At 70.7% G+C, this 115,343-nt stretch carries 104 protein-coding genes, 1 tRNA gene and 1 pseudogene (2 of these 106 cut by a window edge); 49 read left to right on the forward strand and 57 right to left on the reverse strand.

The genetic code is table 11. From position 1 onward, the window contains the following. From ftsE to MMF94_RS04385, 3 genes are all read right to left on the reverse strand, one after another. Positions 1-508 carry the 5' portion of a cell division ATP-binding protein FtsE gene (gene ftsE, locus MMF94_RS04375; protein ID WP_241034928.1) on the reverse strand. The gene continues 182 nt to the left of window position 1, outside the view, so only the first 508 of its 690 coding nucleotides appear in the window; it begins with the start codon at positions 506-508; the stop codon falls past the left edge of the window. Between the two features lie 180 nt (positions 509-688). After that, the gene (gene prfB, locus MMF94_RS04380) at positions 689-1,795 is read right to left on the reverse strand and encodes a peptide chain release factor 2 (protein ID WP_241034929.1); all 1,107 of its coding nucleotides are present in this window, start codon (positions 1,793-1,795) and stop codon (positions 689-691) included. Between the two features lie 25 nt (positions 1,796-1,820). Beyond that, entirely contained in the window at positions 1,821-2,336 is a 516-nt protein-coding gene (locus tag MMF94_RS04385) for a PadR family transcriptional regulator (protein WP_241034930.1), read from the reverse strand. Between the two features lie 257 nt (positions 2,337-2,593). Here MMF94_RS04385 and MMF94_RS04390 point away from each other — a divergent pair, with 257 nt between their 5' ends. From MMF94_RS04390 to MMF94_RS04415, 6 genes are all read left to right on the forward strand, one after another. Further along, positions 2,594-4,081, forward strand: a complete 1,488-nt coding sequence (locus MMF94_RS04390; RefSeq protein WP_241034931.1) for a xylulokinase — start codon at positions 2,594-2,596, stop codon at positions 4,079-4,081. Between the two features lie 254 nt (positions 4,082-4,335). Beyond that, positions 4,336-5,313: an ABC transporter permease gene (locus MMF94_RS04395; RefSeq protein WP_241034932.1), complete on the forward strand. Its 978-nt coding sequence runs from the start codon at positions 4,336-4,338 to the stop codon at positions 5,311-5,313. A 16-nt stretch (positions 5,314-5,329) separates the two neighbouring features. Beyond that, positions 5,330-6,301 carry an ABC transporter permease gene (locus MMF94_RS04400; RefSeq protein ID WP_241034933.1) on the forward strand — a complete coding sequence of 324 codons (972 nt, stop codon included), beginning with the start codon at positions 5,330-5,332 and terminating at the stop codon, positions 6,299-6,301. Then, entirely contained in the window at positions 6,301-8,478 is a 2,178-nt protein-coding gene (locus MMF94_RS04405) for an ABC transporter ATP-binding protein (RefSeq protein WP_241034934.1), read from the forward strand. Before MMF94_RS04400 ends, MMF94_RS04405 begins: the two co-directional genes overlap by 1 nt. A gap of 97 nt (positions 8,479-8,575) precedes the next feature. Next, positions 8,576-10,273: an ABC transporter family substrate-binding protein gene (locus tag MMF94_RS04410; RefSeq protein WP_241034935.1), complete on the forward strand. Its 1,698-nt coding sequence runs from the start codon at positions 8,576-8,578 to the stop codon at positions 10,271-10,273. A gap of 45 nt (positions 10,274-10,318) precedes the next feature. Further along, complete coding sequence (locus MMF94_RS04415) at positions 10,319-11,281, forward strand: hypothetical protein (RefSeq protein ID WP_241034936.1); 963 nt, start codon at positions 10,319-10,321, stop codon at positions 11,279-11,281. Between the two features lie 6 nt (positions 11,282-11,287). Here the strand turns inward: MMF94_RS04415 and MMF94_RS04420 are convergent, their stop codons facing one another. Further along, on the reverse strand, positions 11,288-11,842 hold the full coding sequence (locus tag MMF94_RS04420) for a DUF2087 domain-containing protein (protein ID WP_241034937.1): 555 nt from the start codon (positions 11,840-11,842) through the stop codon (positions 11,288-11,290). Positions 11,843-12,089: 247 nt separating this feature from the next. On the opposite strand from MMF94_RS04420, the gene MMF94_RS04425 reads away from it, so the two are divergent. From MMF94_RS04425 to MMF94_RS04440, 4 genes are read left to right on the forward strand one after another with little or no spacing between them, the layout of a single operon-like run. Beyond that, positions 12,090-13,079, forward strand: a complete 990-nt coding sequence (locus MMF94_RS04425; RefSeq protein WP_241034938.1) for an ABC transporter permease — start codon at positions 12,090-12,092, stop codon at positions 13,077-13,079. Continuing rightward, complete coding sequence (locus MMF94_RS04430) at positions 13,076-14,020, forward strand: ABC transporter permease (RefSeq protein ID WP_241034939.1); 945 nt, start codon at positions 13,076-13,078, stop codon at positions 14,018-14,020. Before MMF94_RS04425 ends, MMF94_RS04430 begins: the two co-directional genes overlap by 4 nt. Then, positions 14,017-16,089, forward strand: coding sequence for an ABC transporter ATP-binding protein (locus tag MMF94_RS04435; RefSeq protein WP_241034940.1), 2,073 nt, complete (start codon positions 14,017-14,019; stop codon positions 16,087-16,089). The genes MMF94_RS04430 and MMF94_RS04435 overlap by 4 nt, the downstream gene beginning before the upstream one ends. Before the next feature lie 36 nt (positions 16,090-16,125). Next, on the forward strand, positions 16,126-17,802 hold the full coding sequence (locus MMF94_RS04440; protein ID WP_241034941.1) for an ABC transporter family substrate-binding protein: 1,677 nt from the start codon (positions 16,126-16,128) through the stop codon (positions 17,800-17,802). A 43-nt stretch (positions 17,803-17,845) separates the two neighbouring features. On the opposite strand, the gene MMF94_RS04445 is transcribed toward MMF94_RS04440, so the two are convergent. Further along, entirely contained in the window at positions 17,846-19,171 is a 1,326-nt protein-coding gene (locus MMF94_RS04445; protein ID WP_241034942.1) for an RNA-guided endonuclease InsQ/TnpB family protein, read from the reverse strand. Here MMF94_RS04445 and tnpA point away from each other — a divergent pair. Next, the gene (tnpA, locus tag MMF94_RS04450; protein WP_241034943.1) at positions 19,064-19,480 is read left to right on the forward strand and encodes an IS200/IS605 family transposase; all 417 of its coding nucleotides are present in this window, start codon (positions 19,064-19,066) and stop codon (positions 19,478-19,480) included. The genes MMF94_RS04445 and tnpA overlap by 108 nt on opposite strands. A gap of 135 nt (positions 19,481-19,615) precedes the next feature. Here tnpA and MMF94_RS04455 read toward each other — a convergent pair whose 3' ends face one another. Beyond that, complete coding sequence (locus MMF94_RS04455) at positions 19,616-20,635, reverse strand: acyl-CoA dehydrogenase family protein (RefSeq protein ID WP_241034944.1); 1,020 nt, start codon at positions 20,633-20,635, stop codon at positions 19,616-19,618. 9 nt (positions 20,636-20,644) lie between these two features. Next, on the reverse strand, positions 20,645-21,814 hold the full coding sequence (locus tag MMF94_RS04460) for an acyl-CoA dehydrogenase family protein (protein WP_241034945.1): 1,170 nt from the start codon (positions 21,812-21,814) through the stop codon (positions 20,645-20,647). Between the two features lie 203 nt (positions 21,815-22,017). Between MMF94_RS04460 and MMF94_RS04465 the strand changes: the two genes are divergently transcribed. From MMF94_RS04465 to MMF94_RS04475, 3 genes are read left to right on the forward strand one after another with little or no spacing between them, the layout of a single operon-like run. Further along, on the forward strand, positions 22,018-22,512 hold the full coding sequence (locus MMF94_RS04465; RefSeq protein ID WP_241034946.1) for a VOC family protein: 495 nt from the start codon (positions 22,018-22,020) through the stop codon (positions 22,510-22,512). A 57-nt stretch (positions 22,513-22,569) separates the two neighbouring features. Further along, positions 22,570-22,812, forward strand: a complete 243-nt coding sequence (locus MMF94_RS04470; protein ID WP_241034947.1) for a ribbon-helix-helix domain-containing protein — start codon at positions 22,570-22,572, stop codon at positions 22,810-22,812. A 40-nt stretch (positions 22,813-22,852) separates the two neighbouring features. Next, positions 22,853-23,245, forward strand: coding sequence for a hypothetical protein (locus MMF94_RS04475; RefSeq protein WP_241034948.1), 393 nt, complete (start codon positions 22,853-22,855; stop codon positions 23,243-23,245). Between the two features lie 28 nt (positions 23,246-23,273). Here MMF94_RS04475 and MMF94_RS04480 read toward each other — a convergent pair whose 3' ends face one another. Both MMF94_RS04480 and MMF94_RS04485 read right to left on the reverse strand, forming a co-directional pair. Further along, positions 23,274-24,029 (reverse strand): tyrosine-protein phosphatase, encoded by a 756-nt coding sequence (locus MMF94_RS04480; RefSeq protein ID WP_241034949.1) that lies wholly within the window; start codon positions 24,027-24,029, stop codon positions 23,274-23,276. A 98-nt stretch (positions 24,030-24,127) separates the two neighbouring features. Continuing rightward, on the reverse strand, positions 24,128-24,457 hold the full coding sequence (locus MMF94_RS04485) for an NIPSNAP family protein (RefSeq protein ID WP_241034950.1): 330 nt from the start codon (positions 24,455-24,457) through the stop codon (positions 24,128-24,130). Positions 24,458-24,681: 224 nt separating this feature from the next. Here MMF94_RS04485 and MMF94_RS04490 point away from each other — a divergent pair, with 224 nt between their 5' ends. Further along, the gene (locus tag MMF94_RS04490; protein ID WP_241034951.1) at positions 24,682-25,806 is read left to right on the forward strand and encodes a polysaccharide pyruvyl transferase family protein; all 1,125 of its coding nucleotides are present in this window, start codon (positions 24,682-24,684) and stop codon (positions 25,804-25,806) included. Positions 25,807-25,818: 12 nt separating this feature from the next. Here MMF94_RS04490 and soxR read toward each other — a convergent pair whose 3' ends face one another. Then, the gene (gene soxR, locus MMF94_RS04495; RefSeq protein ID WP_241034952.1) at positions 25,819-26,289 is read right to left on the reverse strand and encodes a redox-sensitive transcriptional activator SoxR; all 471 of its coding nucleotides are present in this window, start codon (positions 26,287-26,289) and stop codon (positions 25,819-25,821) included. Between the two features lie 48 nt (positions 26,290-26,337). Here soxR and MMF94_RS04500 point away from each other — a divergent pair, with 48 nt between their 5' ends. From MMF94_RS04500 to MMF94_RS43255, 3 genes are all read left to right on the forward strand, one after another. Then, the gene (locus MMF94_RS04500) at positions 26,338-27,060 is read left to right on the forward strand and encodes an SDR family NAD(P)-dependent oxidoreductase (RefSeq protein WP_241034953.1); all 723 of its coding nucleotides are present in this window, start codon (positions 26,338-26,340) and stop codon (positions 27,058-27,060) included. After that, positions 27,057-28,130: an S-adenosylmethionine:tRNA ribosyltransferase-isomerase gene (locus MMF94_RS04505; protein ID WP_241034954.1), complete on the forward strand. Its 1,074-nt coding sequence runs from the start codon at positions 27,057-27,059 to the stop codon at positions 28,128-28,130. Before MMF94_RS04500 ends, MMF94_RS04505 begins: the two co-directional genes overlap by 4 nt. A 282-nt stretch (positions 28,131-28,412) precedes the next feature. Next, positions 28,413-29,168 carry a transglycosylase SLT domain-containing protein gene (locus tag MMF94_RS43255; protein ID WP_277398645.1) on the forward strand — a complete coding sequence of 252 codons (756 nt, stop codon included), beginning with the start codon at positions 28,413-28,415 and terminating at the stop codon, positions 29,166-29,168. A gap of 8 nt (positions 29,169-29,176) precedes the next feature. On the opposite strand, the gene MMF94_RS04515 is transcribed toward MMF94_RS43255, so the two are convergent. From MMF94_RS04515 to MMF94_RS04545, 7 genes are all read right to left on the reverse strand, one after another. Then, positions 29,177-30,082, reverse strand: coding sequence for a hypothetical protein (locus MMF94_RS04515; protein ID WP_241034955.1), 906 nt, complete (start codon positions 30,080-30,082; stop codon positions 29,177-29,179). A 315-nt stretch (positions 30,083-30,397) separates the two neighbouring features. Beyond that, complete coding sequence (locus tag MMF94_RS04520; protein ID WP_241034956.1) at positions 30,398-30,625, reverse strand: RNA-binding S4 domain-containing protein; 228 nt, start codon at positions 30,623-30,625, stop codon at positions 30,398-30,400. 42 nt (positions 30,626-30,667) lie between these two features. Next, positions 30,668-31,648, reverse strand: coding sequence for a sensor histidine kinase (locus MMF94_RS04525; protein WP_241034957.1), 981 nt, complete (start codon positions 31,646-31,648; stop codon positions 30,668-30,670). A 154-nt stretch (positions 31,649-31,802) separates the two neighbouring features. Further along, a complete protein-coding gene (locus MMF94_RS04530; protein ID WP_241034958.1) occupies positions 31,803-32,810 on the reverse strand; it encodes a 1-aminocyclopropane-1-carboxylate deaminase in 1,008 nt (335 codons plus the stop codon). 27 nt (positions 32,811-32,837) lie between these two features. Continuing rightward, positions 32,838-33,518: a GntR family transcriptional regulator gene (locus tag MMF94_RS04535; RefSeq protein WP_241034959.1), complete on the reverse strand. Its 681-nt coding sequence runs from the start codon at positions 33,516-33,518 to the stop codon at positions 32,838-32,840. A 64-nt stretch (positions 33,519-33,582) separates the two neighbouring features. Then, on the reverse strand, positions 33,583-33,948 hold the full coding sequence (locus MMF94_RS04540) for an antibiotic biosynthesis monooxygenase family protein (RefSeq protein WP_241034960.1): 366 nt from the start codon (positions 33,946-33,948) through the stop codon (positions 33,583-33,585). A 200-nt stretch (positions 33,949-34,148) separates the two neighbouring features. Then, positions 34,149-34,802 carry an FMN-dependent NADH-azoreductase gene (locus MMF94_RS04545; RefSeq protein ID WP_241034961.1) on the reverse strand — a complete coding sequence of 218 codons (654 nt, stop codon included), beginning with the start codon at positions 34,800-34,802 and terminating at the stop codon, positions 34,149-34,151. A gap of 141 nt (positions 34,803-34,943) precedes the next feature. Here MMF94_RS04545 and MMF94_RS04550 point away from each other — a divergent pair, with 141 nt between their 5' ends. Beyond that, a complete protein-coding gene (locus tag MMF94_RS04550; protein WP_241034962.1) occupies positions 34,944-35,825 on the forward strand; it encodes a sigma-70 family RNA polymerase sigma factor in 882 nt (293 codons plus the stop codon). 6 nt (positions 35,826-35,831) lie between these two features. Here the strand turns inward: MMF94_RS04550 and MMF94_RS04555 are convergent, their stop codons facing one another. Next, a complete protein-coding gene (locus MMF94_RS04555; protein ID WP_241034963.1) occupies positions 35,832-35,927 on the reverse strand; it encodes a YdeI/OmpD-associated family protein in 96 nt (31 codons plus the stop codon). Between the two features lie 63 nt (positions 35,928-35,990). Next, on the reverse strand, positions 35,991-36,416 hold the full coding sequence (locus MMF94_RS04560) for a VOC family protein (RefSeq protein WP_241034964.1): 426 nt from the start codon (positions 36,414-36,416) through the stop codon (positions 35,991-35,993). A gap of 116 nt (positions 36,417-36,532) precedes the next feature. On the opposite strand from MMF94_RS04560, the pseudogene MMF94_RS04565 reads away from it, so the two are divergent. Then, positions 36,533-37,479 (forward strand): annotated as a pseudogene (locus tag MMF94_RS04565) (helix-turn-helix transcriptional regulator). Between the two features lie 13 nt (positions 37,480-37,492). On the opposite strand, the gene MMF94_RS04570 reads toward MMF94_RS04565, so the two are convergent. Together MMF94_RS04570 and MMF94_RS04575 are read right to left on the reverse strand one after the other, a co-directional pair. Next, a complete protein-coding gene (locus MMF94_RS04570; protein ID WP_241034965.1) occupies positions 37,493-38,017 on the reverse strand; it encodes a class I SAM-dependent methyltransferase in 525 nt (174 codons plus the stop codon). A gap of 9 nt (positions 38,018-38,026) precedes the next feature. Continuing rightward, positions 38,027-38,425: a VOC family protein gene (locus MMF94_RS04575; RefSeq protein WP_241034966.1), complete on the reverse strand. Its 399-nt coding sequence runs from the start codon at positions 38,423-38,425 to the stop codon at positions 38,027-38,029. A 425-nt stretch (positions 38,426-38,850) separates the two neighbouring features. Here MMF94_RS04575 and MMF94_RS04580 point away from each other — a divergent pair, with 425 nt between their 5' ends. After that, positions 38,851-40,569, forward strand: coding sequence for an ABC transporter ATP-binding protein/permease (locus MMF94_RS04580; protein WP_241034967.1), 1,719 nt, complete (start codon positions 38,851-38,853; stop codon positions 40,567-40,569). Between the two features lie 23 nt (positions 40,570-40,592). Here the strand turns inward: MMF94_RS04580 and MMF94_RS04585 are convergent, their stop codons facing one another. Beyond that, a complete protein-coding gene (locus MMF94_RS04585; protein ID WP_241034968.1) occupies positions 40,593-41,465 on the reverse strand; it encodes an AraC family transcriptional regulator in 873 nt (290 codons plus the stop codon). Between the two features lie 90 nt (positions 41,466-41,555). Between MMF94_RS04585 and MMF94_RS04590 the strand changes: the two genes are divergently transcribed. From MMF94_RS04590 to katG, 5 genes are all read left to right on the forward strand, one after another. Beyond that, positions 41,556-42,635, forward strand: coding sequence for an aldo/keto reductase (locus tag MMF94_RS04590; protein WP_241034969.1), 1,080 nt, complete (start codon positions 41,556-41,558; stop codon positions 42,633-42,635). Positions 42,636-42,676: 41 nt separating this feature from the next. Then, on the forward strand, positions 42,677-43,192 hold the full coding sequence (locus tag MMF94_RS04595) for a DinB family protein (protein ID WP_241034970.1): 516 nt from the start codon (positions 42,677-42,679) through the stop codon (positions 43,190-43,192). A gap of 28 nt (positions 43,193-43,220) precedes the next feature. After that, on the forward strand, positions 43,221-43,520 hold the full coding sequence (locus MMF94_RS04600; RefSeq protein ID WP_241034971.1) for a hypothetical protein: 300 nt from the start codon (positions 43,221-43,223) through the stop codon (positions 43,518-43,520). Between the two features lie 181 nt (positions 43,521-43,701). Beyond that, positions 43,702-44,136 (forward strand): Fur family transcriptional regulator, encoded by a 435-nt coding sequence (locus MMF94_RS04605; RefSeq protein ID WP_241034972.1) that lies wholly within the window; start codon positions 43,702-43,704, stop codon positions 44,134-44,136. A gap of 50 nt (positions 44,137-44,186) precedes the next feature. Then, complete coding sequence (gene katG, locus MMF94_RS04610; protein WP_241035048.1) at positions 44,187-46,388, forward strand: catalase/peroxidase HPI; 2,202 nt, start codon at positions 44,187-44,189, stop codon at positions 46,386-46,388. A 65-nt stretch (positions 46,389-46,453) separates the two neighbouring features. On the opposite strand, the gene MMF94_RS04615 is transcribed toward katG, so the two are convergent. Next, a complete protein-coding gene (locus tag MMF94_RS04615; protein ID WP_241034973.1) occupies positions 46,454-46,864 on the reverse strand; it encodes a nuclear transport factor 2 family protein in 411 nt (136 codons plus the stop codon). Between the two features lie 132 nt (positions 46,865-46,996). Here MMF94_RS04615 and MMF94_RS04620 point away from each other — a divergent pair, with 132 nt between their 5' ends. Next, on the forward strand, positions 46,997-47,797 hold the full coding sequence (locus tag MMF94_RS04620; RefSeq protein ID WP_241034974.1) for a helix-turn-helix domain-containing protein: 801 nt from the start codon (positions 46,997-46,999) through the stop codon (positions 47,795-47,797). A 39-nt stretch (positions 47,798-47,836) separates the two neighbouring features. On the opposite strand, the gene MMF94_RS04625 is transcribed toward MMF94_RS04620, so the two are convergent. Continuing rightward, on the reverse strand, positions 47,837-50,548 hold the full coding sequence (locus tag MMF94_RS04625; RefSeq protein ID WP_241034975.1) for a helix-turn-helix transcriptional regulator: 2,712 nt from the start codon (positions 50,546-50,548) through the stop codon (positions 47,837-47,839). A 232-nt stretch (positions 50,549-50,780) separates the two neighbouring features. On the opposite strand from MMF94_RS04625, the gene MMF94_RS04630 reads away from it, so the two are divergent. The 3 genes from MMF94_RS04630 (at position 50,781) to MMF94_RS04640 (ending at position 54,028) form a co-directional block, all read left to right on the forward strand. Continuing rightward, positions 50,781-51,323: a TIGR03086 family metal-binding protein gene (locus MMF94_RS04630; RefSeq protein WP_277398646.1), complete on the forward strand. Its 543-nt coding sequence runs from the start codon at positions 50,781-50,783 to the stop codon at positions 51,321-51,323. Between the two features lie 288 nt (positions 51,324-51,611). Further along, positions 51,612-53,012, forward strand: a complete 1,401-nt coding sequence (locus MMF94_RS04635) for a hypothetical protein (RefSeq protein WP_241034977.1) — start codon at positions 51,612-51,614, stop codon at positions 53,010-53,012. 110 nt (positions 53,013-53,122) lie between these two features. Then, a complete protein-coding gene (locus tag MMF94_RS04640; RefSeq protein ID WP_241034978.1) occupies positions 53,123-54,028 on the forward strand; it encodes an LLM class F420-dependent oxidoreductase in 906 nt (301 codons plus the stop codon). A gap of 79 nt (positions 54,029-54,107) precedes the next feature. Here the strand turns inward: MMF94_RS04640 and MMF94_RS04645 are convergent, their stop codons facing one another. From MMF94_RS04645 to MMF94_RS04665, 5 genes are all read right to left on the reverse strand, one after another. Then, entirely contained in the window at positions 54,108-54,869 is a 762-nt protein-coding gene (locus MMF94_RS04645; protein WP_241034979.1) for an AraC family transcriptional regulator, read from the reverse strand. A gap of 113 nt (positions 54,870-54,982) precedes the next feature. Further along, positions 54,983-55,804, reverse strand: coding sequence for an alpha/beta fold hydrolase (locus MMF94_RS04650; protein WP_241034980.1), 822 nt, complete (start codon positions 55,802-55,804; stop codon positions 54,983-54,985). Between the two features lie 72 nt (positions 55,805-55,876). Beyond that, a complete protein-coding gene (locus tag MMF94_RS04655) occupies positions 55,877-57,277 on the reverse strand; it encodes a methyltransferase (protein WP_241034981.1) in 1,401 nt (466 codons plus the stop codon). A 151-nt stretch (positions 57,278-57,428) separates the two neighbouring features. After that, positions 57,429-58,643 (reverse strand): cytochrome P450, encoded by a 1,215-nt coding sequence (locus MMF94_RS04660; protein WP_241034982.1) that lies wholly within the window; start codon positions 58,641-58,643, stop codon positions 57,429-57,431. A 731-nt stretch (positions 58,644-59,374) separates the two neighbouring features. Continuing rightward, positions 59,375-60,214 carry an arylamine N-acetyltransferase family protein gene (locus MMF94_RS04665; RefSeq protein WP_241034983.1) on the reverse strand — a complete coding sequence of 280 codons (840 nt, stop codon included), beginning with the start codon at positions 60,212-60,214 and terminating at the stop codon, positions 59,375-59,377. 41 nt (positions 60,215-60,255) lie between these two features. Between MMF94_RS04665 and MMF94_RS04670 the strand changes: the two genes are divergently transcribed. Together MMF94_RS04670 and MMF94_RS04675 are read left to right on the forward strand one after the other, a co-directional pair. Beyond that, complete coding sequence (locus tag MMF94_RS04670; RefSeq protein WP_241034984.1) at positions 60,256-60,879, forward strand: TetR/AcrR family transcriptional regulator; 624 nt, start codon at positions 60,256-60,258, stop codon at positions 60,877-60,879. A gap of 232 nt (positions 60,880-61,111) precedes the next feature. Next, positions 61,112-61,609 (forward strand): DUF6790 family protein, encoded by a 498-nt coding sequence (locus MMF94_RS04675; protein WP_241034985.1) that lies wholly within the window; start codon positions 61,112-61,114, stop codon positions 61,607-61,609. A 61-nt stretch (positions 61,610-61,670) separates the two neighbouring features. On the opposite strand, the gene MMF94_RS04680 is transcribed toward MMF94_RS04675, so the two are convergent. Beyond that, a complete protein-coding gene (locus MMF94_RS04680; protein ID WP_241034986.1) occupies positions 61,671-63,203 on the reverse strand; it encodes an NCS1 family nucleobase:cation symporter-1 in 1,533 nt (510 codons plus the stop codon). Between the two features lie 761 nt (positions 63,204-63,964). Between MMF94_RS04680 and MMF94_RS04685 the strand changes: the two genes are divergently transcribed. Together MMF94_RS04685 and MMF94_RS43260 are read left to right on the forward strand one after the other, a co-directional pair. Then, positions 63,965-64,597: a hypothetical protein gene (locus MMF94_RS04685; RefSeq protein ID WP_241034987.1), complete on the forward strand. Its 633-nt coding sequence runs from the start codon at positions 63,965-63,967 to the stop codon at positions 64,595-64,597. Between the two features lie 64 nt (positions 64,598-64,661). Then, complete coding sequence (locus MMF94_RS43260; protein WP_277398647.1) at positions 64,662-64,847, forward strand: helix-turn-helix domain-containing protein; 186 nt, start codon at positions 64,662-64,664, stop codon at positions 64,845-64,847. Positions 64,848-65,101: 254 nt separating this feature from the next. Here the strand turns inward: MMF94_RS43260 and MMF94_RS04695 are convergent. The 3 genes from MMF94_RS04695 to MMF94_RS04705 all read right to left on the reverse strand — a co-directional run bounded on the left by MMF94_RS04695 (position 65,102) and on the right by MMF94_RS04705 (position 69,504). Next, a tRNA-Met gene (locus MMF94_RS04695) sits at positions 65,102-65,178 on the reverse strand. A 132-nt stretch (positions 65,179-65,310) separates the two neighbouring features. After that, positions 65,311-68,295, reverse strand: coding sequence for a UPF0182 family protein (locus MMF94_RS04700; RefSeq protein WP_241034989.1), 2,985 nt, complete (start codon positions 68,293-68,295; stop codon positions 65,311-65,313). A 180-nt stretch (positions 68,296-68,475) separates the two neighbouring features. Further along, positions 68,476-69,504: a YlbL family protein gene (locus MMF94_RS04705; RefSeq protein WP_338104160.1), complete on the reverse strand. Its 1,029-nt coding sequence runs from the start codon at positions 69,502-69,504 to the stop codon at positions 68,476-68,478. A gap of 135 nt (positions 69,505-69,639) precedes the next feature. Here MMF94_RS04705 and MMF94_RS04710 point away from each other — a divergent pair, with 135 nt between their 5' ends. Next, on the forward strand, positions 69,640-71,142 hold the full coding sequence (locus MMF94_RS04710) for a zinc-dependent metalloprotease (RefSeq protein ID WP_241034990.1): 1,503 nt from the start codon (positions 69,640-69,642) through the stop codon (positions 71,140-71,142). Between the two features lie 52 nt (positions 71,143-71,194). On the opposite strand, the gene MMF94_RS04715 is transcribed toward MMF94_RS04710, so the two are convergent. Next, the gene (locus MMF94_RS04715; RefSeq protein ID WP_241034991.1) at positions 71,195-71,767 is read right to left on the reverse strand and encodes a M48 metallopeptidase family protein; all 573 of its coding nucleotides are present in this window, start codon (positions 71,765-71,767) and stop codon (positions 71,195-71,197) included. A gap of 116 nt (positions 71,768-71,883) precedes the next feature. Between MMF94_RS04715 and MMF94_RS04720 the strand changes: the two genes are divergently transcribed. From MMF94_RS04720 to MMF94_RS04730, 3 genes are all read left to right on the forward strand, one after another. After that, positions 71,884-72,867 (forward strand): TOMM precursor leader peptide-binding protein, encoded by a 984-nt coding sequence (locus tag MMF94_RS04720; protein WP_241034992.1) that lies wholly within the window; start codon positions 71,884-71,886, stop codon positions 72,865-72,867. 213 nt (positions 72,868-73,080) lie between these two features. Further along, a complete protein-coding gene (locus tag MMF94_RS04725; RefSeq protein WP_241034993.1) occupies positions 73,081-74,421 on the forward strand; it encodes an ABC1 kinase family protein in 1,341 nt (446 codons plus the stop codon). Positions 74,422-74,478: 57 nt separating this feature from the next. Next, a complete protein-coding gene (locus MMF94_RS04730; RefSeq protein ID WP_241034994.1) occupies positions 74,479-74,706 on the forward strand; it encodes a hypothetical protein in 228 nt (75 codons plus the stop codon). 194 nt (positions 74,707-74,900) lie between these two features. Here the strand turns inward: MMF94_RS04730 and MMF94_RS04735 are convergent, their stop codons facing one another. From MMF94_RS04735 to MMF94_RS04745, 3 genes are all read right to left on the reverse strand, one after another. Then, positions 74,901-75,278: a WhiB family transcriptional regulator gene (locus tag MMF94_RS04735; RefSeq protein ID WP_379660400.1), complete on the reverse strand. Its 378-nt coding sequence runs from the start codon at positions 75,276-75,278 to the stop codon at positions 74,901-74,903. A gap of 101 nt (positions 75,279-75,379) precedes the next feature. Continuing rightward, complete coding sequence (locus MMF94_RS04740) at positions 75,380-75,580, reverse strand: hypothetical protein (RefSeq protein WP_241034996.1); 201 nt, start codon at positions 75,578-75,580, stop codon at positions 75,380-75,382. Between the two features lie 119 nt (positions 75,581-75,699). Beyond that, positions 75,700-77,784 carry an ATP-dependent DNA helicase UvrD2 gene (locus MMF94_RS04745; RefSeq protein WP_241034997.1) on the reverse strand — a complete coding sequence of 695 codons (2,085 nt, stop codon included), beginning with the start codon at positions 77,782-77,784 and terminating at the stop codon, positions 75,700-75,702. Positions 77,785-77,838: 54 nt separating this feature from the next. On the opposite strand from MMF94_RS04745, the gene MMF94_RS04750 reads away from it, so the two are divergent. Further along, positions 77,839-78,087, forward strand: a complete 249-nt coding sequence (locus MMF94_RS04750; RefSeq protein ID WP_241034998.1) for a mycoredoxin — start codon at positions 77,839-77,841, stop codon at positions 78,085-78,087. Between the two features lie 82 nt (positions 78,088-78,169). On the opposite strand, the gene MMF94_RS04755 is transcribed toward MMF94_RS04750, so the two are convergent. From MMF94_RS04755 to MMF94_RS04780, 6 genes are all read right to left on the reverse strand, one after another. Beyond that, entirely contained in the window at positions 78,170-79,075 is a 906-nt protein-coding gene (locus tag MMF94_RS04755; protein ID WP_241034999.1) for a type IV toxin-antitoxin system AbiEi family antitoxin domain-containing protein, read from the reverse strand. 135 nt (positions 79,076-79,210) lie between these two features. Continuing rightward, the gene (nudC, locus tag MMF94_RS04760; protein ID WP_241035000.1) at positions 79,211-80,194 is read right to left on the reverse strand and encodes an NAD(+) diphosphatase; all 984 of its coding nucleotides are present in this window, start codon (positions 80,192-80,194) and stop codon (positions 79,211-79,213) included. Continuing rightward, on the reverse strand, positions 80,194-81,603 hold the full coding sequence (locus tag MMF94_RS04765; RefSeq protein WP_241035001.1) for a M16 family metallopeptidase: 1,410 nt from the start codon (positions 81,601-81,603) through the stop codon (positions 80,194-80,196). The genes nudC and MMF94_RS04765 overlap by 1 nt, the downstream gene beginning before the upstream one ends. Further along, complete coding sequence (locus MMF94_RS04770; RefSeq protein ID WP_379660408.1) at positions 81,600-82,850, reverse strand: M16 family metallopeptidase; 1,251 nt, start codon at positions 82,848-82,850, stop codon at positions 81,600-81,602. The genes MMF94_RS04765 and MMF94_RS04770 overlap by 4 nt, the downstream gene beginning before the upstream one ends. 51 nt (positions 82,851-82,901) lie before the next feature. Continuing rightward, a complete protein-coding gene (locus tag MMF94_RS04775; protein WP_241035003.1) occupies positions 82,902-83,993 on the reverse strand; it encodes a hypothetical protein in 1,092 nt (363 codons plus the stop codon). A gap of 104 nt (positions 83,994-84,097) precedes the next feature. Further along, positions 84,098-85,120 (reverse strand): carbon-nitrogen hydrolase family protein, encoded by a 1,023-nt coding sequence (locus MMF94_RS04780; protein ID WP_241035004.1) that lies wholly within the window; start codon positions 85,118-85,120, stop codon positions 84,098-84,100. Between the two features lie 109 nt (positions 85,121-85,229). On the opposite strand from MMF94_RS04780, the gene MMF94_RS04785 reads away from it, so the two are divergent. Further along, positions 85,230-86,210: an AraC-like ligand-binding domain-containing protein gene (locus MMF94_RS04785; protein WP_241035005.1), complete on the forward strand. Its 981-nt coding sequence runs from the start codon at positions 85,230-85,232 to the stop codon at positions 86,208-86,210. Here MMF94_RS04785 and MMF94_RS04790 read toward each other — a convergent pair. Further along, positions 86,162-87,424: an aldehyde dehydrogenase family protein gene (locus MMF94_RS04790; RefSeq protein WP_241035006.1), complete on the reverse strand. Its 1,263-nt coding sequence runs from the start codon at positions 87,422-87,424 to the stop codon at positions 86,162-86,164. The genes MMF94_RS04785 and MMF94_RS04790 overlap by 49 nt on opposite strands. 154 nt (positions 87,425-87,578) lie before the next feature. Between MMF94_RS04790 and MMF94_RS04795 the strand changes: the two genes are divergently transcribed. Further along, positions 87,579-88,943, forward strand: coding sequence for an MFS transporter (locus MMF94_RS04795; protein ID WP_241035007.1), 1,365 nt, complete (start codon positions 87,579-87,581; stop codon positions 88,941-88,943). Between the two features lie 109 nt (positions 88,944-89,052). On the opposite strand, the gene MMF94_RS04800 is transcribed toward MMF94_RS04795, so the two are convergent. Next, a complete protein-coding gene (locus MMF94_RS04800) occupies positions 89,053-89,928 on the reverse strand; it encodes a hypothetical protein (RefSeq protein WP_241035054.1) in 876 nt (291 codons plus the stop codon). Between the two features lie 47 nt (positions 89,929-89,975). Further along, complete coding sequence (locus MMF94_RS04805; RefSeq protein ID WP_241035008.1) at positions 89,976-90,830, reverse strand: exodeoxyribonuclease III; 855 nt, start codon at positions 90,828-90,830, stop codon at positions 89,976-89,978. 56 nt (positions 90,831-90,886) lie between these two features. On the opposite strand from MMF94_RS04805, the gene xylA reads away from it, so the two are divergent. From xylA to MMF94_RS04820, 3 genes are read left to right on the forward strand one after another with little or no spacing between them, the layout of a single operon-like run. Continuing rightward, the gene (gene xylA, locus MMF94_RS04810) at positions 90,887-92,074 is read left to right on the forward strand and encodes a xylose isomerase (RefSeq protein WP_241035009.1); all 1,188 of its coding nucleotides are present in this window, start codon (positions 90,887-90,889) and stop codon (positions 92,072-92,074) included. After that, the gene (xylB, locus tag MMF94_RS04815) at positions 92,071-93,471 is read left to right on the forward strand and encodes a xylulokinase (protein WP_241035010.1); all 1,401 of its coding nucleotides are present in this window, start codon (positions 92,071-92,073) and stop codon (positions 93,469-93,471) included. The genes xylA and xylB overlap by 4 nt, the downstream gene beginning before the upstream one ends. Then, entirely contained in the window at positions 93,468-94,703 is a 1,236-nt protein-coding gene (locus MMF94_RS04820; protein WP_241035011.1) for an ROK family transcriptional regulator, read from the forward strand. The genes xylB and MMF94_RS04820 overlap by 4 nt, the downstream gene beginning before the upstream one ends. A gap of 17 nt (positions 94,704-94,720) precedes the next feature. Here MMF94_RS04820 and MMF94_RS04825 read toward each other — a convergent pair whose 3' ends face one another. Beyond that, positions 94,721-95,524 carry a single stranded DNA-binding domain-containing protein gene (locus MMF94_RS04825; protein ID WP_241035012.1) on the reverse strand — a complete coding sequence of 268 codons (804 nt, stop codon included), beginning with the start codon at positions 95,522-95,524 and terminating at the stop codon, positions 94,721-94,723. 131 nt (positions 95,525-95,655) lie between these two features. Here MMF94_RS04825 and MMF94_RS04830 point away from each other — a divergent pair, with 131 nt between their 5' ends. Beyond that, entirely contained in the window at positions 95,656-96,357 is a 702-nt protein-coding gene (locus MMF94_RS04830; RefSeq protein WP_241035013.1) for a response regulator transcription factor, read from the forward strand. Continuing rightward, the gene (locus MMF94_RS04835) at positions 96,354-97,757 is read left to right on the forward strand and encodes a HAMP domain-containing sensor histidine kinase (RefSeq protein ID WP_241035014.1); all 1,404 of its coding nucleotides are present in this window, start codon (positions 96,354-96,356) and stop codon (positions 97,755-97,757) included. Before MMF94_RS04830 ends, MMF94_RS04835 begins: the two co-directional genes overlap by 4 nt. Positions 97,758-97,766: 9 nt before the next feature. Here the strand turns inward: MMF94_RS04835 and MMF94_RS04840 are convergent, their stop codons facing one another. Together MMF94_RS04840 and MMF94_RS04845 are read right to left on the reverse strand one after the other, a co-directional pair. After that, the gene (locus MMF94_RS04840) at positions 97,767-98,765 is read right to left on the reverse strand and encodes a potassium channel family protein (protein ID WP_241035050.1); all 999 of its coding nucleotides are present in this window, start codon (positions 98,763-98,765) and stop codon (positions 97,767-97,769) included. Between the two features lie 240 nt (positions 98,766-99,005). Further along, positions 99,006-100,115, reverse strand: coding sequence for a saccharopine dehydrogenase family protein (locus MMF94_RS04845; protein WP_241035015.1), 1,110 nt, complete (start codon positions 100,113-100,115; stop codon positions 99,006-99,008). Between the two features lie 118 nt (positions 100,116-100,233). Between MMF94_RS04845 and MMF94_RS04850 the strand changes: the two genes are divergently transcribed. Continuing rightward, complete coding sequence (locus MMF94_RS04850; RefSeq protein WP_241035016.1) at positions 100,234-100,764, forward strand: DUF1697 domain-containing protein; 531 nt, start codon at positions 100,234-100,236, stop codon at positions 100,762-100,764. A gap of 4 nt (positions 100,765-100,768) precedes the next feature. On the opposite strand, the gene MMF94_RS04855 is transcribed toward MMF94_RS04850, so the two are convergent. From MMF94_RS04855 to MMF94_RS04880, 6 genes are all read right to left on the reverse strand, one after another. Continuing rightward, a complete protein-coding gene (locus MMF94_RS04855) occupies positions 100,769-102,220 on the reverse strand; it encodes a glutathionylspermidine synthase family protein (protein ID WP_241035017.1) in 1,452 nt (483 codons plus the stop codon). A gap of 30 nt (positions 102,221-102,250) precedes the next feature. Beyond that, entirely contained in the window at positions 102,251-102,964 is a 714-nt protein-coding gene (locus MMF94_RS04860) for a DUF6875 domain-containing protein (RefSeq protein ID WP_241035018.1), read from the reverse strand. Continuing rightward, positions 102,961-104,079, reverse strand: a complete 1,119-nt coding sequence (locus tag MMF94_RS04865; protein WP_241035019.1) for a gluzincin family metallopeptidase — start codon at positions 104,077-104,079, stop codon at positions 102,961-102,963. The genes MMF94_RS04860 and MMF94_RS04865 overlap by 4 nt, the downstream gene beginning before the upstream one ends. A 689-nt stretch (positions 104,080-104,768) precedes the next feature. Beyond that, positions 104,769-108,104: an ATP-dependent DNA helicase gene (locus MMF94_RS04870; protein WP_241035020.1), complete on the reverse strand. Its 3,336-nt coding sequence runs from the start codon at positions 108,102-108,104 to the stop codon at positions 104,769-104,771. An 81-nt stretch (positions 108,105-108,185) separates the two neighbouring features. Then, a complete protein-coding gene (locus MMF94_RS04875) occupies positions 108,186-109,127 on the reverse strand; it encodes a glycoside hydrolase family 16 protein (protein WP_241035021.1) in 942 nt (313 codons plus the stop codon). A 177-nt stretch (positions 109,128-109,304) separates the two neighbouring features. After that, positions 109,305-112,670: an ATP-dependent helicase gene (locus MMF94_RS04880; protein ID WP_338104161.1), complete on the reverse strand. Its 3,366-nt coding sequence runs from the start codon at positions 112,668-112,670 to the stop codon at positions 109,305-109,307. A gap of 66 nt (positions 112,671-112,736) precedes the next feature. On the opposite strand from MMF94_RS04880, the gene MMF94_RS04885 reads away from it, so the two are divergent. Both MMF94_RS04885 and MMF94_RS04890 read left to right on the forward strand, forming a co-directional pair. Next, positions 112,737-113,510, forward strand: coding sequence for an alpha/beta fold hydrolase (locus MMF94_RS04885; RefSeq protein WP_241035022.1), 774 nt, complete (start codon positions 112,737-112,739; stop codon positions 113,508-113,510). Positions 113,511-113,514: 4 nt separating this feature from the next. Continuing rightward, entirely contained in the window at positions 113,515-113,799 is a 285-nt protein-coding gene (locus MMF94_RS04890) for an MGMT family protein (RefSeq protein ID WP_241035023.1), read from the forward strand. Between the two features lie 96 nt (positions 113,800-113,895). On the opposite strand, the gene MMF94_RS04895 is transcribed toward MMF94_RS04890, so the two are convergent. Then, complete coding sequence (locus tag MMF94_RS04895) at positions 113,896-114,582, reverse strand: sirohydrochlorin chelatase (protein ID WP_241035024.1); 687 nt, start codon at positions 114,580-114,582, stop codon at positions 113,896-113,898. Further along, on the reverse strand, positions 114,579-115,343 hold the 3' portion of the coding sequence (locus tag MMF94_RS04900) for a uroporphyrinogen-III synthase (RefSeq protein WP_379660403.1). The gene runs 426 nt beyond the window's last position; the window shows 765 of its 1,191 coding nt (coding positions 427-1,191); its start codon lies beyond the right edge, outside the window; it ends in the stop codon at positions 114,579-114,581. The genes MMF94_RS04895 and MMF94_RS04900 overlap by 4 nt, the downstream gene beginning before the upstream one ends.

Here is a 115,343-nt window from a genome sequence, read left to right on the forward strand (position 1 = left end):
CGAGGTTCCCGGTGGGCTCGTCGGCCAGCAGCACCAGCGGCCGGTTCACGAACGCCCGGGCGATCGCCACGCGCTGCTGCTCACCGCCGGACAGCTCGTGCGGCATCCGGTCGGCCTTGCCCGAGAGCCCGACGAGATCCAGCACCTCGGGCACGACCTTCTTGACCGTCGAGGGCGGCTTGCCGATCACCTCGAGCGCGAACGCGACGTTGCCCCCGACCGTCTTGTTGGGCAGCAGCCGGAAGTCCTGGAACACGCAGCCGATCCGCTGGCGCAACCGTGGGACCCGCCGCCGTGGCAGCTTTGCGACGTTGAGGTCGGAGACGAAGATGTCGCCCCGCGTCGGGACGTCCTCGCGCAGCAGCAATCGCAGAAAGGTGGACTTCCCCGAGCCCGACGGGCCGATGAGGAAGACGAACTCACCCTTGTCGACGGCCACCGACACGCGGTCCAGAGCGGGCCGCGTCGAGGTCTTGTAGAGCTTGGTGACACGTTCCAGGCGGATCACGGGAGCGGAGGTTACCGGCGGGTGGGAGTGGGGCCGATACCCGACCCATCCCCTTGGCGCCGGGGACCGACCGCTCGGCACATCGTGCCCGTTCGCGCGAATCAGCCCCGCGGCAGCAGCACTCCGCGCGACAGGCCTACACGCCTGTCGCGCTCGTCCGGACGGACGGGCAGGCCCTGCTCAGGCGTCGACGGTGTGGCTGCGCCGCCAGCGGATGCCGGCCTCGATGAAGCCGTCGATCTCGCCGTCGAGCACAGCCGTGGGGTTGCCCACCTCGTAGTCGGTGCGCAGGTCCTTGACCATCTGGTACGGGTGCAGCACGTAGGAGCGCATCTGGTTGCCCCACGACGAGCCGGTGTCCTTGAGGGCGTCCATCCTGGCCCGCTCCTCCTGGCGCTGGCGCTCCAGCAGCTTGGCCTGCAGCACCATCATCGCCGTGGCCTTGTTCTGGATCTGCGAGCGCTCGTTCTGGCAGCTCACGACGATGCCGGTGGGGATGTGGGTGATCCGCACGGCGGAGTCGGTGGTGTTGACACCCTGGCCGCCCGGGCCGGACGACCGGTAGACGTCGACGCGCAGGTCCTTCTCGTCGATGTCGACGTGGTCGCTGGACTCGACGACCGGGGTGACCTCCACGCCGGCGAAGGACGTCTGGCGGCGGCCCTGGTTGTCGAACGGCGAGATCCGGACGAGCCGGTGGGTGCCCTGCTCGACCGAGAGGGTGCCGTAGGCGAACGGGGCGTGCACCTGGAACGTGGCCGACTTGATGCCGGCCTCCTCCGCGTAGGACGTGTCGTACACGTCGGTGCCGTAGCCGTGGCGCTCCGCCCAGCGCATGTACATGCGCATGAGCATCTCGGCGAAGTCGGCCGCGTCGACACCGCCTGCCTCGGCCCGGATGGTCACGAGGGCCTCGCGCTCGTCGTACTCGCCCGAGAGCAGGGTGCGCACCTCGAGCGAGGAGATGTCGTCGCGCAGCTTGGCGCGCTCGGCGTCGGCATCGGCGATGGCGGCCGCGTCGGACTCGTCCTCCGCGAGCTCGTAGAGCACCGGCAGGTCCTCGAGCCTGCGGCGGAGCTCCTCGAGGCGCCGGAGATCGCCCTGAGCGTGCGCGAGCCGGCTCGTGACCTTCTGGGCTGCTTCGGCGTCGTTCCAGAGGTCCGGCTGGCCTGCCTGGTCGGAGAGGTCGGCGATCTCGGCGCGCAGCGCAGGCAGGTCGGTGACCGCCTCGATGCTCTCCAGGGTGGTGGAGAGGTCCTTGAGGTCGGCTGCGGCGTCGGGGTTCACAACGCTCCAGGTTACGCGTCGCGGCTCATTCCGCCGGGATGGCATCCAGGAGCTTGAGCATGGATCGCGTATGGGCGACCGCGAAGTCGGCCACCGCCTTGCGATAGGGGTCGGTCTCGCTCCGGGCGACTGCGCGGGCGGCGTCCAGGCGGGCGGAGTAGGCCTCGCGGCTGCTGCGCACCAACTCGGCACGCTGCCTCGCCGTCAGCGACCCCGCGTACAGCAGACGCAGCACGAGGGGGCTCCGCAGCGGGTCGGCACCGCCGCCCCCGGCGAGCCAGGCCTTGAACGACCGCCGCCCGGCCGCGGTGATCGCGTACTGCTGCGATGCACGGGGACCTTGCTTCCCGAGTCTCAGCAGTCCCGCCTCCGCGAGCACCGGCAACTCCCGGTAGACCTGGCTGCGGGTGACGGAGAAGAAGGAGCCGAACCGCTGCCCCGCGGCCGCGACGAGCTGGCCCCCTGTCATCGGTCCATCGTGCAGAAGTCCGAGCAGCGCGGCGGCAGTGGCGTTGACGGCGGTCGCTCTCGCGGGCGGCATCTTCACACCGTGCCACCCCGCGGCCCGGGGCGCACCCTCCACAATGGTCCGCGTTCGGAAATTGGCATCTCCATCGGTCGGAGAGCAGCACGGTCGGTGACAAGATCGTCACTCCGCACGGTGTGACGCAAAGGGTGACATTCATCTTTCATCTTCCGTTTCCGAGCCATCGGGACGAATGTGGAGATCGGTTCGGAGCGGATATCCGGACGCGTGGCAGGGCCTGCGGAACCGTCGAACGGTGTTGGATGGGGATCATGGACACCCGGGTCATGGTGGTGGACGCAGGCACGAGCGCGGTCAAGGCGGCCGTGCTGCACGACGCGCAGGTGGTGGCGTCGTCCGAGGTCGCGCTGGCCATCGACCGGCCCGCACCGGGCCACGCCGAGCAGTCGCCCGACGCGTGGTGGGAAGCGTTCGTCGCGGCCGTCCGGAAATGTGTCACGGAGGGCCCGGCGCCGGAGGTCATTGCGATCACGGGCCAGATGCAGGATCTCGTCCTCCTCGACGGCCGCGGCCGCTCGATTCGACCGGCGCTGTTGTACGCCGACCACCGTGCCACCGCAGAACTGTCCACATTGTTTGCCGAGATCGGTCCGACGTGGCACCAGGCCACCGGAAATGTCGCCGATCCGTCGAGCTCGGCCGCGCAGTTGCGGTGGATGTCCGAACACGAGCCCAGCGCGCTGGAACGCACGCGCGAGATCGTGCTGGGCTCGCCGGGCCTTCTCGTGCGACGTGCCACGGGCGAGCACGTCTGCGACCTCACCACCGCTTCCACCACCGGCCTGCTCGACATCGGGGCGAGCACGTGGTGGTCGCCGGTCCTCGCGGCTCTCGGTGTCGACGAGGGGCGCCTGCCGCGGCTGGTCGACGGGGCCACCGTCACCGGGCGGCTCGATGCCGGACCCGCGGCGGAGCTCGGCCTGCCCAGCGGGTTACCGCTGGTTCACGCGGCGGGTGACGTCGGTGCGGCCACCGCCGGGCTGGTCGGTGACCAGCGGGACACGCCGAACGTCTCGCTGGGCACGAGCGGTGGGCTCGCCACCATCACCGACTCGACTCCCGGGCCGAACGGCGCACTGCACCGCATGGTGGGCCCACGGGGCGAGGGCTCCATCCTGATCGGCTCCCTGCTCTCAGCAGGCGCCACTCTCGACTGGGCGCGCCGGACGTACCTTCCCGGCTGCGACCACACGCGGGCCGACGAGCTCGCGGCGGCGGCCGGACCGACCGACCTCCTCATGCTTCCCTCGCTCGCGGGCGAGCGTTCCCCCGTCCGCGACGCCACAGCACGTGGCGCCGTGATCGGCCTGCGTCCCACCACGACACCCGCCGAGCTCTACCGGGCTGCCCTGGAAGCAATCGCGTACTCCCTGCGTGAGATCGCGGCGCTCATGCCATCCGCGGCCGGAGTGGACGAGCGACCGATACCGCTCTCCGGTGGCGCCGGCCGCTCCCTCCTGTTGCGCCAGATCATCGCGGACGTCCTCGGCAGACCGGTGCTTCCGGTGGCCGCGCACCACGCGAGCCTGATCGGCGCTCAGCGAGCTGCGGCGCTCGCGCTCGGTGAGCCGGTGCCGGCATCGGCCATGGAGACGGTCGACCGCAGCGCGGTGCTGCAACCCGGGCCGCAGCGCCACCACTACGACGCGCTCGCATCCGCCCACGCACAGCTCTGGCAGGCCTTGTCGCCGTCGTTCACCGCCATCGCGAGCCTGCGCAGCGCCCCACCACGGTCGTGAGCCCGTCCGGTCCGCCGATCGGACGGGGCATGTAACGAACCGGGTCGCCGAGCCGAGCGGTATCGGCCTGGATGTCTCGAATCAGGACACGAATACGCATCTGGACGTTACGTGTGCTTGTCCGAGCCGGAAAACTCACACCGAACACACACAGTGGCCTCCAAGGTACCCGCCAGTAGTTCGGCGGGCCCACCCGTTTTCGCGCCGAGCGGACACACACCGGTGAGACCCATCCGGCGTCAGCAAGGAGATCGATGGCTCGCTTCCTCGTGCGCCGCCTGTTCAACTACGTCGCGCTCTGCCTCGTCGCCACGTTCCTCGCCTTCACGCTCGCGGCGCTGACCTTCAACCCCGTCGGCAGGCTGATGGAGCGCAACCCTCCGCCGCCTCAGTCCGTGATCGACGCCAAGCGCGCGGAACTGCTCCTCGACGAGCCGATCCCGACGAGGTTCGTGGTCTGGCTGGGTGGAGCGGTGCGCGGTGACTTCGGCCGGACGACGGTGAACACGTCGGTCAGCGAGGAGCTACCCCGCCGTATCGGGGTGAGCCTGCGGCTCTTCCTGATCGGCACGGTCGTCGGCATCGCGCTCGGCGTCATCGTCGGCGTTGCGGGTGCGATCCGGCAGTACAAGTTCAGCGACTACTTCGCCACCCTGTTCTCGTTCGTCATCCTCAGCACTCCCGTGTTCCTGCTGGGCCTGCTCCTCAAGTACGGGGCGCTGTCGGTGAACACCGCGGCGGGAGCCCAGCTGATCGTGTTCACCGGCGAGACCACCCCCGGCTTCCAGGGGAGTTTCGGGGCGGCGCTGCTGGATCGGATCCAGCACCTCATCCTCCCCACGATCACGATCGCGCTGGGGCAGATCGCGTACTACAGCCGGTACCAGCGCAGTGCGATGCTCGACGTCCTCGGCAGCGACTTCCTGCGCACCGCGCAGGCCAAGGGGCTCACCCGGCGGAGGGCGCTGTTCAAGCACGGGCTGCGCACCGCGCTGGTGCCGATGGCCACCCTGTTCGCGTTCGGGGTCGGGCTGCTCATCACGGGCGGTGTGTTCACCGAGCGGATCTTCGGCTGGTTCGGGATGGGCGACTGGCTCGTCTACGGCATCCAGCAGGACGACATCAACATCACCGCGACCGTGACCCTCTTCGTCGCCGTGCTGGTGCTCGTCTCCGGATGGCTGTCGGATGTGTTCTACGCCCTGCTGGACCCGCGGGTCCGGCTGCGCTGACGACGAACGGGAAACGATGACCACCACCGACGTCAGCGACGGCGCGACACACGTCCCCGCCTCGGGCGGCGCCCCCGTCGACCTACCGGTCGGCGAGCCCGAGGGTGTCACCCGCGGCAGGCTCGTCATCCGCCGCTTCCTGCGCAACCGGCTCGCGCTCGGTGGGCTGCTGGCCCTGGCACTGCTGTACGCGGTGTCGCTGTCGAGCCCGCTGTTCGCACCGTGGCACTACGACCAGTACGACTACACCGCCTTCCTGCAGCCGCCGTCACCCAGCCACTGGTTCGGCACCACGCAGATCGGCGAGGACGTGTTCGCGCAGACGATGCGCGGACTGCAACGGTCGTTGACGATCGGGCTGCTCACGGCGGCGATCTCGATCATCATCGCCTCACTCGTGGGGGCCTCTGCCGGCTACTTCGGCGGCTGGGTCGACCGGGGGCTCATGTGGATCGTCGACCTGCTTCTCGTACTGCCGTCGTTCCTCATCATCGCCGTCATCTCGCCCGCCCTGCGCGGCAGCAGCTGGATCCTCTTCGTGCTGCTGCTGGCCGTCTTCGCCTGGATGATCACCGCCCGCATCCTGCGCGGGATGACGATGACCCTGCGCGAGCGCGAGTTCGTGAAGGCCGCACGGTTCATGGGCGCGCCATCGGGAAGGATCATCCGGCGGCACATCCTGCCCAACATGGCGTCCTTGATCATCATCGACGTCACCATCACCGTCGGAGCGACGATCCTTCTCGAGACCGGGTTGTCCTTCTTCGGGTTCGGCGTGCAACCCCCGGATGTCTCCCTCGGCACGCTCATCCGCGACGGCAGCACCTCCTCGCTGACGACACCCTGGCTGTTCATGTTCTCCGGCGGCCTGCTCGTTGTCTCCGTGCTGGCCGTCAACTTCATCGGTGACGGCCTGCGCGACGCCCTCGACCCGCAGTCACGCGGGGGCCGCCGCAGGCGCGCGAAGACGAAGAAGGCGACCGTCTGATGACCGCGTTCGACACGACCGACGTGCTGGCCGACCCCGACGGAAGGCGCTCTCCAGCCGAGCGGGACCCCCTGCTCGAGGTGACCGACCTCGAGGTCTCCTTCCCGAGCGAGGACGGCCGGGTCAGCGCGGTCCGCGGAATCAGCTACCGCGTGTCGCCCGGCGAGGTGCTCGGCATCGTCGGCGAGTCCGGGTCGGGCAAGTCCGTGTCGTCGCTGGCCGTGATGGGGCTCCTGCCGCCGTCGGCGAAGATCAGCGGCTCGATCCGGCTGCGCGGCCAGGAGCTGCTCGGCCTGTCCGACACCGAGCTGTCGCGCATCCGCGGCCGGAAGATCGCCATGGTGTTCCAGGACCCGCTCTCGGCCCTGACCCCCGTCTACACGGTGGGCGACCAGATCGCCGAGGCCTTGCTGGTGCACGGCGGCCGCTCGATGACGGCGAAGGCCGCGGCGAAGCGCTCCGTGGAGCTGCTCGACCTCGTCGGCATCCCGAACGCCTCCGAGCGGATGAAGTCGTTCCCACACGAGTTCTCCGGGGGGATGCGCCAGCGTGCCGTGATCGCGATGGCGATCGCCAACGACCCCGACCTGATCATCGCCGACGAGCCGACCACCGCCCTGGACGTCACGGTGCAGGCCCAGGTGCTGGAAGTGCTCAAGACAGCACAGGAGGTGACCGGCGCAGGGATCGTGTTGATCACGCACGACCTGGGCGTGGTCGCGGGCACGGCCGACCGCGTGGTGGTCATGTACGCGGGCAAGGCCGTGGAGACCGGCACCGTCGACGAGATCTTCGCGGCGCCCCGCATGCCGTACACGCTCGGGCTACTGGGCTCCATCCCCCGTCTCGACGTCGGGCGGGGCCAGCCGCTGGTACCCATCGAGGGCCAGCCGCCGTCGCTCGTGGTGCTGCCGCCGGGCTGCCCCTTCGGCCCCCGCTGCCCCCTGCACGTCGACGCATGCGACCAGGCCGAGCCGGAACTGCTCGTCGCGCCCGGAGCGACCGGGGACCACCGCGCCGCCTGCATCCGCACGGCCGAGCTCGCCGAGGCGGACGCCGAGGGCGGCGAGCTCGCCGCCGAGGTGTTCGACGCCCACGTGGTGGACAGCTCGGTGGCCGACGCCGTGCCACGGGCCGACCGCGACGTGGTGCTGGGCGTACATGAGCTGGTCAAGCACTATCCGGTCCGTACCGGCGGGATCTTCCGGCGCACCGTGGGCACCGTGCGCGCCGTCGACGGGGTGACGTTCGACGTGCGCGCCGGCGAGACTCTCGGCCTGGTCGGCGAGTCCGGGTGCGGCAAGTCCACAACGATCCTGGAGATCATGGGGCTCGAACCCCCGATGGCCGGATCGGTGGAGGTGCTGGGCTCCGACGTCGCGCACCTGTCCAAGGCCGACCGCAGCCGCATTCGGCGCGACCTGCAGATCGTCTTCCAGGACCCCATGGCCTCCCTCGACCCCCGCCTCCCGGTGCGCGACCTCATCGCCGAGCCGATGGAGGTGCAGGGGTACTCGAAGGAGCGCATCGCCGAACGCGTGCCGGAGCTGATGAAGCTCGTCGGGCTGCGGGCCGAGCAGATCAACCGGTATCCGGCGGAGTTCTCCGGCGGGCAACGGCAGCGCATCTGCATCGCCCGCGCGCTCGCGCTGGAGCCGAAGGTGCTGGTGCTCGACGAGCCCGTCTCGGCGCTCGACGTGTCGATCCAGGCCGGCGTACTCAACCTCCTGGACGAGCTGAAGGCACGTCTCGGACTGGCATACCTGTTCGTGGCGCACGATCTGTCGGTGGTGCGCCACGTCGCCGACCGCGTCGCCGTGATGTACCTGGGCAAGATCGTCGAGATCGGCGAGGTGGACGAGGTGTTCGCCGCCCCGCAGCACCCGTACACGCAAGCGCTGATGTCGGCCATTCCCGTGCCCGACCCGCAGATCGAGCGACACCGCGAGCGGGTGCTGCTCAAGGGCGACCTGCCCAGCCCGGCGGACCCACCGTCGGGTTGCCGCTTCCGGACCCGCTGTCCCCTGTTCCTCACCCTGGACGCCGACCGGCAGTCGCGGTGCATCGGCGAGACGCCGCCACTCCACGCGGCAGCACCGGCGGAAGGCGCTGCCGGTGAGACGGCACGCGACCACGAGGTGGCGTGCCACTGGGCTCGGATCAAGACCCTGCTCTAGCACTCGCCCGAGAAGACCCCCGTCACACCCCGAGTGACGGAATGATCTCCACCCGTCACCGGATCGCCCGGCGGGGCGCGGCACACCAGGAGGAACGATGAGATCGGCACGACGAGGAGCGGGGCTGGTCGCGCTCGCCGCGATCACCGCGCTCGTTCTCACCGCATGCGGTGGGGGTGGGGGTGGCAGCGGTGCCGCCGTCGGCGACGCCACGGGCGGCGCGGCAAAGGCGGGCAACGACATCAACCCGGTCGATCCTGCCCAGCTGCGCCAGGGCGGCGACTTCCTCTGGTCGCTCGCGAGCCTCCCGCCGCAGTTCAACCGCAACCAGGTCGACGGCACCGAGGCCGACAACGCCGACATCATGAACGCGGTGATGCCCATCATCTTCAAGGGCGACGCGCAGGGTGTGCTGAACCCCGACCCGGACTACCTCGAGTCGGCCGAGGTCACCGGCACGAACCCGCAGGTGGTGACCTACCGCCTCAACCCGAAGTTCGCGTGGAACAACGGCCGTGCCGCCGACTGGACCGACTTCGAGGCCCAGTGGAAGGCCCGCAACGCCACCAACCCCGCTTTCCTCGTCGCCGGCACCACCGGATACACCGACATCGCGGGTGTCGCGCAGGGCGCCACGCCGCAGGAGGTCGTGGTCACCTACGCCCACAACTTCGCCGACTGGCGTTCGACCTTCGTGCCGCTCTACCCGCGTGAGACGAACGCCGACCCGCAGGTATTCAACGAAGGCTGGCTCAACCAGCCCATCGTGGACCAGGGCGCCGGACCCTTCATGTTCGACAGCATCGACCGGACCGCGCAGCGGCTCACTCTCGTGCGCAACCCGAAGTGGTGGGGCCGCACCCCCGTGCTCGACCGCATCATCTATGTCGGCCTGGACTACAACGCCCAGCCCGAGGCGTTCGCCAACGGGTCGCTCAGCTTCCTGGAGATCGGCCCGAGCGTCCCGTTCTTCCAGCGCGCGCAGCAGGTGCCCGGCGCCGTGATCCGCAAGTCGAACGGGCCGAACTACCGGCACATCACGTTCAACGGGGCACCCGGCTCGATCCTCGAGGACCCGGCGGTGCGCAAGGCGATCATGAAGGGGATCGACCGGCAGATCATCACACAGTCACAGATCGGCCCGATCGTCCCGGACGCCCGTCCGCTCGGCAACCACCTCTACGTCGAGGGGCTGGCCGGGTACCAGGACAACTCCGGTGTCGTCGCCTTCAACCCCGACGCCGCGCGGCAGGAGCTCGACGCCGCGGGCTGGACGCTGCAGGGCGACGTCCGCGTGAAGGACGGCAAGCAGCTGACGATCCGCGACGTCATCCCCACCGGCACCCCGGTGAGCGAGGCCGAGGCCCGGATCGTCCAGCAGCAGCTCGGCCAGATCGGTGTGCAGGTCACCATCGATCCCGTTCCGCTGGACAACTTCTTCGAGCAGTACGTGTACACCGGCAACTTCGACATCACCCACTTCGCCTGGCTGAGCACCCAGACGCCCGTCAGCTCCTCGTCAGGGATCTATCGGGTTGCCAACGAGCTCGGGCAGAACTACGGGCGGATCGGCAACGACACGATCAACCAGCTGCTCGACCAGGCCAACCAGGAGCTCGACCCGGCGAAGCAGCGCGACATCGTCGACCAGCTCGACCAGGAGATCTGGAACGCCGGCCACTCGCTCCTGCTCTACCAGCGCCCGGATGCGATCGCCGTGCAGAGCAACGTCGCCAACTTCGGCGCGTTCGGCTTCGCGGACGAGGACTACACCGCGATCGGCTTCACCCAGTGAGGCCCTGACCAGAAGAGCCACTGACCGGAAAGAAGCTCTGACCAGGTGACCGGCAGCACCGCAGCGGGCGGGGGGCGTCGTCGTGCGCTCCGCCCGTTGAGGCACGCGCTGCTCACCACCGGAATCGTCCTCGCCGTGTGCGGGGTGCTGGCCGGCGTCGCGGCGACCACGTTCGCCGCGACGTCGGCGTTCATCGGGGCGGCGACCGGCCGGGCCGAGGGCGTGGTCGACGCCGTGCACGACTCCGCGGTGCAGCTCCGCTGGACCCCACCCGGGCTGGCCGAGCGCGTCGACCTCGTCGAGGTGAGCGGCACCCCACCGGCACCCGGCGCCCACACCGAGGTCGCGTTCGACCCCGCCCATCCCGTCGAGCCCCTGATCCCGGGCGCCCAGGTCCTCGTGGACGCCGATCGGGCGCTCACGACGATCTCCTTCACCGTGGTGGTCGCCGGGCTCGTGCTGGCCGTGCTCGCCTGGCAGGTGGTCACGCGCAGGCGTGCCTTCGCACAGCCGGGACGCTCGGTTCCCGTGCGCCGCGTGCGCTGGCAGGCCGGTCTTGCCACCCGCAGCTATCTCGAGACCGACACCCGTCCGCAGCGGTGGATACCTGTGCACTTCGACCCCGTGCTCGTCGGACTCCCCTCCCCCACGGTCGTCCGGCTGCACGGCGATCCGCTGCGCGAGCGCTTGGTTGCCGCCACCGTCGTCGGCCCCGACGGGGACCACCCACTCGTCCCGTCAGGAGCGGTGCGGGCGGACGAACCGCGTGGGCACCGCACCGACAACCCGTCGAGGCCGGATGCCACCGTCGCCGTACGCGCCGCGGCGCTGGCCCGGATGGCCCGGCAGCTGCGGGCCGACCTCCCGCTGGTCGTCCCGGCTCCGTTCATCGGCCTGCTGTGGACCTACGTCGACCGCGGTGGGCTGCTGACGTGGGTGGCGGTTACCGCGCTGGCGGCATCGCTGGGCCTGTGGCTTGCCGCGATGCGCGGCTCCGATCCGAGCTGACGTTCCTCAGTCGCTCTCGTCGAGCACGTCGATCCAACCGCCCGAGCGCCAGTACTCGCCGGCGTCCCGGGCCAGCAGCTGGTGGTCCACGAGATAGCGGCGCAGCGTGGCATGGTCGGCGGCACCGCCGTCGGTCCACGCTCGCAGCACGGCGTCGACCTCCCGCTCCGGGTAGCGGACGCCGGGCTCGAAACTCTGCGCCACATGCTCCAGCACCATCCGGCGCTTGGCGCCCTGCGCGGGGAACGAGAGCAGCCGACCGTCGCGCACGAACCGGGCGACGACCTGCTCGACACCGGGATCGGCGTAGCCGAGGTCCTCGACGGGCACGACGGGCGCCGCGGACCGCGCGGCCTCCTTGAACAGCTCTGCCCGCACCTCGAGCTTGTCGTCGACGAGCCCAGCCGCCTGCAGCTTCTGCAGCGCCCGCCCGACCTCACGCGGGGCGAGGCCGGTGGTGGCTCCGACGTCGGCGGGCGTGCGTGCGCCCAGCACGAGTGCGGCGACGACACGCAGGCGGTCGGGCTCGGCCAGCAACCCGACGATCTCGGCAGGAGTCACGGCAAGCGAGGTTACCGGGGACGCGAGGGACGGATGCGCACGAGTTCCGCATATCGAGCGAAGGGCCGCGCCCGGCGCAGAGAGAACACGGCAAGTCAGGGTTACGACGGCAATCCACAATTCTCAGCACGGACAAAAGGAACAATGCCGCTCAACCCCTCCGGCCGACACCCGCGATCCGACCACGCAGGTACCATTGACCATTGATCGATACCGACCTTCATGGGAGAGAGCGAGTACCAGCCGCGTGCTGAGATACCTCCTCAAGAAGACTCTCGGTTGGCTACTCATGATCGTGGTGGCCACCAACCTGACCTACTTTCTCGCCAACCTGTTTCTGGATCCGAGAGCCAACTACCTGCAGCTGAGGCCTCCTCGCACCCCCGAGGAGATCGACCGCTCACTCGCCCAGTACAACCTGAGCCCGGCCACTCCACTGCTCGACCGCTGGTGGCACTGGATCACCGATATCGTCCTGCACTGGAATTGGGGCTACTCCCCGATCGGCGACAGCGTCAACACCCAGATCGCCTTCCGAATCGGCGTCAGCGCACAGCTCGTACTGTTGTCGACCATTCTTGCCACGATCATCGGCATCGCCCTCGGTGTCTACACGGGATCGCGCCAGTACCGCTTCGCCGACCGGTTCCACCAAGGCTTGTCCATCATCACGATCAACGTCCCCACGGCCGTCGCGTCACTCGTGGTGGTGCTCCTCGCGATCATGCTCAACCAGTCGCTCGGCAGCACTCTGCTCTTCGTCGCGGGGGCACAGTCGCCGACGGTCAGCGGGTTCTGGCCGCTGGTGCTGGACCGGATCCAGCATCTCGTCCTGCCCACCATCTCGCTGACGCTCACCAGCTACGCCGGCTACCACCTGCTGCAGCGCTCGCTGCTCCTCGACAACATCAACTCCGACTACGTGCGCACCGCGCGGGCCAAGGGCCTGACCCGCCAGGAGGCCATCCGGCGCCACGGCCTGCGCACGTCGCTGATCCCGGTGGCCACCTCCGTCGCGTTCGCGATACCTGCGCTGTTCACCGGCGCGGTGATCACGGAGACGATCTTCGGCTGGCAGGGCATGGGCCAGTACTTCACGTCGACGATCAGCAAGAACGACGTCAACGGGGTGGTCGCCGTCGCCGCGTTCGGCGCGCTGATGACCGCGATCGGCGCGATCCTCGCCGACATCGCCGTGGTGGTCCTCGACCCGAGAGTGCGGGTGACCGGCTCGTGACCACGAACCTCCCCGGCCGGGTCCCGTCGGTCGACCTCGACCGGCAACCGCCCACCACCGGGAGGAGCCATCAGCACCGTGGCGGCCGGCTGAGCAGGCGCCGCCTCTATCTGCGCCGGTTCCTCCGCAGCAAGGGCGCGGTGGCCGGGCTGGTGATCCTGGCCCTTCTCGTGCTGTTCGCGCTGCTCGGCGGCCTGTTCACGCCGTACTCGTACAGCGACGTCGACTTCGCGGCCCTGACGGTCCCGCCCTCGCCCGACCACATCTTCGGCACCAACAACGCCGGCAACGACACGTTCGCCCAGGCCGTGCACGGTCTGCAGCGGTCGTTGGTCATCGCGGTCTCGGTGTCGCTGCTCACCACGATCATCTCCGCGTTCGTCGGTGCCGTCGCCGCCTACTTCGGCGGCAGAACGGAGCGCGTCGTCCTCGGGATCGTGCACTTCCTGCTGGTGGTGCCCTCATTCCTGATCCTCGCCCTCGTCTCGCAGAAGGCGGGCGGCGACTGGAGGGTGCTCATCGTCGTCCTGACGGTGTTCGGCTGGATGTACAACGCACGCGTGGTGTGGGCTCTCGCCACCTCGCTGCGCGAGCGGGAGTACGTGCTGGCGGCACGGTTCATGGGCGTCAGCCGGATCCGGATCGTCCTGCGCCACCTGATCCCCAACATCGGGTCGTTGCTGGTGGTGACGTTCACGATCGGCGTGGTCGCCACAGTGCAGGGCGAGACGGCCCTGTCGTTCATCGGGTTCGGGGTGCAACCGCCGGACGTCTCACTGGGCACCATGCTCAACGACGGCGCCGACACCGTGTCGAGCGCGCCGTGGCTGTTCTACGTCCCGGCAGTCCTCGTCACGCTGCTGACCGTCTCGATGGCGCTGATCGGAGACGGGCTGCGCGACGCGCTGGATCCGACGTCCCGATCCGGGGGCGGGGCGTGACCACCGTTCCGGACACCGATCCCGTGCTCTCGGTCCGCAACCTCGAGGTCTCGTTCCCCTCGGAGGCCGGGCGCGTGGCGGCCGTCCGGGGCGTCGACTTCGACCTGCACCCCGGCCGCACGCTGGGAATCGTCGGCGAGTCGGGCTCAGGCAAGTCGGTCACGTCGATGGCGGTGATGGGCCTGCTCCCGGACTACGCCGCGGTGTCCGGCTCCGTGACCTTCGGCGGCAAGGAGTTGCTCGGCCTCGACGACCGGCAGATGTCGGCGATCCGCGGCCGGGAACTCGCGATGATCTTCCAGGACCCTCTCGCGTCGCTGACGCCGATCTTCACCGTGGGGCGTCAGATCGTCGAGGCGTTGCAGATCCACCAGAAACTCGACCGGACCGCGGCCTCGAAACGGGCGGTCGAGCTGCTCGACCTGGTCGGCATCCCGAACGCTGCCGCCCGGGCACGCTCGTTCCCGCACGAGTTCTCGGGCGGGATGCGCCAGCGCGTGGTGATCGCGATGGCGATCGCCAACGACCCACGGGTGCTCGTCGCCGACGAGCCGACCACAGCCCTGGACGTCACGGTGCAGGCGCAGATCCTCGACGTCCTCGCGCTCGCCAAGGCCGAGACGGGAGCGGCTCTCATCCTGATCACCCACGATCTCGGCGTCGTGGCCGGCACCGCCGACGACGTGCTGGTGATGTACGCGGGCCGTCCGGTGGAGAAGGCGCCGGTCGGTGCGCTGTTCGCCCGGCCCCGCATGCCCTACACGATCGGGCTGCTGGGGGCCGTCCCGCGGGTGGATCGCACCGAGCGACGTCCGCTGCTGCCGATCACCGGCAACCCCCCGCTCCTGGTCGACCTGCCCGAGGGCTGCCCGTTCCGGCCGCGCTGCCCGATACCGGTGGCGGAGTGCTCCGCCGAGGAACCCGTGCTGGCGCCGGTGCCGCTCGACGGAGAGCACGCCGCTGCGTGCATCCGCTCCGCCCACATCGACGACGGCCGGGTCGACGGCGTGGCGATCTACCCCGTGCCGCCCGTGCCGGTGCCCCCATCGGCGGCGATCGCCCGCGAACGGCGCCCCGCCGTGCTCGAGCTCGACGGGCTCAGCAAGACCTTTCCCCTGCTGAAGGGCAAGTTGCTGAAGCGGCGCATCGGGTCGGTGTACGCGGTCTCTGATGTCGACCTCGACATCCGGCAGGGCGAGACGCTCGGGCTGGTCGGCGAGTCGGGCTGCGGGAAGACCACCACGCTGCTGGAGATCATGAACCTCCGTGTCCCGGAACGGGGCAGCATCCGCATCACCGGCGTCGACGTGGCGAGCCTGAAGGGCCGCAGCCAGGAACGGGCGCTACGGCGGAAGCTCCAGATGGTGTTCCAGGACCCGATGGGAGCACTCGACCCGCGGCTGACGGTCTTCGACATCCTGGCCGAACCGCTGCGGGCCGTGGGCGAGGCGAACCGGGAGGCGACCGAACAGCGGATCGACGAGTTGATGGCGCTGGTCGGACTCGACCCCGAACACAGCGACCGCTTCCCCACCGCCTTCTCCGGGGGACAGCGCCAGCGCATCGGCATCGCCCGTGCACTGGCCACCAATCCGTCGCTGGTCGTGCTGGACGAGCCGGTCTCGGCCCTGGACGTCTCCATCCAGGCCGGCGTGATCAACCTCCTGAACGTCCTCAAGGCCGAGCTCGGGCTCTCCTACCTCTTCGTCGCGCACGACCTGTCCGTGGTGCGCCACATCTCGGACCGCGTCGCGGTGATGTACCTGGGGCGCATCGTGGAGATCGGTGCCGTCGACGTCGTGTTCGACGACCCGCGGCATCCGTACACACAGGCGCTGCTCTCGGCGATCCCGGTTCCCGACCCGCTGGTCGAGCGCACCAGGGAACGGGTGGTGCTGCGCGGCGACCTGCCCAGCCCCACCGACTCCTCGCCCGGTTGCCGGTTCGTCAGCCGATGCCCTCTGCACCCGACCCTCGACGACGGGCAACGCGCACGGTGCGCGCAAGAGACGCCCGAGCTCACGGGGAGGGACGACGTCGACCACCTGAACGCCTGCCACTTCCGCTGACGCCCCGGCACCCCCTCATCCAGGAGGAACCCGACCATGCACGTCCTGAAGCGAACCGCTGCCCTCGCGGCCACCGCGGTGCTGTCGGTGACGCTGGCGGCCTGCGGCACCGCCGGGTCGACCGGTGGCGAGGTCAACGCCCAGTCCCTGGCCGGCCAGGTTGCCTACAACCCGCAGCCCTACGACAACATCAGGGACGGTGGCACGCTCACCACCTCGTTGCCGGAGATCACTCCGCAGTTCAACACCTGGCAGAGCGACGGCGCCACCGCCTACGGCGCGGAGGTCTGGAGCTGGTACAACCCGAACCTGATCACGTTCACCGCCGACGGACAGGCCGTCTTCGACCCGGACTACCTCACCGACGTGAAGCAGGAGACCGTCGACGGGAACACCCGGGTCACCTACACGATCAACCCGAAGGCCGCATACAACGACGGCACGCCCATCGACTGGACGTCCTTCGACGCGGTGTGGAAGGCCTCCCGGGGCACCGATCCTGCCTACATCGTGGGCTCCACCGACGGCTACGACCGCATCCGGTCGTTGACGCCCGGCGCGAACTCGCGCCAGGTGGTGGTCACGTTCAACGGCATCAACCTGTGGTGGCAGGCCTTGTTCGGTTCCCTGCTCAACCCGGCGGCCCTGTCGCCCGCCGTGTTCAACCAGGGGTACATCAACAACCCGCACCCGGAATGGGGCGCCGGACCGTACACGGTGAGCAAGTTCGATCAGCAGAACGGCACGATCACCTTCGAGCGCAACCCGAAATGGTGGGGCAGAAGGGGAAAGCTCGACTCGAGGATCTTCATCGCCATGGAGGACTCGGCGGCCATCAACGCCTTCAAGAACGGTCAGATCGACGCTGTGTCGGCTGACTCGAAGGACCGGCTGGCACAGGTCGCGGGACAACCGGGCACGGAGATCCGCAAGAGCGCTTCCCTGCAGATCGACTTCTTCACGCTCAACGGCACCACCCCCGTCCTCTCCGACATCCGGGTGCGAAAGGCGGTCTTCGAGGCCATCGACCGCGCGGAGATCGTCAAGGTCCAGCTCCAGGGCCTCGGCTACACGGCGGACCCTGTCGGTTCGATGAACCTGCTGCCGTTCCAGGAGGGTTACCACGACGATTTCGGCCAGGTCGTCAGGTTCGACCCCGAGCAGGCGAAGAAGGACCTCGACGCGGCTGGATGGACCGTGGGACCGGACGGCGTCCGGGTCAAGGACGGCCGGCCGCTCGAGTTCAGCTACGTCAGTACCGGCGACGACCCCATCGGGAAGGCGATCGCCGGCGCCACCGCGGCGATGATGAAGAACGTCGGCATCAAGCTGGACATCCGCCAGGTCCCGTCGAGCGACTTCTCCAAGATCATCGCCGGGAAGCAGTTCGACATGTTCTACGCCGGCGAGCAGGCGGGCAGCCCGTACGGGATCGCTTTCATCTGCCAGCTGTACTGCTCGGACACCCAGTTCATCAAGTCCGGCGTCAACGACCCCAAGAACGACGCACTGGTCCGGTCGGTGAACACCCTGCCGACGGCCCAGGAGCAGTTCGCGCGGGCCTCGGAAGCGGAGGTCGCGGCGTTCAGGACGTTCGGCGTGATGCCCGCGGTCAACCTGCCGGACATCCAAGCGGTCAAGACGGGCCTGGCCAACTACGGCCCGGGGCGCTACTTCAGCACCACCCCGGAGAACATCGGCTGGCAGAATTGACGTCCTCCCCGCGCTGAAGGGCGGGGATTCCGGTCTGCGGGGCTCATGCCGCGCTCCCGGTGGGTTCCTGGTTCACGGCCGGTTGCGGGACCGGGGTCCCGTCTGACACCAGCTCCACAGGCGTTGGTCTGTCGGCCCGTCCGGCCGCCAGGATGTTGATTGCTGCGTTGATGTCCCGGTCGTGCACAGCACCGCAGGGGCAGACCCATTCACGCACGTGCAGGGGCTTGGCCTCGCCGATGGTCCCGCACGTCGAGCATGCACGGGTGGAGGGCAACCAGCGGTCGACCTTGGCGAACGTTCGCCCGTGACGTGCCGCCTTGTACGCCAGCATGCCGACGAACGTGGACCACCCGGCGTCGTTCACCGAGCGAGCGAGCCGTGTGCGGGCAAGGCCGGACACGGCGAGGTCTTCCACATAGACCGCTTGGTTTTCGCGGACGATCGTGGTCGACAGCTTGTGGAGCCAGTCCCTACGGGTATCCCCGACCCGGGCATGGCAGCGCGCGACCTTGCGTACCGACTTGCCGCGGTTGGCCGAACCCTTCTGACGGCGGGACAGTTCGTGCTGTGCCCGTCGCAGCTTGCGGGCCGCTTTGCGAGCGACCCGCGGGTTGTCGACCTTCCGGCCGTCGGACAGCACCGCGAAATGGGTCAACCCGAGGTCGATCCCCACTTCCCGCCCGGTCGGCGGGAGTAGCTGGTCGTCGACCTCTACCACGAACGAGGCGTGGTACCGGCCCGTGGCGTCCACGGTCACGGTCACGCTCGAGGCGTCGGCAGGCAGCTCGCGGGACCAGCGGACGGGGACGTCGCCGACGCCGGCGAGTCTTAGACAACCGGCGGGGGTCACTCGGAACCGGGCGGCCTTGCTGAACCGGATCGACTGTGCCCTGTCTCGTTTCGACCTGAACCGGGGTGTACCCAGCTTGCGTCCCTTCCGTTTCCCGGTGAGGGAGGCGAAGAAGTTCCGGTAGGCGGTGTTCGCATCGGCCAACGCCTGCTGCAGCACCACTGCGGACACCTCGGCAAGCCATGCCCGCTCGGGGGTTTTCTTCGCCGCGGTCAACGCCTTCGACAGGCTCGCGTCGGACGGGTACGGATCCCCCGCCAGATGCGCAGCTCGGCGTGTCGCGACGGCGTCGTTGAACACCACTCGTGCGCACCCGAATGCCTTCGCGAGGGCGATCCGCTGACCCGGTGTGGGGTCAAGGCGGTAGGCGTACCGGAGCCGCACCCGATCACCGTACCGTGTTGGTTTGTGGGCGACACGGACGACATCCGCACTGGCAGACACTGCGCTTTCGAGCTGCACGCGCACTTGGTTTTCATCACGAAGTACCGGCACCGGGTGTTCGCTGACCAGCACCTCAAGCGGATGGAAGAGATCATGCGAGCGGTGTGCGACGACTTCGAGGTCGAGCTCGTCGAGTTCACCGGCGAGGCCAACCACGTGCACCTGCTGGTCAACTTCCCGCCCAAGGTCGCCATCTCAAAGCTGGTCAACAGCCTCAAAGGCGTCTCCTCGCGCCGGCTACGGCAAGAGTTCCCCGACCTCATTCAGCACTACTGGCGCGCCCAACGACTGTGGTCCGGGTCGTACTTCGCCGGATCTGTCGGCGGCCCCCCGTTGAGCATCATGCAGCACTACATCGAGCAGCAGCACCGTCCGGTCTAGGGCACACTCGCCCGCTGCACGGACACCCGCGCCCGCCCTCACCACCACCCTGAAGGGCGATGCACTAGCGGACATCTCGGTAGCGCCCCTGTGTGGATACGAGCGCGCGAGCACTCGTATCCACACAGAGGAACGTCAGCCGGACATCGTCAGATCGGCGATCCGCGCGCGATGGGAGTCGGCGTCGCCGTACTGGCCAGCCAGCCGCTTGGCGCGCTTGTAGAAGAAGTGCGACTCGTGCTCCCACGTGTACCCGATACCGCCGTGGTACTGGATCATCGCTGCCGTCGATCCGATGGCGACGTCGCTCGCCTTGGCCTTCGCCACGGAGACGGCGAGCGGGGCGTCGGCCAGCCCGGTGTCCACGGCGTGGGCGGCGTACAGCACGGCGTGCTCGGCCATGGTCACGCCGATGTGCAGGTCGGCCAGCGCGTGCTTGATCGCCTGGAACGACCCGACGGGCACACCGAACTGCTCTCGTTCACGGTCGTAGGCGACCGTGCGGGAGAGTGCCTCGCGCGCGATCCCGGCCAGGTCGGCGGCCACGAGCACGGTGGCCCGCGCCGCGAGCTCGTCGAGCACCTGCGCGCTCGCCCCCGGCAACGCCTCGCCCGCGTCGGCCTCGACCGAGGCCAGCCGCACAGTGCCGTCGTAGGACCCCTGCCGAGTGGCGGATCCACCGTGGACGAGTGTGAGCCCGTCGCCGGAGCGCGCGACGACGACATCCGCGATCTCGCCGTACTCCACGGTGCGGAGCACGCCCGGCGCGGTGCCGCGCAGGGTCAGGGCTCCGACGGCGTCGCCGACGGCGAGCCGTGGCAGCCAGGCGGCTCGCTGCTCGTCCGACCCGGCCAGCCGGATCGCCTCCGCGGCGAGCACGGTGCCCCGCCACGGCCCGGGCGCCACGCCCGCGCCGAGCGCACGGGCGATCACCTGCGCCTCCACCAGCCCGAGCCCGAGGCCTTCGTGCTCCTCGGGCACGAGCACCGCCAGCCAGCCCTGCTCGGCCGCGGCCTTCCACAGTGACGCCGGGTGCCCGTCGCCGTCGGTGTCCTCGACGACGGCCCGGACGGCCTCGAGGTCGAACCGGTCGGCGAGGTAGCCGCGCACGGCGTCGCCGAACTCACGCTGGTCGTCGGTCGGTGCGAAGAACATGACCAGCTCCTATCGCGGCAGGCCGAGCACGCGCTCGGCGGTGATGTTGCGCTGCACCTGCGAGGACCCGCCCCAGATCGTGACCGATCGCGACCACATCGACTGGCCGTGGAAGGGGCGCAGGTCGAGGTCGTCGACCGAGTCGAGGGTGGCGTCCTCGCCGACGATGTCGTCGAAGACCTCCCAGAGGTCCTGAAACGTCTCGGACCACTGCAGCTTCGTCATCGACGCCTCGAACCCGAGGTCACGGCCCTGCTCCACCTGCGTCAGCACGTGCATGGCGTGCAGCCGCAGGCATTCCAGATCGACGAGGACACGGGCGAGCTTGTCGCGCACCACCGGGTCGCGGTCCCGGCCCAGCTTCTTCGCGACCTCGACGATCTCGTCGTACTGGCGGCGGAACTCCGTGTACTGGCCGATGCCGGACGCGCCGCGTTCGAAGGAGAGCAGGAGCATCGCGGTGCGCCAGCCGTCCCCGATCTCCCCGAGGCAGTCGGTGGCGGGCACACGCGCATCGGTGAAGAACACCTCGCCGAACTCGCTGGCCCCGCTCATCTGCTTCAACGGCCGGGCCTCGACGCCGGGCTGGTGCATGTCGATCAGCAGCATCGAGATGCCGCGGTGCTTGGCGGAGCCTGCCTCCGTGCGCACCATCGTGAAGATCTTGTCGCCGTGCACGGCGTTGGTGGTCCACACCTTCTGGCCGTTGACCACGAAGTCGTCGCCGTCGCGCACGCCCTTCGTGGACAGGGCGGCGAGGTCGGATCCCGCGCCCGGCTCGGAGAAGCCCTGGCACCAGATCACCTCGTTGCGCAGCAGCGGACCGATGATCTCCTTCTTCTGCGCGTCGGTGCCGATCGCCATCACGGTGGGGGCGAGGAACGACAGGCCGAGCGGGTTGACGGTGCGCGGGGCACGCGCCAGCACCATCTCCTCGTCGTAGATCGCCCTCATGCCGGGGGTTCCCCCGCGGCCGCCGAACTCGGTGGGCCACTCGATGCCCGCGAAACCGGCGAGCGCCTTGTCGCGCTCCCAGTCGCGACGCAGTCGGAAGCTCTCGTCGCCGTCGAGCTTGTCCCAGAACCCCGGGCGCTGCCACTCCTCCGGGATGCTCGCCCGCAGCCAGGACCGCAGCTCGCTGCGGAACGCCTCCTCCGCTGCGGTGTAGGTCAGGTCCATGCGCGCTCTCCTCGTCGCCGGATCAGGCTGGAACCACCTTGGCATACCGACGAGTAACCGGCGTAGCCGTCATCCCCCGCGACCCGCGGAGTCATCGGATCTTCACCTTCCGATTGCGGACAGGAAGTGGCCGCTGTGGCGGAGACGCTCTGCCGGACGGCAGAGCAGCGGTCCGCGTGATCGATCACGGCAAGGAGACGCACATGGCGACGACGACCATCCCCGGCGGCAAGGCGACGGTCACCCCGTACGTGGCAGCCAAGGGGGCAGCGGCGTTCCTCGACTTCGTCGAGCAGACCTTCGGCACCGCCACCGCCCTGCGCGTCCTGAACCAGGACGGCACGATCGGCCACGCGGAAGTGACGATCGGCGACTCGGTCCTCATGGTGTTCGACGCGCGGCCCGAATGGCCCGACATCCCGAGCCTCCTCAGCGTCTACGTCGACGACGTCGACGAGGTGGTGGCCCGAGCCCTCGACGCAGGAGCGGTCGTCGTCACCGAGGTGGCGACGTCGCGGATCATCGGCGACCGCGGCGGGCGCATCAAGGATCCGGTCGGGAACATCTGGTGGATCCAGACGCACCTGGAAGACGTCGACGAGGCGACCATGCGCGAGCTGTTCGCCGATCCCCGGGAGGCCGCCACCATGCGGCACGCCCAGGAGTCGTTCGCCGCGGAGATGCGACGTCGGCTCTGAGCGCCGCCCGGGTTGACGGTGGGTGAGCACAAAAGGAACGGCGGGTACGCTCCGCACATGCGCACTGAGCGTGTCACAGTGAGCCTTCCGGCCGAACTGGTCACGGAGGCCCGCAACGCCGTGCAGCGCGGAGCAGCCAGGAGCATCTCGGCCTACATCGCCGAAGCCGTCTCCGCCCGCCAGCTCCGCGACCGGTCCCTCGCCGCACTCGCCGATCTCTACGGTGGCCCACCCCCACCCGCCGAGCTGGCCGAGGCGCGGCGGACGCTGCGCCTGGTGCCGCCGGCAGCTGCTGTCTGATGGGCGCTCCACATCGGAGTGGCGCCCTGGCAGGCGCCGCATGATCGGCGGACGCGTGCTCGACACCACCGCACTGGCCGCCTTCGCCATCGGACGACCCGTCTACGTCCGGGCGCTCGTGTGGGCCGCTGTCGAGGAGAACATCGTGCTCGCGGTGCCGAGCGCCGCACTCGGGCGGGCCTGGGCGCTGCTCGAACCCGAGCACCACCCGGCCCTGCAGGTGCTGCTGGACCTGCCCAACACGGTGATCGACGAGCTCGGCCCAGCCTCCGCCCTGGAGTCCGGGTTGCTGCTGGCCGCATCCGGGCACGACGACATCGTCGCCGGGCAGGTGGCGGCCAGCGCCCGCCGCCGGGGCTGGCCCGCCGTCACCGGCGAACCCGCCACACTCCGCAAGCTCGACACGTCGGTGACGATCGAAGAGCTCCCCTGAGCGTGCGAGTCGGCGAGTCGGTGCCCCGCTAGTCCGCCGTGAGGCGGGTTCCGAGGCGCTTCAGGGACTCGTCGTCCAGGCCGTTGGCCTTCAGCCACCCGGCCGCGCCGCCCGCCCCGTTCGTGCCGAAGTCCGCGTCGAGCCGGGCGAGCACGGTGGCCATCGCGTCGGCCCGCGGGAGGTGCCGCGTGATGTCCGCCGGCATCGGCTCGCCCGACGCCGTGGTCCACCGGCGGAAGAGCGCCTCCACCTGCTCGGCGGAGAGCGCGTAGTCGGCCACCACCGCATCGCGCTCGACGCCGATCGCGTCCAGCACCAACGCCACGAGCACCCCGGTGCGGTCCTTCCCCGCCGCGCAGTGCACCAGCGCGGGCCCGGCGTCCGGGTCGGCGAGCAACCGCACCGCGGCCACGACGTTCTCACCGCGGTCGGACAGGTAGCCGAGGTAGTTGCGCACCAACGGGTCGGTGTCGTCGTCGGTCTCGGGGAGGGTGCGACCCTGCTCGGGAAGGAAGTTGAGCGCCACCGTCTCGACGCCTGCGCGGGCGACGGCGGTGGGCCCGTCCTCCTCGATCTCCCGGGGCGTGCGCAGGTCCAGCACGAGCTTCAACCCGACGACGTCGACGAGGTGACCGACGTCGGCCGGGGTGCAGTAGTGCAGCGACGCGCTGCGCAACAGCTTCCCCGGCCGTGTGGTGCGGCCGTCGCGCAGCGGCAACCCGCCGATGTCGCGAACGTTGTCGAGTCCCTCGAAGGTGAGCCAGCGCTCCGTTGATGCAGACACATGGTCACCCTCGCTCATCGGGCCGCTTCGCCGCATCCCCGTGCACGTGACCGCAAGGGGAAGTTCCGCGCAAGGGCCCGATGTGCCGGGCGGGTCTCCTAGAGGGCGGACTCGAACGCGGCCTGGCTGAGCACCCGCCGGTTGATCACCGCGACGATCGGGCCGTCGGCCTCGCTGGCGCTGCGCGCCTCCCGCCAGTCCGGGTCGGCCTGCATCGCCGCCCACTTGGTGACCATGTCGTCGTAGGAGTCGAACCGCAGCACGTACACGAGCTCGTTGTTGGAGTTGCTGCCGAGCTCGGTGAGCGTGATGAAGACGACCTCCATCCCGTGCTTACGGAAGAAGCCCAGTGTGTGGTCCTTGAACCTCTTCACGAGGGCAGGCATGCGACCCGAAACGGTGGTGTATTCGCGGATCTCATAGATCATCATACGATCATATGGACAGCTGACGGATCGGACTGTAAGCATGTCCCATTGGTCGGCGACCGCGTCATAAGGGCCGTTCGGCGACCGCCCCGGCAGTCTCGACCACGCCACGGCCTAGGCTTCGTTCCACGAGTGACCGCGCCCCAGCTCAGCTCCCGCACCAGCAGCTCTCCGCAACTCGAGTGATGGTCACAAGAGTTGCGCCGCCGAACCCGAGGAACTCGATGACGGACCCCCGCACCAGCCTGATCCGCCAGCAGCTCGCCGATCTCGGCAGGCGGCACGCCGCCGAGGAGAGCCGGGGTGCCACCACTCCACGGGCCACCCGCGTGCTGATCATCGGGAACTTCGGCAACGGCAACACCGGCGACGAGGCGATGCTCGCCCGCACGCTGCAGGAGCTTCCCGAGGGCACCGAGGTGCGCGTGGTGTCGCGCAACCCCCGCATGGTCGAAGCCCTGCACCGGGTGCCCGCCGTCGCCATGGAGGGCATCCCGTTCACGAAGGCGCTCAAGTGGTGCGACGGCATCGCGGTCGTCGGCGGGGGCCTGTTCGGCACCGGTTCGTCGTCCTTGGTCAACGCGCTGCCGGCGATCGTCTGGGCCGCCACGGCCCGCGGTCGTGACATCGCCTACGTGGCGGTCGGCGTCTACCCCGGCACGCCCGAGCGGGTGCTCGACCTGCTGCGTCGCTCCGTGCGCAAGCCCGGCCGGATCACCGTGCGCGACGAGGTCTCGGCGGCCACGCTCGGCCCCGCGATCGTGGCGCCGGTGGTGGGCGACCTCGCGATGGGGCTCACCCCCGCACCGGCGGCCGACGCCCGGCGTGCGCTCGCCGCGGCCGGCGTCGACCCCGCGGTGCCGCTGCTGCTCGTCGCCCCCAAGGCGCTGCCCAACCCCATCCTCGTCGACTGCCTGCAGGACGCAGCCGAGACGCTCGCCCGGCGCTGGATCGAGCGCGGTGGAGCGGTCGCGGGTCTCGCCATCAGCACCCACGCCGACTACGGGCTCGGGCTCGCCCGGCGTGACGAGGTGCTGGTCGAGGAGCTCGGAGAGCGGCTGGGACGCACGGTTCCCGTGCTCGGCCCGCAGTTGCCGCCCGCGCTGGCCAAGGCCGTGGTCGGCGAGGCCGACGCGCTCTTCGGCCTGCGCATCCACGCGCTGGTCTTCGCCGTGTCCACCGGCGTGCCCTGCCTGGGCGTCGGCTGGGAGGAGCGCACCACCGCGTTCCTCGCCGAGCACGAGCAGTCGGCGATCAGCACCCGGCCGCCCGCCGAGGAGCTTCACGCCTGGGTGGACCGGTCGCTGCCGGCTCGCTGGTCGGCGCGCCCGCGGCTGCTCTCCTCGTAACCGACGGGCTCCTCACACACCCTCCGCCGGGCTGCGCCGCAGCATCGGCGGCAACAACCGCGCCCCGGGACCGAGCTCACCCACTCGGTCCTCGGGGTTGTAGAGCCGGCAGCGCTGCAGTGAGAGGCAGCCGCAACCGATGCACGAGTCGAGCCCGTCGCGCAGGGCGACCAGGGCTTGGATCTGCTCGTCGAGCCGCCCGCGCCACGAGCGCGACAGCCGTGTCCAGTCGGCCTTGGTCGGCGTCCGGCCGTCGGGGAGCTTGTCCAGGCCTTCGCGCACCTCGTCCAGGCCCACGCCGATCGTGCGTGCGGCCCGGATGAAGGCCAGCCTGCGCAGCACGGATCGCTCGTAGCGACGCTGCCCGCCGGAGGTCCGTGTGGTGTGCAGCAGCCCTTCCCGCTCGTAGTACCGCAGGGCGGACGGCGGGTAACCGCTGCGCTGTGCCACCTCACCGATCGTGAGCAGGTCGGTCGTCTCCATGCGATCTCCCCTTGACCTGAAGCTGACTTCAAGTCGCACCGTAGTCGCATGACCGATATGACCGCCATCGTCACCGGTGCGGGACAGGGTTTCGGCCTCGCCCTCACCGAGTCGCTCGCCGCGCGCGGCGCCACCGTGATCGCCTGTGCACGCGACTCCGCCAGGCTCCATGCCGCCACGGCAGGCCTGCCCGGTGTGATCGCCCTCCCCGGCGACGTCAACGACCCGGAGTTCCGCGCGGAACTGCTGCGCGCGGCGGGACGACTCGACCTGCTCGTACACAACGCCGGTGAGCTCGGCCCCTCCCCGCTGCCCACACTCGAGCGCTATCCGCTCGACGCGCTGCGCGGCGTGTTCGAGACGGGCGTGCTCGCCCCGCTCGCGCTCACCCAGCTCGCGTTGCCGCTGCTGCGCGCATCCCGAGCGGGCACCGTGATCACCCTGAGCTCGGACGCGGCCGTCGAGGCCTATCCCGGGTGGGGCGGTTACGGCGCCGCGAAAGCCGCACTCGACCAGCTCGCGGCCGTGCTCGCCGTGGAGGAACCGGCTCTGCGGGTGTACGCCTTCGACCCCGGCGACATGCGCACCGCCATGCACCAGCGTGCCTTCCCCGGCGAGGACATCTCCGACCGTCCCGAGCCGGCGACGGTCGTCCCGGCCCTGCTGCGGCTGCTCGACCGCAGACCGGAGAGCGGTCGCTACCGCGCCGCGGACCTGTCCGACGCCGACCGCCCCGCCACCACCGAGACGACGGCCGGGAGCCCGGCGTGAGCGCCGCGACGACCTTCACCGTGCCGCCTGAGCTCTCGGCCACCGAGCCGCCGGAGGCGCGCGGGGTGGCTCGCGACGGTGTGCGCCTGCTGGTGGCCCGCGACCGTGGACCGCTGCAGCACACGACGTTCCGCGGTCTCCCGCGCGCGTTGCGCCGGGGCGATCTCCTCGTGGTCAACACCTCCGACACCGAGCCCGCCGCCGTCGACGGACACCGTGGCGACGACTCGCCCGTCACGCTCCACATCTCCGGCCCGGCACCCGACAACCTGTTCGTCGTCGAGCTCCGGACCCCGGACGGGCGGCGGGTCACCGACGCACGGGCCGGCGAGTCGGTACGGCTCCCCCGGGGTGTGGTGGCCTCGCTGCTGACCGCTCACCCCGACCCTCGGGTCATCGAGGGAAGCCGGCTCTGGCGCGCACGGATCCCCGTGGCGGGCGGCCTGCGGCCGTGGCTGACGGACGTGGGCCGCCCGATCCGGTACTCCTACCTGCGCGGTGACTGGCCCATCGACACGTACCGCACGGTCTTCGCGAAGCCCGGGCCGGAGTTCGCCAGCGCCGAGATGCCCAGCGCAGGTCGCCCGTTCACCCCGGCCGTGCTGGCGGACCTGCACAGCCGTGGGATCGGGGTCGCCGAGATCGTGTTGCACACCGGTGTCTCGTCGCTCGAAGCCGGTGAGGTGCCATTGCCCGAGCGTTACCAGGTGCCCACCGACACGGCCGACGCCGTCAACGCGACCAAGGAAGCGGGCGGACGTGTGGTCGCGGTCGGCACCACCGTCACGCGCGCGCTGGAGACGGTGGCCGACCCCGCGGGCCACGTCCGTGCCGGTGCCGGATGGACCCACCTCGTGCTGGGACCCGACCGCTCAGCGCGCACCGTGGACGGCCTCGTCACGGGCTGGCACGAGCCGACGGCCTCTCACCTGCTGCTCCTCGAGGCCGTCGCCGGCCCGCGCCTCGTCGGCCGGGCATATTCGGCGGCGGTCGACCGGGGCTATCTGTGGCACGAGTTCGGCGACTCATGTCTCCTTCTCACCTCGAGGACCGCTTATCGCCCCGTGTGAGTGAAAAACGATCAACGCATTTATTCGCGCGTGTCGTCCCTGCGAGCCGAACGGCAGTCGGGCTGCGGTGGCCGGGCGTTCGTGGCCTTGCCCACGATGAGGAGCCGCCAATACAGTCACGCCAGCGTTACGATCCGATCATGAGCGCACAGAGCCGGGACTCCCCACCCGGCTCACCGGACCCCCGACCGGGCTGCTCGTCGTGAGGGTCGCTCCCCCGCGCTGAAAGGGCAGTCGTTGGCAGGACACCGCTCCCCCCGTGGTCGTCGCGCGCTCTGGTCAGTGGATCCCGTATCCGCCCGCCACAAGGCCGCATCCGCACCAGCACCAACGGGCCCGGTAATCCGCACCACCGTCCTCGCCACGGCCGCCGCGGTCGGCGCGGTCACCACCGGCACCCTCACCGCACTCATCCCCAGCCCCGGTGACACCGCCACCACCGCTGCAGCCGACGAGTTCACCACCACGTCGCTCGCGTCGGACAGCTCGCCGCTCAAGTCCAACCGCGTCGCCGCCCTGATCCCCGTGAGCTTCGCGGTCGACACCTCCGACGACGCCTCCGACGACTCTGCCGACGAGCACCTGGCCATGCTCGACAAGGCCACCACGCTGGCCGCGCAGCTCGCAGAGCTGCACGCCAAGCAGGCCCGCGAGCAGGCCGAGAACGACCGGATCTCGGCCCTGATCGAGCGCGGCGGCCTCGACGGCTGGATCGCCGAGGCCCTGAAGATCATGGATATGCCGCAGTCCTACGCCCCCAGCCTCAAGAAGATCATCATGGCCGAGTCCGGCGGCAACCCGCGCGCGATCAACACCTGGGACAGCAACGCTCGCCGGGGCACCCCGTCGCAGGGCCTGATGCAGACCATCCCGTCCACGTTCCGGGCGTACGTGCACCCCTCGCTGCGCGGCAGGTCCATCACCGACCCGGTCGCCAACATCACGGCGGGCGTGCGGTACATGATCGCGCAGTACGGCATCTCCACCCTCAAGGCCGGTGGACGCAGCAACAGCTCCGGCGACTACGTCGGCTACTGACCACACGATCACCGCGTCGGCGCGCCCTTCTTCGCCCGGAGCATGCGCCGCACCGCGGCCGTGACGCGGTCGATGCCCGACTCCTGCAGCACGAGCTGCTGATCGAGCCGCTCGTCGTCGCGAATCCCGACCACGATGGCGCTGCGGTCGCCGCTCGACACCACGATCTCGAACTCGCGCGTCATCGTGCGGTGCAGCGGCACCGCGATCGACGAGCTGTACACGAGCTCCAGTCCCAGCTCGGCCCGCTCCCGCGTCCTCGTCAAGACGCCCACGACGTCGGTGTAGTGGAACTCGTAGGTCTCCTCGTCCTTGCGACTCCCACTGGCGAAGTCGAGCACGCACTTGTAGATCCCGAGGTGGTGCCCGGTCGGGCAGATGACCATGACGTCGTAGAGGGTGAACCTCCAGACGCGGTCCGCCCCGCTGCGACCGCGCGCCCGGTTGGACGGCCCGAACACCACGAGCGGCCCACGACCCTGGTCGGCGAGCCGGGGCCGCCTGCGAGCCTCGGCGGGCGGATCGACCTCGTCGCTGTGCAGCTCCAGATCGTTCCTCGTCAGACCCAGGCGGCGCATGGCCCGTTCGGCGGCCGCATGGAGGTCCTCCTTGAGAGTGTCGTCCATCTCCTGGTCCGACGGCTTCGGCTCGGCCGCGGCGAGACGGCGCCGGTAGTCCGCCATCCCGCTGAGCCCCTGCAACGCCAGCACCAGCGCCAGCATCGCCACCAGGATCGCGAGTACCTGGATCCCCACCAGCAGCAGTGAGCCCGCGACCACGACGGACACCACGGCGGCCTGCTGCTGGTGCCGTGCGCGGGTCCGATCGTGCTCATCGGGCGTGATCTGGAAGTACCTCTTGACGGCCTTCTTGCGCTCGTCGCTGCCCGGCCTGCGTCCCACGGGTGCGGTCATCGTCCCGCCCCCTCGTCCGCGATCCCGGCCTGAGCCTCGACGTCACGAACAGCGTGATGCTGCACGGCTCCTCCCCCCTTAGTGGCGCCTTTGCCCTTCAGGTGCGGGGGTAGCTCGCCGGAGGTAGCGCAGTCGTTGCCGGTCACCCCGGCGTGGTGCGCATATGCACACCTTCGGATGAACTACACGGCCGTATGGCACAGCGCATCGTCACCGTGATCACCCGAACGGCGGAGCGTTCACTCGGCCAAGGGAAGGAGAACCGGAGCAATCCGCTCTACGGACGGACGCGGCCGGCCGACAGGGCAGACAGCCTCACGCAGACGCCACCCGCGCCCGCTGCTCGCCGACCGCGACGACGTCCCCGGCCCGCAGCTGCGCTCCTCGCCGGGTCTCGACCCGCCCGTTGACCTGTACCTCCTCGGCCTCGAGCAGCGCCTTGGCATGGACGCCGTGCTCGGCGAGGCCGGCGAGCTTCAGGAACTGACCCAGCCGGATGGGGTCCTCCGCGATCGGGACGTCGAGGATCGGTGGTCTCGGCACGCGCCCATCATCGCGCGGAGGCTCGCTCCACGCGTTCGGGCCTCAGCGCCAGTGGCGCACCCGTCGAACCCGGAGCCGGAACCACGCCCTGACCGTGGTGCCGCCGGCCGTGCTGCTGATCCGGACGAGATCCGCGAGCTGGTTCACGACATACAGGCCCCGCCCGCGGTACTGCAGGAGGCCGGGTCTGCGCCTGCCGGCAAGGGGGTCGAGCAGCTGACCCGAATCCTGGACCTCGACGAGGAAATGCCCGTTCTCGGTCCAGGTGCGCAGCAGGCCCGTGCCACCACCGTGCTCGATGCTGTTGGTGAGCAGCTCGTTGGCCACCATCTCGACGTCGGCGACCCGTTCCTCGTCGAGCCCCGCGCTTCGCGCCTCCGCCATCGCGATCTGCCGGCCCCCGCCAAGCAGGTGCGCGTTGACCAGCAGCGGCCGGTCCTGCGGCGGTTGCGGCAGCGGGCGGTTGACGTCGGCGAGCACCCGCTCGATCGAATAGCCGGTGCTCGCCCGGAGCGCACCGCCGTCGACCACCACCGGGTGCGTGGCTTCGACATCGGCCAGCACCTCCGGGGTGCGGCCCGCGGTGTCGTACAGGCACAGGATCGTGGCCGGGCTATCGGCGAAGGCGAGGTTGATCAGGGCCTCGTGCTGCAAGCAGGCGGGGTACTCCTCCGCACTGCGGCCGGACCAGATCGGCTCGCTGACGATCCGGACACGGGTGGCGCCGACGTGCTCGTCGGCGAAGGCGAGCAGCACGTCCGGAAGGATGCGGGCCGGGTTCCGCCCGACCTCGGCCATGTTCACGAACCGCACGCGTTGGGCGGCCGCCCCGAGCTCGACGCGCAGGGGCTCCAACCGGGACGCGGGCACGGCCACCGCCACCGGCTCGTCGAGGGCCAGACCATCGTGGACGAACGGAACCGTGCCGGCCAGGAACTCGTCCAACCCGCTGTAGTACAGCGCGGGGTGCTCGAACTGCTCATCCTGCGACGGCACCGGTTCGATCGCGTAAGTCGCACTCACGGTGCCCGCCCTCCAGATGTCCGCCCTTTTCGGGTGCCTCCCGACCGCGGGCACCCGAAGGACCCGTCAGCCCCATGCATCGGGTCCCGGACATTCTTACAACGGGTCGACCTTCAGGCCGAGCGGGATCGTTCGACATACCCATACGCGTCGCTCAGGGAAAGACGCCGCTGTACGCGTTGATCGCGGGCTGACCGCCGAGATGGGCATACAGGACCGTGGAATCGGCCGGAATAGTGCCGGTGCGGACGAGGTCGATGAGCCCGGCCATCGACTTCCCCTCGTACACCGGATCGATGATCATCCCTTCGAGGCCGCCGGTGAGGCGGATCGCGTCGACCGTGGACTGCACAGGGATTCCGTACTCGTCGCCGGCCCAGCCTTCGAGCACGATGATCTCGTCGTCGCCGAGCTCTCGGCGCAGGCCGATGAGATCGGCGGTGGCGCGAGCGATCTTCTCCACCTGGGCACGGGTCTCCGCGAGCTTCGCCGACGCGTCGATTCCGAGGACGCGGCGGGGCCGGTCCTGTCCCGCGAACCCGGCGATCATGCCCGCCTGGGTGCTACCGGTCACGCTGCAGACGACGATCGTGTCGAAGAAGATCCCGAGCTCGCGCTCCTGCTCCTGCACCTCACGGGCCCAGTTGGCGAAGCCGAGGCCCCCCAGCGGGTGGTCGGATGCTCCGGCGGGGATCGCGTAGGGCGTGCCGCCTGCCGCCCGGACGTCGTCGAGAGCCTCGTGCCAGCTGTCCTTGAAGCCGATGCCGAACCCGGCACGGACGAGGCGCACGTCGGCACCCATGATGCGCGACAGCAGGATGTTGCCGACCTTGTCGTTCACCGCGTCGGGCCAGTCCACCCAGCTCTCCTGGACGAGCACGGCCTTCAGCCCGAGCTTGGCGGCGACCGCAGCCACCTGCCGGGTGTGGTTGCTCTGCACCCCGCCGATGCTCACCAGGGTGTCCGCGCCCTGGGCGAGGGCATCGGGCACGAGGTACTCCAGCTTCCGGGTCTTGTTGCCGCCGTAGGCCAGGCCGCTGTTGCAGTCCTCCCGCTTGGCCCAGATGCGGGCGCCCCCGAGATGGTCGCTGAGCCGTTCGAGCGGGTGGACAGGGCTCGGGCCGAACAGCAGGGGGTGACGCTCGAAGTCGTCGATGGACATAGCTGGCTCCTTAGCTGGGTGCTCGGGTTACGGCGAGGACGAGCCGTCGAGAGGCGGGGTGTCGAGCAGGGGCGCGAGCGTCTGCCAGTTGGCCCGGGTGGCGGCCGCCGCCGCGTCGACGTCGCCCGCTTCGCAGAGCGCGATGATCCGCTCGTGCTGCGCGACGGAACCCCGGCCGCTCAACGAGGAGAAGCGCAGGCGTTCCACCCGGCGCAGCACCGGCGTGAACTGCTCGAGCACGCTCCGGACCGCGTCATTGGCGCACGCGGTGACGGGGACGTCGTGGAATTCGTCGTCGGCCGCGACCGCTGCCTCGACATCGCCCTGTCGCAACGCGTCGGCGAAGCGGGCGTTCGCCGCGCGCATGGCGTCCAGCTCGGCGGCGGACAGGTTCGGTAGCGCCTCACGGACGGCGAGCTCGTGCATGGCCGCCGTCACCGACTGGGCGTTGCGGACTGCACGCACGTCCAGCGGGCTGACGATCGTGTAGCGCCCCGGCTTCGTGCGCACCAGACCGGCGTGCTCCAGCCGGGCCAGCGCTTCGCGCACGGGCGTGCGGCTCACGCCCAGCCACTCCACCAGGTCGGCGTCATTGAGCCGCTCGCCCGGGGCGAGAGTGCCGTCGACGATGGCGTCGCGGATCGCCCGGTACGCATCCTCACGCAGGAGTGATCGAGGGACGAGACCACGATGCGACGGAACCGGCATGCAAAATATTGCATGCTGCTCGTCGCGCTGTGTCAAGTCCGCCCGACGAACGCCGCCGGACGGCTCAGGCCAGCTGGTCGTCGAAGTGCTCCACCAACGGATCCTGCACGAAATACGGCATGAGCCGCGCGGCGAACGCCATGTAGCGCACCGTATCCACGAAATTCTTCACGCTCGACTCGACGGAATCCCATTCAACGATGGCCACGAAACGCGAAGGGTCCTCGACACCACGGACCAATTTCACCGACCGGCAGCCGACCGACACGAGGAGCAGACCACACACTTCACCGAAAGCGGAGGAAAACGCCTCTTCGGCTCCCAGCCGGACGTCCATCGTGACGATCTCGGTGATCATGTTCCCCCCGTCGTCGGCTTCAGGGAATCGTGGCTCCGCCGGCCCGGCGCTCCACCCGCCGTCGACGAGCACGATCCGGTCACAGCGGACGACGGCGGCCCCGCCGGAAGGCGATCTCGTCAAGCCGACAATAACGAATCATCGCTGCGCAGCCGGTCCCCGGCGACCGAACTCACTGCGATTTGCGGATAAAGATCGCCGCGAGATCGGGTTATGCGCCCTCGCGGGGGCGGAAATCCGGATCTCGGGGCGATCATCGGGGATGCGCCGGATCAGGCTGCCGTGCGTAGCCGCCTCGCGATGCTGATCGCGTGGTCGCTTGCGGCAGCGTGAGCGTCGGCAATCCGTTGGCGGGCGAGACCTCTCAGGTGCGTCATTGCGGGGTTCGCGTCGGCGACGGTGAGCTCCGCCGCCGTGATCGCGAGGTCGAGGCCCCAGACGTCGGCGAGGATGTGCGAAAGGTACGGGGTGACGTGATCCCACCCCTCGCGATCGCTCCCCGGGCCGTAACCACCCCCCCGGGCCTCCACCAGCACGGCCGGACGGCCCGGCAGGAGCGGGCGGTTGACATCGTCGGCCCGCGGGTCGGTGATGATCAGGTCGATCCAGTGCTTGACCTGCTGCGGAACGCCGAAGTTGTACATGGGCACCGCGAAGATGTAGGCGTCCGACTCGAGGAGTTCGTCGACGAGCCGCGCGGCGAGCGCGCCGGCCGAGCGTTGTTCGTCCGTGCGGGCGTCCTCGGGCGTTATGCGGCCCGCCACCGCCGCGGGCCAGACCGACGGCAGCGGATGACGCCCCAGGTCACGCCGGATGAACGCGGCGGCCGGGTAGGCCCGGCTCCACTCCTTCTGCACGACGTCGGCGAGCGCGCGGCTCACCGACCCGTCTACGTGCAGGCTGGAATCCAGTCTGAAGAATTTCATCGCCTCGTCCTTCGTGATGATCAGTGGAACGAGAACGAGAACGACCCGTCTGTAGACTCACGCATCGTCTCCTGTCCCGTTGCACTCCTCCTGGTCCGGTTCGTCACCTCCTTGACGGATGCCGAACGGGAAAGGTGACCGATGCACGTTCACGAGGGGTTGGCGGTGCAGTTCGAGGCCCAGCGCGATCACCTGCGCGCTGTCGCCTACCGGATGCTCGGCTCGCTGGACGAGGCGGACGACGCCGTACAACTCGCGTGGCTGCGGGCCGATCGAGCCGACCGCGGCGAGATCGAGAACCTGTCAGCCTGGCTGACCACGGTGGTGGCCCGGGTGTGCCTCGACATGTTGCGCAACCGCCGCACCCGTGCCGAGCAGCCCCTGACGAATGCGACCGACGCGCTCGTGGAGCAGCGGGGCGGCACGGAGCCCGAGCACGAGGCCGTGCTGGCCGAGTCGGTCGGCCTCGCCCTCCTGGTCGTCCTGCAGCGGCTCACGCCGGCCGAACGAGTCGCGTTCGTCCTCCATGACATGTTCGCCGTGCCCTTCGACGAGATCGCGACCGTGGTGGGGCGATCCACGGTGGCGAGCAAGAAGCTCGCCAGCCGTGCCCGCAGCCGGGTCCGCGGGGTGGCGGCGATCGACGAGGTCGATCTCGCCCGGCACCATGCCGTCGTCGAGGCGTTCCTCATCGCCTCCCGTGGCGGAGACCTGAACACGCTGGTCACGCTGCTGGCGCCGGATGTCGTCCGGCGAGCCGACCGCTTCGCTGTGCCGGCCGCCACCGCCACCGACGTCCACGGCGCCCGTGCCGTCTCCGAGGAGACCCGGATGTTCGCCCACCGGGCCCGGTCCGCTGAGGTGGCGCTCGTGAACGGGACGCCGGGGATCGTCGTCGCGCCGGGCGGGCGACTCGTCGTGGTGCTGCGCGTGACCATCGAGCACGACCGGATCACCGAGATCGAGGTGATCGGCGACCCCCGCCGTCTCGGCACGCTCGACCTGGGCACCGGACGGAACTGATCGTCGTCACGGCCGTAGGTTGCGGGCACCGCACTCGACAGTCCGTGCGATGCGGCGCTGCCTCGTCTCCGGTCGCTCGGCCCTGGCGATCCACTCCAGCACGGCCCGCTCGCAGCCACGCCCGCCACTGCGCGCGGTCCGGCGCGTGGAACGTGCGCACGGCGGTCACCCGGTGGTCCTGGCGGCGAGCACCTCGAGGTAGTGCGGGTTGTGCATGACGCCCAGGACGTTGCCGAACGGGTCGACCACCGAGGCGGTGACGAAGCCGGACCCGTCCCCGTGGTGGGTGATCGGCTGGTACTCGGTGGCGCCCATCGCGAGCAGCTTCTCGACGGTGCCCGCGAGGTCGTCGACGTGCCAGTGCATCACCGCGCCGCCCGGGGCGTTGCCTGCGCCGGCGGGGGCGTACCTGCGGTCGATGAAGCCGAGCTCGTCCGCGTCGTCGCCGATGCGGAACTCCAGGTAGGCCGGCGGGGCGGGCACGGCCGGGTAGGCGTAGTACGGCTCGACACCGAGCAGCTCGGTGTACCAGTCCCTCGCCGCGGCCAGGTCGTCCGCGTAGAAGCTGATGGTGGCGAATCCTCGGAACATCGGTGCTCCCTGGAGGTCGAGGTGGTGCCGGGTGGTGTCTCCACCGCGGTGAACGCCGTCATCATGCGGGGGTGAAGTGCTCATCTCATGAGCACTTTTCCTGAGACGATTGCGTCATGCGCGCGGACCGGCTGGTGGCCACCCTCCTGCTCATGCAGGCACGTGGCCGGGTGACCGCGGCCGAGGTGGCGTCGGAGCTCGAGGTGTCGGTCGCCACCGCGCGCCGCGACCTCGAGGCGCTGTCCGCAGCAGGCGTCCCCGTCTACCCGCAGCCCGGACGCGGCGGCGGGTGGTCGCTCGTCGGCGGCGCCCGCACCGACCTCACCGGCCTCACCTCCACCGAGGCGAGGGCCCTGTTCCTGCTCGCGGGCCCAGCGGCGTCCGTCGCGCCGCCGGTCCGGTCGGCGTTGCGCAAGCTCGTCCGGGCGCTGCCCGACACGTTCCGGGCAGACGCGGAGGCCGCGGCCGATGCCGTCGTGGTCGACTCGACGGGGTGGGGCGACCACACCGCGCACGCCCCGCGTTGGTCGACACGCTCCAGGACGCCGTCGTCCGCCGCCGCAAGATCTCCCTGGAGTACGAGAACCGCGCCCACCAGCGGACGCGCCGCGTCGTCGATCCGTGGGGCCTGGTCGACAAGGACGACGTCTGGTACCTCGTCGCCGGCACCGAGAAGGGACAGCGGACGTTCCGCGTCGACCGGATCGGCGAGATGACCGTGACCGACGTGGTCGCCGAGCGCCCCGCCCACTTCGATCTGTCGCGCGAGTGGGAACGGGTGGTCGACGAGGTCGAGCAGCGCCGTTCACTCCTCTCGGCGACTCTGCTCATCTCCGCACGCCTGGTGCCGGTCCTGCGCGACCGCTTCGGCCGGCACTGCGAGCCTCTGGAGACCCGCGACGACGGGCGCGTCCGTGTCCGCGTCGCGGCGCCGATGGCCGTGTCGATCGCACAGGAGCTCGCCGGGTGGGGCGCCATCGTCGAGGTCCTCGAACCCGACTCCGTCAAGGCCGAGCTCGCCCGCCTCGGCTCCGAACTCGTAGAGCGTTACGCGCAGCGGTGACGGCCAGGAGCGATCACCGCGGAGTTCGGCCGGAGATCGACAGCCCCTCGTCCGAGGTGCGCACGGCCACGTCGACGAATCCGTGCTCCCGCATGGTCGCCTCGATCGGATCGCACAGCCGCTCGGACGCTCGGGGGCCGCCGGAGCCGTAACAGAGGTGCAGGGCCCCGCCGGGGCGCAGCGCCGCCCGCAGGATCGCCAGCTCGCGGGTGGGCACCCTGGTCCAGAACAGGTTGACGTCGATCGAGAACGCCGAGTCCAGACCGGCGGCGGGTACGTCCAGCTCCTCCAGAGACAGCGTGCGGACGCGCAGCCGTCCGGCCTCGACGTGCGCGGCGTTGCGCTCGGCCGTGCGCCGCGTGGCGACGGCGGAGCGGTCGACGGCCAGCAGCGTGCCCGTCGTCAGCCGGTCGCACACCAGCCCCGCCGCGATCCCCGGTCCCGGCCCGATCTCGAGGATGTGTTCGGCGGGCCCCGGGTCGAGCACCTCCAGCGCCCAGCGCACCCGACCCGGCACGACCGCCTTCGACGGGCTCACTCGCGCGCCCTACTGCTGAGCCGTGTCCTGGACGATCTCCATGCCGTTGCCGTCCTGGTCGCGGAACGCGAACATCGGCGGGACGCCCGGCCAGTTCAGGAGTTCGTCGACGTCCACACCGGCGGCGGTCAGCTCCCTGTGCAGAGCGGCCGCATCCGGGGTGGTGAACCGGACGCCGCACTCGCCACCGCTGGGCAGTCCGTCGTGCGCCTGGACGAGTGCGATCGACACCGCCCCACCTGCCGGCGCGACCTCGATCCAACGGGAGCCGAGCGGCGGAAGCGGCATGTCCATGCGCTTCTCGAAGCCGAGGGTGCCGACGTAGAAACCGATGGCCTTGTCCTGGTCGGTGACCGGGACACCGATCGTGTGGATGCCGGTGATGCGGCCGGGCGGCTGCTCGCTCATGGGGGCTGTCCTGTTCGGTCGGGTCGCACTCGTGCAGGGTCAGCATGTAGACCACGGCTGCGGCCCGGAGTCATCGCTGCTCGCGAAGTTTCTCGGTTCGACGCCATTCCGCGATGTCGAGGCGCACGAATCCGGGCCCTGTGAAACGAATACATGTACCACCGCCGCCGCGTCCCGAGCAGCGCGAATGGTCGAAAAGTTCGATCAGTAGCCACACAGGAGACGCCGGGTCGTCCAGCCGGCCAAATCTCCCGATGCAATTCGAGTGGAACTCATCACGGTCCCCGGCCGATGCGTGCGCCGCCCGCGTAGGGTCGGTTTACCGGGAGGCCGGTGTGGGCGATGGGTTGAACTGGTCGACCGAATGGTCTACCAGCATCATGTGGATCGTCGGAGTCTTCGCGGCCACGGCAATCGGTTGCGCCGTGATCGCTGCAGTCGTCACCCGTATCACGGTGTGGGGCCGGCAGTTCCGGCGTCTTGCCTTTCCCTACTTCTCGCCGCGAGGCGAGGCCGGGTGGCGCCCACTGCTCAGCGTGCTTCTCCTGTTGCTGCTGACCATCACCTCGGTGCGTCTCAACGTTCTGCTCTCGTACCAGTCGAACGGCATGTACACGGCCCTGCAGCAACTCGACGCCGGGGCTTTCGCCCGGTTTCTGGGGATCTTCGCCATCCTCGCCACGATCTACGTCGTGCAGGTGCTGCTCAGCTACTTCATCCAACAACTGATCGTCATCCGCTGGCGGGTGTGGCTCAACGACCACATCATCGGCGACTGGCTCGGCGATCGGGCATATCACCGCGGCCGGTTCACCCGCTCCGCTGTGGACAACCCGGACCAGCGCATTCAGGAGGACGTCGCATCGTTCCCCGACGACTCCGCGACGCTCGCCGTCGGTGCGGTCGGGGCGCTGGTGTCGCTGGTGTCGTTCACGATCATCCTCTGGCAGCTCTCCGGGCCGTTGACGCTCTTCGGCACCGAGATCCCCCGGGCGATGACGTTCATCGCGTACGTCTACGTGATCATCGCCTCGGTGATCGCGTTCCGGGTCGGGCGCCCGCTGATCCGGCTGAGCTTCCTCAACGAGGGGTTCAACGCGTCGTTCCGCTACGCACTGGTGCGCGTTCGGGACAATTCGGAGAACGTCGCCTTCCACCGTGGCGAGGAGGTAGAGGGCAACACCCTGTCGTCACGCTTCCGCCCCGTGATCGACAACATGTGGGCGATCGTGCTGCGGACCGTGAAGTTCCAGGGCTTCAACCTGGCCATCAGCCAGGCGGCCGAGGTGGCCCCTGTGCTCATCCAGGCCCCGCGCTACTTCGCCGGACAGGTGACGCTCGGCGACGTCCAGCAGACCGCCACCGCATTCGGACAGGTGCACGACTCCCTGTCGTTCTTCCGCAACGCATACGACCAGTTCGCGAGCTACCGCGCCGTCCTCGACCGCCTGACCGGCCTGCTCGACGCCGACGCCGAGGCCCGTGCGCTGCCGTCGGTGTGGATCGAGGACGGCGACGGCCTGGAAGTGCACGACCTGACCGTGCGGCTGCCCGACGACCGGATCCTGGTCGACTCGCTCGATCTCACGTTGACCACGGGCGCCGCGCTGCTGGTCACCGGAGCGTCCGGCAGCGGGAAGACCACCCTGCTGCGCAGCATGGCCGACCTGTGGCCCTACGCCACCGGCGCCGTACGCCGCCCGCTCGGCGACGGCGCCCTGTTCCTGTCCCAGCAGCCGTACGTGCCACTCGGCGGGCTGCGCACCGCCATGGCCTACCCGCAGCCGGCGGATCGGATCGACGACGAGCAGGCAGTCCGGGTGCTACGTCAGGTGCAGCTCCCCCATCTCATCGAGCGGATCGACGACGAGGTCGACTGGGCCCGGGAGCTCTCTCCCGGCGAGCAGCAGCGACTCGGGTTCGCCCGCATCCTGATCATGCGCCCCCGCGTGGCGTTCCTCGACGAGGCCACGTCGGCCCTCGACGAGGGTCTCGAACACACCCTCTACACCCTGCTGCGCGACGAGCTGCCCGACTGCGTCCTCGTCAGCGTCGGGCACCGGAACACGCTCGGCAAGTTCCACAGCGAGCGCCTGGAGCTGCTCGGCGACGGCCGCTGGCAGGTCACCGCGCTGCACCCGTAGCGGCGCCGGTGCGTCTCCCGCGTTCAGACTCCCACCGGGTGGGTCTGCGGCATGCCCTGGAGGCGGGCCGCGTCGGCACCAGGGGGCGCGCCGAACATCCGGCGGTACTCCCGGCTGAACTGCGACGGGCTCCCGTAGCCCACGGCGTACCCGACACCGGCGACGTCGTGCGGCTCGGCGATCAGCCGTGCTCGTGCCTCCTGCAGCCTGATCTGCTTCTGGTACTGGATCGGCGTCATCGTGGTGACCGCGCGGAAATGGCGGTGGAACGACGTGACGCTCATCCCGGCGACGCGGGAGGCGTCCTCGACCCGGAACGGGTCGGCGTAGTTCTGCCGGATCCAGCGGATCGCCCGGCTGATCTGTGCCAGGCGGCTGTCCGCCAGACCGATCTGCCGGACCATCGCGCCTTGATCGCCGGTGATCAGCCGCCAGACGATCTCGCGCTCGATCGCAGCGCCCAGCACCGGAATGTCGGCCGGGCGGTCCAGCAGCCGGATCAGCCGGACGACAGGATCGAGCAGCTCCTCCGAGGCCGCGCTGACCGCGATGCCCGGCGTGTCGGCCGGGCCGCGATCACCGGCCGTCTCCAACAGCAGACCGGCGATCAGGGCCGGCTCCAGCCGCAGTCCGAGCGCCACGTACGGCGCTTCACTGACGTGGGCGGTCACCGGCAGCTCGACCGACACCACGAGGAATTCGCCCGCTTCGTAGTCGTAGACGGTGTCGCCGCAGATCGCCCGCTTCGCACCTTGCGCGATGAAGGCGAAGACCGGGTCGGTGACGGCAGGCATGGGCTCGGTCACCGTCTCCGACGCCTTCACCACCACCGACGGCAGCACCGTCTGGTCGACGTGCCGGTGCAGCAGCCGCTGCAGCTCGGGGAGAAGGCCCATGCGCCCGATGCTTCCAAGATTGGCAGGATCAGGCAAGAGATTGGAAGCATCGGCCTACCTCGTGCGGCCCGCGCGGACTGTACTTGGGTCATGCCTCTCGACTCTTATGTCTCCCTCGGCCGGTCCGGTCTGCGGGTCAGCCCGTTCACGCTCGGCGCCATGACGTTCGGGGAGGACAACGGCTGGGGCTGCACGCCCGAGGAAGCCGACTCGATGATGAGCGAGTACCTCGGCCGCGGCGGCAACTTCATCGACACCGCGAACATCTACACCAACGGCCACTCCGAGAAGATCGTCGGCGACTTCTTCGCCGCCCGGCCAGGGCAGCGCGACCGGGTGGTGATCGGCACCAAGTTCTTCGGCAACCTCTGGCCTGGCGACCCCAACGGCGGCGGCGCCGGCCGCAAGGCGATCGTCCAGCAGGCCGAGGAGTCGTTGCGGCGCCTGCGGATGGACTACATCGACATCTACTGGCTGCACAACTGGGACCGCACCGCGCCGATCGAGGAGACCATGCGCGCCCTCGACGACCTGGTCACCGCCGGGAAGATCCGCTACATCGGGCTCTCGGACCTGCCGGCGTGGAAGGTCACCGAGGCCCAGATGATCGCCGGCTTCCGCGGCTGGAACCCGGCGATCGCCCTGCAGGTCGAGTACTCGCTGCTCGCCCGAACCGTCGAGGGTGAGTACATCGCGATGGCGCAGCAGTTGGGCCTGGGCGTGATGCCGTGGAGCCCGCTGCGCAACGGCTTCCTCTCCGGAAAGTTCTCCCGCAGGCGCACCGGCGCCGTCGACGCCCTGCGCACCACCCTGGTCGGCGAACCGGTGGAAGCGGACTACGACGTCATCGACGTCCTGGAGACGGTCGCGGCCGAGGCCGGTGTCTCACCGGCCGCCGCGGCGCTGTCCTGGGTCCACAACCGACCCGGCGTCACGTCGACACTGATCGGTGCGCGCCGGATGGACCAGCTGACGGCCAACCTCGACGCCGTCGACGTACGCCTGACCGAAGCCCAGACCGAGGCCCTCGACAAGGTGTCGACGCCGAGGCTGAACTTCCCCGCAGACTACGCGAAGCTCGCGCTCGATCTCGCCTTCGCCGGAACGACGGTGGACGGTGTTGCCTCCGAGACGAGTCACCTGCTCAAGCAGAGCGCGGTCCGCTACTGAGCCGCCCGGGCTGCCTCCGGGCGTGGTGCCAGGATCCAGCGGTGACCACCTGGACATCTCCGGCCCCCTCGCCTGTCGACGGGCCACTGACGGGCGAGGACCGGCCCATCCTGGAGGGCTGCCTGGCCGAACAGCGCGCGACCTTGCTCAACGTGTGTGCCGGCCTGACCGCTCCGCAACTCGCCGCACGCCCGGTGCCGCCCTCGACCTTGTCGCTGCTGGGGCTGGTTCGCCACATGGCCAAGGTCGAACGGATCTGGCTCAGGCAGCGGGTGGCCGGCCAGGACGTACCGTCGCTGCACGGCGGCGCGGGTGACGACACGGACTTCCACCGGGCCGACCCGGCACGCGCCGAACAGGAAGTGCAGGCCCTGCGCGAGGAGTGGCGGCTGGCGGACGAGGCGGTCGCGGGGGTTCCGTTCACCCACGAGATCGACTTACGGGGCGACCCGATGTCCTTGCGGATGGTCTACGTGCACCTGATCAGCGAGTACTCGAGGCACAACGGTCATGCGGATCTTCTGCGCCAGGTGCTCGACGGGGTGACCGGCCGCTGAGTCCGACGCCCCGACCGCGGTGCGCACGGTGCTCGTCCGGGGAGCGTTCGCGCTGCTCGATCTCTACTCAGCGGGCAACGTCGTCGAACTGGCCGCCATGGCGGTCTCCGACCCGGTCGGAATCGCGATGCGTTTTCTGGCCTGTCTCGTCTTCTTCCTGGCCGGGGCGGCCGGATACGGTGCACTCGCCGTGTCCTACTCGCGCCGCACGCACGCCAGCCGCAGCCACGCGGTGCTCGGTGTCCTCGGCGCGCCGCTCCTGCTCGCCGCGCTGCTGATCGCCGCACCCGCGGCACTGGCGGCGATGGGCCTGCTCCCGAGCCCGTGAACGGCAACGCGTGGGCGTGCCGCTGCGCCGGATCGCCGTCGTGACCTGCAAAGATGCGTGCCCCACGCCTTCGGCACCCCCGGCGGCCACCCGGCGTTCCCTTCCCGGCCGAACACGAGGCCTCGAGCCGACACGCGCCCGATTCTTGAACTATTCCAGAAAATAGGCCAGACTCCGGGATGTGCCAACGACCTCGGACTTCGAGCGCATGTTGCGCGGGGCTGCTCTGCGTGTGACGCGTCCTCGGGTAGCGGTGCTCTCCGCGGTGCACGACCATCCGCACGCCGACACCGCCTCGATCATCGGAATCGTCCGTGACGATCTCGGTGAGGTGTCCCATCAAGCCGTCTACGACGTGCTGGGCGCGCTGACCACTGCGGGCCTGGTGCGGCGCATCCAGCCACCGGGCTCCTTGGTGCGTTACGAGGCGCGGGTCGGGGACAACCACCACCACGTCGTGTGCCGGTCGTGCGGTGCCATCGAAGATGTCGATTGCGCCGTCGGCACCACGCCCTGCTTGACCGCGTCCGATGACCACGGCTTCGCGATCGACGAGGCCGAGGTCGTCTACCGGGGCCTGTGCCCCAACTGCTCCAGCGCAGCGCCCACCCTGTGATCCCGGAAGGAAGTCCCTTGTCTGACGAGCACGTCACTGTCGAGAGCAAGATGAACAAGGAGGAGGCGGAGGGCTGCCCGGTCCACGCCGGACGCCTTGGGCACCCGACCGAAGGCGCAGGCAACACCGACTGGTGGCCGAACCAGCTCAACCTGAAGATCCTCCGCAAGCACTCCGACGTCGCCAACCCGATGGACGCGGACTTCGACTACGCCGCGGAGTTCCAGACCCTTGACCTGAACGAGCTGGCCAAGGACGTCGACGAGATGCTCACGACGTCGCAGGACTGGTGGCCTGCCGACTTCGGCCACTACGGCGGGTTCATGATCCGGATGGCGTGGCACAGCGCGGGCACCTACCGCGTCGACGACGGCCGCGGTGGTGCGGGCGCCGGTATGCAGCGCTTCGCCCCGCTGAACAGCTGGCCGGACAACGGCAACCTCGACAAGGCGCGCCGTCTGCTGTGGCCGGTCAAGAAGAAGTACGGCCGCAAGATCTCCTGGGCCGACCTGCTGATCTTCACGGGCAACCGCGCCCTGGAGACCATGGGCTTCACGACCTTCGGCTTCGCCGGCGGCCGCGCCGACGTCTGGGAGCCGGACGAGGACGTCTACTGGGGACCGGAGCGCACGTGGCTCGGCGACGAGCGCTACACCGGTGACCGGGAGCTCGAGAAGCCGCTCGGCGCCGTCCAGATGGGCCTCATCTACGTCAACCCGGAGGGCCCGAACGGCAACCCGGACCCGCTGGCCTCGGCCCGCGACATCCGCGAGACGTTCGGCCGGATGGCGATGAACGACGAGGAGACCGTCGCCCTGATCGCCGGCGGCCACACCTTCGGCAAGACCCACGGCGCAGCCGACCCGGACAAGTACGTGGGCGCCGAGCCCGAGGGTGCTCCCCTCGAGGAGCAGGGCCTGGGCTGGAAGCAGAGCTTCGGCACCGGCAAGGGCCGGGACGTGATCACCAGCGGCCTCGAGGTCACCTGGACCTCTACGCCGACCAGGTGGAGCAACGGCTTCTTCGACAACCTGTTCGGCTACGAGTGGGAGCTGACCAAGAGCCCCGCCGGGGCCTACCAGTGGCAGCCGAAGGACGGCGCCGGAGCGAACACCATCCCGGACCCCGAGGACGGCACGCTCAACCGCACCCCGACGATGCTGACCTCGGACCTGGCGCTGCGGGTCGACCCGGTCTACGAGCAGATCTCGCGGCGGTTCCACGAGAACCCGGACCAGCTCGCTGACGCGTTCGCCCGGGCCTGGTACAAGCTGACGCACCGCGACATGGGCCCGATCCAGCGCTACCTCGGCCCGCTGGTCCCGCAGGAGGAGCTGCTCTGGCAGGACCCGGTCCCGGCCGTGGACCACGAGCTCGTCGACGCCTCCGACGTCGCTGCGCTCAAGCAGAAGATCCTCGACTCGGGTCTGTCGGTCTCGCAGCTCGTCTCCGCCGCATGGGCGTCGGCCTCGACGTTCCGCGGCAGCGACAAGCGCGGCGGGGCGAACGGCGGGCGCATCCGCCTCGAGCCCCAGCGCGAGTGGGAGGTCAACGACCCTGACCAGCTGGCGCAGGTGCTGCGCGCTCTGGAGAGCGTCCAGCAGGAGTTCAACTCCTCCGCGACCGGCGGTAAGAAGGTCTCCATCGCCGACCTCGTCGTGCTCGGTGGCGTCGCTGCGGTGGAGAAGGCCGCGAAGGACGCCGGCCACGACGTCCAGGTGCCGTTCACTCCGGGACGGACCGACGCGTCGCAGGAGAAGACCGATGTGGACTCCTTCTCCCACCTCGAGCCGACCGCCGACGGTTTCCGCAACTACCGCGGGAAGGGGCACCGCCTGCCGGGCGAGTACCTGCTCGTCGACCGGGCGAACCTGCTGAACCTGACCGCGCCGGAGCTGACCGTGCTGGTGGGCGGCCTGCGGGTGCTCGGCGCGAACACCGGCCAGTCCACGGTGGGCGTCCTCACCGACAAGCCCGGCACGCTGACCAACGACTTCTTCACGAACCTGCTCGACATGGGCACGGAGTGGAAGTCGGTGGCGGGCGACGAGGACACCTTCGAGGCCCGCGACCGTGCCACGGGCGAGGTCAAGTGGACCGGTAGCCGCGTCGACCTCGTCTTCGGCTCGAACTCCGAGCTGCGCGCGGTCGCCGAGGTCTACGCGAGCGACGACGCCAAGGAGAAGTTCGTGCGCGACTTCGTGGCTGCGTTCGACAAGGTCATGAACCTCGACCGTTTCGACGTCGCCTGATCTTCGAGTGATCTGCGAAGGGCCCTCGGGAGAGTGGGGTCTCCTGAGGGCCCTTCGCACTGCCGCTAGTGATGGGCTTGTGGGTCGAAACCCTCGGGAGCACGGTCGAGGAACGAGGTGACGGAACTGATCAGGCCGTCCGCATCGATCACCATCACGTCGGTTCCGGTGGCGAACGACTTCCCCTCGCCGGTGACGATCTCCCACTTCAGCCGAGCACGATCGTTGTGGGTCTGTGGGTTCTCCCGAGCGTGGAACGTCGCAGGGCCGACGTGGTCGATGAACTGCGTACGGAAGCCCGTCAGCGCCGCCGGTCCGCTCAGAACGCCGACCGGCGCGGTGTACTGCACGTCGTCGATGAAGGTCATCGACGCGAGCCGCTGCTGGTCCTCCGCCGTATCCGCATTCCAGAACGCGACGTAGCGCTCGACGGCCCGCTCGTTGCGAGTGCTGGATGCCACGGTCGTGTCGGTCATGTGATGTCTCCTCTGCCGAAGGTGCTCCTACGCGGCCGCAACCGCTCCAACGAGCGTGGGGCGACGATCGACGCCTGTCGATGACCTGCGAGATCATTGCCACGCGACGGCCCCGCGCGGCAGCCTGGCCACATGACCGCCACCACCGAACCGGTCGGGACGTTGGTTCGCCGCTGGCGGGAACGTCGCCGTCGTTCGCAGCTGGACCTGTCGCTCGCGGCGAACGTCTCGGCCAGGCATCTGAGCTGCATCGAGACGGGACGCGCGAGCCCGAGCCGCGAGATGATCGCGCGGCTCTGCGAGGAGCTCGAGGTTCCGCTGCGAGAACGCAACGCGTTCTATCTGGCCGCCGGCTTCGCCCCGGTGCACGCCGAACGCGCATTCGCCGATCTCGGCGAAGCACGTGCCGCGGTCGAGTACGTACTCGCCGGCCATGAACCCAACCCCGCGCTCGCCGTCAACGTGCACTGGGAGCTGCTGGCCGCCAACCGCGCCGCGTCCGCATTCCTCGGCGATGTGGCGCCGGAGCTCACCACGCCGCCGATCAACGTCCTGAGAGCGACATTGCACCCCGGCGGGCTCTCCACGCGTATCCGCAATCTCGCACAGTGGCGGGCACATGTTCTGCGTCGAGTCCGCCGGCAACTGGAGCGAACGGCATCGCCCGGCCTCGCCGAGCTGTTGGCCGAGCTGGAGAGCTACCCCGTGCCGAACGGCGTGGCTGCCTCGGACGCAGGTAGGGGCCGGGCGGGTGACCTCGTGATGCCGATGCAGATCTCGTCCGAATACGGCGACCTCGCGCTGCTGTACACGATGACGGTGTTCGGTTCACCGCGAGACGTGACCCTCGACGAGATCGCGATCGAGACGTTCTTCCCGGCCGACGCCGCCACCGCGGCCGCACTCCGGGCCATGGCCACGGCACGCGGATGACACGCGGAAAACGGAGTTGGACATCCTCGGTTCGAGACGTCAGGTCTGGAGCTGCGTGCGAGAGCTGATACCCAGCTTCCGGAACACCTTTTTCAGATGCCACTCGACGGTTCGAGCGCTGATGAAGAGCCGAGCGGCGATCTCGGGATTCGTGAGGCCCTGACGCACGAGGCGGGCGATCTGGGCTTCCTGCGCGGTGAGCTCGCTGCTGATCTCGAGATTCCGCTTGCGGACCTGCTCGCCCGTGGCGAGGAGTTCGCGTTCTGCGCGCGCGGCGAACGCCTCGGCACCCATCGTCGTGAACATCGCGTGGGCGGTGCGCAGCTGCTCGCGCGCATCCACCCGGCGGTGCCCGCGGCGCAGCCATTCGCCGTAGAGGAGGTGGGCACGGGCGAGCTCGCTGCGGATGCGGGTACGGCCCAGCCGGTCGATCGCCTCGCGGTAGTCGCTCTCGGCAGCCGCGCCGTCGAGCACCAGCGCCTGTGTGCGGGCCGCGAGCCCCAGCGCCCAGTCCGCGCCGCACGCGCGACTCAGGTCGCTGAGCCGTCGCAGAGCAGCGGTGGCGCGCTCGGCCTGCCCGCAGCGGACCGCTCCCTCGACGAGCTCGGCCAGCGTTCCGCGGATCAGCAACCCGTTCTCCCACGGACACCCCTCCGTGGCCTCCGCGGCCAGTGCCAGCGCCTCCTCGGACCGGCCCATGCTGTTGTGCAGCACGGCCTGCCCCCAGGTCATGAAGGTCAGCCCGACTCCATCGCCCCGGCGAAGCATTCCCGCACGGACCATGTCGGCCAGGTCGGCCACCTCGGCCTCGCGCCCCTGCCATGCGGCCAGCACCACGGCACCATGGGGAAAGAGCGGGCTCCCGGTCGCGTCACTGACCGCCGCGAGCTCCGCGAGCAGCGACGCAGCCGCGGACAGCTCGCCCATGAGCACGTGCAAGAGGATGCGTGAGGTCAGCGCGATGGGAAGCTCGCTGAGCGCCCCGGCCTCCCGGGCGAGCCGAACGTGACGGGCGGCAAGCACCTCCCAGGTCTCATCGTCCCCCAGCTCGGCAGCGGTCCATTGGGCGTGCACGAACCAGCGCAGCCCGTCCTCCTCGGTCATGCCCGGGCGGCGGAATGCGAGCAGCAACCGCTTCAGCTCCGAGACCCCGGCGGCGGGCCCCTCGGCGTACCGCTTCGCCATTCCGTCGAGCAGAAGATCGGCCGGTCGAGGAGGCCGCGCCGCGGGAGGCGCCGACCGTGCCGCCTCGGCCACCTCACACACACTGACGCCGGCCGACGGGCCGGCGAACTTGGCGGCCCACAGCGCATCGAGGTAGGTGTCGCGCGCCAGCCGCACATCGAGCGGCTCGAGCTGCTTGGCGGCCTCGAGCAGCAGGAGGGGTGCTTTGCTGTCGCGGTTCGTCGTGAAGGTGATCTGGGCGCACAGCACGTCGGCGTGGGCGCGCTGCAGCCGGTCGAGCGGCCCCGTCATCGCGACGGACAGCAGCTCCAGGGCGACGTCAGAGGCACCAGCCTGATGTGTGGCCTGCGCCGCGGCCAGCGCCCGGGCGGCCCGGCGGGGAGGCTCACTCGTCAGCTGGACAGCGCGTTCCAGGAAAGCGGCCGCAGCGGACAGACCACCCCTCGCCCGCGCCCTCCCGGCGGACCGCTCGAGATCCGCGGCGACATCCTCGTCGGGCCCGGACGCCGCCTGGGCACGGTGCCAGGCACGGCGATCCGGGTCGGCGTCGAGATCGATCGCCTCGGCCAGCGCCCGGTGCGCGACGCGCCGCTCCTCGACAGAGGCCGTTCGGTAGATCGTCGAGCGCAGCAGCGGGTGCCGGAAGCGGGCGCGCGTGCCGATCTCGAAGAGTCCGGCCGCCGACGCCGGTCCCGCGGCCTCAGGATTGATGCCGAGCAGCTCGGTGGCCCGCCACACCAGCAACGGGTCGTCGAGCGGCTCTGCCGCCGCGACCAGCAACAGCATGCGGGTTTCCGCCGGGAGCGGTGTCAGCTGCCTGTGGAAGCTCTCCTCGATCCGCCTCGGCAGCGGGGCGGCCGACCCGAACCCGCAGGTCAGCTCCGCGAGAGTCAGCCCGCGTGGTAGCTCGAGCAGAGCCAGTGGGTTGCCTCGGGTCTCGGCGATGATCCGGTCACGCACCCGCCGGTCCACGAGCCCTGGTAACGCGGAGCGCAGCAACTCCCGCGCGTCGGCGTCGGACAATCCCGAAACCACCAGCTCCGGCAGGGTGGACGACGGCTCATCGTCCGGCGCCCCCCGTGACCCGAACACCAACGCCACCGACTCCGCGACGAGCCGCCGTGCAACGAACGCGAACACCTGTGCAGAGGCACGGTCGAGCCACTGCGCGTCATCGACCACACAGACCAGTGGCTGCTCCCTGGCGACCTCGGCGAGCAGCCCGAGCACCGCCAGACCGACGAGCAACCGGTCCGGCGCTCGCCCGGCCACCAGCCCGAACGTGATGCCGAGTGCCTCACGCTGCGGATCGGGCAACCGCCCGAGCCGATGCAGCATCGGTGCGCACAGCTGATGCAGCCCGGCGAAGGCCACCTCCATCTCCGACTGGACGCCCGCGGCGCGCTCCACCCGGCAGTCCACCGCCTGGGCGACCACGTAGTCCAGCAAAGCCGTCTTGCCCACGCCCGGCTCGCCACGCACCACCAACGCCCGGCTCTGACCTGCCCGAACGGCTATCAACAGCCGGTCGAGCACCTCACACTCGGCATGCCGGTTCCGCAGCATCGGACAGGACCTCGACTGTGCAGCTCGTCATCGCACCACCTCGACAGCGGCGGCCGCCGATCGGGCCGCCACAACCGAGCGTAAAGAGAATTCGCGCTGCAAGGCGCCGGTAATGCCAGGTGTATACCGACCTGCCGATTTGTCACCGACAATCGGGCGCTCGCGAGCGATGAATCCACGGCCCGTCGACGGTCAGTACTCCAGAGCATGTCCGCTGTCCCAGGAGGAGTCCATGATCGACCTGACGCCGGCCTGTCGCCGGATGATCGACCTGCTGGCAGGGGTTGCCGATGACCAGCTCGGTCTTCCCACCCCGTGCACCGAGTACACCGTTGGCAACCTCATCGAGCATGTCGACCAGGTGTCTCACGGCTTCAGCACGCTCGGGCATCAGGGCACAGGCTCCGAGGCGGCGGTCACGCAGTTCGGCCCCGGTTGGCGGGATACCGTCGCCCAGCACGTGCAGGAGCTCGGCAAGGCGTGGGACGACCCGATGGCCTGGCAGGGCAGCACCAACCTGTCGGGCCTGGAGCTGACCAACGAGCTGTGGGGCAAGATCGCTCTCACCGAACTGGTCGTGCACGGCTGGGACATCGCCAAGGCGACCGGGCAGCCCTTCGACCTGCCGGAACCCACGCTTCGAGCATGCCTCGACCATGTGGCCGTATTCGTCCCGAAAGCGCCGATCCCGGCCCTGTGGGATTCGCCGGTGGACGTCGAACCCGGCGCCACGCTGATCGAACGTATCGTGGCGATCACCGGCCGAACCCCGTAGCCCGCCACCGGCCACTCGCCCAGGGGTGCTCCCGCGCATTCCTGGAGCCCCTCTGGCCGGTCGCCGCTGCGCGGTTGTAGCAGCTTCGGTACTACCGCCTACACGACCTTGGCTTTCGATCCGCCGAATCGGATGGTGGGTGGCACGGAAACCCCCGACGAGGCCACCTGCGGCCCGACGATCAAGAGTCTGGCGGCGGCACTCGTGCGGATTCAGCCTGGCGAGGGTGGCTGTGTCGACGGGGTCCAGACCGCGAACACGCTTACCCCACCAACGTAGGAAGACATTTTGACCATATCCCGAACCGTTGTCGATGACGAACTTCTCGTCTTCCCGGTGCAGGATTCCTGGGCCACGATTCCCGCAGATCTCCGCCACGAGTTCCTCACTCGCCGAACCGAATCGACCCGTCCCCACCGAGGTCAGAGGACCGGCGGCATACGCTGGGAGCCTCTCCGTCCGCTGATCATCGAAGAACGGGCCTACCGGCATCTCGAGACGCTGGCGGCCCGGCTGCTGCACCTGGCGGTGGACGCCTGTTGTCGCCGTGCCTCGACAGCGGGCGAGTTGTACGAGCTTCTCCGCTTCCCCCATGACCTCCCGCTGCTGGACCCTGATCGACCACTGGTAGCCGCCGAACTCACCCGGTACGCGCGTCCCGACCTGCTGATCGAGCAGGGACGCCCCCAGTTCCTCGAGCTCAACAACAGCAATCGGCTCGGCGGCATGGCTTTTTCGTCCCGACTCGCCGAGGCCTACGCCCAGCTGTGCCCGAAGAGTGGCCTGTACTCGCCGCCCTCCGCGGTGACGGCGCGTTTCGCGGCAATGGCCCGAAGACCGCGCACCGACAACGGTCGGGACACATCGGCACGAGCGCTCATTCCGTCGTACCGGGCAACCGACCGAAGCCGCACCGTCCGGCTTCACAGAGCAAAACGGGCCACCCTCGACGCTGTGCGGCGGACGGGCCTCGACGCGGTGGAGGCCGACCTAGCCGACCTGCGCGTCGGCGCCACCGGCCGGCTACTCGCTGCCGGCGTCCCGATCGACGTGGTGCTGCTCGAGTGGGGCGGCAATCGCATCAGGCACGACGACGGCGGGCTCGCCGCTCTGCGCGCCGCCGACCGCGCCGGGACGGTCGCCCTCTTCCCGCGCACCGAGTCGGCTCTCATCTCCTCGAAGGCGGTGCTCGCCTGGCTCCACGAGGACTGTGAAGCGGGCCTGCTCAGCCCGGCCGACGAGCACCTCGTCCGCGCCCACGTTCCGTGGACCGTCTGCCTGGGCCTGAACGGGGACTCGTCAGTGCCGCCGAACGTGCTGTGCAAAGCCGCCGCCGAGCGCGAGCAGTTGATCGTCAAGCCTGCGGTCGACAGGGCCGGCAAGAACGTGTTCTTCGGCCGCCGAGCGTCGAACGATGACTGGCTGCCTGCTCTCGTCCGCGCCGCTCACAAATCCCCGTTGGTACTGCAGCGCCGGGTCGAACCCGATCTCGTGCCGATGCCGTTCCTCGACCCGGACTCCAGGCAGCAGGTCACCGCACAGGTGCCGTACGTGCTCAGCCCGTTCGTCATCGACGGTGCTGCGGCGAGTGTCCTCGTGCGCCACACGACTCCGGGCGCCCCGATACGGGACGTGGTGATCGACACGCGTCTCGGTGCCCGCGCCAACACGGTCCTGCTCGCCCCGTAGCTCCGCGCGTGGATCCTCGATCGCCACAATGAAGCATTTGTTCGCGATGTTCCGATAGTCGAGGTCGCCGGCCTTGCTGGACGCCGGAAAATGATAAGTAAGCTGCCACTGTGAGCGCCCTCTCTGACTCCCAAAAAATTGACGAAAAGGGACGAACCACGCGCCCGTTCCGATTCGGCGTCGGCATACTGAAGCCCGGATCGCGGTCGGACTTCCAGAGCACGGCACGGCGGGCCGAGGAGCTCGGCTACGACATCCTGCAGATGCCCGACCACCTCGGAATGCCTGCGCCGTTCCCGGCCCTGGTGTCCGCTGCCGAGGTCACATCGATCCGCCTGGGCACCTTCGTGCTCAACACCAGCTTCTACCGCCCCGCCTTGCTCGCACGGGACATCGCCGACACCGACCAGCTCACCGACGGGCGACTGGAACTCGGACTCGGCACCGGCTACCAGCAAGCCGAGTTCGATGCGGCCGAAATGCCGTTCCCGAGCGGCCGAAAGCGCATCGACCACCTGGAACACACCATCCGGGAGCTTCGCCGCCTGTTCGCCTCGGCCGACCACGTGCCCGCGGTCCGTCAGAAGCCGATTCCGCCACTACTGATCGCCGCCAACGGCGACCGCATGCTTCGCCTCGCGGCACGGGAAGCCGACATCGTCGGGTTTCCTCTCACCGCCGGTATCAAGCCGGGCACCGAGCCGGAGAAGGCCCTCGCCGAAAGGGTCGAGTTCCTCCGCGATGCCGCGGGTGAACGCGCCGACGACCTGGAGCTCAACCTGTTCATCGCCACTGTCACAGTGGCGCCTGACAAACCCGACCTCTCGCTGTTGCAGAAGGTTCTTCCCAGCTTCAGCGACGAGCAGATCCTGCAGCTGCCCAGCGTTCTCGTCGGCTCGGAACAGCAAATCGCGGAAAAGCTGCAGCACTATCGTGAGACCTACGGAATCAGCTATTTCGCGACCGTGGACGACAGCATGGAAGCGTTCGCCAAGGTGATCCCCCACGTGCGCTGACGACCGCCGAGGCGCCTCCGAGCGTCTCACGGTGGCCCCTCGCCGCGTCGATGCAAAGAAGAGCCTGATCTCCACCCGCTCAACGGCCCGGCGATGAACCCGGCCACGCGACGTCGTCGATCCCGAGCCACGGAGCAGCTGCCACGGCCGTGGGCGTCAGCCCGGCGAACTCCTTGACCTCGCGGTGGAGGTGGGACTGGTCGACGTAGCCGCTCTCGGCGGCGACGTCGGCGGCGGCGTGACCCGCCGCAAGAAGGTGGGCGGCGTGGTCGAACCGCACCAGCCGGGCGGCGCGCTTGGGCGTGATGCCGAGCTGGGACCGGAATCGGGACCACAGGCGTTTGCGGCTCCAGCCGACCGCGTCCGCCAGGCCGTCGACGCGCACCCGCCCCCGGCTCGTGAGCGTCCGGCGCCATGTGTGGGCGACCTCTGGATCGACCACCGCGCGGTTGCCCAGGCGTCGGGCGAGGATTTCCGTCGTGATCGTGAACCGCTCGTCCCACGACGCGGCCGCGCACAGCCTCTCCTCTGCACGCCCGGCGTCGCGGCCCCAGACATCTTCGAGGGATACCACCGTGCTGCTGAGCTCGGAGGTTGCGCCGAGCACCGTGGCCGCTACGGCCGGCTCCAGCCGGATCTGGAGGAGGTCGACCCTCGCCCGGCCGCCTACCCGAAGATCGCCGGGGAGGAGCCCGACGACGACGCTGCCACGCTGCCGCCGGCCGTTGATGTCATAGACGGGACCTTCTCCCTCGCTCAGATCGATGAGAAGGGTGACGGACGGGTGCGCCACCATGGCGATGTTCCCGAACGCGGGGACCCGTTGTCGGAACCCTGCCATGCTGATCCCCGGCAGCCGAGTTGACGGGCGCGGCACTGCGACGTCCACGTCCGACCACGACCAGCTGGGTGGCGTCATGCTCGACAGCACATGGCCAGGTTAAGCCTCGCCGATCACGGGCAGGTGTCAGCGCCCGTTGCCGTGAAGCCCAGCAGCAGTTTGCTGGTGGTCTCGGGTTCTTCGAAGATGGGCACGTGCCCGATGCCGGGCAGCAGTTCGACCCGCGCACCCCGCACCGCGTCGTACTGGTGCGCCGACGCCGGATCCCAGCGCGGGTCGGCCATGCCGAAGAGCACCAGCACGGGGACGTCGAGGGCGGCGAGACGCGACGGCACGCTCCGCTCGGCGATGTACGCGTGGTTCCCCCGCAACACCGACCGCATCGCGCGGTACGTGGTGCCCCGCAGCTCGGCGACCACGTCGTCCGGGATGTCCACCGGGCGGGCGCACGTCGCGTTGATTCCTCTACGCGTCGTCGCGTCCGAACGCCTCGACCACAGGAACGGACCGAGCGGCGGGGCCATCAGGGCCCGGAGGATGAGCGGTTGCGGAAGGATCGCATCGATGCTCGGGCCGGTGCTGATCAGCGCCAGCGACGTCACCAGGTCGGGGCGCTGTTCGGCGAGAGCGGTGGCGACGTAGCCGCCGCTGGAATGCCCGACCACGGTGACGGGACGCAGACCGAGGCCGTCGAGAAGCGCCGCCACCCTGGCCGCCTGCGCCGGCACGTCATACGACGGCGGGGGCGGCGACTGGCCGCAGCCCGGGAGGTCGACCCGAATGACGTGATGGTGCGCGGCGAGTGCCGGGACCACTGGCTTCCAGGAGCCGCTCGACGCCCCCGATCCGTGGATGAGCAACAGCGGCGGCGCCTGCCGCGAGCCGTCGTGGACCACGTGCATCGCGTACGAGTGCTCAACGTCGTGCTCAGCCATGCCCGAGAGGTTGCATGGGCCGGCGGCTATCGGTCTTGGACAAATGTCGTCGCGCGGGTTCCGCCATTCTGCTCAGTCCAGCAGCCGCAGTAAGCCGTGAGCACGTTGGCGGGCGTCGGGGAGTTGGTCGGGGCACTCGGTGGCGGCGGCAAGAGCAGCGAGGACGCGGTGGACCACGCAGGCCACGAAAGGCTCATGGCCTGCGGAGCTGATCGCGTGGTCCTTGAGCCGTTGGGCGATGGCCGGGTTGCCGTGAACGGGATGTGCGGGGGTCTGCAGCAGCGCGACGAGGTCGATGACGCGGGTTCCTCTGCCGAAGCCTTCCAGGTCGATCACCGCCGAGAGTCTGTCTCGGCGGAACAACATGTTCCGGAGGGTGAGGTCGCCGTGCACGAAGTCGCCGGTGGGTAGGGCCGGCACCGGACGGGTGATCAATCCGAGAGCCTGACGCGCGAGAGGTAGCACGGTCGGGTGGAATGCGAACTCGGCGATGCCACCGTTGAGGAACGCGGTGATCATGGTCGACCAGTCGCGTACCGGCGCCGGATGCACCCGGGCGTGGAGGTCGACGGCGTCCAACACGTGCTGGAGGGTGCCGAAGTCGAGCGTTGCGCGAGGACGACCGGCGCGGAACTCGGTGAGCAGATAGCTCCGGTCCCGGTCGAGGTGTCCGGTGGCCAGGATCGCGGGGGTGGGGTAACCCATGGCGCGGAGGCGCTCGACGACCTCGATCATCCGGGTCAGCTGGTCTGCCCACCACGCACCGCCCTTGATCTTGAGTACGGCCCGCTTCCCGGTTCGGCCGAGCAGATGCACCGGATCTCCGCCGCCGCCGGCCAGGTGGCCCAGTACGGTCCACTGTCCGCCGGTGTCACGGCCAACGACGCCGAGGTCGGCGGCGTCCACACGAGGTGGCCGTCGGCCGTGAGCCGTTGGTGCGTGCACCTGAAGCAAGCGGTAGCCCTGCTTGGCCGCGGCCCGCCGGGTCGGGTAGCCCGTGGCGTCGAGCCAGGTGTGCAACGAGTCGGCGCCCATGGCCTGTTTGACCACCAGCCAGCCGGCACCACCCGGGACCAGACGGGCCAGCCAGTCCAGCAGGAACCGATGCAGCGCCTCCTTACCGACCTTGATGGGAGGGTTGCTGAACAAGCCATCGAAACGCAGGGCGGCCGGCACCTGTTCCGGCGCCGCCGCGATCACGTTCGACACCCCGAGGGTGGCGGCGTTGAGGCGAACCAATCCCAACGCCCGCTCGTTGACGTCGACCGCCCAGACCCCGGCCCGGGGTTGCCGGCGACCCAACGTCACGGCGATCGGCCCGTACCCTGCCCCCAGATCCACCACCGACGTGTGCACCGCCGGGCGTGGTGTGTGCCGCAGCAGCACGAGGGTTCCCGGATCGACCCGCTGAGCGCCGAAGACCCCGGACGCGGTCGCCAGCTCGGCCGTGATGTCCGGCAACCGAAGGTGCACCACACCTCGCCGCATCGGCGACGACGGCTGCCGCTCCCAGTACGCCCCACCCACGATGTGCTATTTCCCGGGATGAACGGCGTTCCTGCAACCCGATATCCGCGTCCCCGTCGGCACAGGGGCTAGTCGGCAGCGGATCCCCGCACTCGTTTCACGTCGCCTCACGCCGAAACCGGATCGGCAACGTCACAGGACCGGCGATGCCCATCGCGGGCCGCCACGTCGGGTCCCCGTCCAGCTCGATCGGCCCGAGCCTGCGGGCCAGCAGCGGCAGCGCCTCGGCCATCTCGATGCGAGTGAGGTAGGCCCCCAGGCAGTAGTGGATTCCACCACCGAACGTCAGCAGTGGCCGACGGCTGGCGGTGATGTCGAACCGGTCCGCGTCGGCACCGAACGCGTCCGGGTCAGTGTTAGCGGCGGCCAGGAACAGCGCCAGATGGCTGTCGGCCGGAAACGTGACGCCGTCGACCTCGAGATCCTCCGTCGCGATCCGGCTGGTCATCGGGCTGGTCGGAGCGATCCGGATCACCTCGTCGACGGCCTGCGCGGCCAGCTCCGGCTGCTGGGCGAGCATGGTCCATTGCTCGGGGTGGCGCAGGAACATCGCGATCGCGTTGCCGATCTGGTGGCTGGTGGTGTCCTGGCCTGCGAAGAGCAGCGCAGTCACCATCAATCGCAGTTCCTCGGTGCTGAGGCGGCTGCCGTCGGCCTCGGCCGCGATCAGCGCGGACAGCAGGTCGTCCGCCGGCCGCGCGCGCCGCTCGGCGAGCAGCACGTCGGTGGCCGCGTGCAGGCCCGCGAGCGCCGCCTCGATCCGCTCCAGGTTGGCCGCGGCGGTGAAGCTGAATGCCAGACCGAGATCGTTGGACCAGCCGCGGAACGCGTCGTGCTGCTCGCGCGGAACGCCGAGCAGCTCACAGATGACCCGGGCCGGGTACCGGTCGGCGAACGCCTCCATGAAGTCCACGCGCCCGGCGCCGTAGAAGCGGTCGACGAGCTCGTTGGCGATCTCGCTCATCCGGGGCCGCAGCTCAGCGATCGCGCGAGGTGTGAACGCTCGGCTCACGAGGCGGCGCAGCCGGGTGTGATCGTCGCCCTCGACGCTCAGGATGACCGAGTTCAACCACTCCACCAGTGGGCCCTCGGTGATCCCCTGGGCGGCGAGTATCTGGTAGGAGCCCTGACGCAGCCGGCGGTCGGCGAGCAGCTCCGTGACCTTGTCGTACCGCAGCGCGGCAAAGCCCATCGGCGTTCGTGAGCACCAGTGCGTGGCGCGGGCCGCCCTGACCTCCTCGCTGTCCGAACGGAACTCCGGATCCATGATGTCGAGATAGGGCAACGCGGGCGAAACGGCGGGGATCGTCAAAGTCGTATCTCCTCACGCGATCATGATCTTTCCGACCGCCTGCACGCCCGTCCCCTCGGCGACGAAACGCACGCAGCAACCACTGCCCTCGAGCGACGAGAAAACGGCAGTGACCGGAGCGGCTTGCGGCGGTGCAATGCCCGATTTCTCGCACAAATCGAGGACTGATCCCGATTTGTTCCATCTCGCTGCGAGGAGTGGCGACGCTGCCATTGGTGGGACGACACCGGACGTCACGCGGTCTGCGCCTTCTGCGCCGAATGGTGCGGAGAGCGTGACCAGTACGCCACCCCGATCGTACCCCGCCTCACGGAAACTCTCGACCAGATGATCTGGGTGGCTACGCATCATTGACCACCCGTCCTGGCACTACCGCAAGGCTGTCCACGTGGTCCTGTCGCCGGCGGGCGACAATGCGCCGAGCCTCTTGCTGCGCTATGGCAAACCGCATGGTCGTTTTGCGGCCGGGAGACCCGGATCAGGACTTCGCTCGCTCAGATGCACCACCCGTCCGCCATCGAGATGACCTGTCCGACCATGAAGTGGCTATGACCCTCGGGAGACATCTCATTCAATCCGCCGGCCACGGCGACACGACTCGTCCTCCGAGGCAGACGAATGAGCACGAACGACAGGTAGCCTGTCCGTAATGCCAATCCCTAGTACCGCTCCCCCACGCTGACCCGCGCTCGGAGCTGCAGCAGGATTCATCAATTGACCGGCGCCAGTCGTCATTTCCGCGGGTTGTTCTCGACGCGGGCCTGCCAGAGGTCGTCCTGGACACCGGCTTTCTCCCAGAGACGCGCGACTCCGTCCGGCCCGAGGTCATCGAGCGGGATCAAGAGCCGCTCGGAGAGCACGTCGGCGAACTCCTCGACGCTGCTGACCGTCCAGGACTGCCTGCTGTTTGCGCCGAGCCGTCGCACCGTGCGTGACAGCAGCAGCAGCGTGGCGTCGGCGACGGGACGAGCGGCGATCAGCGTGGTGACATAGGCAGAGTCGGGCGATGTCGACAACTCGTGCGAGCGACCACTGAACTCGGCGAGTTCGCGCGGGCGGAGCCTGAAGTCGTAGGACGCGACCGTGCCGCCCGGATGGTGGTGGAATCGCCAGGTGTCCGGGTCCAGTCGCTCCAGCCGATAGGTGAACGCTCCCTGGGTGTGCGAGCCTTCGCGCAGTCGCAACGGTTCCAGGAAGCCGTCTCCGATGCCGGCATCGGCCACCCACCGCTCGCCGTCGAGATCGACGAGCAGCACGTTGTGATTCCCCCACATGGCATCCCCGCGCGTCTCTCGCAAGACGCCACCCTCGACCATCGTCACCTCGAACCCGGCCGATTCGAGGAGGAGCGCGAGCCCGCCGTTCAGCTCATAGCAGTAGCCGCCTCGTCGGCGTCGTACGAGCTTGTCGAGGAGCGCTCCGGGCTCGAGGTTGATCGGCCGTCCGAGCTGGATGTCGAGGTTTTCATAGGGCACCTGGGTTCGCCAGGCGCGATGCAGCCGTCGGAGGGTCTCCGGGTCCGCATGGATGGGTCGGTCGTAGCCGATCCGGTGGAGCAGGCCATCGATCACAAAAGTTAGGCTACATCGAAAATTAGAGGTAGTCTAACTTCGTGACGGAGCCCCGGCCTGGACTCAGAGAGCGCAAGAAGCAACGCACCCGACGTGTGTTGATCGAGACGGCCTACCGACTGTTCGAGCAGGACGGGTACGAACGCACGACCGTGGCCCGGATCGCCGAAGCAGCCGACATCTCCATCGCGACCTTCTTCAACTACTTCCCGAGCAAGGAGGAGCTGCTCTTCCCTGAGGGGACGGACATCCTCAACGCTGGACTCGAGGTGATCGCAGGGCGTTCACCAGAGGACGACCCGGTAGACCTGCTGACCCTCGCAGTCCACGCGATGATCTCCTCTACGAGGACCGGAACCCGCGATCCCGCCTCGGAGCTGGAGACCCGGCGGCTACGACTGGTGATGTCGGTGCCCACGCTTCGCGCGACGATGCTGGAGCGCGCGTTCTCCGCGCTCCAGGGACTCGCCGGCGCCTTACGCAGTGCCTACCCGACGGAGTTCGACGAGGTGGACGCGAACGCGATTGTCGGCGCGGTCTTCGGCGCCGGGCTCGCGGCGGCCTCAGTCAGCATCCAGCAGGGCCAACCGTCAGATGCCGCGCTGACCCGCTCCATCGAACTCATCACACAGGCACTGCAAGCGCTACGGCGCTCGTCCAGCTAGCCAGGGGCACGCTGATCGCAGGGATGCACAACAGCCGTCCCCTGTGGACCTGTGTCGCGAACACGGCTTCGATGTCCTGGATGTCGGCGGACCGGCCGCGCGGCGAGCCACTGTCATTCGAACGTCGATTCACACGGCGGGCCGTGGGGCCGAATGGCCGATGACTACGCGCCGGCTTACGCCTACCGTGGCTCTCTCACCGAGAGCCCCTGTACGACACCAGGGGGTAGCCATGCTGTTCATTCTGTTCGTCATCGGCCTGGTAGTCGCCGCCATCCACCTGTTCCGCGATACCCGTCCACGGACGTCGAGCCGCATCGCCGAGATCGTTCTGCTCTGGCTCCTGGTCATCCTCGTCGGTGTAGGCGGCGTGCTCACCTTTGTCGCACACACCGTTTATGCCGACACCACCGCAGCATCAATCGGCTGGCCCGCCGGCAACCCCTTCCAGACCGAGGTGGCGGTGGCCAACCTCGCCATCGGTGTGCTGGGCATTCTCTGCTACTGGTTCCGTGAGCAGTTCTGGCTTGCCACCGTGATCGGTAACGCCGTATGGCTGCTCGGCGACGCCGTCGTCCACGTCCATCAGATCATCGTGGCCGGCAACTGGGCCCCCAATAACGCCGGACCGGCGCTGTACACCGACATCGCCGTCCCACTCATCCTCATCACGTTGCTGGTGATCGCACGGCGACACGCTCGAAGCCAGGCAAGCGCCAGAGTCGGGTAGGAGCCGCCCACAGAGCTCCTGTCCGACATGCCACAGTGCGCCGGCGCCCGGATCGCGACGCTCAGGGCGGTGTCACGAACCGGCCATGCGCTGTCCGGCCGGGGCGGTTCATCAGCAAATACACCCCGAACCCCACGATGAGGCCGGCCACCCAGCTGTAGTCGTAAACCGGCTTGAGGATCGGGATCAGCCCGCCGGAGGGGAACGGCCCACTGCCGGCCGCCGAGTAGGCCCCGCCGACCGCGACCACCGCGCCGATCACGGTGGCGACCACCGCGCGCAGGTCCCAACCCGAGGTGAACCAGTAGCGTCCATTCTCGGAGTACAGCTCGGCGAGTTCGAGCCGGCCGCGGTTGACCACCCAGTACCCCGCGATCAGCACCCCCGCGACCGACGCCAGCACACCGCCGTAGAAACCCAGCCAGGTAAAGATGTAGGTCTTCGGGTCCGACACCAGGTGCCACGGCTGAATCACGATGCCGACCACCCCGGTGAGCAGGCCCGCGGTGCGGAAGTTCAGCAGCCGAGGCAGCGCATTGGAGAAGTCATAGGACGGGCTCACCACGTTCGCCGCGACGTTCGCCGAGATCGTCGCCAACACCGCCATGACCAGACCGATGATCACCGCGACCGGGCTGGTCAACCTGCTGGCCACCTCCACCGGATCCCAGATCGCCTGGCCGTAGAGCACGATCGTCCCGGACGTGATCACGATAGAGACGATCGAGATGAACGCCATCGTGGTGGGCAGGCCATAGAGCTGGCCAAGAGCCTGGGTGCGCTGACTGCCGCCGAAACGGGTGAAGTCGGGCATGTTCAGCGACAACGTGGCCCAGAACGCGATCATGCCCATGAGCGAGGGCGCGAAGACCCTCCAGAAGTCCGGACCCCAGCCGAGCCTGGACGGTTCGGCGAAGATCGGACCGAATCCACCGGCCTTCACCACGACCCAGATCATCAACCCGAGGAAACCCACCGACACCAGCGGTGCAGCCCAGTTCTCGAAGCGACGCAAGGCATCGATACCCCGCCAGATCAAGGCCATCTGCACAACCCAGAACACAGCGAAGGACAACCACATCGTCCACGGCTGACCACCGAACCCCGCGGCGTGCAACCAGGAATCCCCGGCCAGCGCGCCGACGATCACGAAGATCGCCTGACCGCCCACCCAGGTCTGGATCCCGAACCAGCCACAGGCGATGAACGCCCGCAACAGGGCCGGCAGGTTCGCGCCCCGCACCCCATAGAACGCCCGGGCGAACACCGGGAACGGGATGCCGTACTTCGTGCCCGCGTGACTGTTCAGCAACATCGGGACCAACACGATGAGATTGGCCAACGTGATCGTTCCGAACGCCTGCAACCAGTCCATCCCCAACGCGACCAGCCCGGAGGCCAGCAGATAGCTGGGGATGTTGTGCGCCATACCCATCCACAGCGCGGCGTAGTTGTAGGTCGTCCAGGTCCGCTTGGACAACTCGGTAGGCAGGAGCTCGGAGTTCGCATAACGGCCCCCGGCCAGCGCACTCCGGTCGACAAGATCAACCCGCCCATCCCGCTTGAAGGCCTGCGATCCGAACACATCGGTCATAACAATGGGACTCCTCGTCTCGCAGGGCTCGCCAACCTGCTACTTCCGCAGACCACGCCGAAGCCCCTTCCACACAGCGTTGCCATTCCGGTGGCAGCACGCCATAGCCCGCGGGAAGGATCCGACACCGGAGGATACGTTCACCCAGCTCAAGCCAGTTGACGTCCCACGGCGGTGGCAGTATCGGCGCACAACACTCTCGCCAGGAATTTACGCGCCCACCACACCTCTCAACTAGTTACCGAGGTGGGCTTGGTCTCCGTGGCCGGATTATGGTGTTTCGGCGCGCCGCCCAAATCGTCGCCGACGAGTCGCATACTCGGGTAGGTCAAGAATCACGGGCCGAGCCGGCGTTATCGCATTGAGCTCGGCCCCGACCCGCTGCCGGACAGGCGGCGCCTTGAGCTGGACACGATCCGGCTCGACCTAGACTACGTGCACCTCGGGCAGCAAGGGCGGCGGCAAGCCCATCGGGACGGAGACGGAAACCGACAGGGCCGTGACCACGAACGTGACCATCGGGGCTGAGACACCATTGGCCTCACACCCACTCCCCTGCTTGCCAATGCCGGCCTGGTGGCCTGATGCAGCCCGACGGGGGCCCGCTCCGGTTCGCTCCGGCCCCAGCCATCCGCCATTCCAGTAGCCAGTCAACGTGGTCGGCTTCGTTGCCGAGGCTCCGACACGCGCGAGCCCGCTGCCTCGGGCTCCCCAGGCGGTAACGACCGTGATCGCGGTGCGAAACTTTCTACACTGACCCGATGTGCGACGGCTACATCCTCCTGGCAACCAGCTTCCCAATGGGCCTGAGCAACGCACTGATCGCAGATGCCGAACAGCACATCTTCACCCCGCCGCATCCTCGGGCGGGCGGCGCCTTCGCCATGGCCTCACTCAACGACCAACACGCCGCTCCGCATCGCGCGGCCGCCTGGCTCGCCGAGGCTGCGCAGCGCGAGGGCATACATGACTTCGTCCCGAATGAGGCCAGTTACCAGCGCTACCTCCCCGATGGCAACGGTCTGCCGCCTCATCGCGACCAGCGCTACTACGCCTCCTGCATCGCCATCGTGACCCTGCAAGGCGTCGCAACCTTCGCCATTCACGCCAGCCGAGCGTATGAAGACGTCGTCACGCAGTGGACAACACAGCCCGGCCAGGTGATCCTCCTGCGCGGCTGGCAGGCCGACAACAGCAGGGACCCACGCCCCTACCACCGCATCGACCCACCATTCGGCGAACCCCGTCTGATGTTCCAAGTCCGGCACAACCTCGCCGCGGCCACACCGCCGTCGCCGCTACTCGACACACTCACAAAAACTGAGGTCGACCAGGCAATCCATCTCGCAGCCAGGCCCGCCGCTCCGCGAAGAGAGAATGATCCGCGCTTCTAACGGTGCACCACGCCGCTGGTCGCCCGCGAGCTCGGGATGACCAAGAGGACGCTGCACCGCCACCTTGAGGCACAGGCGGTCAGCTTCGCCGACCGAGCGCTACCTCACCGTCGGCCGTCACACCGTCACCGACGTGTCCGAGCTGTTGGGATTCACCGCGCCGAGTGCATTCTCCCGCTGGTTCCGGAGACCGTTCGGCGTCAGCCCCACCGCGTGGCGCGAGGCCGCCACGAATGTCGCGGCGAACTGACGCCTCACGAGGCCGCCGGCCGGATGCCGTCGCGGAACTCCCCGCGAACAGCGCGCACGAGGGCATCACGGTCCAGATCTACGGACACCGCTCCACCGGGCACTACCGGGAGGCTGCCGAGCTGGTGGCTGGTCTGATCCGACGGAAACTCAACGCCGGTCCGGCGGCCGACGCCGGATAGTCCGTGGTCACAAATCTGGTCACAACTGGCATGAAAATGGCCCCCGGACTGATCGTCCGGGGGCCATTTCCGCTGGTAGCGGGGGTAGGATTCGAACCTACGACCTCTGGGTTATGAGCCCAGCGAGCTACCGAGCTGCTCCACCCCGCGTTGCCGTGTTGCTGTCTTGCATTAAGGACAGTACACCCCCCGGAAACCTGCCTGCATCGGGGGGTCCCCCCTACGGCCACCGCCCCGCCTGCCTGGTGAGGCCGACGGGGCGGTGGGTGGGACCAGCGGAAATCAGCCGCCCGGGCCGGGCGGTGGCGGAGCAGCCGGTGGCGCGGACGTCGCCGCCGAGCCGGCGCTCGACTGCGCCTGCTGGAACTGCTGCACCGCGTTGTCCAGTGCCTGCAGCGCCTGGCCCTGTGCCGCGAAGTCACCGCTCTGGTTCGCCGCCCGGAGCTGGTTGATCGCGCTCTGGATCGACGCCGCAGCCGCGGCGACCTGCGGGTTGGCAGCCGGTGCAGCAGGACCGCCCGGTGTGGCGCCCTGCTGCGGCGCCGGTGGCGCACCTCCTGCGGCCGGCGGTGCTACGGCAGCCCCCGCTCCGGCCCCGAACACCTGGTCCAGCGCCACGGACAGGTTCGCGTCATAGCCGACCCGCCCGTTGTACGACACGAGCACTCTTGCCAGCTGTGGATAGCTGGACTGCTGATTGGCTCGTTCGATGTAGACCGGTTCGACGAAGAGCAGACCGCCGGCCACCGGGAGGGTGAGCAGGTTTCCGTACTCGACGGTGCTCTGCCCACCCCGCGATAGCAGGCCTAGGTCCTGGCTGACGTTCGGTGAACCGACGAACTGCGTCTGCACCTGTTGCGGGCCTAGCGTCTGCGTGTCCGGTGGTAGCTGCAGCACCGTGATCTTGCCGTAGTTGGCCGGATCGGAGCTCGCCGTCACGTAGGCCGAGAGGATGTCCCGGTTGCGGAACACCAGGGCACTCGTGAGCTGGAAGGTGGGCGTGTTGTTCTGTTCCCCGCCGGCTCCCGGTTCGCCCGCCAGGATGTAGTACGGCGGCTGTGGAGCGCCGCCTGCGCCGCCCCCACCTGGCACGGTCGGATCGGAGGGGACGTCCCAGAACGACACGTTGCCGTAGAACTCGAGGGGGTTGTCCACGTGGTAGCGCGTCAGTAGCTCGCGCTGCACCTTGAACTGGTCCTCCGGGTACCGGAAGTGCGCTCTCAGATCCGGGCTGATGGCCGACGCGGGCTGCACCGTGCCCGGGAAGGTCTTCATCCAGGTCTGCAGCACCGGGTCGGACTCGTCGAAGGCGTACAACGTGACCGTGCCGTCGTAGGCGTCGACGGTGGCCTTCACGGAGTTGCGCAGGTAGCTGATGTCCTTGTCGGCCTGCGGTCGTTGCAGCGCCTGCTGGGCATCCGCCGTGGCCTGACCCAGCCCCATCCGTTCCGCATACGGGTAGTTCTGGAGCGTGGTGTAGCCGTCGACGATCCACTCGATGCGCCCGTTGACCACCGCCGGGTAGGGGTCGCTGTCCGTGGTGAGCCACGGCGCCACCGCCTGCACCCGGTCGCGGGGGTCGCGGACGTACATGATCTTCGAGTTCTGGTTGATCGAGTTGTTGAACAGGATGTTGCGCTCGCCGTAGAACAGCGAGAAGACGAGCCTGTTCACAAAGCTGCCGAGCGGCACGCCGCCCTTGCCGTGGTACGTGTAGCTCTGGGTGTCGGAGTCGTACTCCCGCGGCGCCCCGCCCGGCTCGGCACCGACGATCGAGTAGCCGTCGATCAGTTCGCCGTAGTAGATGCGCGGTTCGGTGACGCGCAGGCTCGGCGGAATGCTCTGCGACTCGTTGTTGGTGATGTCGATGCTGGTGAAGTTGGGAAGGCCGCCCTGCCCACCCGCCTCGTCCAGCACGGCGTTCACCTGGTTGGCCGGAGCCACCACGATCCCGTTGCCGTGGGTGTAGACGAGCCGGCGGTTGATCCAGTCGGTCTGGTTGCCCGTGAGGCCTGCGCTGTTCAGCTCACGAGCGGCGACGATGTAGTCCTGTGTCTTCCCGTCGATGTTGTAGCGGTCGATGTCGAGCTTCTGCGGGAAGCCGTAGAAAGTGCGTCGCTGCTGGAGCTGGGTGAACGTGTCGCCCACCTTGGCCGGGTCGAGCAGCCGGATGTTCGACACCGTCGCGGAGTCGTTGCGGACCTCCGCGGGGGTGGCATCCGAGGTGCCGCTGTAGGGAACCTCGGTGACCTTGTCGTCCGTGAGGCCGAAGGCCTGCCGGGTGGCCGCGATGTTGCGCTCGATCGGGACCGCTTCACGCTCGTTGGCATTGGGCGATACGACGAACTGCTGCAGCACCTGCGGCCACGCCGCGCCGATCAGCACGCTGGACAGGATCAGCAGCACGACGGCGATCGCGGGCAGCTGCAGGTTGCGGCGGAAGACCGCGGCGAAGAAAGCGGCAGCACAGATGAGCGAGATGAACAGGAGGATCAGCTTCGCCGGCATCACCGCGTTGAGATCGGTGTAGGTGGCGCCGGTGAAGATGTCACTGCGGTTGCTGAAGAGCAGCTCGTAGCGGTCGAGGTAGTAGGCGACCGCCTTCAGCAGCACGAACACGCCGGCGAGAATCGCCAGCTGGGCGCGAGCAGCCGCCGAGACCTGTCCGGACCTGCCACTGAGCCGGATGCCGCCGAAGATGTAGTGGGTGATCAGCGAGACCACGAAGCAGATGGCCACGGCGACGAACAGCCAGTCCAGCACGTACCGGTAGAACGGCAGCTGGAAGGCGTAGAAACCGACGTCGATGCCGAACTCGGGGTCGGTGACGCCGAACGGCGTGGAGTTGATGAACTGCTGGACGGTCTGCCAGTCACCCTGCGCCGCCAGCCCGGCGATGACGCCGATGATCAGCGGGATGCCGATCGCGAACAACCGCAACCGCTGGATGATCACCGTGCGGTAGCGGGCGATCGGATCCTCCGGCCCGCTGACGGGAACGAAGACAGGGCGTGAGCGGTAGGCGATCCACAGTGACAGCGCCACCAGGCCGCCGATCAGCAGCCCGCCCACGAGGAACTGCACGATCTGCGTGAACAGAACGGTGGCGAAGACGCCCCGGTAGCCGACCTCCCCGAACCAGAGCCAGTCGACGTAGAAGTTGATCAGGCGCGAGCCACCGAGGAGCAGCAGTACCACGATTCCCGCCAGGATGAGCAGGATCCGGGTACGGCGGCTCAACGTAGGGGCTCCCACCGGGGGCCTCATGGCCACAGGGCACGCTCCAGTCTTCGTGGGTCGGGCGCCGGGCGGATGCGACGGGTCCGCTGCCGCGACGACCTGCTCGATCGCCTCCTGCAGCCGGCTCGACTATGCGCCCTGCTCACCCAACTCTACGGACGGGGTGTGGAGTTCCCGTTCGGGCCTAGATTGTTCTGTTCGTCCGATTCAGGCTGCGGCCGTGCAGGAGGGCGCCGGACGCCCCGTCGCGAGCGCATCGAGGCCGTTCAGAGCGTCCTGAAGGGTCGCGACACGGACGAGCTCCAACCCGGCGGGCGCGTTCGCCTCGGCCTCGCCGCAGTTGTCGGCCGGCACGAGGAACACGGTGGCGCCCGCGTCCCGCGCGGCCCGCATCTTGAACGGGATGCCGCCGATCGGGCCGACCTGCCCGTCGGGGGTGATCGTCCCCGTCCCGGCGATGAAACGGCCGTCGGTGAGCCCGCCCGGCGTCAGCTTGTCGATCACGGCAAGCGCGAACATGAGCCCGGCCGACGGGCCACCGATGTCGCCGAGGCTGATCCTGATGTCGCCGGTGCGCGGCTCGATCCCGGGCCGCACTCCGAGCAGGCCCTGCGGCCGATCCGGACTCGACCCGAGCACGACGTCCGCGTCGTGCTCCTGACCCGCCCGCTTGTAGGTGATCGTGACGGACTGTCCGGGCGTGGTGGTCGACAGCGCGCCGGACACCGCGGCCGGTGTGTCGACGGGGTGCCCCGACACCGCGACGATCTCGTCGCCGGGCTCGAGCCTGCCCTGCGCAGGCGAGTTCGGCACGAGGTCGGTCACCACCACCCGCGTAGGCAGGCGCAGCTCGGTGAGCGCGGCGACCTCGGCGTTGGCCTCCGAGGCCGCGAACTGCTCCGTGTTCTCCTGCTGCACCTGCTCGTCGCTCTTCTCCGGCGGGAAGACCTCGCTGCGCGGCACGACCTGGCGGTTACCGTCCGCCCAGAGGCCCAGGGTCGCGAACAGCGTGAGCCTGTCGGTCACCGAGACCGTGGTCATGTTCAAGTGCCCGGTCGTCGGATAGGCCTGCAGCCCGTCGACCGCGACGACCGGCTGCCCACCGACGTCGCCGAGCGTGTCGTACGTCGGACCTGGACCGAGCGCCACCATCGGCACGGGCACCGTCGCGGCGAGCACCGCGAGCGCCAGCGCGAGCATGCCTGCGGCGACGAGGTTCCACGTCCGGCGGTTCACAATCTGGAAGCCTATGGGGACCTGTTTCGATGCCCTCGGACGGTCTGTGCTGCGCCGCCGGGCGGCGCATCGACGCCTGTCAATTTGTGCTGAATGCGAACAGCTCAGCTTGGGCGATCCGCGTACCGTGGTGACATGAGCGATACCCCGTTCGGATTCGGGCCGTCCGACCGCGACCGTGATGACAAGGAGAACGAGCGCGGCCGAGAGCCGGAGCGCCCGAACAACGGGCCGCAGGATCCGTTCGGCTTCGGCAAGCTCCCAGGGATGCCACCCGGTGGCTTCCCCGGGCTCCCCGGCTTGCCCGGAATGCCGGGTATGCCCGGAGGTGCGGGCGGGTTCGACGTCAGCCAGCTCGGCCAGATGCTCACACAGCTCGGGCAGATGCTCAGCCAGGCGCAGAACACCGGCGGGGGCCCCGTCAACTACGACCTCGCCGCGCAGCTCGCCCAGCAGCGACTCGCTGCCACCACGTCCTCGCTCACCGAGGCGCAGCGCGCCGCCGTCGCCGACGCGGTGAAGCTCGCCGAGCTGTGGCTCGACCCGGCCACCGAGTTCCCCGCCGGGGCCGTCGAGACCAAGGCCTGGTCGGCGAGCGAGTGGGTCACCGCGAGCATGCCCACCTGGAAGCGGCTGTGCGACCCGGTCGCGCAGCGCGTGTCCGGGTCGTGGGTGGAGGCGATCCCCGAGGAAGCGCGTTCCGCCGCCGGCCCGATGCTGGCGATGCTCGGTCAGATGGGCGGGCTCGCCTTCGGCAGCCAGCTCGGGGGTGGGCTGGCGCAGCTCGCCGCGGAGGTGGTCTCCTCCACCGACATCGGCGTGCCCGTCGGTCCCGACCGGGTCGCGGCTCTGCTGCCCGAGAACATCGAGAAGTTCACGAAGGACCTCGACCGTCCCGCCAGCGAGGTCATGATCTTCCTGGCTGCCCGTGAGGCGGCGCACCACCGGCTGTTCGCCCACGTGCCATGGCTCAAGGAGCGGCTGCTGGGCACCGTCGAGGAGTACGCGCGGGGCATCCGGGTCGACACGTCCCGCATCGAGGAGCTGGCCCGGGGCATCGACCCGTCCAACCCGGCCGCCATCGAAGAGGCCATGCAGTCGGGGATGTTCGAGCCCGAGACCACCCCGGAGCAGGAGGCGGCCCTGGCTCGCCTCGAGACGCTCCTCGCGCTGATCGAGGGCTGGGTCGACGCCGTGGTCGCCGACGCCGTGGGAGCCCGGCTCCCCGGGGCCGACGCCCTGCGCGAGACGCTGCGCAGGCGCCGCGCCTCCGGCGGACCTGCCGAGCAGACCTTCGCCACGGTGGTCGGACTCGAGCTGCGGCCCCGCCGGTTGCGGGCCGCCGCGGAGCTCTGGCGGCTCCTCGGCGAGCAGCGCGGGATCGCAGGCCGCGACGCACTGTGGGCCCACCCGGACCTCATCCCGTCCGCCGACGACCTCGACGACCCTGCCGGTTTCGTCGGTCGGGACGAGCTCGGCGACCCGATCGCGGAGCTGGAGAAGCTGGCGAACCGGGCAGGCGCCGAGGACCCCCAGCAGAAGCGCTCCGAGAAGTCCGAGGGCACCGACAGCGCCGGCGACACCGACACCCCGGATTCCGACGGGCCGGAGCCCGAGGGCCCCAAGCCCACCGCCTGACCCTGGGCTTCTCGCAGACCCCTCGCCACCGCACGGTCACGGTGGCGAGGGGTCAGCCGGTGGCCGCCTCCGGCTCTGCGTCGGGTTCCTCGCCGTCGATTCCGAGCATGCCCAGGCCTGCGGCGGCGGAGAGCCCCTCGAGGTAGCCCATGGCGCGTTCCGCACGCGGGTAGCGGTGCACCCACGCCCAGAACCGGGTGTCGTGGCCCGGCTCCAGCAGGTGCGCGAGCTCATGGATCAACACGTAGTCGACCACCCAGCTGGGGACGTCACGCAGCCGCTCGCTGATCCGGATCGTGGCGTCGGCGGGGGTGCACGACGCCCAGCGCGTGCGCATCGGGGGCACCCAGCGCACCGTATGGGGCTCGGCGCGTCCGTCGAGGTAACGGCGAGACAGTTCCATGCTGCGCCGTCGCAGCTCGGCGTCTCCTTTGCGGGCCGGTGAGCGGCGACGGGCCTCGCTTCGCTCGAGCCGGCGCACCATCTCGTCGACCCAGCGTCGTTCCTCCGAGTCGCTCATCCAGCCAGGGATGAAGACGATCACGGTGTCGCCTTCACGGCGTGCACTGACCATGCGCCGTCGGCGGTCACTGCGCCGGACCTCGATGACCGCGGGCTGCGCCATCACTCCAGCCTAAGCCCCGCCGGCGGGTCGGCGCGTCACCCGATGTTGTCCACAGGACCGCCTCACCCTGTGGACAGCCCGCTGCGGCGGATCTTTCCGGAGGTCACCATCGGGGAATGCCGACCGCAGCCCGCCCGTCGCCATCCGTGATGCTCCGTCTCTCCCCGTATCGGTCGGTGCTCGCGCTGGGCCCCCGTGCCCGGTTGCTCGGCCTCGATCCGGCCACGGCCTTTGCCCTCGACGAGCTCCCGCCGGCGCTGGCGGCGATGGTCGACGAGCTGGACGCCGCGGCCGAGCAGAACGAACTCGTCGACCGGGCCGTCCGGCGTGGGGCCGACGCGGCGCAGGCCCACGCCCTGGTGCGCGAGCTCGTCGCGGCCGGCGTGCTCATCGACACCACCGTCGTGGAGCGCAAGGACCGGCACCGCGCGGAGAGCACTGTCGTCGTCATCGGGGAGGGGTCGCTCGCCGTCGGCGTCGTCCTCGGGCTGGCGCAGGAGGGCGTGGGCACGGTGCACGTCGAGACCGGCGGGCCGGTGCTCGCCGCCGACCTCGGCACCGGCTACGTCGACGACGACCGCGGCTCCGACCGGCTACGGGCCACCAGAGCGGCGCTGCGGAGGCTCTGTCCTGGCACCGGCACGGGGCCGCCAGGGCAGCGGCTGACGGCCGACCTGGTCGTCCTCACCGACTTCCTCGCCCACGACCCGGGGCGGCTCGCGCAGCTGCATGCCACCGGCACAGCCCATCTCTCCGCCCGGGTACGCGACGGCGTCGGCGTGGTCGGGCCGCTCGTCCTGCCCGGTCGCACCGCCTGTCTCGGCTGCCTCGATCGGCAACGCTGCGCCCACGACCCCGGCTGGCCTGCGGTCGCTGCGCAGCTGGTCGGCCGGCAGGGCCGCGCCGACCCTGCGACGATCCGCGCGACCGCCGCCCTCGCCACTGCGCAGGCCCTCGCCGCGCTCGACACGGCGTCCGGTGGAGGTGGTCCCCCTCCCACCCTCGATACGACACTGGAGCTCGACGCCACAGCGGGCACGCTGCTCCGGCGCGCCTGGTCGCCCCAACCCGGCTGCGGATGCGGCGCGATCACCGACTGATGTGACGGGAGATGGAGAGGGCAACATGCGCGCAAGGGGGAGATCGGGACACAATCAAGGAGTGAACGAGTCCGCGAGCCCGCCGTCGGACGGCGTCCGGCCCGGCACGCCGGGGATCCCCGGCGAAGGCGTACCGGCAACCGGGAGTGCCTGGTCGCCATCCGCCGCAGCAGTGCCGGTCGTGACCGCGAGGCCGGCCCCCGAGGAACCAGCGTGACCGACATCCCGCGGCGAACAGCGGCACGCACGGCCAAGCTCGCCAGTCTCCCGCTCGGTGTGGCCGGACGGGCCGCAGCAGGGTGGGGTCGCAGGCTCGTAGGGGGCGACGGCGAGGAGATCTCGGCCCAGCTGATGGCGAAGAGCGCCGAGCAACTCTTCGCCGTGCTCGGCGAGCTCAAGGGCGGGGCGATGAAGTTCGGCCAGGCCCTGAGCGTGTTCGAGGCCGCCATCCCCGACGAGTACGCGGCACCGTTTCGCGAGTCGCTGGTCAAGCTGCAGTCCGCGGCGCCCCCGATGCCCGCGTCCGACGTGCACAGGATGCTGGCCGAACAGTTCGGCCGGGGCTGGCGCGGCCGGTTCCAGGACTTCGACGACACACCGGCCGCCGCCGCGAGCATCGGCCAGGTCCACCGGGCGATCTGGCGGGACGGGCGCGAGGTGGCCGTCAAGGTGCAGTACCCCGGCGCGGAGGAGGCGCTGCGCTCGGACCTGCGCCAGCTGTCGCGGATGAGCAGGCTGATGCAGCCGCTCGTACCCGGACTGGAGATCAAGCCGCTGATCGCCGAGCTGCGCGAACGGATGGAGGAGGAGCTGGACTACCGCGACGAAGCGGAGAACCAGCGCATCTTCGCCGCAGCGTTCGACGGGGACGACAAGGTCAGGGTGCCACGTGTGGTGGCATCAGCACCCCGGGCGATGGTCACGGAGTGGGTCACGGGGCAGAAGCTCTCCGACGTCATCCGCGGCGGGTCGCAGGAGAAGCGCAACCAGGCTGCGGCCCTGCTCGCCGAGTTCCACTACTCCGCGCCGGCACGAGTCGGCCTGCTGCACGCCGACCCGCACCCCGGCAACTTCCAGGTCCTCGATGACGGCAGGCTTCTGGTCATCGACTACGGCGCCGTGGCGCGCCTGCCGGAGGGCCTCCCCCGGCCGTTGTCGGTGATGGTCCGGCTCGCGCTGGAGGACAAGCCCGGGGAGCTCCTCACGCTCCTGCGCGACAACGGTTTCGTTCGGCCCGGGTCGCCCCTGCGTGCCGAGGACGCCGTGACGTACCTGGCGCCGTTCACCGAGCCCCTGCGCACCGACACGTTCCACTTCACCCGCCGCTGGCTCCAGCGGCAGGCCGAACGGGTGGGCGACCTGCGCAGTCCCGACTTCAACACGGGTCGGGAGCTCAACCTGCCACCCCAGTACCTGCTCGTGCACCGCGTCACGATGGGCACTCTCGGGGTGCTGTGCCAGCTCGATGCCGAGGTCCCGCTCCGCGGGATCGTGCGGCACTGGCAGCCGTGGATCTTCGACGCCAAGGACGAGTCGGCAGGCCGCCACCTCTGAACCCGGCCCCCGGTCCCCGCCGCTGATGGTGTGAGACGAGCCGGGCCGAGTTCAGAGATGGACGGAATGCATGCGGATGCCGACGACGTCCCGGCCGCGTCCGGCCGGGGCGCCGTCGTCACCGTGCGGCGCTTGTCAGAGAGCGCCGCGGAGCCCGCTCGTCGCGGTTCCGGAACCGCGGTGGAGCGGGGCAGCACCAGCGCCGGCGCGCGCGAGTTCGGCTCGCCGGGCAGCAAAGCCGGCGAGCGAGGCCCACCGGCGACCCGCCGTGAGCCGGCGGGCTAGTGCGTAGTCGCGGGCAGCCTGTTCGGCCTCCCGCTGTCGGGATCGGGCTAGGGCTTCGTGGAGCAACATCTCGGTTCCCTCTCGGTGCAGGACCACGGGTCGCGGAAGTGCGGGTGCGGCCGGCGGCATGAAGTCGGTCATCGGAATCGGTCTCCTTCGGTGTGGCCCTCGGAGGGCCAACGGGGTGGGGCAGATCAGGCGGACACGGCCGCTGCGAACTCGCGGTCACGGGCCAATGCGGCCTTGCTCGGGCGGCCTCGAGGCCTCTTGCGCGGAATGACGACCCCGCGCAGGAAGATCTCACCGCCCCAGACGCCCCATGGCTCCTCCCGGCGCAGGGCCCCGGCCAGGCACTCGGCCTGGATCGGGCACTGCGCGCAGAGGGACTTCGCCAGCTCCAGCTCGGCCGGAGCCTCGGCGAACCACAGGTCCGCGTCGCCGGAGCGACACGGCAGGTCAGACCCCGTACGCGGCGCCGCGTCGAGGAGGGACCCCATCCCGGCGACTGTCTCGCCACCGAGCTGTTCGGAACTGATCACTCCGCCGTCCAACGGAGCTGATCGGACTAGCACCTCAACCTCCTGAGTGATGTGGTCAGGCAGGACAAACAAAAAGGCCGCGGATCCCGGTGTGGGTCCGCGGCCTTGGTTCTTCGGGCCGGTGGCGAGGTCGCCTACGTAGGACGACACTCCACTTCGGACACACCTGTGCTGTTATCGGTCGGGCTGACACCCTTGTTCTTGTCAAAGACGCCGAGCGCCGGGATCTGCTGCCACACGCGCGCGGAGCGGTGGAGGGAGCCCATGGTGATCACAGACCCGGCTCGCACACGGGTGCCGTAGATCCCGGCGATGTCGCGCGTCATCGTGATCATTCGGAACACCCCCTTCGCGGGCGAGGTCGCAGCAGAAGACGGGCTGGTGAGGTCCGTCGGCGGATACGTTAGAGATACCCGGACAGACCGCACAACTGATTTACGGGGAACTTCTTGGATCAACTATCTGCGACGTCCGGGTCGGCCACGAGCGCGAGCACAGCCGGTCCGTAGCGATCGAGCTTGCGCGCGCCGATGCCGGGGATCCGCACCAGTGCCGCGTTGTCGGTGGGCCGCTGCTCGGCGATCGCCGTGAGGGTGGCGTCGGTGAAGACCACATAGGCCGGAACCTGCTGCTCACGGGCCTCAACGCTCCGCCAGCCACGAAGCCGGTCGAGCAGCTCGACGTCCACATCGGACGGACACTCTGCACACCGGCGCATCTTCAGTGCGTCGGCTCCCATCAGCGGCGAGCCGCACACCCGGCAGCGTGGCCGCGGGCCACCGCGGCTCGATCCGTTCGCTATCCGCGAAGCCGAGTGCTCCTCAGGAATCAGCCCATAGAGGAAACGGCTGCGCCTCCGCCGTCGCGGACCGCCGGGCTGGCGGGACAGCGCCCACGACAGAGCGAGCCTGCGACGGGCCCGCGTGATGCCGACGTAGAGCAGCCTGCGCTCCTCCTCGATCGCCTCGTCGTCGCCGTCGGCGTGCTGGATCGGGAGCGTGCCGTCGACGAGCCCGACGAGGAACACGACATCCCACTCCAGGCCCTTCGCGGCGTGCAGCGACGCCAGTGTGACGCCCTGCACGGTGGGCGGGTGGGCGGCGTCGGCCCTCGTCTCGAGCTCGGCGGCGAACCGGCGCACGTCGGCCTCGGGCTCCACCGCCACGAGCTCCTCCGCGAGCTCGACGATCGCGAGCAGCGACTCCCACTGTGCCCGTTGCGTGGCACCGCCGGGCGGCTCCGCGGTGAGCCCGACGGGAGCCAGGATCGCGCGGACGGCGTCGACGAGCGGGACGTCGTCTCCTGCCCGCGCAGGCGCGGCGACTCGGAGCGCGGTCATCGCGCGCCGCACCTCCGGGCGGGAGAAGAACCGCTCGCCCCCACGGACCTGGTACGGCACGCCGACATCGGTGAGCGCCTGCTCGTAGACCTCGGACTGAGCGTTGATCCGGAAGAGCACCGCGATCTCGGCGGCCGGGGTGCCGTCGGCGACCAGCCGCTTGATCTGTGCGGCCACTGCGGCGGCCTCGGCCGGCTCGTCGTCGTGCTCGGCGAAATCGGGCTCCGGCCCGGGCGGAAGCTGCCCGATCAGCCGCAGCCGGGTGCCGGCCACGCGCCCGCGGGCGGAGCCGATCAACGTGTTGGCGGCGGAGACGACCTGCGGGGTGGACCGGTAGTCACGCTGCAGCCGCACGACGGCCGCCTCCGGGAAGCGGCGCGGGAAGTCGAGCAGGTAGCGGGGGCTGGCGCCGGCGAAGGTGTAGATCGTCTGGTTGGCATCGCCCACTACCGTGAGGTCGTCGCGCTCCCCCAGCCAGGCGTCGAGCACGCGCTGCTGCAACGGCGTGACGTCCTGGTACTCGTCGACGACGAAGCAGCGGTAGCGGTCGCGGAACTCCTCGGCCACCGGGCCGTGCTCCTCCAGTGCCGCGGCGGTGTGTAGCAGCAGGTCGTCGAAGTCGAGCAGCTCGGCGCGGTTCTTCAGCTCCTCGTAGCCCGCGTACACGGCGGCCACCTGCTCGGCGGGCCCCGGTGTGTCCCGGCGCAGCTTCGCGACAGCCGCCGCGTACCCGTCCGGGGTGACGAGGCTCGCCTTCGCCCACTCGATCTCACCGGCGAGGTCACGCAGCGACGCGGCATCGGTGCCCGCCTTCACACGGGCGGCCGCCTGCCCGACGATCCGCACCTTGCCCTCGACCAGCTGCCACTGGTCGCCGCCGACCACCCGCGGCCAGAAGTAGCGGAGCTGGCGCAGCGCGGCCGCGTGGAAGGTGCGCGCCTGAACACCCGCGACCCCGAGTGCCCGCAGCCGCGTGCGCATCTCCCCCGCCGCCCGGGCCGTGAAGGTGACGGCGAGGACCTGGCCCGGCGCCACGTGGCCGGTGCGTGCGAGATGCGCGATGCGCCGGGTGATGGTGCGCGTCTTGCCCGTGCCCGCGCCTGCCAGCACGCAGACCGGCCCCCGTGGCGCGGTGACCGCCGCGAGCTGCTCGTCGTCGAGGCCGGACTCCGGGGCGTCGGGGACGAGGCGCGCGCTCACCCGACCATCCTGACACCCGGGGAAGACAGAACGGGCGCCGGTCGTTCTACCGGCATGGCTGAGGTGACGATGTACTCGACGACGTGGTGCGGCTACTGCCGCCGGCTCAAGCTACAGATGGATCAGGCCGGCATCGCTTACACCGAGGTCGACATCGAGCGGGACCCTGAGGCGGCCCGGTTCGTGGAGGGGGTCAACGGCGGCAACCAGACCGTCCCCACGGTGGTCTTCGCCGACGGCACCGCGCTGACCAACCCCCCGTTCGCGGTGGTGGCGGAAAAGCTGGCCGACCTGGCGGCATAAGGCAAGCACCGCACACATCTCGTGGCCACCGTGCACACGTCCTGACGTGTGCACGGTGGCCATTTGGTGTGCACCGTGGCGGTCACCCGCTGTGGAATCGGCGCCGAAGACGCTCGGCCACGGCCCCGAAAGCGTCGAGGTCCGGCCAAGCCCAGCGCACGACGGCGAGGTCCTCGGCCCGCAGTTCGTCCTCACGCAGCTTCTCCCGATAGAGCACCTCGGCAGGATCCTGCCCCGGACGCACGAGCGCGCCGTACTTGGCGCGGCCGTCGAACTCCCCGACCGTCCGCAGGTCGGGCCAGCCGAAGTCCACCTGCCCGACGAACCGGCCATCGCCGCGTCTCACCTCCCATTGGAGCACCGGGGTCGGCAGGCCGGCCCGGGCGATCGCCACCCGGCTGCGCGACTCCCCCACGCTCTCGCTGCGGGCGTCGGCGAAAGCAAGCGCCCGGCGCGCCGCGGGCAGGCCTGGCCAGCGAGGCCTGTGAGCCAGCGCAGCGGCGAGATCCGGCGGGGCGATGAGATGGCGGTGGAGCGCCGCATCAGCGACCGCGACAGCCTGTTCGAAAGGGACGGCACGGGCCAGGTCGACGAGGGTGCGTGCCGGTGACGTGGCGGTGAGGCCGCCGACCATGACGATCTCGTCGGATTCGAGCGGGGCGGCGTGCACGTGGACCCGGCGGCCACGTCGGCCGCTCGAGCGGCTCCCGCGCGTGACGTGCACACGATCGAGCGGGATGCCCCACACCGGGAGCCCGTGCAGGACAGCCGCCGAAACGTGGCTCACCACTGCGTCGGCAGCGAGCTCGTCCAGTGCGGCGTACAGGAGCAGCAGGTGCCGGGCCACGGTGTCCTCGGGCGGGGCACCCTGCACGTACGCGCCCGGCCGCACCGCGCTCAGCGCACCGGAGCGAAGTAATCGCCGCAGCTCCTTCGGCGAGAACCCCGCAGCGAGGAGCTGGGCACGGCGGTGCACGAGAGGATCCACGGTCGCCAGCCTCGCCCGCCGGCGCGTCGGCGCGGGCACGATCCGCGGCATCTGTGGACAACCTCGGCCATGCACATCAGATGGCCACCGTGCCCACGTCAGGACGTGTGCACCGAGGCCATCTGGTGTGCACAGTCAGGTCAGGGCTGCCCAGCTTTCCAGCATTGATCTTGCTATTGAGACCTGGCCTGGTAGCAGGAGTCGTTTCGCCGTACCGGCTCGCTCCGCGCTCCAGTCGCCGTGGTCCAGCGCGGCGCGCAGCTCCTCACGGGTCACCCACATCGCCTCGGCGATCTCGCCGTCGGCGGGCACCAGGGGGACGTCGGGGTCGGCGAGGGCGTGGAAGCCCACCATGAGCGAACGCGGGAAGGGCCAGGCCTGGCTGCCCAGGTACTGGACGTCCCGGACCGCGGCCCCGACCTCCTCGTGGATCTCCCGCATCACGCACGCCTCGAGCGACTCGCCCGCCTCGACGAACCCGGCGAGCACCGAGAACCGGCCCTCGGGCCAGACCGGCTGCCGCGCGAGCAGCACCTGATCCGCCCCGTCGTGGACGAGGCAGATCACGGCGGGGTCGGTGCGCGGGTACTCCTCGTGGCCGCTCGCCTCGCAGACCCGGTGCCAGCCGGCGTGGCCGGGGTGCATCGGCGAGCCGTCACGGGCGCAGAAGCGCGCGGCGTCGTGCCAGTTCAGGACGGCGACGGCGCCGGTGAGCAGGCCGGCACCGAGAGCGTCGAGCGCCGCTCCGGCAGTGCGCAGGTCGGCCCATTCGGCGGGGTCGTCGCCCGCGGCGAGGTCGGGCTGCCCGCGCTCCGCCCAGTACTGCACGTCGTCGGCCTCGCCGAGCAGGACGGCCGTCACGGGCGGAGCGTCGCCCGTGGTGGGGCGCGTACGCAGGCGGGCGACCTGGTCGTGCACGGAGTCCCACGGCCCCGCGGGTGGTTCCCCGCCGCCCCAGTCGACGGGGGTGCGGCCCTTGTCGTCCACGACGACGAGCCGCGCCGCGTGCCAGCCGCGTAGCTGGCGTTCGACGTCGGTGCGCAGCGGCTCGTCGCGCAGCACGGCCGACCGGGAGAGGATGGGCGGGGCGAGCAGCCGGAAGCCGGCGAACGCGGTCATCAGTCGGAGATCCCCCCGAGCGCCCGTACGCCGGCCCCGATCACGTCCGCGTCGCCGACGACTACCCCGGTGAACGCGGCGGGTGCGAGGAACTCCAGTGCCGCCTCGGCCACCTGTGCCGTGGTGACGGACTCCAGCCGCGCCGGGTGGGCGCGCAACCAGTCGATGCCGAGCCCGTCGGCCGCCAGCGCGGCGAGCGTGGAGGCCAGGCCGCCCTGGTTGTCCAGGGAGATCAGCAGCGACCCCACCGCATAGCTGCGCGCGGCTTCGACCTCGGCGTCGGTGGGCGGAACCGCGGTGATCCTGCCCAGCTCGTAGCGGGTCTCGAGCAGCGCGGCGGCGGTGACGTTGCTCGCCACATCGGTCTCGACGCCGAGCACGGCTCCCTGCGGGACGAACTCGATGCCGGAGTGGGCGCCGTAGGTGTAGCCCTTGTCCTCGCGGATGTTCTCCATCAGACGGGAGGAGAAGTAGCCGCCGAACACGAGGTTGGCCAGCTGGAGCGCCGCGTAGCGCGGATCGTGGCGGCGCAGCGCGGGCGCCGACAGCCGCAGTTGCGACTGCACGGATCCCGCGCGGTGCACGAGCTGCAGATCGTCGGCCCGGATGGCAGGCGGTGGGGAGAGCTCGCGGGCCACGGCGTCCGACGTCCAGCCGCCTAGTGCCTTCTCGACCTGCGCGATCGCCGCGCTGGTGTCGATGTCGCCGACGAGCGTGAGGATCGATCCCCGCGGCACGAGCGACGCGGCCTGCAGCGCGCGCACCTCCTCGGCCGTGACGGCCGTGACCTCGTCCCCCGTGGGCATCTCGCGGGTGATCGGGTGGTCGCCGAACCGCTTGCGCTGCAACGCCTCGCGGGCGATCGTGCGCGGCTGGGAGCGGGCCAGCGAGATCCGCTCGACGAGACGGGCACGCTCGCGCGTCACCTCGGCGTCGGGATGCGTGGCCCCGGTGAGGACGTCGCCCAGTACTGCGAGGAGATCGGGCAGGCCGTCGGCGAGCCCGTGGCCGCCGATCTGCAGACGCTCCGGGTCGACGTTCACGCCGAGATCGGCGCCGACGGCGGCCAGCTCGTCGTCGATGCCGACGCGGTCCCGTGTGGTGGTGCCGGTGAGCAGCGTGGACGCCAGCAGCTCGCTCACCGCCGGGTGCGTGGGCTCGTCGCCTGCGAACGGGACGCGTAGCCGCAGCTCGACCATCGGCACGCCCGGGCGGTGTGCGACGAGGACCCGGAGCCCCGAGTCGAGGGTGCGCTCCTCCACGTCGGGAAGCGGAACGGCGCGGGTAGGGCCGAGAGGCGGCAGCGGGCGGGGGCCTGCGGCGGTGCGGCCGATCTCCTCCGCGCTGCGGTGGCGGGGATTTTCGCCGGGGACGGCCTGCCCGGGGGTGTGCTGCTCGGTGGCGGTCATTTCGTGCCTTCCTGGGCGGCTGTCGGCTCGACGAGCAGGACACCGCGCCCCGACGAGCGCAGCGCCTCCGCAGCGGCGCGCACGTGCTCGGGCGTGACGGCGGCGAGCCGGTCGGGTAGCTCGACGGCGATCTCGGCGCGGCCGTACAGCAGCTCGCGGGCGCCGAGACCGAGCATCCGGTACATCACGCGGTCGTTCTCCTGGTGCAGGCCTGCCGACCAGCGGGCCACCTGCCGGGCGAGCTCATCGGTGCTCGGTCCCTCTGCGGCGAGCTTGTCGAGCTCCTCGTCGACGGCGGCGAGCACACGGTCGGGGTCGACGTTCGCGGGATGCACCGCGGTGATCGTGAACGTGTCGGGATCGCGGGCGTCGAGCGGGCCCATCAGCCCGGCACCGGCCGAGACGTCGGTGACGAGCCCGTCGACGTGCACGAGCCGCCGCTGCAGCCGGGCGGCCTCGCCTGCGCCGAGCACGGAGCCCAGCAGCGCGTGGCCGAGGTAGCCATCGAGGTCGGCACCCGGGTCGGGGAGCCGGTAGCCGAGGGCGAAGGCGGGCAGCGGGGCGTGGGCGTCGGTGACGACCTGGCGGCGCTCACCGGTGGGCAGCGGCTCCGCGAACGACCGGCGGACCGGGGCGGGCCGGGCCGGGATGTCCCCGAAGTGCTTCTCGACCAGCCGCAGCGCCTCGTCGACGTCCAGGTAGCCGGCGACGGTCACCTGGAGGTTGCCCGGCGAGTAGTAGGTGTCGAAGAAGGCGGCGGCGTCCTCGACCGAGGCCTGCTCCAGCTCGGAGAAGTCGCCGTAGCCGTTGTGGGCGTTGGGGAAGGTGTCGTAGAGGACCGGCGGCAGCAGGATCCACGGGAACCCGCCGTAGGGCCGGTTCAGGACGTTGAGCCGGATCTCCTCCTTGACGACGTCGACCTGGTTGCGCAGGTTCTCGTCCGTCAGCTTCGGGGCCCGGAACCGGTCGGCCTCGAGGAACAGCGCCCGCTCCAGAGCAGCGGCCGGCAGTACCTCGAAGTAGTCGGTGTAGTCCTGGTGCGTGGAGCCGTTGAACACTCCACCCGAACCCTGCACGTGCCGGAAATGGGCGAGCTTCTCCAGGCTCTCGCTGCCCTGGAACATCAGATGCTCGAACAGGTGCGCGAACCCGGTGCGCCCCTCCGGCTCCGAACGGAAACCGACGTCGACGTGCACCGCGACGCCGACGACGGGGGTGGCGGGATCCGGGACGACCAGGACCCGCATGCCATTGGGCAGCGTCGTCCTGTGTAGCTCTACGGCAGGCACGCCCCGAATCTAGTCGGAGGTGGCGGCGACCCGCTCGGACGCAGTGATCGCATTCGGCAGCATGAGCGCGGCCAGCGCCCAGCCCAGCAAAGAGGCGATCACCGGCATGCCGGTCCAGAACTCCACGATCGCGGGCAGCCTGCCCGTGGTGACCGCCGCCGTGCCGATGTAGACCGCCCACGTGACGAGCGCCGCGAGCGCGCCGAACAGCCAGAAAGCCGCACGCCGGTCGGCGCTCGGACGCAGCCACAGCGCCAGCAGGTCGACGAGGACACCGGCGGCGACGATCGCGATCGGAATGGTGAAGCGCTCGAACGACATGAGGACGGCGGAGATCAGCGCCGCGATGGCGAACCCGATCGTCGCTGTGCCGACGGGCAGGTGCCAGCGCCGGGCGAGCAGGAGCAGGGGCGCGAGCAGCACGAGGCCGGTGAGCACGATGCGCGTGGCGAGCATGCCGGAGTTGCCGTCCTCGACGCTGGAGAACATTGCCACGACCCCGGAGGGCGACATCAGCAGCGCATTTCCGTAGGTGAGGAACAGCAGCACGAGGCTCGTGGCGAACGACAGGGTGAGCACGGCGGGCAGCAGCGCCCGCAGCGACGGCCGCGCGGGGAGATCCGGATCGGACCACGCGGCGCGCAGCGGGCTCGTGAGGATGACGACCATGCTGCCGAGCAGGCCCAGGTGGCTGGGGCTGAAGAAGATGTTGGTGGTGATCTCGATGCCGATCACCTCGTGCCACACCAGGTCGGCTCCGCCGGACACCGCGAACACCGGCAGCGCCACGATCGTCATCCCGTAGCCGGCCGGAACCGCGGCGATACCGCGCCTGCCCTCCTGCACGTGGCCCCACACCGTCCACAGGATCCAGCCGGCCGTGACCGCGAACCCGCTGTAGAAGACCGCGTGCCACGGCGTGAAGAAGCTTTCGAGCTGCGGAAAGGTGGAGTGCGCGTAGGCGTCGAGGAACAGGCCGAGCGTGAACCACACCGACAGCACGGTGGTGACGACGTTGGTGCGCATCGAGGCCCGCGGGCGCGCCTCACCCGAGTTGCGCAAGAGATACCAGGTCGGCTGCGTCCCCATTGTCGTCGCCATGCGATCAGCTTGACAGGAGCGCGATCCGTCCGGAATGCGGGATTCCCCACCGTTCACGAACGGTCACAGCGGATCCTCAGCGAAAGTCAGGTGTGGACCCGACGTCACACGTCCGCGGTCGTCCGGGTGGCCGGGAGCGGCAGGTCCTCCTCGATCTCCACGCCCGGCGCCACGAACGGGACGACGCGGTCGCCGGGGGTCTTGTTGAGCAGCAGGCGCGTCACGTCGGGACGCGCGTAGTGGCCTGCAGGGTCCGCGACCGCTTTGGCCAGTGAGATCAGGCCCAGATCGAGGTCGGCGTAGGCGAGACCCTCGACGTCAGGAGCCAACGGCTCGTGCAGAGGGCGACCGTCGGGGCCGAAGATCCGGGCATATCCGCCGCCCGGCAGCAGCATGGCCCGCTTGGCGTCGTCGGTGCACAACAGCTCGATCATCTCTTCGGAGACCGTGGCGCACGGGGCCACGACGAAGCAGCCGCCCTCGACGGCGTAGACCTGGCTCACGGCGATGTTCACCTCCGGACCCAGCGAGTACGCGGAGCCGGGGTACAGCGAGAAGCTCGGCCACGAGGCGACGTGCACCTGCTCGTTCTGCGCGAACATCGCGTAGCGCGACAGCGGCTGCACGTGCTCCCAGCACGACATCGCGCCGAGGCGCCCGAGCCGGGTGGTGTAGACGGACAGGTCGCTTCCGTCGCCGTCGCCGAAGACGCTGCGCTCGACGTGGCTCGGCCTGAGTTTGCGGCGCCGCGCGATCGTCTCGCCGTCGGGGCCGATGATCCACTGCCCTATGTAGAGGCTGCCCCCCTGCCGCTCCGACAACCCCATCACGACCGTGATGCTGTGCTCCCGGGCCGCCTCGGCGATCCGGTCGGCCTGCGGTGTGCCGTAGGCCAGGGAGTTGTCGAAGTAGCGCTGGACGAACTGTGCGCTCCAGGCCGGTGAGTCGAGCCAGATGAAGAAGGGATAGCCGGGCATCCAGGTCTCGGGGAATCCGATCAGCTCCGCGCCGGCCGAGGCGGCTTCGGCGATGAGGCCGATGGCCTTGTCCACCCCGGCGTCGAGGTCCAGGTAAGCGGGGGACACCTGAACGGCGGCGGCACGGTATCGAGGGTGCTCGATGCTCATGTCCGGAAGCATGCGCGAGCTGCGCGGGCCACGATGGTCCCTGCGTCTCGGTTCCGTTGCCTCAGCGCCGCACACGTTCGGCGGAGCGTCCCGCACCTACCATGAATGCGTGGCGCGCGTGATCTCAACCGACGCGGTGGAGGCTGCTGACCGGCTCGACTTCTGGACCGACGCCGTCTGCGACACCTACATCCGCCTGGATTGCGACGCCCCGGGCCACGACGTCGTCGGCGACATCCGGGTGGGTTCCGTGGCCACGCTCGAGTTCTCCCGCGTCACCTCGACGGCCCAGCAGGTCCGGCGCACCCGATCGCTCATCGCAGCGGCTGCGGAGGACTACGTGCTCGTCGGCGTCCAGGCGGAGGGCGTCGGGTACGTGGTGCAGGACGAACGCATCGCGCAGCTGCGGCCGGGTGACTTCGCCGTCTACGACTCGACGCGCCCCTACGAACTGCGCTTCGAGGACGACTTCCAGCAGTACGTGCTCATGATCCCCGGCCCGACGCTGCGCGCACAGCTGGGCCCGGCATCAGAGTTCACCGCGCGCAGCGTGTGCGGCTCGCGCGGCGCCGGGGCCCTGGCCGCCGAGATGATCCGGATGCTCAACACCGGCATCACGGTGATCGAGCCCTCGGCGGCGGCGGACGTCGCACTGGGCATCGAGCACATCGTGACGGCGGGGCTGAGCTCGCTCGTCGCGCGCTCCGCACCGGAACCGACGCGCGCGGCACGCCGGGAGCAGGTCAAGGCTTGCGCCCGAGGCCGGCTGCGCGACCCGAGGCTCTCGGTGGCCTCGATCGCCGCGCACCTGCACACCTCCGTGAGCACCTTGCACCGGGCGTTCGCCGGGGAACCGTGCTCGATCTCGGAGTGGATCTGGGCGCAACGGCTCGACGCCGTGCGTGCCGATCTCTGCGCCCCCGCGCTGCGCCACCGCACGATCGGCGACCTCGCGTTCTCGTGGGGGTTCGTCGACGCATCGCATTTCAGCCGGGCCTTCAAGGCGCGGTTCGGCTGCACGGCCCGCGACGTCCGCCTCGCTCAGGCCGGGGGCAGCACCACGAACTGGCGCAACGACAGGTCGAGGTAGGTGACCGGCCCCCGCGGGCCGGGCGTGTGGTCGACGTTGATGCCGGTCTCGGGCAGGCCGAGGAGCTTGTAGCCGTCGAGCAGCCGGGTGGTGGCGTTCCAGAACACACCCGTGCCGGTGTAGGCGTCGATGAACGCCGTGGCGGCGGTCTCGTCGGCGGCGCACACCGTGGCGGCGAGCCCGGACGTCTCCCGCGCCGCTGTGGTGGCGGCGTCGACCGGCCCGTCGACCGCCGCGACCGTGACGTGGGACTCGGCGCCGGAGTCGAGCGCCCACTCGTGGCCCAAGGGGTGCTCGTACGGAGGAAGGCTCGGCGTGATCTCCCTGGCCGTGAGCGCGGCTTCGGCCACGGGCCACAGCCGGTCGTACGCGGGGCGGTCGATCAGGAGCAGGTTGAGCCGGTTGCAGACGCCGAGCCGGTCGGTGCTCTCGGTGACCAGCCGCGTCACGTCGGCCTCGTCGGCGCTGGCGTCGAGGTAGAGGACGCCGCCGCCGTCGGCGTGGGCGAGCACCCGTGTGCCCGCGGCCGCGCCGAGCGCGGAGAGCTTGCGGGTGACCTCGCCGCTGCCGCGCACCACCACGAGCGGCACGAGATCGGGCAGCCCGACCAGCGCCTCCGCGCCCGCGTGCCCCGGTGTCGGGACGAGCTGCACGGCGTGCGCCGGAACACCGTGCCGTTCGAGCGCGGGCGCGATGACGAGATCGACGAGAGCGCGGGCGGACCCGAGCGCTGCCGACCCCGTGCGCAGGACCGCTGCGCTGCGCGCCTTGAGCACCTGCGAGGCGACGTCGACCGTGACGTTCGGACGCGCCTCGAACACCGCGCCGATGACGCCGACCGGCACGCGCCGCTCGAACACGCGCTCACCGCTCGGCAGGGTCCGGACCTCGTGCTGCAGGGGCGGCTCCGGCGTGCTCGCGAGCACCTCCAGCTGGTGGGCGATGTCGGCGAGCCGCTCGGGACCGAGGCGCAGGCGGTCGAGCAGGCCGGCGGCCATCCCGTTCCGCTCGGCGGCCTCGACGTCCGCGGCGTTGGCGGCGAGAAGCTCAGCGCTGCGCTCCCGGATGAGCTCCGCCGCCGTGCGCAGCGCAGCGTCGACGGCCGCGGCGCCCGCCGCCCGGACGCCCGGTGCCGCGGCGGCCGCGCGCAGAGCGGCCTCTCGCACGGCAAGAGCCTCGGGTGTCTCGGTTGATGCTGCGGTGCCGGTACTCACGAGGAAAGGTTGCCACGCGGGGGTACCGGGATTCACCCGGCCCGAGCGAACGGTGGATCCGCCATGGTTCATGACACGAAATGCCGTTCGTCCGATTGTGGGCCACACCAACCGTGTTGACCTGAACCGGAGGTGAGGTTGCACGATTCTCGGCGTGACCACAGCCGCCGCGCCCAGCGCCGTCCGCACAGAGCTGTTCGGACCTGACCGTCGTGCCACCACCATCGGCATCGTCCTGCTGATCAGCCTTGTGGCGTTCGAGTCGATGGGCGTCGGCACGGCCATGCCCGCGCTCGTCGCCGACATCGGCGCCGTGTCCCTCTACGCATGGCCCTTCGTCGCATTCATGGCCGCCGCCGTGTTCGCCACGGTGCTCGGTGGCCGGTGGTGTGACCGGGCGGGTCCACGGGTCCCGCTGGTCGGGGCTCCGCTGCTGTTCGGCCTCGGCCTGCTCGTCGCCGGCACGGCGACCGGCATGACCCAGCTGCTCATCGGGCGGGTGTTGCAGGGTCTCGGCGCAGGCACGCAGGCGGTGGCCGTGTACGTCCTGGTCGCGGCCGTCTACCCCGAGCGGGCCCGGCCTGCCGTCTTCGGGCTGATCTCCTCGGCCTGGGTGCTGCCCGCACTGCTCGGCCCGCCCATCTCGGGCCTCGTGACCGAGACGGTGTCGTGGCACTGGGTGTTCCTCGGTCTGGTGCCGTTCGTGCTGCTGGCGGTTGCCCTCGTCGTTCCGGCCGTGCGCCGGTTGGAGCCGCCCGACCCGGAGCGTGAGGTCACCCCGGCTCGACGCGGGCTCGTGCTCGGCGCGCTCGGCGCCGCGGCCGGTGTCGCCGCGCTCAGCTGGGCCTCCCAGCACGGCGGGGTGATCGCCGCGGTCGTGGCCGGGATCGCGATCGTGGTGCTGGCCCCGGCACTGATTCGCCTGTTCCCTCGTGGGGTGTTCCGCGCCGGGCGCGGGATCCCGACCGTCGTGCTCTCGCGCGGCCTGCTCGCCGGGATCTTCTTCACCGTCAACGCCTACCTGCCGCTGATGCTCAACGGCACCCACGGCTGGTCGCTGGCGATGGCGGGTGTCCCACTGATCGTGGGGTCGCTCGGGTGGTCGGCCGCATCGGCGTGGCAGGGACGGCATCCGGACCTCTCCCGCACCGTCCTGCTGCGCATCGGCTTCGTCCTGCTCGCGGTGGGAACGGCGGGCATGCTGCTCGTCGCGCCGTCGTGGGGGCTGCCGTGGCTCGCGCTCCCGTTCTGGGTGGCCGCCGGGACCGGGATGGGGCTGGGCTTCTCGTCGATGTCCTTCCTGCTCCTGCAGCAGTCGGCGGCGGGTGAGGTCGGCTTCCACTCGTCGGCGGCCCAGATCGCGGACCAGCTCACCACCGCGGCGATGATCGGGGCGGGCGGTGCGCTCCTCGCGCTGCTCGGCACGCCGGCGGCGGCACTCCCGTTGCTGGTCGCGGTGCTGACCGCGATGGCCGTGCTGGGCACGCTGGTAGCCGGCCGAGCCTCGGCCCCGCGCTGAGGTCGGGCGGGGGTTGGCCCCCGCGACATGGACACACGTCGCTGTTCCGTGGGTGGTGGATTCAGCGATACGTGTCCATGTCGCGCCGGTCCGGGGCGGTCAGGGTCGGTCAGGGCTGACGCGGCTCATGCGCGGGCGAGTCGCCCTGCACGGGCGGAGCACCACCCGGCGGGGTGCCCGGCGGGACCGGCGCAACACCACCGGGCGGGATGCCCGGCGGGACCGGCGCAGTGCCACCCGGGGGCGTGCCTGGCGGGACCGGCGGCGCACCAGCAGGCGGGGTCTGCGGCCACGCAGGCGAAACGCCGGCCGGTGGGGTCTCCGACGGGACCGGCGGCGCGTCGGCGCCACCGGGCGACCGTGACCATGGCGAGGTGGGCTCCTGGTCCGCCCCGTACGGGACGCGGCCGCCCGCGGAAACGGCATCAGCGGGGGGCATCGCCAGCAGCGGAATGCAGACGAGCGCGAGCAGCGCGGCCGCGAGGAGGAGCCAGGCCCCCGCTCCGAAGACGACCACGGGGTGGAACCCGCCGTCCGAACCGTCCCTCACCGCCGCCGCTGCATTGCTGGCAAGGGTGAACAGCTCGATCCAGATGATCCAGACACTGCCCACGAGCAGGCCCACTGCCCCGATGCCGGCGATCCGGGCCAGCACGTGGTCGCCCGATCTGCGTACGGAGAGCAGCAGCAGGATCGCGGCCACTGCCGCCAGCCCCGCGGCCACGACGACCGGAATGCCGAGCGGAGCCGCGCCCGGGGGGTTCGACATCCCCGGTGCGCCCTCGATGTTGACGGCCCACCCGGTGGTGAAGACGACCGTGCCGCCGGGGAGGCCGAAGTCGTAGCGACGCACCGACAGGGCCAGGAAGGTTCCGCCCACGGCGAGCGCCGCCGCCACCACCAGCAACGCCGCGGCGATCAGACGCGGAGCCCCGAGATTGGGGGTTGGCGGGCCGGTCTGCGGGTGTGCGTACGGCCCCGACATCGGTTGAGTGTCGCAGGCGGGGCGGTGACCGGCAAAGTTTGAGGAACTCAGGAGCGGTGCGCCAGCCTCGCCGGCGTCGAGGGCGGAGGCACGACGGGGCCGATGTCGCCGTCGGGTGCGACGTCCAGGTCGACGATCAGCGGAGCGTGGTCGCTCGGCCCGCTGCCCTTGCGTGCCTTGCGGTCCACCCACGTGGCCGCGACCCGCCCGGCCGGGTCGGCACCGGCGAGCACGAGGTCGATGCGCATCCCGAGGTCCTTGTGGAACCGGCCGGCGCGATAGTCCCAATAGGTGAACACGCGCTCGGTCGGCCACCGGTCGCGCACCACGTCGTGCAGCCCGAGGCCCTTGATCTCCGCCAGCGCCTTGCGCTCGGCGGGCGTCACGTGTGTGGAATCGACGAACAGCGATGGGTCCCACACGTCGTCGTCGGTGGGGGCGATGTTCATGTCCCCCGCGATGACAGCCGTGGCGGGCGCGCCGATCGACTCACGCAACGCCGCGAGCCACTCCAGCTTGTAGAGGTAGTGAGGGTCCTCGGGGGTGCGCCCGTTGGGCACGTACACCGAGGTGACCCGCAGGCCGTCACAGGTGGCGGTGATCGCCCGTGCTTCGGCGGGCGACTCGGGCGCCGGGAACCGCGGCTCGCCGGGCAGCCCGCGCATCACGTCGTCGAGCCCGACGCGGGAGAGCAGCGCCACGCCGTTCCAGCGGCCCTCCCCGTGGTGGGCCACGGCGTAGCCGCGCTCCCGGAGCGGCTCGGCGAACGACTCGGCGAATGCCTCGTCGGAGAGCTTCGTCTCCTGCAGGCAGACGACGTCGGGGGCGCGCTCGTCCAGCCACGGCAGCAGCCGGGGCAGCCGGGAGAGGGCGGAGTTCACGTTCCACGTAGCCAGACGCACCTCGGGGAGGCTACCGTGATCGAGTTTGTACGATGCCCGAACAAAAGGAGTCGGCGATGCCGCAGCCCACTCGCGAGGACCGCTTCAGCTTCGGACTCTGGACAGTGGGCTGGCCCGCCCGCGACCCGTTCGGCGACGCCACGCGTCCCGCACTCGACCCGGTGGAGACCGTGCACAAGCTCTCCGACCTGGGGGCTTGGGGCGTCACCTTCCACGACGACGACCTCATCCCCTTCGGCTCCGACGCGGCCGAGCGCGACCGCATCGTCACGCGCTTCAAGGCCGCTCTCGAGGAGACCGGGCTGGTCGTCCCGATGATGACCACCAACCTGTTCACCCACCCCGTCTTCAAGGACGGCGCATTCACCAGCAACGACCGGGGCGTGCGCCGCTTCGCGTTGCGCAAGGTGATCCGCAACCTCGACCTCGCCGCCGAGCTGGGCGCGAAGACCTACGTGTTCTGGGGCGGTCGCGAGGGCGCCGAGGTCGACTCGGGCAAGGACATCGCCGCCGCGCTGGACCGCTACCGCGAGGGCATCGACCTGCTCGCCGCGTACGTCAAGGAGCAGGGCTACGGCATCCGTTTCGCCATCGAGCCCAAGCCGAACGAGCCCCGCGGCGACATCCTGCTGCCCACCCTCGGCCACGCGCTCGCGTTCATCGCCGAGCTGGAGCACAGCGACATCGTCGGCGTGAACCCCGAGGTCGGCCACGAGCAGATGGCCGGGCTCAACTACACCGCGGGCATCGCCCAGGCGCTGTGGGCGGGCAAGCTCTTCCACATCGACCTGAACGGCCAGCGCGGCATCAAGTACGACCAGGACCTCGTGTTCGGCCACGGCGACCTGCTCAACGCGTTCTCCACGGTCGACCTGCTGGAGAACGGCGCTCCCGGAGGCGGCCCGCGCTACGACGGCCCGCGCCACTTCGACTACAAGCCGCTGCGCACCGAGGACGTCGAGGGCGTCTGGGCGTCGGCGGCGGCCAACATGAGCACCTACCTGCTGCTCAAGGAGCGCGCCGCGGCGTTCCGGGCCGACCCGGAGGTCGCCGAGGCGCTCGCCGTGTCCGGCGTAGCCGACCTCGCGAAGCCCACGCTGAACGCGGGCGAGTCCGTGGCCGACCTGAAGGCCGACCGCTCCGCGTACGAGGACTACGACGCCGTCAAGGCGGGCGAGCGCGGTTACGGCTTCGTGCGCCTCAACCAGCTGGCTGTGGAGCACCTGCTGGGCGCCCGGTCGTGAGTCTTGTCGCGGGTGTCGATTCGTCGACGCAGTCGTCGACCGTCGTGATCCGCGACGCGACGACGGGCGAACTGATCCGCTCCGGCCGGGCACCACATCCGCCCGGCACGGAGGTCGATCCGAACGCGTGGTGGGACGCCCTACAGGGCGCGATCGCCGACGCGGGCGGTCTCGATGGCGTCGAGGCGATGGCCGTTGCCGGGCAGCAGCACGGCATGGTCTGCCTCGACGCCGACGGCGAGGTCGTGCGGCCCGCGCTGTTGTGGAACGACACCCGTTCCGCAGGCGCGGCCGCCGACCTCGTCGCCGAGCTGGGTGCGAAGGAGTGGGCCGAGGCAACGGGCAGTGTTCCGGTGGCGTCGTTCACGGTCACGAAGCTGCGCTGGCTCGCCACCCATGAGCCGGAACACGCCGCGGCCACGGCTGCGGTGTGCCTTCCGCACGACTGGCTCACCTGGAAGCTGCGTGGCACGGGGGTGCTGACCGACCTCGTCACCGACCGCAGCGACGCGAGCGGCACCGGCTACTTCTCCGGCAGCACCGGGGAGTACCGGCCTGACCTGCTGGAACGCGCGCTCGGCCGCTCCGACGTGATCCTCCCGCGGGTGCTCGGGCCCGCCGAGCCCGCGGGCCGGACCCCGGACGGCGTGCTGCTGGGCCCGGGGGCGGGCGACAACGCCTCGGCGGCGCTCGGCCTGGCCGCCGAACGCGGTGACGTGGTGATCTCCATCGGCACGTCGGGCGTGGTCTCCACGGTGACCACCACGACCACGGCAGACGAGACCGCGATCATCGCGGGATTCGCCTCGGCCACCGGCGAGCACCTGCCGCTGGTCTGCACGCTCAACGCCGCACGGGTGCTCGACGCCACGGCACGGATGCTCGGCGTGGACCACGCTGAGCTCTCCCGGCTCGCGCTGTCCGCTCCCGCCGGGGCGGACGGGCTGGTGCTCGTGCCGTACCTGGAGGGCGAGCGCACACCCAACCGGCCGGACGCCACCGGCGCGCTGCACGGGCTCACGCTCGCCAACTCCACGCCCGCCCACATCGCCCGTGCCGCCGTCGAGGGGCTGCTCTGCGGTCTCGCCGACGCACTGGACGCGCTGGTCGCGGCCGGGGTTGCGGTGCAGCGGGCGTTGCTCGTGGGCGGCGGGGCGCGGTCTGACGCGGTGGCCCGCATCGCGCCCGCGGTGCTCGGCCGGCCGGTGCTACTGCCCACCCCGGGCGAGTACGTGGCCGACGGCGCGGCCCGACAGGCGGCGTGGGTGCTCGCGGGCACCTCCGCTCCTCCGCGCTGGGCCGCGGCCGACACCGTCACGTTCGAGGCGGAGCCGACGCCTGCGGTGCGCGAGCGGTACGCGCAGGTCCGCGAGCTGACGGCGCACCAACTCGCGTGAGCACGAACCCCGGCGGGCCGGGTGACCCGCACCTACCCGGCGGGCAGCTCGCGGGGTGGGAACGGGCGGCCGGCGGGCCGGGGCGCGGGCACGGGGCCGGGCAGCACACGGTGCGGCGGCACAACCTGGCGCTCGTGCTGCGGGAGGTCGCCGGGCCGCTCCCGGTGTCGCGGGCGGCGGTCGCGGCCCGCACCGGGCTCACGCGCGGCACCGTGTCGTCGCTGGTGGAAGAGCTGATCTCGGCGCGGCTCGTCACGGAGCTCGCCGCCGCCCGGGGTGCCACCGGACGGCCGGCGAGCCCGTTGCAGCTCGATCCCTCCGGCCCGGCCGGGCTGGGCGTCGAGATCGGGGTGGACGCCGTCGGCGCCTGTGTCGTGGACCTGACCGGGGCCGTACGCGCCCGCCGGGTGGCCCGCTCGGACCACCGGGACGAGCCGCCCGCCGCTGGGCTCGCGACGGCCGAAGCGCTCGCCACGGAGGTGGTTGCCGAAGCCGGGCTGCCGATCGCCGGGGCGGCGGTCGCGCTGCCCGGCGTCGTCGGGGCGGACGGTGTGCTCGAACGGGCGCCGAACCTGCCCCGGTGGGTGGACGTCGCGGTGGGCGAGGAGCTCGGCGGGCGGCTCGGGTTATCCGTCCGAGCCGGGAACGAGGCCGACCTGGCTGCGCTGGCCGAGCTGTGGTCGGGCGGCCCGGCCGACGCCGTCCACGTCTCGGGCGGGATCGGGGTGGGCGCGGGCATCCTGCTGGGCGGACGGCTCTTCCGCGGGGCGAGCGGCCGGGCAGGCGAGATCGGCCACGTCGTCGTCGAGCCGGACGGCCGGCCGTGCAGCTGCGGTGGCCGCGGCTGTCTCGAGACCGTGGCCGGCCTGACGGCCCTGCTCCGCGCCGCCGGCTCGGCCGACCTGGAGGATCTGGTCGCCGTCCGTCCCCCGGATGTGCTGGCGGCCGTCGGACGGGCGCTGGGGGTGGCTCTGGCCGGGGCCGTCAACCTCCTCGACGTGCCCGCGGTGGTGCTGGGCGGCATCTACCCGCGGTGCGGGGAGCCGCTGCTCCACGCGGTGCGCGCCGAACTGGCCGTGCGGGTCGTCTCCCGCCCGGCCGTCGACGTCCGGTTCTCCGCACTCGGCGCGGATGCAGCCCTGCGCGGCGCCGCGACGGCGGTGGTGCACGACCTGCTGGCCGACCCCATGATCGTCGCGAGATCGGCGCATCCGCCCCTATCGGGGCGCTGACACGGATCTCGTGGCGATCACTGTGCGCGCGGCAGCACCCGGATGCCGTCCGCCCTGATCGTGCTCGGGTCGGCGGCCACGCCCGTCAGCACGACGACGTCACCGACCACCGGCTTCTGCGACAGCGCGGCCACGTCCGCGGTGACGGTGAGCCCGTCGATCGAGGTCAGGGTGGCGCGGTCCCCGGCCAGTGCGGTCACGGTGCCGATGACCCGGGCCTGCGGAGTCCACACTGCACGGGCTGTGGCGCTCGCGCCCGTCCCCTGCACCTGGACGACGACACGCTCGCCGCTCTGCAGGTCACCCAGGCCGCTGTTCTGGCCGCCGCGGACGCGGGTGTCGCCGTCGGTGCGCAGCGAGCGCTGGCCGCTGCCGTCGACGTTCACCACGAGGGTGCCGTCGGCGACCGAGGCGACGGTACCGGTGAGCACCGGCGCGTCCCGCATGCCGCGCGGGCCGCGCTCATCGCCATGACCGCCGGGAGCGCTGAACCGGTCGCCGTGCCCCCACGGGCCCCAGCCGGGACCGCCGCCGCCCCACGGTCCCTCCCCTGGCCCGCCCGAGCCCTGCCAGGGGGCGCCCCAGTTACCGCGCTCACCGACCGGCCCGATGCGGTCGAAGCCGCGGTGCCGGTCAGGAACCAGGAGCGCCGCCGCCACACCCCCGGCGACCAGTACGGCCACGATCACGGCGCCGATGATCACGCCACGGCTGCGCAGCCGGGAACGCCAGGAACGGCGCGGGGCAGGCCCATCGGCCGGCGGCGGGGGGCTCTGCGGCGGCGGATTCTGGACGGTGGGCGGTTCGGTCGGAGAACTCACGATTCCTCCTCGGATCGGATCCTTCAGGCACCACCGACGGTCGCGGCGCATGCTGAACCGGGGCTGAAGCCGGACCACACCTTCAGCCGATCTTCAGCGGGGCAACTGGACGGTCGGCGCAGAATGGGACGGTGGCCGCGCGCGTACTCGTGGTGGAGGACGCCGAGGCGATCCGGACCGCGGTGCTCGCCGGGCTCGCCGAAGCGGGCTTCGTGGCGCGCGGGCGCGGCGACGGGCGCGCGCTGGAGGAGGAACTCGAGGCTTTCCGGCCCGACCTCGTGGTGCTCGACATCATGCTTCCCGGACGCGACGGTTTCGCGCTGCTCGACCTGGTGCGACGCCACAGCGACGCCGGGGTCGTGATGCTCACCGCCCGCGACGCCGTCGACGACCGGCTGCGTGGTCTGCACGGCGGGGCCGACGACTACGTCGTGAAGCCGTTCGCGCTGGCAGAGCTGGTCGCACGGGTCACCGCCGTGCTCCGCCGGACGGGACGCACCCCGTCCACCGTGGAGGTCGGCGACCTCCTGGTCGACGCCACCGCGGGCTCGGTGCGGCGCGGCGGCGTCGCGATCGAGCTGACCGCCACGGAGCTGCGCCTGCTCGACTACCTCGCGGCGCAGCGCGGCCGGGTCGTCAGCAAGGCGCAGATCCTCACCCGCGTGTGGGGCTACACCGACTACGACCCGAACCTGGTGGAGGTGCACGTCTCGGCGCTGCGCCGCAAGCTGGGCGAGCCGCGGCTGGTGCACACCGTGCGGGGCCTCGGTTACGTGCTGCGGACCGCCCCGGCCGCGGACGCGGGCGGAGACCGGCGGGAGGCGCCCACATGAGGGGGAGGCCACCCGCCGGGTCCCGATTGCGCACCGTCTCCCTCCGCCGGCGCGTCACGGCCCTGAGCATGCTGGTGCTGGCCGCGGTCCTGGTGGTCGTCACCGTGCTCACCGACGTCGTGTTCGCCGCCCAGACCCGCGCCGGACTCCGCGACGAGCTCTCCGTCCGGGCCGCGCTGGCCGGCCAGCTCGTGGCGCAAGGGGTGCCGTCGAAGGACGTGGCCCGGCGCGTCGAGGCACCCGGGCTCCGGGCCGTCGTCGTCGCACCCGACGGTCGTGTGTACGACGGTGAGGCGGACGAGGACGAACCCTCCGGACCGCCGTGGCGGCACGGGCCCGGCGAACGCGGGTTCCCCGGCCGCTGGGGTGGCGGCCAGGGCGAGGACCGCGGGCGCGGCGACCAGGTGCTGCAGCAGCCGCTGGCCGACGGGTCACGGCTCACGCTCGTGGCCGACGCCGGCCCGAGCACGGCGGCGCAGAATCTCCTGCGGCGCACGCTGTTGCTGCTCAGCCTCGGGGCGCTGGCCGTCGCCGGCGTCGTCACGCTGCTCACCACCCGGGTCGCGCTCGCCCCGCTCGACTCGATGACCGCATTGGCCCGTTCGATCACCCGTGGCGACCGCGGCCGCAGGCTCGCCCCCTCGCGCACCGACACGGAGCTGGGGCGCACCGCGTCCGCGTTCGACGCGATGCTCGACGAGCTGGAGGGCGCCGAGGCCGCGGCGCGCGCGTCCGAGGCACGCACGCGGCAGTTCGTCGCCGACGCCGCCCACGAGCTGCGCACCCCGCTGGCCGGAGTGCAGGCCGTGGCCGAGGCCTCGATCGCCCCCCATCTCGACGGCGAGGAGCGCGACCGGCTGAACCTGCTGCTGCTGCGGGAGAGCCGCCGAGCGGCCCGGCTGGTGGACGACCTGCTCGCGCTGGCCCGGATCGACGCCGGGATCGAGCTGCGCCGGGAACCGGTGGATCTGCTGGATCTGGCCCGCACGGAGGCGGAACGGGTGCAGCTGCTCGAGCCGGACCGGACGATCGAGGTGACCGGCGAGGCCGTCGTCGTGCCGGGTGACGCCGCGCGGCTCGGCCAGGTGCTCGGCAACCTTCTCGACAACGCGCGGCGCCACACCCCGGCGGGCGGCCGCATCACCGTCGCCGTGACGGCGGCCGCCTACGCGACGGTGCTGGTGACCGATACCGGCCCCGGAGTGCCCCCCGCCGACCGGGAACGGATCTTCGACCGGCTCGTCCGCCTGGACGAGGCCCGCACGAGCGACGACGGCGGCGCCGGGCTCGGGCTCGCGATCGCCCGCGGGATCGCATGGGCACACAGGGGCGACGTGCGCTGTGTCGATCCCCCCGCCGGCACGGGCGCGGCGTTCGCTCTCACCCTCCCCAGAGGGTAGGGAGGGAGATCAGCGCTCGTCAGGCAGCGTCGCCTTGCGGACGTAGAGCAGCCGGTCTCCGCGCTCCAGGGCGTCGACGGCCGAGGCGTCGACGCGGAAGAGGTTGTCGCCCCGGACCACTCCGAGCACGATGTCGGGCAGGTGCCGCGGCGACCCGCCGACCTCCGACTCCTCGACCGGCCGCTCGCTGATGGCGAAGCCGGCGTCCGGGGTCAGCAGATCCTCCACCACGTCGACGACGCTCGGGGTGGTGGTGGCCATGCCGAGCAGGCGCCCGGCCGTCTCCGCGGAGACGATCACCGAGTTGGCGCCGGACTGGCGCAGCAGGTGCACGTTCTCCGACTCCCGCACCGCCGCAACGATCCGGACGTCCGGAGCGAGCTCGCGGGCCGTGAGGGTGACCAGCACCGCCGTGTCGTCCCGGTTGGTGGCCACCACGATCGCCGTTGCCTGCTGCAGGCCTGCGATCCGCAGCACGCTGGAGCGGGTGGCGTTGCCGGTGACCGTCACCAGCCCCAGCGCCGACGCTTGGTCGAGGCGCGTGCGGTCGGTGTCGACGACGACGATGTCCTTGGGCTCTGCCCCGTCCCCCAGCAGGGTCTCGACGGCGGCCCGGCCCTTCGTGCCGTAACCGACGACGACGGTGTGGTCGCGCACGCGAGACCTCCAGCGTTCGATGCGAACTGACTGCCGGGAACGCTCGGTGAGCAGCTCCACGGTGGTGCCGACCAGCACGATGAGGAACAGCAGCCGCAGCGGTGTGATGACCAGCGTCGTCAGCAGGCGTGCTTCCGGCGTGACGGGGACGATGTCGCCGTATCCGGTGGTCGACAGGGACACGGTGGCGTAGTAGAAGGCATCACCCAGCGAGATCGGGGTGCTGCTGTTGTTGTCGACGTACCCGTCGCCGCTGAAGTAGACGACCAGCGCAGCAGCAGCCAGTGCCCCGAACGCGATGGCGAGCCTGCGGAGCAGCGACACCACCGGGCCGGCGGAGGTGTCCGGCATCCGGATGAGCCCCACCAGCGAGGGGTCGGCCAGCGGCCGGCGCCGATCGGTCACGGCGCGGAGAGTAGCCGCAGGAGGTGGGGACACGCTCGGCGACCGACCCCGCCGTGTCCAGGGTCATCGTGCTGCTAGGGAACGATCCGCCGATGCGGGGACGACCGTGACATGCGGCATCGCGTCGTCCGCACGCGGGGGCAACGCACGTCGCCGGGATACATGACGTCGACCGGATCGTGCCCTCTAGGACGTCTCCTCGACCATCCCGGACTCCGCGGCGCCCGCCCTCAGCTCGTCGAGCCCGAACGCCGCCACCGGGTCCAGAGCCCCGCTGCCCCACACGCCGTGCTCGGCCGCCCGGCCCGCCGCCCACGCCAGCAGGTTCGCGGTGAGCGCATACGCGTCGGGCGCGACCAGGCGGGTGCGGGCGAGCAGCGTGCCGGAGCCGTCGAACACCTCGGCCACGACGTGCGAGCGCATCCCCGCCAGCGCCTCCTCCGACGGTGCTTCCGACGCCGTGCGGGTGACGAGCCCGGCCACCGCGGCCAGCGCCCGCGCCGCGCCCGGTACGCGCCCGAGCAGCGGCGTGACCCGCGAGGCGACGTGCAGGGCCTGGCTCGCCGCGCCGAACCAGCCGAGGTAGACGTCCACCGTCTGCAGCCCGGGCGCACACCGCGGCAGCGCGAACTGCTCGCTGCCACCGATCGTCACACCCGGACGCGGTCTCCCGGCCACGTCGAACGTGCGGAGCCGGGCGCCCGCGGGCTCGGTCCGCAGCTCGCCGTCGTGCCAGGCGTGGTTCTTCTCGAGTGCCATGCCCATCACCGAGCGGAGCGTGCCCCGCGAGAACGCCTGGCCACGTCCGCCGCCGAGGATGAAGTAACCGACATCGACACGGGAGGCGGCGCCGCCCGCCGCCCGCAGCGCCAGCGCCCCCGCCAGCACGCCCGGCACGTAGTCGACACCGAACGCGGTGATCAGCGCCGCTCCCGAACGCTCCGCCTCGGGGCCGTACCGCTCGAACACCTCGCGGACGAACGTGGGCTCACCGGTGGAGTCCAGGTAGATCGCACCCGCAGCGACGGCGGCGGCCACAGCGGCCCTGCCGAGCTGCAGGAACGGTCCGACCGTGCTCACCAGAACGTCGCCCCGGCCCACGAGCGCGGCCACCGAGCTCTCCTCGGTGACGTCCGCGCGGGCCGTTTCGAGGCCCCCGAGCCGCTCGGCGAGGGCGGCCAGCCGCGCCGGGTCACGCCCGGCGAGCACCGGCCGCAGTCCCCGCTGCACCATCATCTGAGCCGTGCGCCGTCCTGTGTAGCCGGTGGCGCCGAACAGGACGATCCTCGCGGTCACGCCCGGACCCTAGTGCCGAGGAAACGAGGTCGTCTCACCCGTTTCCGCGACCGGACGATCGATGAGCTGCACTCGCCCATCCTGCGTGAATATCCGTGATCGCCGGTACCGTGCCTGCGTGCCCCGATATGTCGCACTCCTGCGCGGGATCAACCTGGGCAAGGCCAAGCGGGTGGCGATGGCCGACCTGCGCGAGCTCCTCGGCGCCGCGGGCTACACGGACGTCCGCACGCACCTCAACAGCGGCAACGCGCTGTTCACCGGCGACGAGGCCGATCCGGCCGAGCACGCGGCGCGGATCGAGGCGGCAATCACCGAGCGGCTCGGGCTCGACGTGCGGTGCGTCGTGCTCACCGACGACGACCTGCGCACGATCGTCGACGGCAACCCGCTCGCCGACGTGGTGACGAACGGGTCGCGGATGATGGTGTACGTCCTGGAGCCCGCGCCCGGCCCGGCTCTGCTCGCCGAGCACGACCCGATCGCGCTCGACCCCGAGAACGCCCGGCTCGGTGAGCGCGTGATCTACCAGTGGTGCCCTGACGGCGTGATCGCCGCGCCGCCGGTCGGTTTCCCGGAGAAGCGCTTCCCCATCACCATCACCGGCCGCAACTGGAACACGATGACGAGGCTCGTCGAGCTTCTCTAGCCCGCTACTGGCGACTCAGAACGCCCCGTTTCTCCTGACGCTGCGTCGACCGATCCGTCGCCGCCTCCGGGACGAGCACGGCCGCGCTCTGGTAGCCGCCTCGGCTCGCACCGATCACCACGTCCTGGGAAGGGACGTCCGGGCCCATGTGGCGTACCGCGACGCTGGCTGCCGCACCGTCGACGAGGTACGGGCCGAGCACGAACGGCACCTGCGAGGTGACCTGCCGGCCGGAGTCCCGATCGTGGAACGGCATCGTGATGCGGTCGGATACGACGCGTTGTTGCAGGACGACAGGCGACTCGCGGGCGGCATCGATGACAGCTGACGCCCAGTCCTGCTTCGACATCTGGCTTCCGAAGAACACATTCGTTCCGGACCTGCCGACGGCCGGCTTTGCGACCAGCCGGTGACGCTCGTCGATCGCCGTGCTCAGCAATCTCCCCTGTGCGGCCGGATCGCCGTCCAGGCCGAGGCATGTGGTCCACGGAACGTGGGCGCGCACCAACGCGCGATCGGCTGCCGCGAGCAGGCCCGCATCACAGTCCTCGTGAAGCCAGGCCAGGATCGCCTTCGACGAGATGAGCGCCGACTCCGTGCGTGGGAAGAACACGACCGTTCGGGCACGGTCGGCGCTTCGCAGCGCCGCGAGTCCGCCGCCGTCGTCCACGATGCGGTCGCTGCCCCACCGGAGCAGCACGACGTCGACCGGCTCGTCGGCGGCGAGCAGCCGACCAGCGGCGTCGAGGCGTAGGTCGGCGAGGTCGGCCTGCACGACGTCGATACCCACCCGACGGGCATCGGCCAGGATGACTCGCGTGACCGTCTTGCCGCGCTGAACCGAACCGGTTTTCCTGTTGATCGCCCGATACGCGGGCATGAGCAGCCGGCCCGGGTGGCCATTCCCGTTCCCGGCTCGGAGTGTCCGGGCCAGCGCAGCGGAACGCGCGGTCACCGTGGAGGGCGGCGGGTGCATGCCGCTCTCCGGACACAGCCGGGCGTAGGCCTCCGCGAGTTTGGGCGTCGTCGTGCCGCCGCCGAGCCGGGTGCTGTTGTTGAACTCGAGAAGCCGGGGCCGCGCCTGCTCGATCAGGAGATCGGGGCGAGCGAACCGGGTGAGCTCGTCGGTCACCAGCGGGCGATCACGATCCATCAGGGGGAGCTCATGGGGAAAGCGGAGTAGCTGGTGGAGCTCGCCCAGCGTCGAGGCGCGGCGACGGCACGCGTCCACGGCCAGGTGCAACAGCCGGGCGGTGAGATACCCCAGGCCGCGGTAGTCCCGTTCTCCGATCACCATCGGCCGGAGCGGCTCCCAGCGTCTCCCCTGCACCTCCCGGCGCGGGTGGGTTCTCCATCCCATCGACGCCGAGCGGCGGTCGAGGAACTCGTCCCGAAGCTGCGTCGGCAGCGCATCCCAGACGTCGTGGATCGTGAAGTCGAGAAGCTCGTCAGGCATGCTGTGACCCTTTTTCCCAGGAAGACGGCATCAGCGGGCCGACGATTGCCCGGCGCCGGAGTCGTCTGCGGACCGATCACGTGCACCGGCATACAGCGAGAGCAGGAGCGAGTCACGTATGCGGCCCCGTTCGAAGTGCGACCGGAAATGTGAGTCGTATTCCTTGAACCACCGCTCCGAGCCATGCAGAAAGAGGATGTCATGCGGCGCCATATGCCGTATCGCGAGCATGGCGACCGGGGCGACGGAGACCCGGAAATCCGAGTTCCGGACGGCCCGCTCGTCGCAGCGAGGATGGAACTGCCCGACCATCAGTCCCAACTCGACGGCGAAGGCCTTCAAATGTGCATACGCAGCATCCAGTCGCTCCCAGCCCGCGGGACCCAGTTGCGGCATGACTATCAGCCTGCTGTCGAGAAGAACCCCGCTCTTCCCAGATGGTCGACCCGCGCTGCCGAAATCACTGATCTCGGCTCCCAGCTCGTTGATCAGTTCCTGCTCGCTGGATCCGTCGATGTCGTATCGAATGCGGGCTTCCACAGCGTGCTGATCGAGTGCCCGAGGCATGAAGGGGCACACCGGCCCGGACCGTCCGACCCTTCGGTCAGCGACGGCGACGTACTCTCGCAGCCAAGCGTCGGCCAGCCCGAGGTAGTCGTCGGAATGGTTCTCACCTGTGGTGGGGTGGCACTGCTCCGTCACGGAAACCCCCGGTTCCCTTGTGCTCGACTCGCCGCCGCTCATGCGTCCACCAGCCGGGTGGGGCCGGTTCGGGCGGCTCGGGACAGGTCGTTGTTGCTGACGCCGAGATGAATGCCGTGTTCGGCCATGGCGGCAAGGACGTGGGGAGCGAGGGAGGGGTCGGCCTGCGCCATTGCGGCCATGAGCCGGGAGAAGTGGCGCCGTTCGCGCAGGGCGTCGGTGCACAGGTCTGCAGGATGGTCGCGTCCGATCGTCTCCATCCCGAGTAGCAGCAGCGTGTCGAAGCGGACCGGGTCGGCGCCTGTCTCGGCGACGCGCCGGCGGGCGCTCCAGCAGGCAGAGGCCCAGACCGTGCCATCGGCGTGGGGGTCGCTCCCGGGGCCGCCTTGGAAATGGGCCATCGTCCAGCGGGAGTCGAGCCTGCGGCGGCGTTGTTCGGCGACAGGGACGTCGTGGCGGTGCCAGCCGTAGATGTCGGGAGTGCCCAGCAGGATTGCGGTGATGACGTCGGCAGTGCCTTCGTCCAGGGCAGTCTTCTTGTTGGTATGCCGCCCGTGTGAGCGCAGCTTGTTGAGCCGGAAATCCGCGGTGTGCCGACACACGTGGTGGCCGGCTTCGTGGCAGATGATGGCCGGATTGTGTGTGGGCACACGGAAATAGCGGCCGGCGCCGGGGCGGGCCACGAAGCCCGCGCCGCCACCCATGTGCACCTCTCCGGCCGGGCTGGTCGCGTCCGGGTCGGCCCCCACCCCTTGGCCGGGCAACCGGTAGTGCCCACCACACCACGGGCGCGACTGCTCGTGCATTCCGATACGGATCAGCAGATGCGGCAGCGGATGCCCCAGCAACCTGCTGACATACCGCAGCGCCCGCTGGGCGTGGAACGCCGTGTTGACCACTCCGAACGCCCGCGCCGCCCGCTCGGCCGCCGCACCGGCCCACGGACCACCTCCGCCGGAAGGATCGAACACCAACTCTCCGCTGCCGCCGGTGAACAACGTCCCGTCGCGCTCGTCTCGGACCGTGGCCTCGCGCATCACCACCTGCGCCGACCCGACCTCCAGGACATCCAACTCGACTTCTCCGAGCCGTCCCGGCCCGGCGCGCCCCTCGGACGCGCCGTACCCGTCGGGGAGATAAACGGCCGCGCGGGTCATGTCGGCCCGGCGGGCGACAACCCGAGATCGACCGCGCCGCAGGTGCGACAACCACAACTGATATTCCCGAGCTGTTGCATCCATACCTCTCGTACAGGTGGTCGAAACTGGCTTCCGCCACGGGTGTGGCCAATATCGGCTACTTGCGAAGCCGCAGCGACGCCGCTTGCGACGCCAATGTTCGATCTGCTGCGGCCGGCGGTATCGGTGCATCGTGCTGAATCAGCCACACACGGCCTCTGCTCGGGGCGGCGAGCGATCCTGTTACCGCTGAGAGGAGCGGCCCATCCACCTGTCCGCGATCTCGCCAGGTGATGCGAAGTTCGCTTTGCTCCTCGCCCTGAACGTCCCGTGATCTTTTCGGTGTGCCGATCGCTCCGAGCTACTCGGCATAACCCGCGGCGAAGGACACACTACTGATTGTCGTCCCCCCTGATGACACCTCACATGTTTACTCTTCCTTGGCGGGCGTGCAAGTCGTCGGGCAGCCGGCGGGTGGTGAGCGCGCATTTGTCGGCAGCGATCGACGCCCGAACGGCGGTCCAGGCAACGCCGTGCGGGCGGCATGCGCCGGCGAAGCAAAATACGGACATCATTCACGGAAGATCGTCCTGAAGGATCAGGACGGCGCGTCGATCAGACGCTGGGCCTGCCCGCTACTGATGATTCAGAAACTGACGGGTCCGGCCTCACACCGGTACGGCCGGCACCGACAGCACGAGCCCCCGTAGCCCCGCGGCGTCGAGCAGGTCGACCGGCCGCAGCGTGACGTGATGCCGCACGAAATGGAACGCCGCCCGGACCTGTTCCGGCCGGCATCCCGCCAGCGCGGCCCACGCCAGCCGGTACGCCGCCAGCTGCACCGCGAGCGCCGGCATCCGCGACTCGTCGGGCAGCGCGCCCGTCTTCCAGTCCACCACCGTGAAGCCGCCGTCCGGATCGGCGTACACGGCGTCGATCCGCCCGCGCACCGCGATGCCCGCCACCACCGTCTCGTAGGACACCTCGATCTCGACGGGCCGCCGGTCGGCCCATTCCGAGCTGAGGAACGCCTCCTGCAGCTCCTCGAGCGCGTCGTCGGGAGCGGCGCCCTCGTCGGCCGCTCCGGGCAGCTCGTCGATGTCGAGCAGCTGCGCTGCTCCGAACCGCTGCTCCAGCCACGCGTGGAACGCGGTGCCGCGGCGCGCGTGCGGATTCGGTGGAAGCGGGAGGGGGCGGCGCAACCGGGCGGCGAGCGCGGCGGGGTCGGCCGCGAGCTCGACCAGCTGGCTCACGGACACCTGCGGCGGCAGTACCGCGGTGGGCCGGGCCCGCGCCGCCGCTCGCTCAGCGAGAAGCACGTCCACGTCCGCGGCCCAGCCCTCGGGGTCGGCCGACTCCTCGTCCTCCGGGGGCTCGTCGGGCAGATCGGCGACCGCGTCGGCAGTCGCCGGCAGCGCCAGCTGGGCCCCGGGCTCGACCGCCGCGGCCCTCGCGGACCGCACGTCGTGGAGCTCGCGCAGAGCCGACCGCACGAGCGCCGCGCCCGCGTGCACCGCCGCCGCTCGCGCGGCCAGCGGGTCGTCGGGCCAGAGCCCTGCCGGCTGCTCGATGCTCGCCGGGTTGACCTCACCCGGCCCCGGCTCCTCGGCCCAGTGCTCCGGCTCGTGGACCGCGGCGATCTCTTCGAGGAACTCCGAGGGCTGCCGCGGACGATCACCGGCCGTGCCCCATCGGTGCCCCGATGCGAGGAGGACGTGCTCGGCGCGGGTGAGCGCCACGTAGAACAGCCGGCGCTCCTCGGTGAGCCGCCGATCGTCGAGTGCCTCGGAGTGCGCCTTCAGGGCGTCCTCGAGCTGCTTGCGGTCGCCCCCCTCGGGGAGATGGAGCTCGGGCAGGTCGGCCGAGTCGCCACGCAGCTCGACGGGCAGCTCCGCCGCGTTGGTCAGCCAGATGCCGCTGATCTTGCGTCCGGGAAAGACCTGCCCGACCAGGTGCGGGACGGCGACCACCGCCCACTCCAGGCCCTTCGCCGCGTGCACGGTGAGCACCTGCACGCGGTCCGGGGCGACCTCGACCTCGCCCGGCGTGAGCCCTTCCTCGGCCTTCTCGGCCGTCTCCAGGAAGTCCAGCAGCGCGGGCAGGGTGGCCACCTCGGCGCCGGAGGCGAAGTCGGCCACGACGTCGGCGAACGCGTCCAGGTGCGCGCGGCCGACCGGACCGGGACGCGCCATGCTCTCGGCGTCGAGCAGCAGCACCCGTTCGGCATCGGCCACGAGGTCGGTCAGCGGGGCGGCCGCTCTGGCCCGCAACCAGCCGAGCTCGCGCGCCAGCCGGGTGATCCGCTCGAAGCCCTCGGGTGTGTATCGCGCGGCGGGACCGGGGTCGTCGAGCGCGTCGACGAGCCCAGCCTGCTCGGCCTGCTCACCCGGCAGCGCCCCGAGCGCCAGCTCGGCGGGAGAGAGCGGCCCGGGACGCGGGGGCTGTGCGGGGACGACCTCCCGTGCCCGTTGCCACAGCGCCGCGAGATCCGCGACGCCGAGCCTCCAGCGCGCCCCGGTGAGGAGCCGGACGGCCGCCGCGCCGGCGAGCGGATCGGCGACCAGCCGCAGGGCGCTCACCAGGTCCCGAACCTCGGGCGTGTCCAGGAGCCCACCGAGCCCGACGACCTCCACCGGCAGCCCGCGGGCCCGCAGTGCCGCTGCGATGGGGTCCATGTCGACACGCCGCCGCACCAGGACGGCCGACGTGGGCGGTTGCTCACCGGCGTCCTCCGCGTGGCGCCACTGGTCGGCGATGCCGTCGGCCATCCAGTCGATCTCGGAGGCGACGTCGGGGAGCAGCGCCACCCGCACGTGCCCGGCTCGCGCCGCAGGCCCGGCCCGCAGCTCCCCCACGCCGACCGCCCCTGGTGCGGAGCGCAGCGGTGCGGAGACCCTGTTGGCCAGCGCCAGCACCTCCGGCGGGTTGCGGAAGCTCGTGAGCAGCCCGTACTCGTCCGCCAGGCCGTCGGAGGCGGGGAAGTCGGTGCGGAACCTGACGAGGTTGCCCGCACTGGCGCCGCGCCAGCCGTAGATCGACTGGCAGGGGTCGCCCACGGCGGTGACCGCGGGTCCGTCGGCCCGCACCGGCTCGCCTTCTGGGGTGCCGAACAACGAACGCAGCAGCACGCGCTGGGCGTGGCCGGTGTCCTGGTACTCGTCGAGCAACACCGCCCGGTAGAGGGCCCGCTCGGCTGCTCCCACCTCGGGGTGCTCGGCGGCGACGTGCGCGGCGATCGCGAGCTGGTCGGTGAAGTCGACGGCCCGCTCCGCCCGCTTGCGCGCTCCGAACGCCTCCACGAGCGGAAGCAGCGCCGCCCGCTGCCGCTGGGCGGACACCCACCTCTGGTAGGTCTGCGACGGCTCCGCCCGCTGCCGCTTGCCCGGCGGGGCCGTGGTGAGCGCCGACACCAGCCGCTCGGCGTGCAGCCGCACCGCCTCGGGGTCGACCAGGTGCTCTCCCAGCTCCCCGGCCAGCGCGAGCAGCCGCTCGGTCACGGTGGCCGGTACGAGGTCGACCTCGAGGTCGTCCGCCCAGCTCGTGACCACCCGGTGCGCAAGCTGCCATGACGCGGTCTGGCCGAGCAGGCGCGCTGCCGGCTCGGCGGGCAGCCGCAGCGCGTGCTCGGCCACCAGTCGCCCGGCGTAGGCGTGGTAGGTGGAGACGGTGGGCTCGCCGGCCAGCACCGCCACCCGCCGCTCGCCACTCGGGTCGAGCTCGTCGAGCAGCCGGGAGCCCGCGAGGCGGCGCAGCCGGGACCGCACGCGGGCGCCGAGCTGCTGGGCGGCCTTGCGGGTGAAGGTGAGGCCGAGCACCTGCTCCGGGAGCACCTCGCCCGTGGCGACGAGCCAGACGACCCGCGCCGCCATCGTCTCGGTCTTACCCGCCCCTGCCCCGGCGACGACCAACGCCGGGCGGGCAGGAGCCGCGATCACCGCGGCCTGCTCCTCGGTGGGCGGGGGCACCCCGAGCGCGACGGCCAGCGCATGCGGGGTGAGCTCCACGCCCGTGTTCTACCCCAGCGCTCCGACACCCCAGGAGGCGGAGCCCCCCAGTGGGACGAACCGAACGCGCCGCTCGTACGACTACGGGGTGGGGATGTCCGCCTTGTAGACGCGCACCCAGTCGACCTCGAGGTTGATCTCATCCGGGGTGGTGTCGTCCGGAGCCATGATCCAGTCCTTCTTGGGGCCCTGATCCAGCTGGATCGTGAGGTGCATGGGCTTCGTCGGGATCACGGTCTTGTCTTTGTTCTCGTACTGCTTGACGCCGTCGACGTACCAGGTGATCCGGTCGGGCAGCCATTCGAGCGCGAAGGTGTGCCACTGCGAGAAGTCACCGGGGATCGCCTTGCCGTTGACGGTGTCGTCGCCGTTCTCGTCGGCCCAGTGCGCCACGAAGTGCGCGAGATCCCGGTTCTCCCCCGGTACCTCCATGATGTCCAGCTCACCGTCCTCAGGCCACTTCTCGGAGTCGGGCCAGAGCAGGATCGCGGAGCCGAAGCCCCGGCCCTTCTCGGTGCGGACCCGGAACTCCCAGCGCCCGTAGAGCTGCCCGACGTTCTGGGCCATGCCACCGGAGACGTCGTCCCTGGCGGTGATCTTGAGCGAGCCGTCGGACTGGCTGATCGCCTCCGGCCTGCGGTAGCCGTTGCCGAAACCGCCCACGCTGTCGTAGAGGGTCCAGTTCTTCAGGTCCACCTCGGAGCCGCTGAACTCGTCGCCGCCGGCCGGTGCCCACTTGGTGTCCTTGCCTCCCGCACCGGAGCCACCGGACCCCGAGCCCTCGCCGTGGCCGCCGGAGCGGCCCTGACTGGCCGCGGGCCGGGCGGACTCGGGCGCCGGGGTGGTGGTGGGGGCGACCGTCGGAGTCGGAGCCACGGTGGTGGTCGGCAGAGCATCGAACAGGTCGGGCGCATTGTCCGGTGCGGCGGTGCTCGGCCCTGGGCCGCTCGCGCACGCCGCCAGCAGGACGGCAAGCCCGGCCCATAGGACGAAGAACCGCATCCGTCTCGCCAACCGGGACACCGCACCTCCTGCGGCACGCCGGAGAAGGGAGCGATCGAGAGCGCCAGCGTGCTGGACGACCCTACCGGGAGTGGCGATCTTCCTCGAAGCACCCACCCAAGAGAGTCACATGGGTCCCTGTTGCACCATGAACCTCACTGCGTGTGTCCAGGTCAGCGCGGCATTCGGTGGACGGAACTACGGTTGGGTGACTTGGCGGCCGGACCCATTGACAGGGCACGCGACCCGCACCGGGCAGCGGTCGCAGTCGGGGCCGATGCGGGCGATGAACTGTGCCCCGGACGTCTCGTCGGCACAGTGGCGCAGCACGTCCTCCCAGCGGGCGAGCTCGGTGTCGTCGAGCGGTGGCTGGACCGGCTCCTTCGCCTGCCCGTCGGCCTTCTGGTCGGCGAGGTAGACCAGCCGTGCTCCACCCGGGCGGGCCCCGGGCTCGAGCAGCTCGCCGAACGCACCGAGCGCGGCGGCGAGCTGATAGACGGCCAGCTGCGGATGCCCGGCGGCCACCCGCCCGCTCACGGCCGTGCGGCCGGTCTTCACGTCGACCACCACGGGGCGCCCGGCGGAGTCGACCTCGAGCCGGTCGACGCGCCCGCGCAGCCGAAGCCACGGCCCGACGGCGCCTTCCCCGTCGCCGCCCGGCTCGTCGCCCGCCAGGTCGAGCTGCACCGGCTGCTCGACGGCCAGCAGCCGCAACCCCTCGGCCCGGCTCGAACGCACCCAGCCGTCGAACGCCGCCAGCATTCCGCGCACCCTGGCGAGCTCCCGGCGGCCGTACCAGGGCGCCCCGGCGTCGAGGCGCGACCACGCCGAACGCAGCGCGCCCTCCAGCTCGGCGCCGTCAGCGCCTGCCGCGCTCGCCTGGACCAGTGCATGAACGAGCGAACCCGTGACAGCGGCCAGCGCGCCCACCTCGCTGCCGCCGTGCCGCTCCAGCACCCACCGCAGCGGGCACCGGACGATCTTCTCCACGTCCGACGGCGACACCGGCACGATCTCCCCTGGCGTGCGCAGCGGGGCGTCGCTGGAGACGGGGACGAGCCCGTACCAGTCGTCGGGATGCGCGCCGGGTACGCCGGCCGCGGCGAGCCGGGCCAGCTGGACGGCTGCACGGTGCCGCCGCTCGGCGACCGCGGGGTCGTCACCGGTGTCCGGCTCGCACACGGCCCTGCGCAGCTCGCCGACCAGCTCGGCGAGCACGAGCGAGCGGCCCGGCCGGTGCACCGGCCGGTCGGCCTGGGTGGCCGGCACGGGGTCGAGCTCGTCGAGGAAGCGCGAGGGCTGCTCGTCCTCACCCTGGACGGCGCTGACCAGCAACGTGTGCCGCGCCCTCGTGCACGCGACGTAGAACAGGCGCCGTTCCTCGGCGAGCAGGGGCGCAAGCCGTGACACCGTCTCCCGGCCCGGCTCGGCCACGCCTGCGACGAGGTCGACCAGTCGCTCGTTGCCGAGCAGGCTGCCGCGCAGCCGCAGGTCGGGCCAGCTGCCCTCCTGCACCCCGGGCACGGCGACGACGTCCCACTCGCGCCCGCGTGCGGCGTGTGCCGTGAGCAGCGCGACCGCCTCGCCCCTGGGGGCCCGCGGAGCCAGTGTGTCGCTGGGCAGCTGCTGGTCGGCGAGGTATTCGAGGAAGCTCGCCACACCGGCCCCGGGTAGCCGGTCGGTGTGCCGCGCGGCGGCGTCGAACAGCGCGAGCACGGCGTCGAGATCCCGGTCGGCCGCCGCGCCGACCGGGCCGCCGCGCGCGCTCGCCTCGCTCCACCTCGGCCCCAGCCCGCAGGCCTGCCACACCCGCCAGAGCACCTCCTCCGCGCTCTCGCCGTCGCGGGCTGCGTGCCCGGCGACGGCGAGCAGCGTGCCGACCCGGCGCAGCGGTGCCGTCTCCTGCGGCGGGAGCGCGACGAGTGGGTCGGGCCGCCCGTGCGCCGCCGACTGCAGCGCCTCGACCAGCAGAGGGTCGCTCCCGGACCGCTCGACGTCGACCGGGCGCTGGGACTGTTCCGCGTCGGTCTCCGACGCCTGCGCGGGGGCGGTGGGCCGGCTCCCGGCATGCAACCGCAGCAGCCCGCGGCGCAGCCGGCGCAGCCGCATCGGATCCGCCGACCCGAGCGGGGAGGTGAGCAGGGCGGTGGCCGCGTCGGCGTCCAGGTCGTCGGGACGGATGGCGCAGCGCAGCACCATCAGCAGCGGGACGACGGCGGGCTGGCGGGCGAGCGGGAGCTCGTCGGGCGGCGCCGCGACGGGCACGCCGGCGGCCAGCAGCGCCCGTCGCAACGTGGGCAGGGACAGCCGGGTGGAGCGCGCCAGCACCGCCATGCGCGACCACGGAACGCCCTGGGTCAGGTGGGCGCGGCGCAGCTGGTCGGCCACCCAGCCCGCCTCCTGGGCCGCGGAACCGAACACCCGCACCAGCACCGCCCCCTCCGGCCCGTCGGGCTCGCCGGGGGGCGCGGACCGCCCGCGCCCCTCACCGGAGCCGGGCAGCCTCGCGGCCAACCGCGAGGCGGCGGCCCGCACGGCGGGGGCACTGCGGTGGTCGACGGTGAGCACAACCGTCTCGGCGTCGACGGCACGCAACCCGTCGGGGTCGGCGCCGCGGAAGGTGAGCACGGCCTGGTCCCGGTCGCCGGCCAGCAGGACGCTGCTCGCCGTGGAGCCCAGGGCGCGCACGAGCTCCATCTGCTGCGGGTCGAGGTCCTGGGCGTCGTCGACGACCAGGTGGCGCACGCGCTCGCGCTCCGCCGCGAGCAGTTCGGGGTCGGACGCCAGTGCGTCCAGCGCCGCCGACACCAGCTCGGCGGCGTCGAGCGCGGGGGCGGTGGCCTGGGGCGCACCGCGGCCCGCGGCCCCGCGCAACAGGATCACGTGCTCGTACGTACGGAAGAACCGGCCTGCCGCCGCCCACTCGGCCACGTCGTGGCGCGTGCCCAGCTCGGTGAGCTCGTCCGGCCCAAGGCCGCGTTCGGCGGCTCGCAGCAGCAGCTCCCGCAGCTCGGCGGCGAAGCCCGGCAGGCCGAGGGCGGGACGCAGCCGCATGGGCCAGCCCGAGTGGGCCACTCCCCCGTGGTCCGGACCGGCGATCTCGCCCGCCAGCAGGTCGCGCACGACCGCGTCCTGCTCGGCGCTCGCCAGCAGCCGCGGTGGCGGGTCGCTGTGGCGTGCGGCGTGCAGCCGCAACACCCCGAACGCGTAGGAGTGGACGGTGCGCACGAGCGACTCGCGCGAGGTGCGCTCGACCTCGCCGCCGTCGCCGTGGATCATGTCGCCGAGGCGCTCGCGCAGATCCCCCGCCGCCTGCCTGCTCCCGACCAGCACGAGCGTGCGCTCCGGATCGGCACCCGCCTTGATCCGCGCGGCGATGCTCGCCAGGAGAAGCGTGGTCTTGCCCGTGCCCGGCCCGCCGACCACCCGCAGCGGCCCCGAGCCGTGGACGAGCACCCGCCGAGCGGCGTCGTCCCAGACCAGCTCACCCGGCGCCACACGCGGCCTGCGGACGAGCCCCGGCGCGAGTGCGGCGGCCCCCACGGGGCGATCAGGACGGGACACGCGAGCGATGCAACCACGGCCCCCCGACGGCGAGACGGCGGGGAGGTCGGCTGGCACGATCAGGGGGTGACCGCCGCGCCGCTCCACGTCCGCGCCTTCGGCCCCTCCGACGGGGTGCCCGTGCTCGCCCTCCACGGCGTCACCGGCCACTCCGCGCGCTGGCAGGTACTCGCCGACGCACTTCCACAGCTGCGGCTGATCGCGGTGGACCTGCGCGGCCACGGGCGCTCCCCCTGGACACCGCCGTGGCACATCGAGCAGCACGTCGCCGACGCACTGGCCGTGCTCGACGCCCTGGGGCTCGAGCGCGTCGCCGTCGCCGGCCACTCCTTCGGCGGCGCGATCGCCGTGCACCTGGCCCGCACCGCGCCGCAGCGGGTGGAGCGGTTGGTGCTGCTCGACCCGGCGATCGGACTCGACCCCCAGGACATGCTGGAGACGGCCGAGGAGAGCCGCGCCGACCAGTCCTTCCCCGACCTCGCCACCGCGCGGGCGGACCGGGCGCAGCGCTGGGAGGGCATCGCCGACGAGCTCGTCGACGCCGAGCTCGCCGAGCACCTCGTGGCCGACGGCGACCGTTTCCGGTACCGCTACTGCGGTTCGGCCGTGGTCGTCGCCTGGAGCGAGATGGCAAGGGCGGCACTCACCCCGCCCGCCGGAACGCCCACGCTCCTGCTGCCGGCCACGAAGGCCGATTTCGTCAGCCCGTCCTGGGTGGACGCCTGCCGCGCCGAGCTGGGCGACGCGCTCACCGTCACGGAGATCGACGCAGGCCACATGGTCTACCTGGACCGCACTGCGGAGGTCGCTGACGCGATGCGCGCGTTCCTGACACCCTGATCGCGTGGACGACGAGACCGTCGAGAGGGTGCGGGCCATCGTGCTCGCGATCCCGCCGGGCGAGACGGCGAGCTACGGCGAGGTGGCCGCCCGCGCGGGCCTGCGCTCGCCCCGGCTCGTGGGGCGCATCCTCGCGATGGACGGCCACGACCTGCCGTGGCACCGGGTGCTCCGCGCGGACGGGACGTGTGCCCCGCACATCGCCGCGGAGCAGAGCGCCCGGCTCCGCGCCGAGGGCGTCCTGCTGGTGGACGGCCGCCTGCCCCGCCCTGCCCGCCGCGCCCGCTGACCCGCTCCTCCCGGCACCACATGGTCACGTGTCGCTGTTCGGACGCGCGTGAATCAGCGACGTGTGTCCATGTCGCGGGCGAGGGCGGCGCGGGCGTCAGGCGGTGCGGGTGTTCGTGGCCGACGCCGCGCGGTAGCGGTTCACGACCAGGTCCAGCACTGCCCTGTGGTCGGCAAGCGGCGCGGCGACCACGTCGGCGTCGCACTCGTGCAGGTGCCCCTGGAACAGCCCCGGAGCCAGCAGCCACGACGCCACCGCCACGCGCTGAGCACCGCCGGCCCGCAGCGCGGCCACGGCCTCGCTCACCCGGGGCCCGCCGGTCGCGATGGTGGCGAGCGTGACGGGGCGCCCGAGCGCGCGCCCGAGCCGGCGCGCGGCCTTCGCACCGTCGGTCTGTGCGTACGGGTCGCTGGACCCCGCCACGGCCAGCACCACGGCGTCGTCCGGGCAGGCGCCTGCCTCGGCGAGCCGGTCGGCGGCCGCGGTGACGAGCGCGGGATCCGGGCCGAAAGCCTGTCCGAGCAGCACGTCCCGGCGGCCGGTGGCGGCGAGCTGCGCCGGCACGTCGACGCGCACGTGGTAGCCCGCGGCCAGGAACATCGGCACGACGACGCACGGGCCCGGAAGCTCGGCGAGCGCGTCGGCCGGGCTCGGCCGCCGCACGTCGACGAAGCACGGCGCCACCCGCACTCCCAGCGCCGTTGCAGCCTGTGCCGCCACCCGCTCGGTGACGACCGCACCCGCCGGATCCCGCGTGCCGTGCGCGACCAGCAGGAGGTTCACCGGGAATCCGCGTTCAGGCAGTGGCCCCCGCCGGAGCCGGCGCCGATGGCCGGGTCGAGGGCCAGCCGGTATCCCCGCTTGACCACTGTCTGCACGAGCTTCGGTTCGCCCAGCGCCGTGCGAAGACGTGCCATCGCCGTCTCGACGGCATGCTCGTCGCCGCTCCCACCGGGGAGCGCCCGCAACAGCTCCGATCGTGCCACCACCCGGCCGGGCCGGCGGGCGAGCGCACGCAGCAGCGCCATCCCGGCGGGCTGTACACCGCGCAGCACTCCGTCGACGAGCACGGCGTGCCCGCGCAGCTCCAGCCAGTGCCCTGCCACGGGGAGGCTGCGCACCCGCCCGGGCATCTCGGCCTCCAGGTGCCGCACCATGGCGCCCAGCCGCGAGCGGTGCGGCTGCACGGTGGGGACGTCGACGGCCTCCAGCGGTGCCGCGGTGACGGGACCGACGCACACCGACAGCACCGGGCCACGCAGGGCGGTGAGCAGCTCCTCGCGCAGCCCTCGCTCGGTGGCCCTGGCCAGCAGGCTTGCCGCGGCTGGGGCGCTGGTGAACGTCAGGACGTCGACGCAGGAGGCCAGCACCCCGTCGATCAGCCGGTCGAGCGGCCCGATGTCGACGGGCGGCATCCAGCGGTAGACGGGGACCTCGATCACTTCCGCGCCCGCCACCGTGAGCGCCTCGACCACGTCGGGCAGTGGCTCGCCGTGCAGCTGGACGGCGATGCGCAGCCCGTCGACACCGCGGCCGTCGCACGC

Origin of the sequence: Pseudonocardia alaniniphila (assembly GCF_022524485.1) — a bacterium.
GTDB classification, from domain to species: Bacteria; Actinomycetota; Actinomycetes; order Mycobacteriales; family Pseudonocardiaceae; genus Pseudonocardia; species Pseudonocardia alaniniphila.

Coding starts and splice junctions, on each gene's coding strand:
- MMF94_RS04780 (WP_241035004.1), bottom strand. CDS start 85,120: ATGAGCATCGAGCACCCTCGATACCGTGCCGCCGCCGTTCAGGTGTCC.
- MMF94_RS04455 (WP_241034944.1), bottom strand. CDS start 20,635: ATGTTCTTCGCACCGACCGACGACCAGCGTGAGTTCGGCGACGCCGTG.
- MMF94_RS04625 (WP_241034975.1), bottom strand. CDS start 50,548: ATGCTGCGGAACCGGCATGCCGAGTGTGAGGTGCTCGACCGGCTGTTG.
- MMF94_RS04615 (WP_241034973.1), bottom strand. CDS start 46,864: ATGACCGACACGACCGTGGCATCCAGCACTCGCAACGAGCGGGCCGTC.
- MMF94_RS04585 (WP_241034968.1), bottom strand. CDS start 41,465: ATGGGCCTTCTCCCCGAGCTGCAGCGGCTGCTGCACCGGCACGTCGAC.
- MMF94_RS04395 (WP_241034932.1), top strand. CDS start 4,336: ATGGCTCGCTTCCTCGTGCGCCGCCTGTTCAACTACGTCGCGCTCTGC.
- MMF94_RS04710 (WP_241034990.1), top strand. CDS start 69,640: ATGAGCGATACCCCGTTCGGATTCGGGCCGTCCGACCGCGACCGTGAT.
- MMF94_RS04800 (WP_241035054.1), bottom strand. CDS start 89,928: ATGTCGGGGCCGTACGCACACCCGCAGACCGGCCCGCCAACCCCCAAT.
- MMF94_RS04575 (WP_241034966.1), bottom strand. CDS start 38,425: ATGAGCGAGCAGCCGCCCGGCCGCATCACCGGCATCCACACGATCGGT.
- MMF94_RS04545 (WP_241034961.1), bottom strand. CDS start 34,802: ATGAAATTCTTCAGACTGGATTCCAGCCTGCACGTAGACGGGTCGGTG.
- MMF94_RS04485 (WP_241034950.1), bottom strand. CDS start 24,457: ATGATCTATGAGATCCGCGAATACACCACCGTTTCGGGTCGCATGCCT.
- MMF94_RS04740 (WP_241034996.1), bottom strand. CDS start 75,580: ATGATCACGATGACGCGCGACATCGCCGGGATCTACGGCACCCGTGTG.
- MMF94_RS04840 (WP_241035050.1), bottom strand. CDS start 98,765: ATGCCGGACACCTCCGCCGGCCCGGTGGTGTCGCTGCTCCGCAGGCTC.
- MMF94_RS04750 (WP_241034998.1), top strand. CDS start 77,839: ATGGCTGAGGTGACGATGTACTCGACGACGTGGTGCGGCTACTGCCGC.
- MMF94_RS04530 (WP_241034958.1), bottom strand. CDS start 32,810: ATGTCCATCGACGACTTCGAGCGTCACCCCCTGCTGTTCGGCCCGAGC.
- MMF94_RS04385 (WP_241034930.1), bottom strand. CDS start 2,336: ATGCCGCCCGCGAGAGCGACCGCCGTCAACGCCACTGCCGCCGCGCTG.
- MMF94_RS04685 (WP_241034987.1), top strand. CDS start 63,965: ATGTGCGACGGCTACATCCTCCTGGCAACCAGCTTCCCAATGGGCCTG.
- MMF94_RS04680 (WP_241034986.1), bottom strand. CDS start 63,203: ATGACCGATGTGTTCGGATCGCAGGCCTTCAAGCGGGATGGGCGGGTT.
- katG (WP_241035048.1), top strand. CDS start 44,187: ATGAACAAGGAGGAGGCGGAGGGCTGCCCGGTCCACGCCGGACGCCTT.
- MMF94_RS04720 (WP_241034992.1), top strand. CDS start 71,884: ATGCCGACCGCAGCCCGCCCGTCGCCATCCGTGATGCTCCGTCTCTCC.
- MMF94_RS04440 (WP_241034941.1), top strand. CDS start 16,126: ATGCACGTCCTGAAGCGAACCGCTGCCCTCGCGGCCACCGCGGTGCTG.
- soxR (WP_241034952.1), bottom strand. CDS start 26,289: ATGGAGACGACCGACCTGCTCACGATCGGTGAGGTGGCACAGCGCAGC.
- MMF94_RS04475 (WP_241034948.1), top strand. CDS start 22,853: ATGATCGGCGGACGCGTGCTCGACACCACCGCACTGGCCGCCTTCGCC.
- MMF94_RS04645 (WP_241034979.1), bottom strand. CDS start 54,869: ATGGCAGGGTTCCGACAACGGGTCCCCGCGTTCGGGAACATCGCCATG.
- MMF94_RS04855 (WP_241035017.1), bottom strand. CDS start 102,220: ATGCCTGACGAGCTTCTCGACTTCACGATCCACGACGTCTGGGATGCG.
- MMF94_RS04860 (WP_241035018.1), bottom strand. CDS start 102,964: ATGAGCGGCGGCGAGTCGAGCACAAGGGAACCGGGGGTTTCCGTGACG.
- MMF94_RS04650 (WP_241034980.1), bottom strand. CDS start 55,804: ATGGCTGAGCACGACGTTGAGCACTCGTACGCGATGCACGTGGTCCAC.
- MMF94_RS04560 (WP_241034964.1), bottom strand. CDS start 36,416: ATGTTCCGAGGATTCGCCACCATCAGCTTCTACGCGGACGACCTGGCC.
- MMF94_RS04835 (WP_241035014.1), top strand. CDS start 96,354: ATGAGGGGGAGGCCACCCGCCGGGTCCCGATTGCGCACCGTCTCCCTC.
- xylA (WP_241035009.1), top strand. CDS start 90,887: ATGCCGCAGCCCACTCGCGAGGACCGCTTCAGCTTCGGACTCTGGACA.
- MMF94_RS04500 (WP_241034953.1), top strand. CDS start 26,338: ATGACCGATATGACCGCCATCGTCACCGGTGCGGGACAGGGTTTCGGC.
- MMF94_RS04470 (WP_241034947.1), top strand. CDS start 22,570: ATGCGCACTGAGCGTGTCACAGTGAGCCTTCCGGCCGAACTGGTCACG.
- MMF94_RS04675 (WP_241034985.1), top strand. CDS start 61,112: ATGCTGTTCATTCTGTTCGTCATCGGCCTGGTAGTCGCCGCCATCCAC.
- MMF94_RS04465 (WP_241034946.1), top strand. CDS start 22,018: ATGGCGACGACGACCATCCCCGGCGGCAAGGCGACGGTCACCCCGTAC.
- MMF94_RS04620 (WP_241034974.1), top strand. CDS start 46,997: ATGACCGCCACCACCGAACCGGTCGGGACGTTGGTTCGCCGCTGGCGG.
- MMF94_RS04550 (WP_241034962.1), top strand. CDS start 34,944: ATGCACGTTCACGAGGGGTTGGCGGTGCAGTTCGAGGCCCAGCGCGAT.
- MMF94_RS04765 (WP_241035001.1), bottom strand. CDS start 81,603: ATGACCGCCACCGAGCAGCACACCCCCGGGCAGGCCGTCCCCGGCGAA.
- MMF94_RS04405 (WP_241034934.1), top strand. CDS start 6,301: ATGACCGCGTTCGACACGACCGACGTGCTGGCCGACCCCGACGGAAGG.
- MMF94_RS04770 (WP_379660408.1), bottom strand. CDS start 82,850: ATGCGGGTCCTGGTCGTCCCGGATCCCGCCACCCCCGTCGTCGGCGTC.
- MMF94_RS04590 (WP_241034969.1), top strand. CDS start 41,556: ATGCCTCTCGACTCTTATGTCTCCCTCGGCCGGTCCGGTCTGCGGGTC.
- MMF94_RS04460 (WP_241034945.1), bottom strand. CDS start 21,814: ATGGACCTGACCTACACCGCAGCGGAGGAGGCGTTCCGCAGCGAGCTG.
- MMF94_RS04730 (WP_241034994.1), top strand. CDS start 74,479: ATGGACGGAATGCATGCGGATGCCGACGACGTCCCGGCCGCGTCCGGC.
- MMF94_RS04390 (WP_241034931.1), top strand. CDS start 2,594: ATGGACACCCGGGTCATGGTGGTGGACGCAGGCACGAGCGCGGTCAAG.
- MMF94_RS04515 (WP_241034955.1), bottom strand. CDS start 30,082: ATGACCGCACCCGTGGGACGCAGGCCGGGCAGCGACGAGCGCAAGAAG.
- MMF94_RS04535 (WP_241034959.1), bottom strand. CDS start 33,518: ATGCCGGTTCCGTCGCATCGTGGTCTCGTCCCTCGATCACTCCTGCGT.
- MMF94_RS04715 (WP_241034991.1), bottom strand. CDS start 71,767: ATGGCGCAGCCCGCGGTCATCGAGGTCCGGCGCAGTGACCGCCGACGG.
- MMF94_RS04410 (WP_241034935.1), top strand. CDS start 8,576: ATGAGATCGGCACGACGAGGAGCGGGGCTGGTCGCGCTCGCCGCGATC.
- MMF94_RS04775 (WP_241035003.1), bottom strand. CDS start 83,993: ATGGCGACGACAATGGGGACGCAGCCGACCTGGTATCTCTTGCGCAAC.
- MMF94_RS04400 (WP_241034933.1), top strand. CDS start 5,330: ATGACCACCACCGACGTCAGCGACGGCGCGACACACGTCCCCGCCTCG.
- MMF94_RS04630 (WP_277398646.1), top strand. CDS start 50,781: ATGATCGACCTGACGCCGGCCTGTCGCCGGATGATCGACCTGCTGGCA.
- MMF94_RS04865 (WP_241035019.1), bottom strand. CDS start 104,079: ATGACCCGCGCGGCCGTTTATCTCCCCGACGGGTACGGCGCGTCCGAG.
- MMF94_RS04490 (WP_241034951.1), top strand. CDS start 24,682: ATGACGGACCCCCGCACCAGCCTGATCCGCCAGCAGCTCGCCGATCTC.
- MMF94_RS04700 (WP_241034989.1), bottom strand. CDS start 68,295: ATGAGGCCCCCGGTGGGAGCCCCTACGTTGAGCCGCCGTACCCGGATC.
- nudC (WP_241035000.1), bottom strand. CDS start 80,194: ATGACCGCGTTCGCCGGCTTCCGGCTGCTCGCCCCGCCCATCCTCTCC.